The sequence below is a fragment of the Halorubrum trueperi genome, assembly GCF_042662525.1.
GTDB lineage: Archaea > Halobacteriota > Halobacteria > Halobacteriales > Haloferacaceae > Halorubrum > Halorubrum trueperi.
Genome location: NZ_JBHSXI010000001.1, coordinates 222617 through 326518, shown reverse-complemented (window position 1 = coordinate 326518; position 103902 = coordinate 222617). Strand labels below are relative to the sequence as shown.

General features: G+C 65.4%; 94 protein-coding genes and 5 pseudogenes (1 of these 99 running past the window's edge). 45 read left to right on the top strand and 54 right to left on the bottom strand.

Annotated elements, in window-relative coordinates:
* Positions 1 to 56: 56 nt before the first annotated feature.
* On the top strand, positions 57 to 737 hold the full coding sequence (locus ACFQEY_RS01590; protein WP_379764126.1) for a helix-turn-helix domain-containing protein: 681 nt from the start codon (positions 57 to 59) through the stop codon (positions 735 to 737).
* Positions 738 to 830: 93 nt separating this feature from the next.
* The gene (locus tag ACFQEY_RS01585) at positions 831 to 1256 is read left to right on the top strand and encodes a TRAM domain-containing protein (RefSeq protein WP_379764124.1); all 426 of its coding nucleotides are present in this window, start codon (positions 831 to 833) and stop codon (positions 1254 to 1256) included.
* 1 nt (position 1257) lies between these two features.
* On the opposite strand, the gene ACFQEY_RS01580 is transcribed toward ACFQEY_RS01585, so the two are convergent.
* Positions 1258 to 2025 carry a class I SAM-dependent methyltransferase gene (locus tag ACFQEY_RS01580; protein WP_379764122.1) on the bottom strand — a complete coding sequence of 256 codons (768 nt, stop codon included), beginning with the start codon at positions 2023 to 2025 and terminating at the stop codon, positions 1258 to 1260.
* Between the two features lie 308 nt (positions 2026 to 2333).
* Between ACFQEY_RS01580 and ACFQEY_RS01575 the strand changes: the two genes are divergently transcribed.
* The 4 genes from ACFQEY_RS01575 (at position 2334) to ACFQEY_RS01560 (ending at position 4944) form a co-directional block, all read left to right on the top strand.
* Entirely contained in the window at positions 2334 to 2606 is a 273-nt protein-coding gene (locus tag ACFQEY_RS01575; RefSeq protein WP_379764120.1) for a MarR family transcriptional regulator, read from the top strand.
* Between the two features lie 87 nt (positions 2607 to 2693).
* Complete coding sequence (locus tag ACFQEY_RS01570; protein ID WP_379764118.1) at positions 2694 to 3680, top strand: glycosyltransferase; 987 nt, start codon at positions 2694 to 2696, stop codon at positions 3678 to 3680.
* Positions 3681 to 3797: 117 nt separating this feature from the next.
* Positions 3798 to 4616 (top strand): imidazole glycerol phosphate synthase subunit HisF, encoded by an 819-nt coding sequence (hisF, locus tag ACFQEY_RS01565; protein WP_379764116.1) that lies wholly within the window; start codon positions 3798 to 3800, stop codon positions 4614 to 4616.
* A 145-nt stretch (positions 4617 to 4761) separates the two neighbouring features.
* Positions 4762 to 4944, top strand: coding sequence for a DUF7511 domain-containing protein (locus tag ACFQEY_RS01560; RefSeq protein WP_379764114.1), 183 nt, complete (start codon positions 4762 to 4764; stop codon positions 4942 to 4944).
* Positions 4945 to 5058: 114 nt separating this feature from the next.
* Here the strand turns inward: ACFQEY_RS01560 and ACFQEY_RS01555 are convergent, their stop codons facing one another.
* The 6 genes from ACFQEY_RS01555 to ACFQEY_RS01530 form a co-directional block, all read right to left on the bottom strand.
* On the bottom strand, positions 5059 to 5931 hold the full coding sequence (locus ACFQEY_RS01555) for an FAD-dependent oxidoreductase (RefSeq protein ID WP_379764112.1): 873 nt from the start codon (positions 5929 to 5931) through the stop codon (positions 5059 to 5061).
* A 166-nt stretch (positions 5932 to 6097) separates the two neighbouring features.
* A complete protein-coding gene (locus ACFQEY_RS01550; protein ID WP_379764110.1) occupies positions 6098 to 6274 on the bottom strand; it encodes a hypothetical protein in 177 nt (58 codons plus the stop codon).
* Entirely contained in the window at positions 6275 to 7522 is a 1248-nt protein-coding gene (locus ACFQEY_RS01545) for an ABC transporter substrate-binding protein (RefSeq protein WP_379764108.1), read from the bottom strand.
* 170 nt (positions 7523 to 7692) lie between these two features.
* Positions 7693 to 8601: an ABC transporter ATP-binding protein gene (locus tag ACFQEY_RS01540; protein WP_379764106.1), complete on the bottom strand. Its 909-nt coding sequence runs from the start codon at positions 8599 to 8601 to the stop codon at positions 7693 to 7695.
* The gene (locus tag ACFQEY_RS01535; RefSeq protein WP_379764104.1) at positions 8602 to 9774 is read right to left on the bottom strand and encodes a FecCD family ABC transporter permease; all 1173 of its coding nucleotides are present in this window, start codon (positions 9772 to 9774) and stop codon (positions 8602 to 8604) included.
* A gap of 40 nt (positions 9775 to 9814) precedes the next feature.
* The gene (locus ACFQEY_RS01530; RefSeq protein ID WP_379764102.1) at positions 9815 to 11095 is read right to left on the bottom strand and encodes an ABC transporter substrate-binding protein; all 1281 of its coding nucleotides are present in this window, start codon (positions 11093 to 11095) and stop codon (positions 9815 to 9817) included.
* A gap of 255 nt (positions 11096 to 11350) precedes the next feature.
* Between ACFQEY_RS01530 and dpsA the strand changes: the two genes are divergently transcribed.
* Positions 11351 to 11896 carry a DNA starvation/stationary phase protection protein DpsA gene (gene dpsA, locus ACFQEY_RS01525; protein ID WP_379764100.1) on the top strand — a complete coding sequence of 182 codons (546 nt, stop codon included), beginning with the start codon at positions 11351 to 11353 and terminating at the stop codon, positions 11894 to 11896.
* A 28-nt stretch (positions 11897 to 11924) separates the two neighbouring features.
* Here dpsA and ACFQEY_RS01520 read toward each other — a convergent pair whose 3' ends face one another.
* From ACFQEY_RS01520 to ACFQEY_RS01510, 3 genes are all read right to left on the bottom strand, one after another.
* Positions 11925 to 12218, bottom strand: a complete 294-nt coding sequence (locus tag ACFQEY_RS01520; RefSeq protein ID WP_379764098.1) for an amphi-Trp domain-containing protein — start codon at positions 12216 to 12218, stop codon at positions 11925 to 11927.
* 383 nt (positions 12219 to 12601) lie between these two features.
* The gene (locus ACFQEY_RS01515) at positions 12602 to 13516 is read right to left on the bottom strand and encodes an RIO1 family regulatory kinase/ATPase domain-containing protein (protein WP_379764096.1); all 915 of its coding nucleotides are present in this window, start codon (positions 13514 to 13516) and stop codon (positions 12602 to 12604) included.
* Positions 13517 to 13797: 281 nt separating this feature from the next.
* The gene (locus tag ACFQEY_RS01510) at positions 13798 to 13986 is read right to left on the bottom strand and encodes a hypothetical protein (RefSeq protein WP_379764094.1); all 189 of its coding nucleotides are present in this window, start codon (positions 13984 to 13986) and stop codon (positions 13798 to 13800) included.
* 172 nt (positions 13987 to 14158) lie between these two features.
* On the opposite strand from ACFQEY_RS01510, the gene ACFQEY_RS01505 reads away from it, so the two are divergent.
* Positions 14159 to 14815 carry a helix-turn-helix domain-containing protein gene (locus tag ACFQEY_RS01505; RefSeq protein WP_379764092.1) on the top strand — a complete coding sequence of 219 codons (657 nt, stop codon included), beginning with the start codon at positions 14159 to 14161 and terminating at the stop codon, positions 14813 to 14815.
* Between the two features lie 3 nt (positions 14816 to 14818).
* On the opposite strand, the gene ACFQEY_RS01500 is transcribed toward ACFQEY_RS01505, so the two are convergent.
* Positions 14819 to 15073 (bottom strand): hypothetical protein, encoded by a 255-nt coding sequence (locus ACFQEY_RS01500; protein ID WP_379764090.1) that lies wholly within the window; start codon positions 15071 to 15073, stop codon positions 14819 to 14821.
* 385 nt (positions 15074 to 15458) lie between these two features.
* Between ACFQEY_RS01500 and ACFQEY_RS01495 the strand changes: the two genes are divergently transcribed.
* Positions 15459 to 16838 (top strand): aminomethyltransferase family protein, encoded by a 1380-nt coding sequence (locus ACFQEY_RS01495; RefSeq protein ID WP_379764088.1) that lies wholly within the window; start codon positions 15459 to 15461, stop codon positions 16836 to 16838.
* Positions 16839 to 16892: 54 nt separating this feature from the next.
* Here the strand turns inward: ACFQEY_RS01495 and ACFQEY_RS01490 are convergent, their stop codons facing one another.
* The 5 genes and pseudogenes from ACFQEY_RS01490 to ACFQEY_RS01470 form a co-directional block, all read right to left on the bottom strand.
* Complete coding sequence (locus ACFQEY_RS01490) at positions 16893 to 17213, bottom strand: hypothetical protein (RefSeq protein ID WP_379764085.1); 321 nt, start codon at positions 17211 to 17213, stop codon at positions 16893 to 16895.
* Between the two features lie 120 nt (positions 17214 to 17333).
* A complete protein-coding gene (locus tag ACFQEY_RS01485) occupies positions 17334 to 18194 on the bottom strand; it encodes a methylenetetrahydrofolate reductase (RefSeq protein WP_379764083.1) in 861 nt (286 codons plus the stop codon).
* 67 nt (positions 18195 to 18261) lie between these two features.
* The gene (locus ACFQEY_RS01480) at positions 18262 to 19227 is read right to left on the bottom strand and encodes a DUF8073 domain-containing protein (protein WP_379764081.1); all 966 of its coding nucleotides are present in this window, start codon (positions 19225 to 19227) and stop codon (positions 18262 to 18264) included.
* 122 nt (positions 19228 to 19349) lie between these two features.
* A complete protein-coding gene (locus ACFQEY_RS01475; protein ID WP_379764080.1) occupies positions 19350 to 20303 on the bottom strand; it encodes a succinylglutamate desuccinylase/aspartoacylase family protein in 954 nt (317 codons plus the stop codon).
* A gap of 54 nt (positions 20304 to 20357) precedes the next feature.
* Positions 20358 to 20985: pseudogene (locus ACFQEY_RS01470) on the bottom strand (IS6 family transposase).
* A gap of 292 nt (positions 20986 to 21277) precedes the next feature.
* On the opposite strand from ACFQEY_RS01470, the gene ACFQEY_RS01465 reads away from it, so the two are divergent.
* Complete coding sequence (locus ACFQEY_RS01465; protein WP_379765081.1) at positions 21278 to 22288, top strand: FAD-dependent oxidoreductase; 1011 nt, start codon at positions 21278 to 21280, stop codon at positions 22286 to 22288.
* Here the strand turns inward: ACFQEY_RS01465 and ACFQEY_RS18735 are convergent.
* Positions 22206 to 22754 (bottom strand): annotated as a pseudogene (locus tag ACFQEY_RS18735) (hypothetical protein); the annotation flags it as partial. The gene ACFQEY_RS01465 and the pseudogene ACFQEY_RS18735 sit on opposite strands and share 83 nt — an antisense overlap.
* A gap of 97 nt (positions 22755 to 22851) precedes the next feature.
* On the opposite strand from ACFQEY_RS18735, the gene ACFQEY_RS01460 reads away from it, so the two are divergent.
* The 3 genes from ACFQEY_RS01460 to ACFQEY_RS01450 all read left to right on the top strand — a co-directional run bounded on the left by ACFQEY_RS01460 (position 22852) and on the right by ACFQEY_RS01450 (position 24231).
* A complete protein-coding gene (locus ACFQEY_RS01460; protein WP_379764078.1) occupies positions 22852 to 23274 on the top strand; it encodes a hypothetical protein in 423 nt (140 codons plus the stop codon).
* A gap of 49 nt (positions 23275 to 23323) precedes the next feature.
* A complete protein-coding gene (locus ACFQEY_RS01455; protein ID WP_379764076.1) occupies positions 23324 to 23494 on the top strand; it encodes a hypothetical protein in 171 nt (56 codons plus the stop codon).
* Between the two features lie 167 nt (positions 23495 to 23661).
* Complete coding sequence (locus ACFQEY_RS01450; protein ID WP_379764074.1) at positions 23662 to 24231, top strand: cyclodeaminase/cyclohydrolase family protein; 570 nt, start codon at positions 23662 to 23664, stop codon at positions 24229 to 24231.
* A 3-nt stretch (positions 24232 to 24234) separates the two neighbouring features.
* On the opposite strand, the gene ACFQEY_RS01445 is transcribed toward ACFQEY_RS01450, so the two are convergent.
* Together ACFQEY_RS01445 and folP are read right to left on the bottom strand one after the other, a co-directional pair.
* Positions 24235 to 24459 (bottom strand): hypothetical protein, encoded by a 225-nt coding sequence (locus ACFQEY_RS01445; RefSeq protein ID WP_379764071.1) that lies wholly within the window; start codon positions 24457 to 24459, stop codon positions 24235 to 24237.
* A 21-nt stretch (positions 24460 to 24480) separates the two neighbouring features.
* Positions 24481 to 26886 (bottom strand): dihydropteroate synthase, encoded by a 2406-nt coding sequence (gene folP / locus ACFQEY_RS01440; protein ID WP_379764069.1) that lies wholly within the window; start codon positions 26884 to 26886, stop codon positions 24481 to 24483.
* Positions 26887 to 27070: 184 nt separating this feature from the next.
* On the opposite strand from folP, the gene ACFQEY_RS01435 reads away from it, so the two are divergent.
* Positions 27071 to 28798 (top strand): formate--tetrahydrofolate ligase, encoded by a 1728-nt coding sequence (locus ACFQEY_RS01435; RefSeq protein WP_379764067.1) that lies wholly within the window; start codon positions 27071 to 27073, stop codon positions 28796 to 28798.
* 75 nt (positions 28799 to 28873) lie between these two features.
* Here the strand turns inward: ACFQEY_RS01435 and ACFQEY_RS01430 are convergent, their stop codons facing one another.
* Together ACFQEY_RS01430 and ACFQEY_RS01425 are read right to left on the bottom strand one after the other, a co-directional pair.
* Positions 28874 to 29254, bottom strand: a complete 381-nt coding sequence (locus ACFQEY_RS01430) for a Rid family detoxifying hydrolase (protein WP_379764064.1) — start codon at positions 29252 to 29254, stop codon at positions 28874 to 28876.
* A gap of 96 nt (positions 29255 to 29350) precedes the next feature.
* Complete coding sequence (locus ACFQEY_RS01425; protein ID WP_379765079.1) at positions 29351 to 29764, bottom strand: EamA family transporter; 414 nt, start codon at positions 29762 to 29764, stop codon at positions 29351 to 29353.
* A gap of 159 nt (positions 29765 to 29923) precedes the next feature.
* On the opposite strand from ACFQEY_RS01425, the gene ACFQEY_RS01420 reads away from it, so the two are divergent.
* The gene (locus ACFQEY_RS01420) at positions 29924 to 31192 is read left to right on the top strand and encodes an NAD-binding protein (protein WP_379764062.1); all 1269 of its coding nucleotides are present in this window, start codon (positions 29924 to 29926) and stop codon (positions 31190 to 31192) included.
* A gap of 47 nt (positions 31193 to 31239) precedes the next feature.
* Positions 31240 to 33093: a BCCT family transporter gene (locus ACFQEY_RS01415; RefSeq protein ID WP_379764060.1), complete on the top strand. Its 1854-nt coding sequence runs from the start codon at positions 31240 to 31242 to the stop codon at positions 33091 to 33093.
* 26 nt (positions 33094 to 33119) lie between these two features.
* On the opposite strand, the gene ACFQEY_RS01410 is transcribed toward ACFQEY_RS01415, so the two are convergent.
* Both ACFQEY_RS01410 and ACFQEY_RS01405 read right to left on the bottom strand, forming a co-directional pair.
* The gene (locus ACFQEY_RS01410; RefSeq protein WP_379764058.1) at positions 33120 to 33692 is read right to left on the bottom strand and encodes an anthranilate synthase component II; all 573 of its coding nucleotides are present in this window, start codon (positions 33690 to 33692) and stop codon (positions 33120 to 33122) included.
* On the bottom strand, positions 33689 to 35194 hold the full coding sequence (locus tag ACFQEY_RS01405) for an anthranilate synthase component I family protein (RefSeq protein WP_379764056.1): 1506 nt from the start codon (positions 35192 to 35194) through the stop codon (positions 33689 to 33691). The genes ACFQEY_RS01410 and ACFQEY_RS01405 overlap by 4 nt, the downstream gene beginning before the upstream one ends.
* A gap of 300 nt (positions 35195 to 35494) precedes the next feature.
* Between ACFQEY_RS01405 and ACFQEY_RS01400 the strand changes: the two genes are divergently transcribed.
* A complete protein-coding gene (locus ACFQEY_RS01400) occupies positions 35495 to 36388 on the top strand; it encodes a bifunctional methylenetetrahydrofolate dehydrogenase/methenyltetrahydrofolate cyclohydrolase (RefSeq protein WP_379764054.1) in 894 nt (297 codons plus the stop codon).
* Between the two features lie 221 nt (positions 36389 to 36609).
* Here the strand turns inward: ACFQEY_RS01400 and ACFQEY_RS01395 are convergent, their stop codons facing one another.
* Complete coding sequence (locus ACFQEY_RS01395; RefSeq protein WP_379765077.1) at positions 36610 to 37776, bottom strand: MFS transporter; 1167 nt, start codon at positions 37774 to 37776, stop codon at positions 36610 to 36612.
* A 157-nt stretch (positions 37777 to 37933) separates the two neighbouring features.
* The gene (locus ACFQEY_RS01390) at positions 37934 to 39865 is read right to left on the bottom strand and encodes an aldehyde ferredoxin oxidoreductase family protein (protein WP_379764052.1); all 1932 of its coding nucleotides are present in this window, start codon (positions 39863 to 39865) and stop codon (positions 37934 to 37936) included.
* A gap of 157 nt (positions 39866 to 40022) precedes the next feature.
* Between ACFQEY_RS01390 and ACFQEY_RS01385 the strand changes: the two genes are divergently transcribed.
* Complete coding sequence (locus tag ACFQEY_RS01385) at positions 40023 to 41150, top strand: CobW family GTP-binding protein (RefSeq protein WP_379764050.1); 1128 nt, start codon at positions 40023 to 40025, stop codon at positions 41148 to 41150.
* A 1-nt stretch (position 41151) separates the two neighbouring features.
* On the opposite strand, the gene ACFQEY_RS01380 is transcribed toward ACFQEY_RS01385, so the two are convergent.
* Positions 41152 to 41304 (bottom strand): hypothetical protein, encoded by a 153-nt coding sequence (locus ACFQEY_RS01380; protein WP_379764048.1) that lies wholly within the window; start codon positions 41302 to 41304, stop codon positions 41152 to 41154.
* 113 nt (positions 41305 to 41417) lie between these two features.
* Between ACFQEY_RS01380 and ACFQEY_RS01375 the strand changes: the two genes are divergently transcribed.
* Positions 41418 to 41585, top strand: a complete 168-nt coding sequence (locus ACFQEY_RS01375) for a hypothetical protein (protein WP_379764046.1) — start codon at positions 41418 to 41420, stop codon at positions 41583 to 41585.
* A gap of 56 nt (positions 41586 to 41641) precedes the next feature.
* Here the strand turns inward: ACFQEY_RS01375 and ACFQEY_RS01370 are convergent, their stop codons facing one another.
* Positions 41642 to 42811 (bottom strand): glutathione-independent formaldehyde dehydrogenase, encoded by a 1170-nt coding sequence (locus ACFQEY_RS01370; RefSeq protein WP_379764044.1) that lies wholly within the window; start codon positions 42809 to 42811, stop codon positions 41642 to 41644.
* A gap of 210 nt (positions 42812 to 43021) precedes the next feature.
* Here ACFQEY_RS01370 and fdhF point away from each other — a divergent pair, with 210 nt between their 5' ends.
* Together fdhF and ACFQEY_RS01360 are read left to right on the top strand one after the other, a co-directional pair.
* The gene (gene fdhF, locus ACFQEY_RS01365; protein WP_379764042.1) at positions 43022 to 45160 is read left to right on the top strand and encodes a formate dehydrogenase subunit alpha; all 2139 of its coding nucleotides are present in this window, start codon (positions 43022 to 43024) and stop codon (positions 45158 to 45160) included.
* 242 nt (positions 45161 to 45402) lie between these two features.
* A protein-coding gene (locus ACFQEY_RS01360; RefSeq protein ID WP_379764040.1) for an IS630 family transposase occupies positions 45403 to 46397 on the top strand; the annotation gives its coding sequence in 2 pieces (ribosomal slippage) (positions 45403 to 45895 and positions 45895 to 46397; 996 coding nt in all).
* A 107-nt stretch (positions 46398 to 46504) separates the two neighbouring features.
* Here the strand turns inward: ACFQEY_RS01360 and ACFQEY_RS01355 are convergent.
* Positions 46505 to 46729 (bottom strand): annotated as a pseudogene (locus ACFQEY_RS01355) (transposase); the annotation flags it as partial.
* Positions 46730 to 46830: 101 nt separating this feature from the next.
* Between ACFQEY_RS01355 and ACFQEY_RS01350 the strand changes: the two are divergent.
* The 4 genes from ACFQEY_RS01350 (at position 46831) to ACFQEY_RS01335 (ending at position 50072) form a co-directional block, all read left to right on the top strand.
* Positions 46831 to 47691, top strand: coding sequence for a lipoate--protein ligase family protein (locus ACFQEY_RS01350; protein WP_379764038.1), 861 nt, complete (start codon positions 46831 to 46833; stop codon positions 47689 to 47691).
* 156 nt (positions 47692 to 47847) lie between these two features.
* Positions 47848 to 48684 carry a deoxyribonuclease IV gene (locus tag ACFQEY_RS01345; RefSeq protein WP_379764036.1) on the top strand — a complete coding sequence of 279 codons (837 nt, stop codon included), beginning with the start codon at positions 47848 to 47850 and terminating at the stop codon, positions 48682 to 48684.
* Positions 48685 to 48772: 88 nt separating this feature from the next.
* The gene (locus ACFQEY_RS01340; RefSeq protein ID WP_379764034.1) at positions 48773 to 49225 is read left to right on the top strand and encodes a hypothetical protein; all 453 of its coding nucleotides are present in this window, start codon (positions 48773 to 48775) and stop codon (positions 49223 to 49225) included.
* Positions 49226 to 49265: 40 nt separating this feature from the next.
* On the top strand, positions 49266 to 50072 hold the full coding sequence (locus ACFQEY_RS01335) for a class I SAM-dependent methyltransferase (protein WP_379764032.1): 807 nt from the start codon (positions 49266 to 49268) through the stop codon (positions 50070 to 50072).
* Positions 50073 to 50723: 651 nt separating this feature from the next.
* On the opposite strand, the gene ACFQEY_RS01330 is transcribed toward ACFQEY_RS01335, so the two are convergent.
* From ACFQEY_RS01330 to ACFQEY_RS01300, 7 genes and pseudogenes are all read right to left on the bottom strand, one after another.
* Positions 50724 to 51368, bottom strand: a complete 645-nt coding sequence (locus ACFQEY_RS01330; protein WP_379764030.1) for a DUF7095 family protein — start codon at positions 51366 to 51368, stop codon at positions 50724 to 50726.
* Positions 51369 to 51528: 160 nt separating this feature from the next.
* On the bottom strand, positions 51529 to 53364 hold the full coding sequence (locus ACFQEY_RS01325) for a helix-hairpin-helix domain-containing protein (protein WP_379764028.1): 1836 nt from the start codon (positions 53362 to 53364) through the stop codon (positions 51529 to 51531).
* A gap of 107 nt (positions 53365 to 53471) precedes the next feature.
* Entirely contained in the window at positions 53472 to 54437 is a 966-nt protein-coding gene (gene kdgK1 / locus ACFQEY_RS01320; protein ID WP_379764026.1) for a bifunctional 2-dehydro-3-deoxygluconokinase/2-dehydro-3-deoxygalactonokinase, read from the bottom strand.
* Positions 54438 to 54631: 194 nt separating this feature from the next.
* Entirely contained in the window at positions 54632 to 55735 is a 1104-nt protein-coding gene (locus tag ACFQEY_RS01315; protein ID WP_379764024.1) for an MBL fold metallo-hydrolase, read from the bottom strand.
* A gap of 434 nt (positions 55736 to 56169) precedes the next feature.
* Entirely contained in the window at positions 56170 to 56724 is a 555-nt protein-coding gene (locus ACFQEY_RS01310; protein WP_379764022.1) for a homing endonuclease associated repeat-containing protein, read from the bottom strand.
* 51 nt (positions 56725 to 56775) lie between these two features.
* Positions 56776 to 57465: a hypothetical protein gene (locus ACFQEY_RS01305; RefSeq protein WP_379764020.1), complete on the bottom strand. Its 690-nt coding sequence runs from the start codon at positions 57463 to 57465 to the stop codon at positions 56776 to 56778.
* 535 nt (positions 57466 to 58000) lie between these two features.
* Positions 58001 to 58219, bottom strand: a pseudogene (locus ACFQEY_RS01300) (transposase); the annotation flags it as partial.
* A gap of 288 nt (positions 58220 to 58507) precedes the next feature.
* On the opposite strand from ACFQEY_RS01300, the gene purL reads away from it, so the two are divergent.
* The 4 genes from purL (at position 58508) to ACFQEY_RS01280 (ending at position 63067) form a co-directional block, all read left to right on the top strand.
* Positions 58508 to 60772 (top strand): phosphoribosylformylglycinamidine synthase subunit PurL, encoded by a 2265-nt coding sequence (purL, locus tag ACFQEY_RS01295; RefSeq protein WP_379764018.1) that lies wholly within the window; start codon positions 58508 to 58510, stop codon positions 60770 to 60772.
* 211 nt (positions 60773 to 60983) lie between these two features.
* Positions 60984 to 62117: an ABC transporter ATP-binding protein gene (locus ACFQEY_RS01290; protein ID WP_379764016.1), complete on the top strand. Its 1134-nt coding sequence runs from the start codon at positions 60984 to 60986 to the stop codon at positions 62115 to 62117.
* A gap of 91 nt (positions 62118 to 62208) precedes the next feature.
* Complete coding sequence (locus ACFQEY_RS01285) at positions 62209 to 62811, top strand: hypothetical protein (protein WP_379764014.1); 603 nt, start codon at positions 62209 to 62211, stop codon at positions 62809 to 62811.
* A complete protein-coding gene (locus tag ACFQEY_RS01280) occupies positions 62789 to 63067 on the top strand; it encodes a hypothetical protein (RefSeq protein WP_379764012.1) in 279 nt (92 codons plus the stop codon). The genes ACFQEY_RS01285 and ACFQEY_RS01280 overlap by 23 nt, the downstream gene beginning before the upstream one ends.
* Positions 63068 to 63264: 197 nt before the next feature.
* Here the strand turns inward: ACFQEY_RS01280 and ACFQEY_RS01275 are convergent, their stop codons facing one another.
* On the bottom strand, positions 63265 to 63414 hold the full coding sequence (locus ACFQEY_RS01275; protein WP_379764009.1) for a DUF7550 family protein: 150 nt from the start codon (positions 63412 to 63414) through the stop codon (positions 63265 to 63267).
* A gap of 141 nt (positions 63415 to 63555) precedes the next feature.
* Between ACFQEY_RS01275 and ACFQEY_RS01270 the strand changes: the two genes are divergently transcribed.
* From ACFQEY_RS01270 to thsB, 3 genes are all read left to right on the top strand, one after another.
* The gene (locus tag ACFQEY_RS01270) at positions 63556 to 64215 is read left to right on the top strand and encodes a DUF7504 family protein (RefSeq protein ID WP_379764007.1); all 660 of its coding nucleotides are present in this window, start codon (positions 63556 to 63558) and stop codon (positions 64213 to 64215) included.
* Positions 64216 to 65483: 1268 nt separating this feature from the next.
* Positions 65484 to 65687: a hypothetical protein gene (locus tag ACFQEY_RS01265; RefSeq protein WP_379764005.1), complete on the top strand. Its 204-nt coding sequence runs from the start codon at positions 65484 to 65486 to the stop codon at positions 65685 to 65687.
* A gap of 1205 nt (positions 65688 to 66892) precedes the next feature.
* Positions 66893 to 68539 carry a thermosome subunit beta gene (thsB, locus tag ACFQEY_RS01260; RefSeq protein WP_379765075.1) on the top strand — a complete coding sequence of 549 codons (1647 nt, stop codon included), beginning with the start codon at positions 66893 to 66895 and terminating at the stop codon, positions 68537 to 68539.
* Between the two features lie 1086 nt (positions 68540 to 69625).
* Here the strand turns inward: thsB and ACFQEY_RS01255 are convergent.
* The 7 genes from ACFQEY_RS01255 to ACFQEY_RS01225 form a co-directional block, all read right to left on the bottom strand.
* Positions 69626 to 70216 (bottom strand): 50S ribosomal protein L15e, encoded by a 591-nt coding sequence (locus tag ACFQEY_RS01255; protein WP_379764002.1) that lies wholly within the window; start codon positions 70214 to 70216, stop codon positions 69626 to 69628.
* A gap of 903 nt (positions 70217 to 71119) precedes the next feature.
* The gene (locus ACFQEY_RS01250) at positions 71120 to 71662 is read right to left on the bottom strand and encodes a hypothetical protein (RefSeq protein ID WP_379764000.1); all 543 of its coding nucleotides are present in this window, start codon (positions 71660 to 71662) and stop codon (positions 71120 to 71122) included.
* Positions 71663 to 71669: 7 nt separating this feature from the next.
* Positions 71670 to 72185, bottom strand: coding sequence for a DUF7437 domain-containing protein (locus tag ACFQEY_RS01245; RefSeq protein WP_379763997.1), 516 nt, complete (start codon positions 72183 to 72185; stop codon positions 71670 to 71672).
* Positions 72186 to 72509: 324 nt separating this feature from the next.
* The gene (locus ACFQEY_RS01240) at positions 72510 to 72677 is read right to left on the bottom strand and encodes a hypothetical protein (protein WP_379763995.1); all 168 of its coding nucleotides are present in this window, start codon (positions 72675 to 72677) and stop codon (positions 72510 to 72512) included.
* A gap of 264 nt (positions 72678 to 72941) precedes the next feature.
* Positions 72942 to 75305: a BGTF surface domain-containing protein gene (locus tag ACFQEY_RS01235; RefSeq protein WP_379763993.1), complete on the bottom strand. Its 2364-nt coding sequence runs from the start codon at positions 75303 to 75305 to the stop codon at positions 72942 to 72944.
* Positions 75306 to 75786: 481 nt separating this feature from the next.
* Positions 75787 to 78024, bottom strand: a complete 2238-nt coding sequence (locus ACFQEY_RS01230) for a BGTF surface domain-containing protein (protein WP_379763990.1) — start codon at positions 78022 to 78024, stop codon at positions 75787 to 75789.
* A gap of 457 nt (positions 78025 to 78481) precedes the next feature.
* Positions 78482 to 78697 carry a hypothetical protein gene (locus tag ACFQEY_RS01225; protein ID WP_379763988.1) on the bottom strand — a complete coding sequence of 72 codons (216 nt, stop codon included), beginning with the start codon at positions 78695 to 78697 and terminating at the stop codon, positions 78482 to 78484.
* 550 nt (positions 78698 to 79247) lie between these two features.
* Here ACFQEY_RS01225 and ACFQEY_RS01220 point away from each other — a divergent pair.
* From ACFQEY_RS01220 to ACFQEY_RS01210, 3 genes are all read left to right on the top strand, one after another.
* Positions 79248 to 79478: a hypothetical protein gene (locus ACFQEY_RS01220; protein WP_379763986.1), complete on the top strand. Its 231-nt coding sequence runs from the start codon at positions 79248 to 79250 to the stop codon at positions 79476 to 79478.
* Positions 79475 to 79849, top strand: coding sequence for a DUF7718 family protein (locus tag ACFQEY_RS01215; RefSeq protein ID WP_379763984.1), 375 nt, complete (start codon positions 79475 to 79477; stop codon positions 79847 to 79849). The genes ACFQEY_RS01220 and ACFQEY_RS01215 overlap by 4 nt, the downstream gene beginning before the upstream one ends.
* A 227-nt stretch (positions 79850 to 80076) precedes the next feature.
* Positions 80077 to 80220: a hypothetical protein gene (locus tag ACFQEY_RS01210; protein ID WP_379763982.1), complete on the top strand. Its 144-nt coding sequence runs from the start codon at positions 80077 to 80079 to the stop codon at positions 80218 to 80220.
* 167 nt (positions 80221 to 80387) lie between these two features.
* Here ACFQEY_RS01210 and ACFQEY_RS01205 read toward each other — a convergent pair whose 3' ends face one another.
* The 4 genes and pseudogenes from ACFQEY_RS01205 to ACFQEY_RS01190 all read right to left on the bottom strand — a co-directional run bounded on the left by ACFQEY_RS01205 (position 80388) and on the right by ACFQEY_RS01190 (position 83254).
* Positions 80388 to 80555, bottom strand: coding sequence for a hypothetical protein (locus ACFQEY_RS01205; protein ID WP_379763979.1), 168 nt, complete (start codon positions 80553 to 80555; stop codon positions 80388 to 80390).
* A 153-nt stretch (positions 80556 to 80708) separates the two neighbouring features.
* Positions 80709 to 80841: pseudogene (locus tag ACFQEY_RS01200) on the bottom strand (type II toxin-antitoxin system HicA family toxin); the annotation flags it as partial.
* Complete coding sequence (locus ACFQEY_RS01195) at positions 80842 to 81111, bottom strand: type II toxin-antitoxin system HicB family antitoxin (protein WP_379763976.1); 270 nt, start codon at positions 81109 to 81111, stop codon at positions 80842 to 80844.
* Positions 81112 to 82606: 1495 nt separating this feature from the next.
* A complete protein-coding gene (locus tag ACFQEY_RS01190; protein ID WP_379763973.1) occupies positions 82607 to 83254 on the bottom strand; it encodes a TetR/AcrR family transcriptional regulator in 648 nt (215 codons plus the stop codon).
* A 280-nt stretch (positions 83255 to 83534) separates the two neighbouring features.
* Here ACFQEY_RS01190 and ACFQEY_RS01185 point away from each other — a divergent pair, with 280 nt between their 5' ends.
* The 5 genes from ACFQEY_RS01185 (at position 83535) to ACFQEY_RS01165 (ending at position 93296) form a co-directional block, all read left to right on the top strand.
* Positions 83535 to 85271 (top strand): COG1361 S-layer family protein, encoded by a 1737-nt coding sequence (locus tag ACFQEY_RS01185; RefSeq protein ID WP_379763970.1) that lies wholly within the window; start codon positions 83535 to 83537, stop codon positions 85269 to 85271.
* Positions 85272 to 87770 carry an efflux RND transporter permease subunit gene (locus ACFQEY_RS01180; protein WP_379763968.1) on the top strand — a complete coding sequence of 833 codons (2499 nt, stop codon included), beginning with the start codon at positions 85272 to 85274 and terminating at the stop codon, positions 87768 to 87770.
* 746 nt (positions 87771 to 88516) lie between these two features.
* Positions 88517 to 92194 (top strand): PAS domain S-box protein, encoded by a 3678-nt coding sequence (locus ACFQEY_RS01175; protein ID WP_379763966.1) that lies wholly within the window; start codon positions 88517 to 88519, stop codon positions 92192 to 92194.
* 171 nt (positions 92195 to 92365) lie between these two features.
* Positions 92366 to 92572, top strand: coding sequence for a ribbon-helix-helix domain-containing protein (locus tag ACFQEY_RS01170; RefSeq protein WP_379763964.1), 207 nt, complete (start codon positions 92366 to 92368; stop codon positions 92570 to 92572).
* Entirely contained in the window at positions 92565 to 93296 is a 732-nt protein-coding gene (locus tag ACFQEY_RS01165; protein ID WP_379763962.1) for a queuosine precursor transporter, read from the top strand. Before ACFQEY_RS01170 ends, ACFQEY_RS01165 begins: the two co-directional genes overlap by 8 nt.
* 35 nt (positions 93297 to 93331) lie before the next feature.
* On the opposite strand, the gene ACFQEY_RS01160 is transcribed toward ACFQEY_RS01165, so the two are convergent.
* Complete coding sequence (locus ACFQEY_RS01160) at positions 93332 to 94453, bottom strand: WD40/YVTN/BNR-like repeat-containing protein (protein WP_379763959.1); 1122 nt, start codon at positions 94451 to 94453, stop codon at positions 93332 to 93334.
* Positions 94454 to 94534: 81 nt separating this feature from the next.
* Between ACFQEY_RS01160 and ACFQEY_RS01155 the strand changes: the two genes are divergently transcribed.
* Positions 94535 to 95266 (top strand): DUF5781 family protein, encoded by a 732-nt coding sequence (locus ACFQEY_RS01155; RefSeq protein ID WP_379763957.1) that lies wholly within the window; start codon positions 94535 to 94537, stop codon positions 95264 to 95266.
* Between the two features lie 644 nt (positions 95267 to 95910).
* On the opposite strand, the gene ACFQEY_RS01150 is transcribed toward ACFQEY_RS01155, so the two are convergent.
* Complete coding sequence (locus ACFQEY_RS01150) at positions 95911 to 97293, bottom strand: hemolysin family protein (protein WP_379763955.1); 1383 nt, start codon at positions 97291 to 97293, stop codon at positions 95911 to 95913.
* Between the two features lie 185 nt (positions 97294 to 97478).
* Here ACFQEY_RS01150 and ACFQEY_RS01145 point away from each other — a divergent pair, with 185 nt between their 5' ends.
* The 3 genes from ACFQEY_RS01145 (at position 97479) to ACFQEY_RS01135 (ending at position 99001) form a co-directional block, all read left to right on the top strand.
* The gene (locus tag ACFQEY_RS01145; RefSeq protein WP_379763952.1) at positions 97479 to 97799 is read left to right on the top strand and encodes a glutathione S-transferase N-terminal domain-containing protein; all 321 of its coding nucleotides are present in this window, start codon (positions 97479 to 97481) and stop codon (positions 97797 to 97799) included.
* Between the two features lies 1 nt (position 97800).
* On the top strand, positions 97801 to 98310 hold the full coding sequence (locus tag ACFQEY_RS01140) for a redoxin domain-containing protein (protein WP_379763950.1): 510 nt from the start codon (positions 97801 to 97803) through the stop codon (positions 98308 to 98310).
* A gap of 91 nt (positions 98311 to 98401) precedes the next feature.
* Positions 98402 to 99001, top strand: a complete 600-nt coding sequence (locus ACFQEY_RS01135; RefSeq protein ID WP_379763948.1) for an L-threonylcarbamoyladenylate synthase — start codon at positions 98402 to 98404, stop codon at positions 98999 to 99001.
* Positions 99002 to 99048: 47 nt separating this feature from the next.
* Here the strand turns inward: ACFQEY_RS01135 and ACFQEY_RS01130 are convergent, their stop codons facing one another.
* Complete coding sequence (locus ACFQEY_RS01130) at positions 99049 to 99315, bottom strand: HAH_0734 family protein (RefSeq protein ID WP_379763945.1); 267 nt, start codon at positions 99313 to 99315, stop codon at positions 99049 to 99051.
* Positions 99316 to 99595: 280 nt separating this feature from the next.
* Between ACFQEY_RS01130 and ACFQEY_RS01125 the strand changes: the two genes are divergently transcribed.
* Positions 99596 to 100549 carry an AAA family ATPase gene (locus tag ACFQEY_RS01125; protein ID WP_379763943.1) on the top strand — a complete coding sequence of 318 codons (954 nt, stop codon included), beginning with the start codon at positions 99596 to 99598 and terminating at the stop codon, positions 100547 to 100549.
* Positions 100550 to 100606: 57 nt separating this feature from the next.
* Here ACFQEY_RS01125 and ACFQEY_RS01120 read toward each other — a convergent pair whose 3' ends face one another.
* From ACFQEY_RS01120 to ACFQEY_RS01105, 4 genes are all read right to left on the bottom strand, one after another.
* Positions 100607 to 101353: a DUF7519 family protein gene (locus ACFQEY_RS01120; protein WP_379763941.1), complete on the bottom strand. Its 747-nt coding sequence runs from the start codon at positions 101351 to 101353 to the stop codon at positions 100607 to 100609.
* On the bottom strand, positions 101350 to 102783 hold the full coding sequence (locus tag ACFQEY_RS01115; protein ID WP_379763939.1) for a DUF58 domain-containing protein: 1434 nt from the start codon (positions 102781 to 102783) through the stop codon (positions 101350 to 101352). The genes ACFQEY_RS01120 and ACFQEY_RS01115 overlap by 4 nt, the downstream gene beginning before the upstream one ends.
* A gap of 89 nt (positions 102784 to 102872) precedes the next feature.
* Complete coding sequence (locus ACFQEY_RS01110; RefSeq protein ID WP_379763937.1) at positions 102873 to 103652, bottom strand: DUF7269 family protein; 780 nt, start codon at positions 103650 to 103652, stop codon at positions 102873 to 102875.
* Positions 103649 to 103902 carry the 3' portion of a DUF4129 domain-containing protein gene (locus ACFQEY_RS01105; protein WP_379763935.1) on the bottom strand. Its footprint extends 493 nt past the window's final position, so only the last 254 of its 747 coding nucleotides appear in the window; the start codon falls outside the window, past its right edge — the gene reads right to left on this strand; it ends in the stop codon at positions 103649 to 103651. The genes ACFQEY_RS01110 and ACFQEY_RS01105 overlap by 4 nt, the downstream gene beginning before the upstream one ends.

Genomic DNA, 103902 nt, shown 5'->3' with positions numbered 1-103902 from the left:
ACGGATCTGTCCGTGCATTTTTAATATTCAAGTGACGGGCGGCCGCGGTGACGCGTATGCGATACGTCCGCGTGAACTTCACATTCCCCCCGTCGGTTCGGCACCCGATGCACGGCTTTCTCGACGAGGGCGACGGTTGGCGGACCGAGCTCTTGACGTGGCGGCGGCTCCCCGACGAGACGCTCGCGACCCTGTTTCGCGTCGTCGCCCCCCGGGATACGTACCTCGACCGGCTGCGATCCGTCGACTCGATCGAGCGGTTCGAGACGGCACCCGGAGACGACGCGTTCTACCTCCTGGCCTACGAGCGGCTCGGGGGTCCGCTAGAGCGGTTCCTCCGCGCGTTCGACGACACCGAGTTCCTCTCGGTGCCGCCGATCGTGTACCGGTCGGGCGGTCGGCTGTCGTTCGGGTTGATCGGGCCGCCGGACCAGCTTCGAGACGCCCTCTCGGCCGTCCCGGATCCGATAGGCGTCGAGATCGAGCGGATCGGCTCGTACGGCGGCGGCCGACGGTTGGCCGGCGTCGACCTCACGGGACGCCAGCGCGAGGCGATCCGCGCCGGGCGACGCGTCGGGTACTACGACGTACCGCGCACCGGGTCGGTCGCCGACGTTGCCGAGGCGATCAACTGCGCCTCGTCGACGGCGGGGGCCCACTTGCGCAAGGCCGAAGCGGCGCTGGTCGACGCGTTCCTCGACGGTGACCGTAGTCGGCCACGCCACGAGAGTGGCTGATGTCCGGAAACGCCGCGCAAGGCAATCCGATCCGTGGCGACGGTCGGCGGTACAACTATACTGGTCCGTCTCGACGTTCCGGTGGAGTCTACTATGGAAATCTCGGAGAAGCTCCTTTGTCTGTTCAGCGCCGACGTTCGCGAGGAAGACGGCGAGTACGTGATCGACGTACCGCGCCGCGAGATCGAGACCGGTTCGCTGGAGCCGGGCGAGACGTATCGCGTCGCGCTCGTCTCGCGGTCCGAAAGCGACGGGGACGCCGCCGCGGGAGGTCGCGACGGCGGCGCTGACGTCTCGGCCTCACGAGCCGACGACGGCCCGCAGCCCCCGGTCGAACCGGGCGAGATGCGCTACGTCGAGATCGAGGACCTCGGAAAGCAGGGTGACGGTATCGCTCGGGTCGAGCGCGGCTACGTGATCATCGTTCCCGACACGGAGGTCGGCGAGCGGGTGAAGATCGAGGTAACGGAAGTGAAATCGAACTTCGCGGTCGGCGAAGTCGTCGAAGAGTCGGTCTAGGTCAGACGTCGGTCGCGTTCGATGTCGCGTTCGATGTCGCGTCGGGCGCGTTCGCGTCCTCGGAGATCCGCGCGTCCCAGTAGGAGACCGACGCGACGTAGTCGCCGGGGATCGTCTTGCCGAGCAGTTCGTCGACGGTCCGAAACGGCTTCGCGACGGGGCCCGGTAGTTGGCGGTAGAAGCCGTACGGCAGGACGAAGTCGTGTTCCTCTCCCGCGAGCGTGAGCCCGGCCTCACGGAGCATGGTCGTGACCTGTCGCTCCGAGTAGAGGCGGGAGCCCATCGGGAGCAGCCACGTGTACAGCGTCCGCAGGCTGCGACCGTTGAACGTGTCGAAGAACACCTGATTCGAGCTGACGCGCCGGAGTTCCGCGAGGAACGGAGCCGGGTCGTCCATCAGGTGGAAAAATCGCATCGCGATCACGGTGTCGAAGTGGCCGTCCGGGAACGGGAGCCGGGAGGCGTCGCCGCGGACGAACTCGACCGTATCCGACAACCCCGCGTTCGCGGCCTTCTCGCGCCCCTGTTCGAGCATTTCCCGCGAGATGTCGAGGCCGACGATGTCGGCCCCCTGGTCCGCGAGCATCGTCGTGAACCGACCGGTGCCGCAGGCGACCTCCAGCACGCGGTGACCCTCCTCGATCGGCCCGAGCGCGGAGAGGACCGCCTCCTTTTCGCGTCGGTCGATGAGCTCACCGCCGCCCGAGAACCGTACGTCCTCGTACTCCTCCGCGACCTCGTCGGCCTGGTACCAGTCCTGTCCCTTCACGTTGTCCGTACTGGATGCCGGACCGACAAAACCGTACTGGATGCGGTCGGACGGTCGACGGGTTGAGCTGCGGAAGCCGAACTGAGAACAAGCCGAACCGACGGCGAATCGATCAATCGAACGAGTAGCGGCCGCGCGCCGCTCCGGCAGTCGCGGTATCTGGAGCAAGTGACCCACGTCCCGAAACGATCCTGATCGATCAGGATTGACGGGAGCCTGAGGAGTGATATTAACACATTATATTATCCCAATCGGATTCCCCTATATGTAGCTAACCTTTACCAATACGCAGAGAATTCATACGAGACATGAGTACCAGTCACGCGGAGACCGCCGACCAAGACCGCCTTTCGGAGACCGAGTACCGCGACCGCTTACGCGAACTGCCGCCCAGCGCCAAGCTGGTCGCGAAGGTACTGGAGGGCGACGCTCCCCTCTCGCAGGGCGGGCTCGCCGACGAGTCGCTCCTGCCCGACCGCACCGTCCGGTACGCCCTCAACCGTCTCGAAGAGGAGGGGCTCGTCGACTCGCGCTACAGCTTCAAGGACGCGCGAAAGCAGGTCTACTACCTGACGATCTGAGGCGAGCCGTCCGGGCGGTTCGCTATCGAACCGCCGGCCGTCCTCGCACGGAGTGCTTTTTAATCCCTCGCCTCGATACCCCGGAGTATGGACCTCTCGGTCGTCGTCCCGACTCTCAACGGTCGGGACCGGTTGGCCGCCTGCCTCGACGCGCTGGCGGCTCACGCCCCCGACGCGGAGGTGATCGTCGCCAACGGCCCCTCCGCGGACGGCACCACCGGGATGGTGCGCGACCGCGACGACGTCGACGTGCTGGTGGAGATTTCGGACCGCACGGTCAACGTCGCCCGCAACGCGGGCATCGAGGTCGCCAGCGGCGACGCGATCGCCCTCGTCGACTACGACAACCGGATCGGCGAGTCGTGGCTCGACGGCGTCCGGTCCGGACTCGAGGCCGCAGACGCGGTGACTGGACCGGTGACGGCGGTCGAACCGGATCGCGAGGCCGGCGATCCGGACGGACGGTCGTCGAACAGTATCGCTCGGGACGACGCGCCGGCGGAGACGACCGACGGCCCGGAGCGGCGGACGATCGCGGGCCGCGACGTGACGTACTTCGAGGGGGGTAACGTCGTCTTTCGCCGCGAATCGCTCCGCGACCTCGACGGCTTCGACGAGTACCTGCACACTGGCGGCGCTCGCGACGCCGCTCATCGGCTCGCGCGGATGGACCGAGACGTGGCGTGGCGGACGGACCTCGCCGCGACCAAGGAGTTGCCGAACCCGACCGCGGCCGACGGCGGTGACGCGGCCCGCGAGTGGGGTTGGAAGTACCGCGCGCTCTCGTACCGACTCCTGAAAAACTACGGCGTCCGCCCGACCGTCGTCGCCCGGACCGGCTCGCACGCGATCACCGACGCGTACGGGGCCGCCGGCGACGTCGTCAGCGGGGAGTCGACCCCCTCGCAGTGGGTCGCCACCGGTCGCGACGTGCTCCTCGGGCTCGTCGGGGGCGGATCGGACGGCCTCGTCGCCCGGCGACGCGATCGGAGTCCCACTCGGAATCCGAACGGGCTCTCGTCGCGCGCCGACCGCGCCGTCGCGAGGTACGACCGTCGCCAGCCCGAGGAGTGACCGTCGCCAGCCCGAGGAGAGATGCTCCCCGCCACGGGGAACGGCCGAGCGGAGGGTCGGATCATCCGTTCGTCCCCGCGCCTTTTAACCACGAGCGTCGTCAACTTCCGGTAACGAATGGGACTCACGAAGCGGATCATCCCCTGTATCGACGTCGACCTCGACGACGACGGGAACGCGGCGGTGTACACGGGCGTCAACTTCGAGAATTTGGAGTACACGGGGGACCCGGTCGAACTGGCGAAGAAGTACAACGCCGCGGGAGCCGACGAGTTCGTCTTCCTCGACATCACCGCGAGCGCGGAGGGCCGGGAAACGATGCTCGACGTGGTGAACGCGGTCGCCGACGAGTGTTTCATCCCGCTCACTGTCGGCGGCGGCATCCGAACGAAAGACGATATCAAGGAGACGCTCCGCGCCGGCGCGGACAAGGTGTCGATCACGACCGGCGCGCTCGAACGCCCCGAGCTCATCGAGGAGGGCGCGGCGGCGTTCGGCAGCCAGTGTATCGTCATCTCGGTCGACGCGCGCCGCCGGTTCGACGACGCGGGCGAGCACTTCTACGAGGACGACGACGGCGAGACGGTGTGGTTCGAGTGCACGAAGAAGGGCGGCCGCGAGGGAACCGGCATCGACGCCGTCTCGTGGGCGAAAGAAGCGGAGGAGCGCGGTGCCGGTGAGCTGTTCGTCAACTCCATCGACATGGACGGGACGAAGGACGGCTACGACATCCCGCTGATGAAAGCGGTCTGTGACGCCGTCTCGACCCCAGTCATCGCCTCCTCCGGCTGTGGGAGCCCCGAGGACATGTACGAGGTGTTCACCGAGGCGAACGCGGACGCGGGACTGGCCGCCTCGATCTTCCACTTCGGCGATTACTCGATCGAGGAGACGAAGGCCTACCTCGACGAGCGCGGCGTCCCCGTCCGGCTGTAGACGGTCGAACGCGCCGTGACCGATGCGCCGGGCGATCGAGATTAGTATTCGTTTTTGTGGTAATATCGAAACTACGAAGCAGATAGTTGAATTTTCAAAAACGTAAACCAACACTTATTATTTGATGGTGGTCGTAACGTGACGTATGTCCACGTCATCGACGCGCGTGCGTGCCGAGCGCCCGGAGCTCGTCTGCAAGCGGACCGGCGACGACTCCGAAGACGGGGAGGTGACGTTCTTCGAGCGGGAGCGGGATCCCGACGAGCGGACGACACGGTGGATTACGGTGCGGGAGTCCGACCTCGTTCCCAGCGCGAAGTGGCGGTAACGGCCGCGTAGAACGCTGACCAACGAGATCATGCGAGGAGTGACGGGCAGCGGCGCGTGTGGCAAACGGAGCGGCGCGGAGCTCGTTCGATGGATCACGGTGACCGCCGGATGCTCACTCCTCCAGGCTCGGGTGTGTCTCCTGTGGATCCGGGTGGGGATCCGCGAACCGCTCTCGCGTCGCGTCGAGCGCCGCCGACTCGCGCTCGCGGCGTTCGGTCGCGTCAATCTCCTCGCAGCCCGGCGGCACCTCGCGCCCGCGGTCGGTAAAGTAGCCCTCCGGTGCGACCCAGTCGTGGTAGAAGGGGCGGTTCGCGTCCTCCAAGAGCGTCACGCCGACCTCCGCCCCGTGTCCCGCGCACACCGCCGCCTGGTGCGGCTTCCGAGCGAGACGTCCCGCCGCGTAGAGCCCCTCGACGCCGGTCCGCCCGCGCTCGTCGACGTCGACGTACGCCTTTCCGCGGTCGACGATTTCGACGCCCTCGACGTCTGCGAGATAGCCGACCTCGTTTTTCGTCGCGGCCACGACACTGTTCGCGCGGAACCGCTCGCCGGCGTCCGTCTCCAGGGTGAATCGGCGATCGTCTCCGGCGATGTCGCCCGTCCGGGCGATCCGCGTTACGCGCGCGTCGAGTCGCTCCGCCCCCGCGTTCGCCGCCTGCTCGTCGAGGAGGTCGAGCAGGCGGCGGGCGTTCACGCCGGCCGGGAATCCGGGGAAGTTCTCCAGTCTCGCGTTCCTCCGGAGCAGCGAGCCGCCGTCGTCGACTACGAGCGTGTCGAAGCCGTGTCGGGCGGTGAACACCGCCGCCGAGAGCCCGGCGACGCCGCCGCCGATCACGACCACGTCTCGCGGGGCGCTCGCGTCCGTCGCGTCGGGCCGATCTGTTGCGTCGGGCCGATCTGTTGCGTCGGGCCGATCTGTTGCGTCGGGCTTGTCCGTCACGTCGGTCGAGGGACCGGTCGAGGAGTCGGTCGAGGGATCGGTCATCGGTCGATCACCGCTCTGCATCGCACAGATCGCTCCGAGTATCGGTCGTGGGCTGTCGCCATACCCGTGGCCGGACGCGAGGCGTCGTAGTCGCTTCGATCCGGCGACGATCGGTCCCCCACCCGCGACGTGGAGTGGAACGACCGCGACGCGGCAGGGGCGACGCTCATCGGCGCACGCGAACGGGGCCGGCGGCGGCGATGAAGGGCTCGTCGCCCTCGGCCGAAGCGAAGGCGATCTCGCCGTCCGCGCCGCGTTCGACCCGCCACGCCGGCAGGTTGGGTACGTCGTAGTCGCTCGGATCGCCGAAGGCGGACGCAATCGCCCACTCGCGGGCGCGCATCTACAGATCACCCGCGACGATGTCGGCGACGCGCTGCCGATCGAACAGCTCCGCGTCGTCGGTCACGTCGCCGAACTCCTCGGGATACAGCTGCTTCGCGGCCCGCTCCGTCAAAAAGAGGTTGTGGATCGGTCCCTGATAGAGGTAGCCGCCGCGGTACACGCGGCCGTTCCGAACGGTCGATAGTTCGCCGCCGACGGGGTGATCCTCCATGTACGCGAGGACGGTGTCCCGGAACTCCGCCGGCGACTTGCGCTCGTGTCCGCGAACGAGGAGCACGTCCGGATCGACCTCAAGCAGGTTTTCGTAATCGAGTTCGCCGCGGTTCGTGGTGCTCAGGTTCTCCACGTCCGTCCCCGCGAGGGAGTCGGTCACGCCTAGATCGAGCCACTGCTTCTTGCTCGTTCCCTTGTCGACCAACCGGTACGGCGAGAACGTCTCCGGTTTGTCGGTCCCCTCGAAGGTAACGAACACGCTCGGCCGGTCTTCGGCCGGCGGAAGCCGCGATTGCACGTCCGCGATGAACGCCTCGTGGAGCTCGGCGAACGCCTCGAACCGCTCGCGCTCTCGGAACGCGTCCGCCACTCGCTCGAACGCCTCGTACAGCGTGTAGTACCGGTAGTCGTGCCACTCGTCCGACCGCCGGAAGATGAGGTTCCCGAAGAACGGGCCGACGTTGTCGCGGATCTCCGCGACGTCGTCGTCTCCCCAGTCGAACCAGTTGACGAGCATCCGGGGGTCGTACAGGTGCACGTCGGCGTCGATCTCGTAGAACTCCTCTTTCGTCCTGACGTTCGGGTGCGCCTCGACGAGACTCCGATCGACGTCGACGCCCGGAAGCTCGTCGTACACGCGCGTGTAATACCGGTCGGCGTTGCCGATCCCTGCCAGCCCGTCGGCCTTCCCCAGCGCGACGGCCATGTCCGCGAAGCCGCCCGTGTACGCCACCCACCGCTCCGGAACCGACTCGAAGGTCACCTCGCCGGCGGGTTCCATCGAGGCGGCGTACGGGACCTCTTCTGACTCGCTTCCCCCGTCGTCGGACTGTGACGAGGCGGACGAGTCGTTCCCCGGGTCGCCGTCGCCATCGGTGCTGTCGGTCCCACCGGTGCCACCGGTCTCGTCGGTGCTCCCGTCGTCCGCCGATCCGGTGCAGCCGGCGAGGATCGAGCCCCCGATCACCGCGCCGCCGTGTGAGAGGTACGCTCGCCGCGTCTGTCGTCCGGATCCGCTGTCGTCTCTCGACATATGTTTTAGGCTGGCCTAAAAGTTGATAACCGTTCCGGTTTTTAGGTAAGCCTAAAACCATGGGAGCGGACACGCTCACGAGCGGTCCGTCCGCGAATCGATCGACCGCAAAATCCGCGTTCGACGGTGCTGGGATCGGAAAGGCGGACGCCGCGCCGGGTTCACCTCGCCTACTCCGAACCCTCGTGGCGCGCGCGGAGCGGCGTTACCCGGGGACCCCGCTCTGTCGAGATCACCTCGGCGTCAACGCGGAACACGTCCGCGAGCAGCTTCTCGGTGACGATCTCCTCGGGGGAGCCGCGGGCTCGTACCGCGCCGTCCTTGAGCGCGACCATGCGGTCGGCGAGCCGCGCGGCCTGCTCGATGTCGTGAAGCACGACCACGACGGTGATGTCGCTCCGATCGCGCAGCGTCTCGATTATCTCCATCACCTCCATCTGGTGGTGGAGGTCGAGGAACGTCGTCGGCTCGTCCAACAGGAGCACGTCCGTGTCTTGTGCCAACACCATCGCGATCCACGCCAGCTGTTTCTGCCCGCCGCTGAGGCTCCCGACCTCTCGGTCGCGAAGGTGGCCGCAGCCGGCCAACTCGATGGCGCGGTCGACCGCCCGCGCGTCGTCCTCGGTGGTCCGCTCGAAGAACCCGCGGTGCGGGTACCGTCCGTGGTACACCAAGTCCTCGACCGAGATGCTGTTCGGCGACGTGCTCTCCTGAGAGAGCAGCCCGAGCTTCCGTGCGAGCGCCTTCGTATCCATCGAGTGCACGTCGCGGCCGTCGACCAGCACCGATCCGTCGTTGGGCGCGAGCTGGGTCGCCAATCCCTTCAGCAGGGTGCTCTTGCCGGAGCCGTTCGGGCCGACGAGGGCGGTGACCGCGCCCGGTTCGGCCGCGATCGACTCGCCGTCGATGACGGGCTCCGGGGCATCGGGGTATCCCAACACGAGCCCCTCGCCGTCGAGGTCGCTCGCGTCGCCGCTCGCGCCGCGCTCGGCGGCCGGCTCCCGTCCCTCGGCTCCGTCCGCGTCGTTCGTTCCGCTCGGTCCGTCCGTCAGCGTCGCGTCCGCGTGTTCTGTCGACATTCAGAGTTCACCCAACTGCTGCTGTTTCCGCATCAGGTACAGGAAGTACGGCCCGCCGATCAGTCCCGTGACGATACCGACCGGGATCTGCGTGTCGGTTCCGGCGAGCACGCTCATCCCGAGCCGCGCGCCGACGTCGGCACCGACCATCAGCGCCGGACCGACGAACAGGCAGCCGACGATCAGCCGCTTGTAGTCGCTCCCGACGAGGTTTCGAACCACGTGCGGGACGATCAGTCCGACGAAGCTCACGATCCCCGCCACCGCGATGCTCGCTGCCGCCGCGAGCACCGCGACGCCCGACAGCGCGAACCGCACCCGTTCGATCGACATCCCCAGCGACTTCGCGGTCTGTTCGCCGAGGAGGAGGAGGTTCAGCTGTCGCGATCCCGCGACCGACAGCAGCACCGCGACGACCGTCCACGGGAGCGCCAGCCGGACCTGCTCCCAGTCCGTGCTCGTCAGGGAGCCGGTGGTCCACTGGATCGCCGACTGGACGACGCCGATGTCGTCGGCGAAGAAGAACAGCCCCGTCTGGACGCTGTTGAAGACTGTACCGACGATCACGCCCGCGAGCACGAGCCGGACGGGACTCGTTCCGTTCTTCCACGCGATCGCGTACACGATCAGGAACGCGACCGCGCCACCGAGCGCCGCGATCAGCGGGAGGAACGCGGAGAGCCCACCGAACACGACGAGCGTCAGCAGGATCATCAGTCCCGCGCCGGAGGAGACGCCTAAGATGAACGGGCTCGCGAGCTCGTTTCGCGTCACCGCCTGGAAGATGGCCCCCGAGACGCCGAGGTTCATCCCGACGATCGCGGCGACGAACACCCGCGGGAGGCGGATGTTCCAGACGATGAGCGTTCCGTGCGCCAGCTCGGGAAGCTCCCCCTGAAACCCGGTGAGCGAGCGCATCAGTCCCTCGCCGAGAAGGAAGTTCAGCAGCCATCGAGAGTCGAGGAGCACCGCGGGGTCGAGCACGGCGCGCCACGCCTCTCCGACCGTCATCGAGTACGCACCGAAGCTCACCTGTACGAGCCCGCTCACGACGACGACCGCGACGCTGGCGAGCGCGACCGAGACCAGTTTGGGATCGAACAGCCACCCGAGCCGTCCCTCCGACGCCCGGCGCGCCGCGTCTCCGCCGGCGATCGACCCCGCGTTGCTCATCGCGCCCCCGAAGCGGCCGCGTCGCGGTCGAATCCGGCACTCATGCCGCATCACCGGTGACGATGCCCGCGACGCGATCGCGATCGAAGAGGCGCTCCCCGGCGGGGACGTCCGGATACCCGTCGCCGAGCTCGGAGGTCGGCCACTCGCCGAACCGCTCGGGGAACAGCTGTTTGGCGGTCATCTCGATCTGGAAGAGGTTCATGATCGGTCCCTGCACCGGGTCGCCCGAGGGATAGAACCGGTCGTTCTCGATCGCAGAGAGTTCGCCGGCGACGGGGTGGTCGGCGAGCTCCTCTCGGACCGCGGCCACGTCGTAATACGACTCGATCCCGTACTGATGGAGGAGCACGTCGGGGTCGATATCAAGCAGCTGCTCGTGGTCGTAGGCGGTCTCGTACGTCACGTCGTCCGCGCCGAACGCGTCGGAAACGCCGAAGGGGCGCACGTGGGCGTTGGCGAATCCCGGCCGGTCGATCCGCGAGGGGTAGTAGGTCCCGTCCATGTAGAGGAGCGAGCCGACTGTCGGCCGCTCTGCAGCCGGCGGGAGGTCCGCCTCAACCGTTTCGATCAGATCGTCGCGGACCGCCGCGAGCGCCTCGAAACGCTCCGGCTCCCGGAACACGCCGGCGACGCGCTCGGCGATCTCCCAGAGGCCGTAGTACTCGTACCCCTCCCGGCACGGCTCCGGCGGCTCGGAGTGCCGCCGGCTGTACACGTTGCCGAAGAACGGCGCGACGTTGTCTCGGACCTCCGCGACGTCGTCCTCGTCCCACCCTTCGAAGGAGACGAACAGACAGGGATCGGCGAGGTGGAGGTCGGAATCGAGCTCGTAGAGCAACTCCCGATCGACTGCGATCCCGTCGCCGGAGCCCGCGTTGAGCTGTCGGACCCCTTCGCGGTCGAAATCGACACCGTCGAGCTCGGCGTAGTAGGCTTCGAGCGTATTGCCGCCCGCGTCGGCGTCGAAGCCGAGCGAGTTGACCGCGTCGCCGTGGCCGTACGCGACCGCCATGTCCGCGTACAGCAGACTGTACACCGACACGCTCTCGGGGACGGCGTCGAGCGTCAGCTCGCCGACCGGTGCCATCTCCACGGCGTACGAGCCGGCTCCGTCATCGCCGTCGGTCGATTCGTCGTTCGAACCGCTTCCGCCGCCGTCCGCGGAGCCGTCGCCGGCGTCACTCTTACCGGCCGTCTCCGCACCGCCTCCCGACACGTCCCCGAGACAGCCGGCGAGCAGTCCCGCTCCACCGACCGCGCCGCCGTACCTGATCACGTCACGGCGCGTCGACGCGTTTCGATCCGCGTGCGTTCCCATATAGTTTAGGCTTCCCTAAAGAATTAAATCGCTTTCGAATCTTAGGGGAGCCTAAATCCGAGTGATCGACCGAACGTGAGGCTGATCATCCGTCGGAACGTCCAGCGATCGAATACATGTGCGATAGGCGATGGAAATTTGGGATTCTGTAACAATACGGCGTCATCCCCCGACACAGTCGAGTTTTAGGTCGTGCGAAAAAGTGTTTTTATATTGATAACTTATAAGTAGATCGGGCGTGTATAGCAGCATGTAATGAGCACCCAGAAGGAAACCCGACAGCGTGCCGGCACCGTCGAAGAGAACGCGCTCAGGCTCGAACCGGAGAAGGCTGAACAGATCATCGAGGCGCTGAACGTCGACCTCGCGGACGCGTACGTCCTGTACCACCAGCTCCACAAACACCACTGGAACGTCGAGGGCGCGGAGTTCCTCGAGGTCCACGTGTTCCTCCAGGAGGTGTACGAGGACGTCGAGGCGGCCGCGGACGAACTCGCCGAGCGTCTGCAAGCGCTCGGGGGCGTCCCGCACGCCAGCATGACGACGCTCGCGGAGAACGCCACCGTCGAGCCGGAAGACGAGGACGTTTACGACATCCGCACCTCGCTCGCGAACGACCTGGAGATGATGGGCGACGTCATCGAGAGCTACCGGCAACACATCGAGCTCGCGGAAGGGCTCGGCGACTACGCGACCGCCGAGATGCTCCGCGAACAGCTGGAGGGTATCGAGGAGCACGCCCATCACATCGAACACTACCTCGAGGACGACACGCTCGTCGTGGAGTCCGCGACGAACTGACCGGTCCGCGACGAAACAGGAAATCGCCTCAGCGGACGTTCGGTGTCGTCCGATCGGTTCGACCCGGTAGTGCGACTTCGATCTCCAACTCCGGTTCGCCGACACCTTCGAAGTCAATCTCGAGTTCCACGGGCTCACCGAACGCGAAGGGGAGCTCCCACTCGTCCGTCTCGATCCGGAGGTCGTCGCCATCGCGGAGCTGCTCACCAAGTACTAACAGAAACTCCCCAGCCTCGCTCGCGTCGAGGCGGTACTCCCGCTCGAAGTTCCGATCCGAGATCACCGTTCGATCGTCGTCAACCGAGACGACACAGACCCGCATGGAGAGGATTTGTCGGTTATCTCACCGGGTCACGTCGACGATATGATCGCTCGCGATCCATCCCTCCGTGTTCCCGGATTCCATGAACACCGATCGTCCGGGACATCCTTCGCAAACGGTAACGTCCGGAGTCTGATCGGATTTCGATTCACGACTGGTGTCGATTCGTGGCCGAGCTCCTGCGGGCATGAAATCCTTTAGGCATACCTAAATCAAAAAGGATGCGGTCGGCATCGACAGCGAGCGCGAAGGAAACGGTGGGCGGCGACGGAGTCGTCAGCCCCCGCAGCCACTCTGTGTGGTCACTCCGCGAGTGTAAGCAAGAAAGGTCGGAAAGCACGCTCCGGGCGGCCGCGAATAAATTCGATATAGCAAGTTATAGTTTATTCCGTTTCGAACGCCCGAATCGTTTTAAAAGACCCGTCGACTATCGCGTCCGCGATCCCCTCGGTATCGGCGTTTCGCGGCACTTCGTGTGGGTACTTCCGCCCGAAGTACCGAAGGAGGTTCTCCACGTCGCGTTCGAGGAACTCGCGCGCGTTCTCGTGGTCGACGGGGACCGCCTGCGGCCAGTCGAAGATCGTGACCCCGCTTTCAGCGACCGCGACGTTGTGCTCGGACATGTCCGCGTGGACCCACCCGAGGTCGTAGGCGGTCACCAGTTCCCGGCAAACGAGATCGAGGACGCCGATCGCCTGTTCGGGGTCGAGTTTCGCGCGCGCAAGCTCGACGCCGTCGAACTTGTCCATCACGATGGCGTGCCGGTTGTGATCGACGGGTCGAGGGACCGAGACGTCGGGGTACATCGTCTCCATCGCCTCGTACTCGCGCTCGGCCGCCTTGCGCGCGGTGTACAGCCACGAGACGTGGTCCCGATCTGCGGTGTACTCGCGCTCGCGGTTCACCTCCCGGAAGTTGGTGTACCCCTCGCGGTGGTACTTTAACGCGAGCGGCTTGAACGACTGCACCTCGTAGACATCTCCCTCCTTGCCGAACCCGAGTGGCGAGCCCACGCCGTCGATGGTCTCGCGCTCCGAGAACGTTCGGAGCGCGAGCGCGTCGTATCCCTCGAAGGTGAGCTGGTACCCTTCGTACTGGATCGTCTTCCGCTGGATCAGCTCGCGGTCGAGGCACCGATCGATCCGGTAGTCCACCTCCTCTCGCGTCAGATCGGCGTAGTCGGGGAGCTTGTCCCGGCGGACCCACTCGGAGAAGCGCATCCCCTGCTCGACGCCCGAGAGGAGATAGAAGTCCTCGGGGTCGAGCTCGGCCATGTCGCCGGCGACGTTTCGAACCATACGCATCCCTACTCCGGCGATTCCTAAAAGGGACGCGCGTTCGGTGAGCTACCGATATAAATCAAATACCGCGATAGCAAATGAATGATGTGAGTTGCGAATCCCTCCCATGAGGTTCATGGGATTCACCCTAAACAGCTAGATCCCGCCGAGAAATAGCCGTCAGAGGGTCGAAGAAGTCATCAAACCGCAGAAAATGTCATTCTAGTGATGGATGATGCGCAAAAATCTACGGCCACAAAGGGTGATACCTGTCACGAAGGGCGAGCCCGGACCGGATTCTATATGAGTGCGACCAACTCCTTGTCCAGCCATTTGAGGAACCGCCTGAGCGTTATCCGCGGCTTCTTCCGTGTTTCAATCACCCCGATTCGTTCCTGAGTCAGGAAATCCACCAGCAACCACATGTTGTACACCACATAGCCGAAAGCGAAGTGGAACCACCGGATCTCGAAATCTTTTGGCGTCATCACCAACGACCGCTACGACTGGTTCGGGCGGAAAGGCCAGTGTCTGATCTCCGTCGAGGATTTCAATGGGCCCCAGATCTGAAGTCGATCTACCGAAAGGCAAGCGATATGTATGATCAGTCCTTAAAGGTCTTTACTCACTGTGGCGGCAACGTTCCGCTACGATTCTTTCATGTCCGTCACGGCAAAAATACATATTGGTCATGAACGCCTTGCTCTCGTCCCCACGTTGAAGGCTCTCGACGAGATAACTATCCGAGTCGTCAGCCAAGGTACGACGGCACCGGGAGCGACGGATTTTCCGTTTCTCATTGAGTACAAGGACCGAACCGAGGTCGAATCTCGACTCGAAGGGGATCCCACGGTCGAGCGGTACGAACTCGTCGACTGGACCGACGAAACAGGCATCTACTACATTTCACACACCCCGGAGACGCTCCTCATCAGCACCGTTGTTACCGAAGTCAACGGCTTCCTGGTCCACACAGAGACGAAGGGAAGCGGCTGGCTCGTACGCCTGCTTCTCCCGGATAGAAAGTCGCTCAACACTATCTGGGAGTACGCGATGGAAAACGACATGACGTTCAAAATAATCGAAATTTACGGGAGCGAAGACGCCGGGACCGAGACCTCGTATGGACTGACTGACGAGCAGACGGCCGCATTGAAGACGGCTTACGAGGAGGGCTACTTCGGTGAGCCTCGGAAGACGTCGCTCGACGGGGTTGCCGACGAGATGGGCCTCTCGTCGACGGCCATGAGCGGACGGCTACGCCGCGGGATGCGGAATCTCGTGGCGGCGACCATCGTTGATCTCGACGACGAGTGACAGTCACTTCTGTCGGTATACCGGTTTGAGTGCGGCGGGGCCTTTATCGTAGCCGAGCCAGACGCTGAGTCCTGCGGCGACGAGGACGAGATAGACCGGAAATAGAACGAAGAGGGCGTACCCCGCGAGCAGCAGGTTGATCTGATCGAGCCAGTAGAGCGTCCAGATAATGACTAGCCCCAGCGTCCCGCCCGTTTTCAGACCGAGACTGAACGCGTGGGCTGCGACCGGCCCAGGCGAGGTACGGGAACTACGCATACGGCGGTTAAGGCCTGAGATAAAATAAACTGAGCGAATCGCGGACTCGTCTGCCCTGCGACGGCGTACATGGAGTTCGTTTTTCGGATTTTTCTGTCCGTTACGTGATAAAATAGCTTCCGGCTGAAACGGTCATTCCCGGCTCTTCCGTGAGTACTTTCGACCAGACTGAACCACCAAGCATGCTGATAGTTTTCCGTATCGGGAAACCGGCGGTGACTGTTCCGAGCCCTGGTGTACGCTGATTGCTGTTGACAGCGCGGGCTACGCCCGAATCAGCGCAGCCGATCCGGGCCGGGTGCCGGCCGACTGTTGTGACCCTATAAAAATGGGAGTCGTTATTAGTGCTATCTTTTATTAGCAATTGCAAGGACGATTCAGGGGCATGTCCGGGAACGAGGAACATCCAAACCACCCCAGTATCGATCAGTCTGACCGGACAGTCCCGCGGAACCTGCGTCAGACTGGCGACCCCAACATCGAGATGCTCGTCTCGACACGCGTTCGGAAATCTCCGTTCTTCCACAAGTCCTTCAACGAGGAGGGCGCCTGGCGGGCCACCGTCTACAACCGCCTCTATCACCCCCGTGGTCTCATCGAACCGGAGGACGGCGGAGTGATGAAGGAGTACGACGCACTGACCAACGACGTGACGCTCTGGGACGTGGCCGTCGAGCGTCAGATTCGGGTGAAAGGGCCCGACGCCGAGGCGCTGACAAACTATGTCGTCACCCGAGACGTGACGAGTATGGACGCCATGGACGGGAAGTACGTTATCCTCTGTAACGAGGACGGCGGTGTCCTGAACGATCCGGTGCTTCTTCGTCCGGAGGAAGACGAGTTCTGGTTCTCCATCTCGGACTCGACGCTGATGCAGTGGCTCCAAGGCGTCAACGTCGACAACGACTTCGACGTGGAAATCGACGAGATCGACGTCGCGCCCATGCAAATCCAGGGTCCGAAATCCGAGGACGTCATGATCGACATCGTCGGCGAGAAGGTCAGTGAGGTGCCCTACTACGGTCTGATGGACGCCGAGATTGACGGCGTCGACGTGCTCATCAGCCAGACCGGGTTCTCGGGCGAGAAGGGCTTCGAAATCTACGTCAAGGACGCCAGCAAGTACGCCGAGAGCGTCTGGGATCCCGTCATGGAGTCCGTCAAGGCCCACGGGGGCCGGCAGATCGCCCCGGGCCACCACCGGCGGATCGCCGCCGGTATCATGTCGTGGGGACAGGACCTCGACCACGAGACCTCCCCGTTCCAGGTCAACCTCGGCTACCACGTGCCCGACGACAAGGACGCCGACTACATCGGTAAGGAGGCCCTCGAAGCTCAGAAAGAACAGATAGAGGCCGGCAGCTATCCGTTCGAGCATAAGCTCATCGGGCTGAAGATAGCCGGCGAGCCCATCCGGGACTACGCGCCGGACTTCTGGCTCATCTCCGATCCCGAGACCGGTGAGGAGTGCGGCTACCTCACCTCGCCGTGGTGGAACCCGGACCTCGAAACGAACATCGGCATGGGTTTCATCCCGGCGGAGAAGCTTCAGGAGGCGACCGACACGCCGCTCAACGACGACATCTACGACGAGGAGTTGGACATCGAGTTCCAGGTGCACCTTCCGGACGAGTACGCAGAAGAGCCCGGCGAACCGGTGTTCGCCACTGTTGCGAAAGTGCCGTTCAAGGAGTCTGTTAACCCGAGCGCCCGCGAGCAGGCAAAGCTCAACGCCCGCAAGGAAGCCGAGAGCAGCAGCGACTAACTCCTTTGGGTCGCTCAACCCGTTTCGGCGATCTGCCATCCGGGTCAGCGACCGCTACGTGAGACACTGCCGGAGGAGCGTGCCGGCGTTTCCGGCGGCGAGTTCACCACCCGCGAGGACGACGGCCGTCCGTTCGTCTAAGCCGGCGTACCTGAACGCGACGACCCCGACGACGGTGACGGCGACGACACCGGCAGCGATACCGAACGCGCCCAGCAGATCGGCTTTCGTCTCCGGCGAGAGCCGGTGAACCGTGAATTCTCGATCCGGTTCCGCGCCGTCCATCGTCGCACGCGTTCGGGCGTGAACCTCGTCCCACGCGTACATCGAGAGCCCGTTGACGACGACGCCGTAGGCGACGACGAGGGCGAGCACGGCCGCGCCCCACCGTCCGACGATGGCGAACGCCGCGGTCAGACAGATAAGGTGGCCCGACAGAACGTGTCGATGCGCCGAGCGGTTACGTGATGCCGGTCGGATCGGCGGGACCACCGGTCAGGACTGGAGTCGGTCGCGCCGCCACTCCTCGGTGTCGGGCGTCTGGTTGAACGTGTAGATGTGGACGCCGCGGATACCGTACTCCTCGTCGTCGACGTACGGGCCGAACCCGTCGACGAGGTCGTCGGGCTTGTAGGTGCCACGGGAGCCGACGAGCTGTTTGACGAATCCGATGATGCCGGTCGTCTTCTTCAGGAACTTGACAGAGTCACCGACGCCAACTTTCTGGGAAATCTGCAGCAGCCGCTGGTACTTCATCACGCCCGGAATACCGATCTCGACGGGGAGGGCCACCCCGCGTGCGCGGACGTCCTCTATCCAGTCGAGGACGGTCTCGGGGTCGTAACACAGCTGCGTGACGATGTAGGTAGCGTACGGCTCCTTTTTTCGCATGGACTCCGCGAGCGTCTCTTCGTCAAGGAAGTCGTGCCCCTCGGGGTAGCCGGTGATGCCGACCTCGTCGAACTCGTAGTCCGTCTCTTCGAGCGTCGAGAGCAGGTCGTACGCCGACTCGAACTCGCCGGCGGGTTCCTCTCGGTCGCCGCCGGGGACGAAGATGTCCGTGACGCCCGCCGCCGTGAGCCGACGGGCGATCTCTTCGAGATGGTCGCGGTCCGTGACGTACCGCGCCGCGACGTGAGGGACGACTTCGAACCCCTCCTCGACGGCCAGCTCCGTCTTCTCGATGGTTCTGTCGATGCCCAACTGCGGTGAGGTGGTTATGGCGATCGTCACGCCCGCCGGAAGGTGGTCGAGTTCCTCGTCGAAGCTCTCGAACGGCATCAGTTCGAACCGTGCAGTCCGGAGGAGCGTCGAAACGCCGGTGTCGCTGTCGGTGACTCGTGACTTCAAGGACATCTCTTGTCGGAGGGGAACGGCGGAATCACTTTTTTCTGTGGGTGGGGTAGCGCACCCATTTATATAGTCACGCGTTGGCACCGCTGTACTGTCGCATCCGTCGGACGATGTCGTCCTTCGATGCGTCCTGTCGCGGGGCGTCGATGCGGTGCAACACGAGATCGATCAGGTTGAGCTGTCTGAGCAGATCACGGGTCTCGGCGTGACTGAGTTCGAGCGACAACTGTACCTCGTAAACGGACGCTGCGCCAGCGACGGCCTCAACGATGTCGTCGACGGTAACGCCGTCAGGCAGACCGATGCCGTCGGTGAGGAGTTGTTCGTCCCCCGTCTCGGAATCCGGCGGCGATGGTGCTCGGTCCGCTCTGGTGGCCGTCGACTCGGAGTCGTCGATAGGCTCGTGTTTACCGTCGTTCTCGGCGTCGTGCACGGCCGTGTCGTACGAGGTCGGTTCGTGGATATCGGCCTCGATCATGTACCGTCGAACGGTTTCCGCCGCGATGTCCATCTCGATACGCTCGCTCATCTCGGTGAACGTCCCGCACGATTTGTAGAGCGTTCGGAGGTACTCGATGTCGTCGTAAGCCGGCACGTCGTCTGACCGGACCGCCGCGAGTCGCGCGGCGATCGGGTCTTCGATCTCCTCGTTGGTCCCCTGCTCGGTGTCCTCCGCCGAGTTCGCCGGCTCGATATTAAACTCGACTGTCAGGATGAACTCTCCGTCTTCGACGCGGACACCCTGTTCGCCGACGGCGACCGACTTGGTGTCGGTCAGGATCGGGACGAGGTCCGAGATCGAGCAGGTGATCGTGACGCCGTCGCTCCCGGTTATCGAGGCCGCCTGCGGGGTGATCAGCGTGTCGGCCGTCCCGGTCGATGTCGCACAGAGGGGGATCGTGAGCGTCATGCGGACGTCGAGAATACCGGGAGTGTCCGAGGTGGTCGTGACCTCCAAATCTCGGACGGACCTGTCTCGTGACTCGATCTGTTCGACCACGCGCGAAAGCGTATGGAACGAGTGCTGTAGGTCCATTGTGTTGTACTCCCATGGTATGTCATCTCATATAGGGGTAGATCAGGAATAATAAACCTATTCAAATGTGCTGCCGCTCGTCCCTCCGCGTTCGGGTCGGCTATCGCCCTTCGGCGGCGCGCTCAGACGGGCCGTGCGACACCGACCAGTTGCTCGCCCGCGAAGACGACGCCGCTCCGGGTCAGCGAGTACGCGACGCCTCCGCTCGTCGCGGTGACGGTCTGAAGCTGTTCGAACGACGACGGACAGTACACGGTTCCCAGTTCCTCGTCCGCCTCGATACGGTCTCCGACGCTGACGTCGGTCCGGGGCTCGTACAGGCCCGAAGCCGCCGCCGTCGTCGCGGCGGGCTCGTCGCGGAGCAGCGTTTGGTCCGGTGACGGCGTGGGTTGGTCTTCGAGGACATCGAGCTCACGAAGCACGTCTCGTACGCCGCTGACCCCGACCTCGACCGCCGAGCGGGAAACCCGCCAGCTGTTGGCCAGCTCCGCGGTGACGGCCGGAATACGCTCGCGCGCCGCCGCGGCCCGGAACGTCCCGTCGAACCCGTCGTCGTCCGTGGATTCGTCGTCGGTCAAGATGTATTCGGTGCCGAAGGCTTCGCCCAGCCGTCGGGCGGCGGGCCGGTCAGCGCGGACTCGGACGTGTTCGAGCATGTCTGCCGTGCCGGTGTGGAGGTCGACAACCGCGTCGGCGTCAGTCACGAGCGGCCAGAGCTCCGCAGCCAGTCGCTCCTGCATGCTCCCCTCGTCATCGCCGGGCCAGACCCGGTTCAGGTTCGGATTCGCGGCGTCGTAGACCTGCGGCGTCATGTACGAACGGTGGTCGAACGCCGGCGAGTTCACCACGGGGACGACGACCACCGTTCCGGCGACGTCGGCGTCGACTAACGCCTCGTGAAGGCGACGCAGCGTCGCCGGCCCGTTCAGTTCGATGCCGTGTTGTGCGGCCTGGACGTACACGGTCGGGCCGGACCCGCCGACGTATCGGTGGACCGCGACGGTGACATCGTCGCCCGAGGGCAGACGGCCCAGCGTGCGGTCCGTCGCCGTGTGCGTGACCGGCTCGTATCCCATACCCACTCCCCGACGGCCGCGATGAAAAAGGTCCGGAGCGGTTTGTGGTGGTGGTCAGGTACGCCGAACCCATGCGAAGGCCAGCGATCTGAGCCACTCGTCAGCAGTTTCTGCGTTGACGTTGCTGAAACTATTCGAGAAAGTGAAATTTCTGCGTTTTATCTCACGAAAGACACGTTCGACGTAGTTCCGAATTCCATATCGAACGTGTTTGAAATCGAAGCGTGTTCGTGACAAGTTCGCCGAAATGAAGCCGCGCCAGAGACGGGAACGATTGCGTCGTCTACGTCGTGTTCTTCGCGGAACGCCGCGAAGAACTGATCTGCGAACGCACTGTTTCTCGTCGGTTCAAGCGTTATGTCTGACAGATCAGTAGGATTACCATCAAAGCAACAGACAGTCGATGCAGTTCATTATTCAGCTGAAACACAGTTTCATCGACCGCAACGTGAGTCGGGCTCCGACCGGATTCTGGCTGTAGATCGGCCGTGGGAATCAAGTCGCGAACGGCGAGTCGAACCCGACCAACACCAAATATTTCAAGGAGCAAAACAGTGTTCGAAAGCGATAGTTCGGACAAATGACGCCGAATACTGGGCTTCGGCAACGGCCGCGGTGTTGCTTCTCGCTTCACAAATCCCAAAGCTGATATCGTCTGAACACCGCCGAGGTGTCGACTCACGAGCTTCGGAAACCGGTCCTCTCAGCGCCGCTCGCGATACCGTGCTGCGTGAGCGACGTGAACGTGTGAGGCGACGTGAACTCCCTGTGCCCGCGTGCCGTCGGAGGTACGGAACAGTTCGGTCGCCACCTCTCAAAGAGAAGACATATTCGGCTTCATGCTTTTGCTTTCCTTTACAGGGCTATCGGTGTAATATTCTTCCTCAAAAGGATATTATGTTGATATGTTATGGATCAGCGGTGGAACGAGCGATAAATATATCTGCGCCCCACGGTCATCACAGTTTACGATCATGAAAACAACCGATAGCGTGCCGAATCAAGCCGACACGGTCGTCGTCGGTGCTGGTATCGTCGGCTGCAATCTCGCCTACCAGTTGACGCGGATGGGGCGTGAGGACGTGGTGGTCGTAGACCAGGGACCGATGCCGACGACCGGCGCCGTTCGTCGGGATGTTCATCGCGCGCATCTCCAAGGGACGGTCCATCAGGGAGTTCGTGCTGGGCGTTCTCTTCCTCCCGTCGCTGTTCTCGACGCTGTGGCTGTCTACCTTCGGCGGGAGCGCGCTGAACAACGCGCTGGGCGGCGGGGCCGTACAGTCCCAGTACACCGAACTGAGCTACGCCTCCTTCGAGACGCTCGGGATGTTCATCATGCTGAACCAGTACCCGCTGGGCGTCGTCTCCGGACTGCTGGCGACGCTGCTCGTCGTCACGTTCTTCGTGACGTCGTCCGACTCCGGGTCGCTGGTCATCGACCACCTGACCTCGGGCGGCAAACACGACGTGCCGAAGACCCAGCGCATCTTCTGGGCGCTCACCGAGGGAGCCGTCGCCTCGCTGCTGCTCATCGGCGGCGGGCTCACGGCGCTGCAGACGGCGGCCATCACGACCGGGTTACCGTTCGCGTTCATCCTGTGTCTGATGTGTTACACCGTCTATCTGGGGCTCAGAAACGAGTACCAGATCCTCGAGTCGGAGGAGTTCGCGGAGACGATTCAAGACCTCACCGACCGCGAGGACGTCGACGTGGTCACCACCGGCGACGAGATGGTGACGGACATCACGGACCAGGACGACTCCCCGGCCAGCGGCGACTGACTCTCCGGGGAGGACGCTTTCCGTTTCGTACGCCGACAGCCAGCGACCGCCGCGTCCGGCCGTCTAGTCGGCTCGCTCCGTCTGGACGGTGCGTTCGGCGTGGAACCAGCGACGGACCGCCCCGCCGAGCCCGAAGGCCGCGATCAGGATCCAGACGACGAGCCCGCCGACCGTCGGGAGCGCCAGCCACCCGACGGTGCTGAGCGCCGCCCCGACGAGGAGTCCGTGGACCGGCCGCCGTCGCCCTCGCATCTCGGTGACGAGCGTTCCGACGACGAGGAATCCGAAGGCGGTAAGCGAGACGACGGCGCCCGTGAGCAGGACCCCGACGAGGCGGCCGAGGAGCGTGTTCGCCACGCCGAGCCGGCTCAGCTGTGTGAGACCGAGCAGCCCGACCGCGAGGGAGACGACGTACCCCATGAGCCCGTACGGGACGGCGCTGTAGGGCCGCTCGCGGAGCGCCTCCAGCGAGCGGTCGACGCGAGCCTCCGACTTCCGGAGGATGACGCCGCCGAACGCCAGCACGAGCAGAAAGGAGGCTAGCGCCTTCAGGTGTCCGGGGAATCCACTCAGTGTGGCGATATCGAGCGTCTGTGCCACCGCCGCGTCAGACGGAGGCGCGGCGAGCGAACCGCCGGCAGCGAGTTGTCGGACGCCGACGAACGACATGGTCCTTCTTCCGACGCCGCCGGTGAAAAGCTGTCGCCGGGCGAGTTGGCTGCGGCTCCCACGTACATATATACAGACAGGGTACGTATGTCACGTCGTGACTGGTCGAATCGGCCTTCTTCTCTCGAAACTCGTGTGGGTTGGAGAGAAAGTGGTGAGCCCGCTCCAGCGGAGCGACGGGCCGAACAAGTTCCGGCTGTCCAGCATGGACACGGCGACGACGACGTACGAGGGCGACAGCGGGTGGGCGAAACGCCCGCCGGCGACGGTCGAGTGCGAACGGTGCGGCGCCGAAATATTCCACCACAGCGCCTGGGACGACATCGACTGTCCGCGCTGTGTCGCCGAATACGAGCCCGAGTCGTTCGGCGATCTCGAACTGCTGTACATGACCTGTCCAGTCTGCCGGAGCCGCATGACCCACGGGCGACGCCACCCCAAGCGGTTCGATATTCCGCAGTGGGCCACTTGTGAGCGGTGCCGGTACCACTGGGAGTTCGACCACTCCTACGGCGGGTGAGCGGATGCACAGACTATTGAGGCCTGAGGGCGTCTGTTCGCCCAAGGGGATGGTTGAACTGATTCCGACCGGCTTGGCCGTCCTGGCGGCCGGTCTCATCTGCACCGCGCTGGTCACCATGACCGTCGGAAACTTCCGGGCCGCCGGCTTCAGTTTTCTGTGTGCGAGTCTCGTCATCTACTTCCGGGAGACGCGGTACGGCGACGGGCGCCCGGCGTGATGCCGATATAGGGAATCCGTTAAGTCCGAAGAGGTGCTCCGATCAGACATGTTCGGATTCGATGGGGGCCACCGGACCGATCGGTCAGCGTTCGTGGCTGCGCGGCGCACCGAGAGCAGATCGTCATCCGTCGCGACCGCTCGCGGGCCGGCGGCGGAGGGCCGACCGTGACGTACGCGGAGCGGTCCGTCGAGGGGTTTCTCGCCGACGTGGCGTCGTCGCAGGTCGCGCCCAGCGCGGGTGCCACCACCGCCCTCACCGGCGCACTGGCGGCGTCGCTCTGTGAGATGGTCTGTCTCCACACGAGTGAACCCTCCGAGCGGCTCGCTGCCGCGCGGGCGGAGTTGCGGGACCGCCGCGAACTGCTGTTGACGCTGGCCGACGAGGACGCCGCGGCGGTCGACGAGGTACAGACGGCCTTCGAGACGACGGCGGACGACACCCACGAGCAGACGGCCCTCCGGTCGGCCACGGACGTCCCGTTGCGGATCGCCGAGGCCGCCGGGGACGTGGCCGATCGCGCGGCCGTCGTCGCGACAGACGGGACGCGGACCGCCCGGACGGACGCCGTCGTGGGGGCGATCCTCGCCCGCGCCGCCGTCACCTCGGCCGCCGCCGTCGTCAGGGAGAACCTCGGACTGCTCGACGACGACGAGTACGTCCGCGAGACGCGAAGCCGAATCGAGGCGGTCGAAACGGACGCGGCGGCCGTCGTCGCGTCGGTCACGAACGGGTAGCCGTCAGGAGAACTTCCACTCCTCGTCGTCGGAGGCTCGGCTGACGCCGTCATCGTCGTCGTCTTCTGATTGCTCGTCCGGCCACTCGATCCCGCCGCGGAGGCTCTTGTACGCGAAGCCGCTGAGCGCCGCGAGCATCAACAGCAGCACGACCGCGCCCGCGACGACGACCACCTGTGAGAACGACTCCGCCAGCCCCCCGACCTGGAGCAGGGTGTGCGTCTGCATACCGAGTCGTTGTGTCCCCCGTCAGAAAGCGTTGTCCCGTGGCGAGCCGTGCGCCGCCTCGACGCTCCGGACGACCGCGCCGTTCTCCGCCACGTCGTGGACCCTGACCACGTCCGCGCCGCGTTCGGCCGCCATGGCGGTGACCGCGAGCGTCGGCGGGAGGCGGTCCCCGCTCGCCCCGGACGCGTCCGCGAACATGGACTTCCGGGAGTGGCCGACCATGAGGCCACAGCCTAGCGCCTCGAACTCTCGGAGACGGTCGACCAACTCGAACGACTCGCCCGCGTCCTTCCCGAAGCCGCAGCCCGGATCGACGAGGATGTCCTCTCGCGCGATGCCGGCGCGCTGTGCGAGCAACACCTGCTCCGAGAGCTCTCGGAGCACGTCGTCGACGATGTCGTCGTAGCGCCGAGTCCTGTCCGGGTCGACGGGTGCCGTGAGGCTGTGCATCAGGACGAGCGAGGCGTCGTGGGCCGCCACCACGAACCGCATCTCCGGGTCCGAGAGCCCGGAGACGTCGTTGACGATGTCGGCGCCCGCCGCGAGCGCCTCGTCGGCGACGGCGGCTTTGCGGGTGTCCACCGAGACCGGTACCCGGAGGTCCGCCAGCGCCTCGATCACCGGGACGACCCGGTCGATCTCCTCGGCGACGGAGATCGGGTCGGCACCCGGGCGCGTCGACTCCCCGCCCACGTCGATCACGTCGGCCCCCGCCGCGACCATCTCTTCGGCGTGTTCGATCGCGGCCGTCGGCTCGTCGTACTCGCCGCCGTCGTGGAAGCTGTCCGGCGTGACGTTCAGGATCCCCATCACGGCCGTGCCGTCGGTGTCGAGCGGGTCCGGCGGTCCGCCGAGGGTTCGCCTGATGCGCCCGGAGACGTGTGAGAGGCCGTGTCCGGCCGACTCGATGTCGTCGGCCAGCGCCGACAGCTCGCGCTCCGTCCCGCAGAGCACCGCCGCGACGAACTTCCCCGGCGCCCCGGTCGACGACAGGTGGCAATCGCCGCCCGCGGCGTCGAAGCGGTCGGCGACCCGCTCGGCCTGCCCGGGGCGAAGCAGCGCAGTCAGGACCCGGTGGTCGACGTCCTCGTCGCTTGTCTCGGGGAACGAGGCGGCAGCGAGAGCGCCGTGATCGCTCGGGGCGCGGCCGCCGCCTTTCGGCACCAAGAGCCGCGTCCAGCGGTCGCGGGCCTCCGCGACCGCGTACAGCGACCCGGTGACGAGCACGAAGTCCCCGGGATCGGCCCCCGCCAGCGCGCGCTCGGTGGCCTCGGGAACCGAGGGAACGCACTCGACCGCGGCCGCCTCGTCCTCGAAGGCGGCGGCGAGCGCCTCGGGGTCCTCGGCGCGGTCCAGTCCCGGGCTGGTGGCGACGGCCGTCTCGACGGGCGGGAGCGCCTCGATCATCCGCTCGTGGTCCTTGTCCGACATCGCGCCGAACACCACCCGGAGGTCGTCGTAGTCGAACCGCTCCAGCGTGGCGGCCAACGTCCGCATCGCGCCGGGGTTGTGCGAGCCGTCGAGCACCACCGTCGGGTCGTCGTCGATAATCTCGAACCGACCTGGGAGCGTGGCCTGGCGGAGCCCCGCGGCGACGTCTTCCGTGTCGACGTCGGCGACCTGGCGGGCCAGGGTCGCGGCGACGCCGGCGTTGGTCGCCTGGTGTTGACCCAACAGTTGGAGGTTCGTCTCCAGCACCCAGTCCGCGCCGGTTATCGCCACGTCGCTCTCGACGGCACAGCGCATCCCGTGCTCCACGGCGAGCACGTCGGCGTCGTCCGGCCCGACGGTCACCACGTCAGTCACCGACCGGACGGCGGCCAGCGCATCGCCGTCGGTGCCGGTGACGAGCGGCGCGTCCCTCGGAGCGACCTGCGCTTTGTCCCGGGCGATCTCCTCGACGGTGTCGCCCAGTAGATCGGTGTGTTCGAGACTGACGCTGGTGACGGCGCTGGCGACCGGATCGACGGCGCTCGTCGCGTCGTAGCGCCCGCCGATTCCCACTTCGAGGACGGCGATGTCGACATCCTCGCGGCCGAAGTGGTCGACGGCGAGCGCCGTGAGCACCTCGAAGTGCGTCGGCGCGTCGTCCTCGACCGCCAGGCGGTCGAGACAGGGGGCGATCCGCTCGATGAACCCCGTGACGCGCGCCTTCGGGACCGGGACGCCGTTGACCCGGACCTGTTCCCGGAAGTCGTTGAGCCCCGGCGACGTGAACACGCCCACGTCGAGTCCGCTCTGCCGGAGCGCGTGTTCCAGCAGCCGGGTCGTGCTTCCCTTCCCGTTCGACCCCGCTATCTGAACGCAGTCGATACCGTTTTGCGGGTTCCCGAGGTGCGAGAACATCCTGGCCGTCGTCTCGGTGCCTAGCTTCGGTCGCCGCCGCTGGAGGGACTCTAGGTAGTCGGCGGCCTCGTGGTACTGCATGACACGTATCGTCATCGCGCACCTGATTAAGCTATCGCCCTCGGAGGCGACGCGAGGGAACCGCCGCGCCAATAATATAATATAGTTGTCATAACGAGCGACGGCGTGGCATAGAGCTTATCTTATTCGGGAGGTGTCACCTTTACGAACATTCTTGACGAGAGGTTCGGAACGTGCGAACGAGATGGACTCATCCGACGAGCAACAAGAGCCGATCCCGACGGACTACGACATCGCACAGGCAACGGAGATGGAGCCGATATGGGAGCTGGTCGAACCGTGGGGGCTGGGACTCGACGACCTCCAGTACCACGGCGAGTACACCGCGAAGGTGAAACACCACGCCATCGATCGGCTCCGGGACCGAGCCGAGGACAACGAGGGGAACCTCGTCCTCGTGACCGGGATGACGCCCACGCCCAAGGGAGAGGGCAAGACCGTGACGACGGTCGGTCTGGGCCAGACGCTCAACCACCTCGGTGAGGACACGATGATCGCGATCCGGGAACCGTCGCTGGGCCCGGTATTCGGCGTCAAGGGCGGCGCGGCCGGCGGCGGCCGCTCGCAGGTCCTGCCCATGGAGGACATCAATCTCCACTTCACGGGCGACATCCACGCGCTCACGTCGGCACACAACCTCATCGCGGCGATGCTGGACGCCCGCCTCTCGCAGGGGAACGACCTCGACATCAACGTCAACGACATCGCCTGGAAACGCGCGCTCGACATGAACGACCGCGCGCTCCGGGAGACGGTCGTCGGCCTCGGCGGAGAGTCCGGCGGCACCCCGCGCGAGGGCGGGTTCAAACTGACCGCGGCCTCCGAGCTGATGGCCGTCCTCTGTCTCGCGGAGGACCTCGGCGACCTCAAAGAGCGGGTCGCGCGCATCATCGTGGCCTACGATACCGACAGCGAGCCGATCACCGTCGACGACATCGAGGCCACGGGGCCCGCGACGATGCTGCTCCGCGACGCCCTGAAGCCCAACATCGTCCAGACCATCGAGGGGACGCCAGCGTTCGTCCACGGCGGTCCGTTCGCTAACATCGCCCACGGCACCAACTCGCTCATCGCCGACAAGGCGGCGTTCGGCATGGGCGACTACCTCGTCACCGAGGCCGGCTTCGGCTCCGATCTCGGCGCCGAGAAGTTCATGAACATCGTCTGTCGCCTGGGCGAAATGACGCCCAACGCCGTCGTGTTGGTCTCTTCGGTCCGGGCGCTGCAGTACCACGGCCTCGAACAGTGGCCGGTCGATTACGACGAGATCGACGAGTCGGGCGTCGACGCCCTCGAAGCCGGCTTCGAGAACCTGGACCGCCACGTCTCCAACCTCCAGCAGTTCAACGTCCCGGTCGTCGTCGCGCTCAACCGCTTCCCGGACGACACTGACGAGGAAGTCCAGGCGGTGGTAGACCACTGCCGCGACGACCTGGGCGTGCGGGTCGCGGAGTCCGAGGTCTTCGAGAACGGCAGCGAGGGCGGCGAGGCACTCGGCGAACACGTCATCAGCGCCGTCGAAGCGGGTGACGAAGAGGAGTTCGAGTACCTCTACGACAAGACGGCACCCGTCACCGAGAAAATCGAGACGGTCGCGACGGAGATATACGGCGCCGACGGCGTGAAGTTTACCGGGAGCGCGCTCGACGACATCGAGCGCATGGAGGAGCTCGGCTTCGGCGACGTCCCGGTCTGTATGTCCAAGACGTTCCACTCGTTCAGCGACGACGCGAGCAGGAAGGGCGCGCCGTCCGGGTGGGAACTGGAGATAAGCGAGGTGTACCCCTCCGCCGGGGCCGGGTTCCTCGTCGCGCTCACGGCGGACGCGCTGACGATGCCGGGCCTCCCGGCCCGCCCAGCAGCCGCCGACATGGACATCGACGAGGACGGCGACATCACCGGGCTGTTCTGAGCGCCGTAGTCGGTCCCGGACGTACTCCTTGCCCGGTCAGTACACGGCCACGCCGTACACCGTTTGGACCCGCCGTCACTCGGTCGTCGCGATCGCCTCAATCTCGACGGCCGCGCCCTTGGGGACCGCTCCGGCCTCGATGGCGCTTCGGGCCGGCGGCGCATCGTCGAAGAACTCGCCGTAGGCCTCGTTGAACGCGTCGAAGTCGTCGACGTCGTCGAGATAGACCGTCGTCTTGAGCAGGTCCGAGAGCGAGCACCCCTCGGCTTCGAGAACGGCCTCAACGTTTCGCATGCACTGGCGAGTCTGGTCCGCGACCGATTCGTCGTCGAGCAGGTCCCCGTCGGCGGTCAGCGGCAGCTGTCCGGCCGTGATGAGGAGACTTCCGTTCGTCGTCGCCTGGCTGTACGCCCCGACCGCCGCTGGCGCGTCGTCGGTGCTGATAGTGCGTTTCACGAACGGGGATCCGACAGTCGCGGGCTTAAATCCCGGCACGCCACGTGCTCGCCGCACAAATAGTCACAGAAAAGATACGTTGTGGAACGACCGGCGCTACTGGTTGATGACGACGATGGCAACGACGGCCAGGACGATACCGGCCACCTGGTTGAGGGAGGGCGACTCGCCCAACGCGATGATGCTTATGAGCGCCGCCGTGACGAAGTACATCCCGCCGATGGTCGAGACGACCGCGGTGGGACCGACGGTGACGCCGATAAACGTGGAGACGACGCCGACGGCGGCCGCGACGCCGGCGACGACCGCGAACAGCAGCCCGCGGTTCGTCACCGCAAGCGAGGCGTCCGAGACGACGACGATCAGCCCCGTGACGACGGCGGCCGTGGCGTACGAGATGAACGCCGCGGTCTCGGGGTCGATCGTGTTCGAGGCCACGTCGCCGAAGATGATCCAGAACCCCCACGCGACCATCGTTCCCAGACCGAACAGGACGGCGGCGTTGTTCACCGTCGCTCCCCCGTTGGATAGCGGTTCGACGTGACGGGCCGTCGTCGATGCGGCGTCGTGGCTCGAAATCGGGCCATCGTGCCACACTACGACGGTGTCTGTGTTGAGTGTCACGACCGGCGGGCGTTGCAAGCTTTTTAGACACTGTCGGTCGAAATCATGGTAGTGGTTGACGCATCTGACGATCCCACGGAGCCGGCGTTAGAGGAGGTCTTTTACCCGGCGGACCGGATCCCGTTCGTCGAGTGGGAGGCGTTCACCGGCGGGAAGTCGACGGTGCTTCTCGTCGGCGCGGTGACGCTGCTGTCGTTCCTGACGGGGCTGTCGAACCTGTCCCGGTCGGTCGTCGTGACGGACGGGCCGCTCGCGGTATTCCTCGACGTGTCGCCGAGTTTCGTTCAGTTCGGCGGGGTGCTATTCGCGTTCGTGTTGGGTATCGTGGCGGTCGGGCTCCAGCAACGCAAGTCGGTGGCGTTCCGGGCGGCGCTCGTGCTGTTACCCGCACTCGCGGCGCTCCCGCTTTTGACTTTCCGGACCACGGACGTGCCGCTGTTGCTCGGCATCGGGGTCACCTACCCCCTGCTTTTGCGCAATCGGGACCGATTCGATCAGACGGTGGATCTCTCCCCGTTGCAGATCGCCTCGCTGTCGGCCATCGGCGGCGTCGGCCTCTACGGCAGCGTCGGGGCGTACGCGCTCCGGGACGAGTTCACCGGTGACCCGCTGACGTGGAGCGACGCCGTCTACTTCGTCATCGTCACCATCGCCACGGTCGGCTACGGCGACTTCGCGCCGACGACCGTGCGGGCGCGCTGGTTCGCGCTCTCGATCATCCTGTTCGGGACCGGCGCATTCACCGTCGCCGTCGGTACCTTAATCGGTCCGGTCATCGAATCGCGGATGGCCACCGCCTTCGGAATCATGACAGCATCAGACCTCTCACTCCTCGAAGACCACGTCGTCGTGTTAGGCTACGGGGACGTGACCGACTCACTTCTGGACGAACTGGATGACGAGACGGAACTCATCGTCGTGACGGACGACGCGACGGTCGCCTCGGAGCTGGACGACAGCGGGGTGAACGTCCTGACGGGGGACCCGACGGACGAGGACGTGTTGGTCGACGCGTCCATCGGCACCGCACGGGGGGTCGTCGTCGGGAGCGACGACGACGCCCGCGACGTGCTCGCCGTCCTCGCGGCCACGTCGGTCAACCCCGATGTGCGCGTCGTCGCCGCCGCCACCGAGGCGAAACACGTCGAGAAGTTCCGGTCCGTGGGCGCCGACGAGGTCGTCAACCCCCGCAGCATCGGCGGGACGCTGCTCGGACGATCGGTGCTCGACGGCACCCCGCCGGACGCGGCGTCTCGGGGGAGAGACGACGACGGCTCTTCCGATGAGGGAGACGCTCCCGGCGAGGACGCATAGTCGATCGCTCGACAGTTCTTTAGGTGCACGGTACCGAATCACATACGATGTCTCGCTCCGAGGGCCTCGGTATCGAGAGGCTGGTGGCGAAGCTACTCGTGCCGATCGCCATCGCCTCCGGAGCGCTCGTCTTCGTCGGCTTCTTCTTCAGTGACTTCGTCGGCGGGGCGGTGACCGGTCGAGGCTGGGTGGCCATCTCGCTGGTGTTTTTCGGGTCCGGACTGGGCTATCTCGCGATCCTCCCGTACGGCGACGAAGACGACGACCCGACGAGGGGCTACCTGCTCCGGGTTCGGCGGACCGGTCTCACCGCGACGCTGCGGGCCTTCGTCGGACGGCAGGATCCGCTGATGGTCGGCGTTCCGGTTTCGGTGTTCACCGCGTTCGTCGCCCTGCAGACCGCGTTTCCCTCGCCGACCTCCGCCGCCGTGACGGCCGCCTCGGACGCCGTTTTGCGGGTCGGCGGGCCGCTGTTCCTCGTCGCGGTGTTGCTCGCGGTCTGTTTCTGCGTCGTCACGCTGCTCGGCCCGTGGGGGGAAATAAAGCTGGGCGGTCCGGAGGCCGAGCCGGCATACACCTATCCCACGTACTTCACGCTCGTGTTCACCGCGGGCATCGCGGCCGGCATCGTGTTCTGGGGACCGGCGGAGACGCTGTTTCACTACCAGACGCCGCCGCCGTACTTCGGCGCCCCCGCGGAGTCGGCCGCAGCCGGCTCCGACGCGCTCGTCTACTCGCTTTTCCACTGGGGGATCTCCGCGTGGAGCGCCTACGCCGTCATCGGCGTTCCCGTCGCCTACTTCGTGTACCGGCGGGGCGCGCCGCTGCGGGTATCGACGGTGCTGACGCCGTTTCTCGGCGTCGACGGCTTAGACTCCGCGTGGGGCCGCCTGGTCGACACGCTGGCCGTCTTCGCCACCATCGGCGGGATCGCCACGTCCGTCGCGCTCGTCAGCGAGCAATTCCTCGCCGGCGTCGGCTTCAACTGGGACGTGACCGTCGGCGCCACCGGTCCCGTCGTGTTCGTCGGCGGGCTGACGCTCATCTTCGTCCTCTCCAGCGCGACGGGTATCCACCGCGGCATCCGCCGTATCGCCGGCCTGAACCTCGTCCTCTTCGGCCTGTTCGCCGCCCTGCTGGTCGCGCTCGGTCCGCGGTCGTACGTCCTCGACCGCGGCGCGACGGCCGCGGGGCGCTACGTCGTTCACTTTGCCCCGTTGAGCCTCTACGTCGGCGGCGAGTGGGTGGCGGAGTGGACGGTGTGGAACTGGTCGTGGTGGTTCTCGTGGGCCCCCTTCGCCGGTCTGTTCACCGCCGCGCTGTCTCGGGGCCGCCGGGTTCGAACCGTCGTGTTCACCAGCGTCGTGGCCACGTCCGCGGCGACGATCGCGTGGTTCCTCCTGCTCGGCGGAACCGCCCTGTTCGTTCAGCAAAGCGGGCGGGCGGACGTGTTAGCGGCCATCAGCCGACGCGGCGGATCCGAGGCCGTCGCCGGCTTCCCGCTCCTCTCCGCGCTCCCGCTGAGCGAACTGCTCGTCTTCCTCTTTCTCGCGCTCATCGTCGTATTCATCACCACCTCGGCCGACACGTCCACGCTCGTCGTCACCATCCTCGCGACCCGGCACGGCGTAGTCCCCTCGACCGGAAACATCGTGTTCTGGGGGACGTTCCAGGGCGCGGTGGCCATCGCCGTGCTGCTCGTCGGCGGCGCGGAGACGCTGCAGGCGCTGGCCGTCCTCACCGGCGGCCCCTTCGCGGTTATCTCGATGGTGGGCGTCGCCGGACTGATGCGCTCGTGGTTCCGAGACGAGCGGGGCCACGTCTCTCTTGTCGCCCGCCTCCGCGACCGCCTGCCGACCGTGAGTACCCACCGCGACGTGGACCCGCCCGGAGAGGACTGACGCGTAGCGAGCGAAACCGACCGTTCCTACGCGTCGGCGACGGCCGTACAGAAGTTCTCGACGATGCGCATCCCGGCGTCGGTGAGGATGCTCTCGGGGTGGAACTGGACGCCGAAGTGCGGTCGCTCCTTGTGGCGAACGCCCATCACGACGCCGTGTTCGTCGGTGGTGTGGGCCGTCTCCGTGAGGACGTCCGGCAGGTCCGCTCGCTCGACGGCCAGTGAGTGGTAACGGCCCACCTCGAAGGGGTCGTCGACGCCGGCGTACAGGGCCGTCCCGTCGTGGCGGACCGCCGACGGTTTCCCGTGAACCACCTCTGGAGCGTGGCCAACCGGCGCTCCGTGGGCCGCACAGAGCGCCTGGTGACCGAGACAGACGCCGAGCGCTGGGTAGTCAGTCTCGGCGAAGACATCGACGGAGATTCCGGCCTCGCTCGGCGTCCCCGGTCCGGGCGAGACGACGATCCCGTCCGGATCCAGCTCCCGGACGCCCGCGACGTCGATAGCGTCGTTGCGCCGGACCGTCACGTCGTCGAGCGTCCCGACGTACTGGACGAGGTTGTACGCGAACGAGTCGTAGTTGTCGACGATGAGTATCACTTGGCCCCCTCCGTGGGGTCGATCCGATCGACGGCGAACGACCCTCGTTCGCCCAACGCGTCGTCGACGGCGGCGACGAGCGCCCGAGCCTTGTCCAGCGTTTCCTGGTACTCTCGATCCGGGACGGAGTCGTGGACGACTCCGCCGCCGACCCGGAGGCGGTACTCCCCCTGGTGGTGGACGAGCGTCCGGATGGTCATGTTCAGCGTCGCCCGGCCGTCGAAGCCGAACACGCCGATAGATCCCGTGTACGGCCCGCGTCGGGTCGTCTCGAGTTCGTCGATGATCTCCATCGTGCGGGGCTTCGGCGCGCCGGTGACGGTGCCGCCGGGGAAGACGGCGGCGACGGCGTCCGCGACGCTCGCGTCATCTCGACGCCGCCCTTCGACGAGCGAGACGAGGTGCATCACCTCCGAGTAGCGGTCGACGCGCCGGTACTCCGTCACGTCGACGGTCCCGTACTCACTCACCTTCCCGAGGTCGTTGCGTTCGAGGTCGACCAACATCGCGTGTTCGGCTCGCTCCTTCTCGTCTGTCGTGAGGTCCCGCTCCAGGTCGGCGTCTTCTGCCGGCGTGTCGCCGCGGGGGCGCGTGCCGGCGATCGGCTCCGTGACCAACCGGTCCCCGTCCACCTCCAGCAGGAGCTCCGGGCTGGCGCTGACGAGGTCGACGCCCGGGAACTCGATGAGCGCCGAGTACGGGGCGGGGTTGACCCGGCGGACCGCGGCGAACGTCTCGACCGGGTGGACGGAGGCGGGCGCAACGAGGCGGTGCGAGACGTTCGTCTGGAAGGTGTCGCCGTCGCGGACATACGCCTTGACCCGCCGGACGCGGTCGGCGTAGGCCGCCGCGCCGCACTCGCTCTCGAAGGTCGCCTGTCGGTTCGCGGTCGGTCGAGTCGACACGCCGCCGTCCCCGTCTCGCGCGGCGTCCACGAGGGTCGTCGCCCGTTCGACGCCCGCCTCGTACGCCGCCTCGGGATCGTTTTCCACCACCGGGCAGGCGGTGACACGGAGGTCGACCACGTCGCCGCGGGGCTCCTCCCACGCGGCGACGCGGTCGAACACGCCGAGCTGTAGTCGGGGGAGGCCGACGGGGCGCGTGGTGTCGGGGAGCTCCTCCAGTTCTCGCGCGATGTCGTAGGAGAGCCACCCGAACGCGCCGCAGGGATAGGGCACGTCGCACTCGCCGCGGACGAGGGTCTCCCGGTCGAGCAGCGCGTCGATTTCGTCGATGCTCGGACTGTCGCTCCCCCTCGGGACCGCGTCGGGGCCGACCTGCACCCGTTCGACGGGGTCGACGGCGAAGTATCCCCAGCCCGCCTGTCCACCGGTAGTCTCCAGGTACACGCCGTCGCTCGGCTGGTCTCGCGCCCGGCGGTAGGCCGCGAAGGGGTCCGAGACGGCGACGCGGAGTTCGACGGGGACGCGGGCTCCCGACGGAGCGGCTTCGGCCGCCTCCACGAACGATTCTCTCCCTGTTACCACGGTGCTGTCGTTCATTTACTGACGTGCCTCCACCGGGGCGGCGCGGTCCCGGCTCCGATTGACAATATCTCGCACCGAACGAGATAAAAGGCTTGCGTGGGGCTTGTCTCTCGACGAAAATCGCACCGATCGTGCCACGAATCGTCGGAAAAGTGGAACGAATCGACACCGGCATTTGAACGGGTTGGATATTCCCAGTCGACAACTATACTCTCTGCGTCGGTGTGCGAAAGCAGAGCGACCAGTGACGCGGCGGTCCGCGACACGCGCTCCCGAGAGCGACGCGGTCCGACTGCGCCACAGATCAACTCACACATGACTCGGATAATCGACGGCAACGAGATCGCGGACGGCATCAGAGCGGAGCTACGGGCGTCGGTCGAGACGCTGCGCGATGCGGGGGTACAGCCGAGGCTGGCGACGGTCCTGATGAGCGACGACGGGGCCAGCGAGACGTACGTCTCGATGAAGCAGGCGGCCTGCGACGAACTCGGTATCGACGGTCGACACCACGAGATCGACCCGGACGCGCCGGCGGACGAGCTCTTCGAGCGGATCGACGCCTTGAACGCCGACCCCGCCGTCCACGGGATCCTCGTGCAGCTGCCGCTCCCGGACCACGTCGAGAAGCGGCGAGTCCTCGGCCGCATCGATCCGACGAAAGACGTCGACGGGTTCCACCCGGAGAACGTCGGCCGGCTCGTCGCCGGCGACGCCCGGTTCAAACCCTGCACGCCCCACGGCGTCCAGCGGATACTGGCGGCGGAAGGCATCGAGACCGAAGGGAAAGACGCCGTCGTGGTCGGCCGGTCCGACATCGTCGGCAAGCCGATGGCGAACCTCCTCGTCCAGTACGGCGACGGCGGGAATGCGACGACGACGGTGTGTCACTCCCGCACGGACGACCTGAAGGCGAAGACCAGGCGGGCCGACATCCTCGTGGCCGCGGCTGGCGTCCCCGAGATGATAGACGGTGACATGATCCGCGAGGGGGCGACGGTCATCGACGTGGGTATCACCCGCGTCGACGCCGACACCGAGAAGGGGTACGAGCTGGTCGGCGACGTGGACTTCGAGAGCGCGAAGGAGAAGGCTGACGCCATCACGCCGGTCCCCGGGGGCGTCGGCCCGCTTACCATCGCCATGCTCATGTACAACAGCGTCAAGGCGACGGGCATTCAGTCGGATGTGGCGGTGGAGCTGCCGTAGCGGGGTCCTCCCCCGAAACCGCTCGCGACGTCTCGACGACGGGCGTCCGCCTTCGAATCGTCTGCCTCCGGAGGCGGCGTCGCCTTGCCGCCGCGGAACACAGTTGATTCGCGAACCGACAGGCTGTGGCGGAGGCCGCGAGCGACGAGGAGGCGGTTCGGCCGATCAGAAACGCTTCGATGTCGACGCGGGCTCACCGAACCCGTGACGGTGGCCCGCGGCTACGAGCGGCCGGGTTCCGGCGCCGTCCACGCGAGCCCAATTCCACAGAGTGCGAGGAGCCCGGCGAGGAGGAACGCCGTCTCGAATCCGGCCCGATCCACGACGACACCGCCCGCGATGGGGGCGAGAAACGCGCCCGCCAGTCCTACGCTCGTCTGGAACGCGACTGCCGTCGCGGCGACCCGAGACTCGACGACTTCCCGGACGTACGTGAAGGACAGGCCCAGCGTGAGCTGGACCGCGAACCCGCTGAGAAGCAGGATACCAACGAGCACCGGAAGCGACCGGAACCGAGTGAAAACGAGCACGAGCGGAGCGGCGACCGCGAAGGAACCGAGGACGATCGGTCGGCGACGACCGCCGAAAACGCGGTCGGACAGGAGCCCGCTACTGATTCTGGAGACGACCCCGACCGCGGGGAACACCGCCACCAAGACCCCGCTCACAGCGAGCGACAGTTCGAGTTCGCTGGAGAGATATGACGCGCCCCAGCTGTTCACGAACAGGTACAACGCGTAGCCGAGAAAGCCCAGCAGCCCGACCGACCAGACCTCCCGCTTCCGGAGGACCGCCCCGAACTCCCGAAGGGAGGGGGCGTCCCCTGGACTCCGACCGAGTCCGCGACTGACCGGCCAGAACAGGACGAGGCCGACGACGGCGAGCCCCGAAAATGCGACGAAGATGGCGGGCCATCCGAAACGACGGGCGATCAGCGGACCGGTCCCCTGACCGAGCGCGAACCCGATCGGGCCGCTCGCGGTGAAGATGCCGACGGCCGTCGCCCGGTTCTCGCGGGTCGCCGCACGACTCACTAGGTCGATGCCGGCGTTCCACACGACGACGTACGCGATCCCACCGAGTGCGCGCGACGCGATCACCGATCGGAAATCGCCTCGTCGCCCGGCGATCCATCCCCACGTCCCGGCGACGACGAGGGTGACGACCGCCAGTGCCATCGCAGTTCTGGAGTCGGTTCGGTCGAGCGCCGCTCCGGCCGGGAGACTCGCGACCACGGCGGCCCCGAACATGATCCCGACGAGGAGTCCCGCGGTCGTCGGGCCGATACCCAGCGAGTCACGGATGAGTGGGGTGACACTCGCCGGGACGATCTCGTAGGCGGCCAATCCCGTCGAAATGAGACTCGCTCCGGCAACGATTCCCCACATCGACGGATGCTGCTCTCTCGGTTCGGGGCTGGACGGACCGTCGGTGCGGGTAGTGGGAGTCTGTGGTGTCATTACTGAGTGGGTGATCCGCGGGCGAAAACGCTCTGAGTAGAGCGGGTGACGGGTTCTCGACGGTGGAGTTCGACTTCGACGTGAGTCACTGTTCCGAGGTCGTCGCAGCGGGGTCGATCGGGCCGTCGTCCAGTGGTGTCCCGCTGTCGACGACTGCGGCGAGCCCGAGCCGCTCGACCGTCTCCAGCGTGGGAAGCCCGTGGTCGCCCCAGCCGCGCAGCGCGTAGTACCTGTTGAGCAGACGGTCGAACACGGCGCTGTCGACGCCCGGGGTGCCGTCGTCCGCCGCCGAGCGAAGCGGGTCGGGGAGGCGGTCGTCCGTGCGATCGAACCCCTCGCGGGCGTTGAACAGTCGAGTGAGCGTCCAGATCCGTTCGCCGGTCGTCGCGAGTGTCGCGACCGGGTCGGTCGGCGTGGCGGGGTCGGATCTACGGGCCGCGTCGCCGTGGTCCGTACCGTCACGACCGGCGTCGGCGACGGCCGGGTGATCGATCGCCGAGAGCCACTCCGCGCCGAGGTCGGTCCCGACGGTCTCGCCGACGAAGTCGTCGACGACGAGGCTCCACAACACCGACCGCGCGTTCTGTTCACCGACCACGTCACGGACCTGATCGGCCGGGGTTCGGTCGGGTCGAGCGGCGGGTTCGGTGTCCTGCGGCCGCGCGCGACGGTGGCACGCTCCGCGGTCGCTCGTCGCGTAGGCAAGCGCGACGCCGACCGCCGCCCGCGGATCGAAGCCCGGGAGAGCCATAGACTTCACCGTGGGCACGAGCGCCTCGCCTCCGAACCGGGCCACGGCGGCGTCGATCCCGTCGGCGAGCGTGTCCGGGAGTCCGGGGTCCACGTCGAGGCCGGCCGGGGGCTCGCGGGCCGCGATCGCCTCCAGCAACAGGGCGGCTCCGTCCGGGTCGCCGAACTCGATCGGACAGTCGATCACGCCCGCCTCGCCGGCGCGGATCGCCCACGCGACCGCGTTGCCAGCTCCGATAACATCGAGGCCGAGTCGGTCGCAGATACCGCAGAGTTCGACGACCCGATCGAAGTCGTCGATACCGAGACCGGCACCGAGCGTGATCGGCGCCGCACCGCGCGGGACCACCTCGCCGTCGGGCGTGTCGATCCGGAAGCCGCCGGGGACGGCCGCGTCCGTGCCGTCCGCGTCGCCCCGTGCTCCGCGATCGCCGACCGCTTCGCGGCCCGTCGTGCGTTCCAGCGCGGCCTCGACGCCGATGTCGTCGGTGCCGGCGAACCCGGTCCCCGTCCATCCCTCCACGGCGAGGACGCCGACCTCGTTCGCGTAGTCGACTGTTTCGATGGTCTCGCCGGCCGCCTGCCACTCGCCCGTCGCGTCCCGTCCGTAGGCCGCCGCGTCGCGGTCCCGAAGCGCAGCGAGGTCGTCCGGAACGGCCGGCGGGGGATCGCGGGCGACGATCGCCTTCAGCCGCTTCGCGCCCATCACGGCTCCGGCGCCGCCCCGGCCCGCGTGGTGATCGCCGCCGTCGCTCGCGATCGTCGCGTACACCGCCTCGCGCTCGCCGGCCGGGCCGACGCAGGCGACGCCGCCGTCAGGGAACCGGTTCGCGGTCTCGGCGGCGTCGTCGCCCCACGCGTCGCTCGCCTCTATCCGGGCACGGCCTCCCTCGATCTCGACGCGAACCGGCCGGTCAGCGGTGCCGGTCACGAGCAGTCCCAGGCAGTCGTCGAGCGATCCGGCGAGTCGGTCGGCGAACGCGCCGCCGGCGTAGGAATCGAGGAAGGCACAAGTGAGGGGTGACTTTGTCACCGCGGCGTACCGCGTCTCCCCCGGGAGAAACCCTGCGAGCGGTCCGACGAAGAACGCGAGGAGGTTCCCCGGCCCCGTCGGGTTCCTCCCCGGCGACAGCTCCTCGTAGAGGTAGCGCGCTCCGAGCCCCTTTCCCCCGATGTAATCGCGTCGCCAGTCGCGTGGGACGCGCTCGCGGGTGGTCTCGCCCGCCGAGAGGTCGACACGGAGGACGTGGGTGCGGCTTCGGCTCATTTAGACGCCCTGCGCGACCGAGACGTATCAATCTGTTCGCCACGGGGGCCGATCGCTGGTTTCGCCGACCGTCAGAATAAGAGCGTGGGGGGCATGAACGTTCGTCACAACCGTGTCGATCGATCGTTTCATACATTCATGGGTGCTGATAGCATGCGTGACAGACTACCGGATCCCGGTCACCGTTCTCAGCGGCTATCTCGGCGCCGGGAAGACGACGATGGTAAACCACCTGCTCGCGAACCCGGGCGACCGGCGGATCGCCGTCATCCTGAACGACATGGGCGAGGTGAATGTCGACGCGGAGCTCGTCGCCCGTGAGAACGACGACGAGGGAATTGTCGACCTCTCAAACGGCTGCATCTGCTGTCGGCTACAGGACGACCTACTGAGCGAGGCCGCGGCGCTCGCGGAATCCCGCGAGTTCGACTATCTCCTCGTCGAGTCGTCGGGCATCTCCGAGCCGATACCGGTCGCGCGCGCGTTCACGGAGGGGGCCGAAGACTCCGATATCGACCCGACCGAGCGCTTCCGGCTCGACACGATGGTAACCGTCCTCGACACCTACGGGTTCTGGAAGGAGTTCGACGCGGGCGAGTCGCTTCCCGACGACGGGGAGCCGGCCGCCGACCGACCCCTCGCGGACGTGCTCGTCGAGGGGATCGAGTTCTGCGACGTGCTCGTGTTGAACAAGACGGACATGGTTCCCGACGACGTGCTCGACGAGATCGAGTCGGTCGCGGACCGGCTCGGGCCGCGGGCAAAGCGGATTCGGACCAGCTACTCCGAGGTCGATCCTGGCGATGTCCTCGACACCGGTCGGTTTGACTTCGAGACGGCTAAGCGGTCACCGGGGTGGAAGCGCGCGATCGCCGAGAGCGAGAGCGGGGAAGGGGGCGGGTCGGAGGGCGATCACCACGGCCACGGCCACGACCACGCCGAGGGCGCCGCCGCGACCCACGGTGTCGACTCGTTCGTCTGCCGCTCTGCCGACGCCCTCGACCCGGAGTCGTTCGCGGACTGGCTCGCCGACTGGGACGGCGACATAGTGCGGGCGAAGGGCGTCGCAAACGTCGCGGGCACCGACGAGGTCATTGGCGTGAGCCAAGCCGGTCCATCGGTGCAAGCGGGACCCATCGGCGAGTGGGGGCCCGACGACGATCGCCGCACGCGGCTTGTGTTCATCGGAAGCCAGATGGACGAGGCGCGAATCCGTGGAGAGATCGACGACCTGGCGACGAACAACGCCGACGAGGAAGCGGCAGCCGACGCTTTCCCGCTCTGAGTCAAATTCCGAGTTCCGCCTGCAGGTCGTCCCAGTCCTCGTGGAACCCGTGGGTGGACTCAGTTTCGGAGCCGACCGCCGACTGGTAGACGTCGTCGTATTTCAACAGCTCCCCCCACCCGTCGTGAAACGCCCAGTTACAGTACTTGCACATGCGGGTGCCCACGCGAGGGAGCAACATACCGGTTTCGGCGGTGCGTCGACAGAGTGAATCCTCTCCAGGACGTACGATACCTATCGACGCGGCTCGGCCGCGACGAGACATCCATGGTCACATACAGGCGCGGCGGACACGTTCAGGGCGGCGACGAAGCGGTCGAACGCAGTTGCGATCACTGCGAGTGGCACTGCGTCGCCGACGGGTATCCCGAGCTGATCGGCCGGTATCAGTCGCATCTCCGGACAGAACACCCGAAGGCGTGGCTCCGGGCCTGACGATCGTTGCGGTCTGAAAAATAATCGGAACGGCGGCGAGGCGATGCCTCGTCGATTCAGGGCTCCAGCAGGACCTTCGTGACGCCCTCCTCGCGGGCGTCGAACGCCTCGTACATCTCCGGCGCCTCGTCGAGGTTGACGCGGTGCGAGACGACCCAGCTCGGGTCAGCGCGTCCCTCGATGATCATGTCGCGGAGGTACCGGTTGTACTCCTTCACGTTGCACTGGCCGGTGCCGCATTTGAGCCCCTTCTCGAAGAACTTCCCGAAGTCGATGCCGAGCCGCCCCTGCGCGGCCATGTCGTCGGGCGCTCCCGGGTCCTCGGGGACGTAGAGGCCCGGAATGCCGAGCTCGCCGGTCGGCCGGACCACGCGGATGAGGTTGTTGATGACGACCGCCGGGTTCTCCTTGGCCGGCTGATAGGAGTAGTCCTCGGTGTCGGTGTCGACGTCGTCCGGGTCGGTCGCCTGATACCCGACCGCGTCGACGCCCTTGTCGACCATCCCACCGTGCTCCTCGATGATCTGGTCAACCGGGTCGCCCTCGGAGAAGTCGATCGCTTGGGCGTCGCAGTGTTCCTCGGCCAGCTCCAGTCGGCTGGGCACCTGGTCGACGACGTAGATCTCCGCCGCGCCCTTGATTTTCGCGCTGTAGGCGGCCATCAGTCCAACCGGACCGGCCCCGAAGATGGCGACCGACTCGCCGGGCTGCAGGTTGGCCAGCTCGGTGCCGTGCCACCCGGTCGGAAAGATGTCCGCGAGCAGCGAGAACGCGTCCTCGTGTTCACGCCCCTCGGGCAGTTTCAGAGCGTTGTGGTCGGCGTACGGCACTCGCAGCTTCTCGGCCTGTCCGCCCGGATACGGGCCCATGGCGACGTAGCCGTACGCGCCTCCCGCGAAGCCCGGATTGACGTTGGTACAGAAGCCGGTGTACCCCTCCTCGCAGTTCTGACAGAAGCCGCAGGATACGTTGAACGGCATGACGACGCGGTCGCCCTCCGCCAGCGTCGAGACGGCCTCGCCGACTTCGCTCACGACCCCCATGTTCTCGTGACCGAAGACGATTCCCTCCTCGGCGGCGGTCCGCCCCTCGTACATGTGGAGATCCGACCCACAGATACAGGACGTCGTGATGTCAACAACGACGTCGTTCGGGTGCTCGATCTCTGGCTCTTCTACCTCTTCGACGGCCACGTCGTACGGGCCTTGATAGACAACTGCTCTCATAGTGATACAGTTGTATCATGTTGATAAATCATGATAAATATTTTTTCCGTATATTTTACTATTAATAAGTCATTTCGGATCGCTATTAACAGATGCCGTGCGTCGGGCGACGATCTCTCTCCGTCCCCTCGCTCGCGATAACCACCGGTACACTCATGCAGGCCGACGATAGATCGTGTGATATGAACGCACATTGGGGCGGTGAGACGGATGTCCAGTGAGCCAGACGACGCGGTGAAGACGATCTGTCCGTACTGCGGCGTGGGCTGCGGGATCAAGGTGCGACAGGGAGACGATCCCGGCGACGTGAACTTCGCCCCGTGGGGCGACGCGCCGGTCAACGAGGGGCGCGTCTGCATCAAGGGGGGCGCAGCGACGCAGGTCGTCGACCACGAGGACCGACTCACGGAGCCGCTCATCAAGGAGAACGGTGAGTTCCGCGAGGCGACGTGGGAGGAGGCATACGACCGGATCGTCTCGGAGATGGAGCGAATCCGAGACGACTACGGCCCTGACGCGATGGGATTCTTCGGCTCCTCGAAGACGATGAACGAGGAGAACTACCTCCTCCAGAAGCTCGCGCGCCGGTACGGTACCAACAACGTCGACAACTGCACGCGGATGTGCCATGCCTCAACGGTGTGGGCGCTCCGGACCAGCCTCGGCGCGGGAGCGATGACGAACAGCATGGCGGACTTAGAGGAGGCCGCCGACGTCTTCTGGATCCAGGGGGCGAACCCCGGTGAGCAGCACCCGATCGCCAACAGCCAGTACTTCCGGCAGGCCGTCCTGGAGGGTGCGACCGTCATTCAGGTCGACCCCCACGCCAACAAGACCACCCGCTCGTTCGAGATCGAGGAGACCGAGCGGCACATGCACCTCCAGCTCAACCCCGGTGCCGACATCCCCCTCCTGAACGTCGTCCTGAAGACGATCCTCGAACGCCACGAGGAGGAGCCGGACGCGGGCTGGATCGACGAGGCGTTCATCGACGAGCGCACGGAGGGGTTCGAACACCTGAAAGAGACCCTCGAAGACTTCGACAAGGAGGCGGCCGCCGAGGAAGCCGGCGTCCCCCTCGAAGACATCGAGCTCGCCGCGGAGAAGTACGCGATGGCGAACAACGCCGCCATCTTCACCGGGATGGGGATGAGCCAGCACACCTGCGGCGTCGACAACGTGCAAAACGAGATCAACCTCGCACTGATAACGGGGAACCTCGGCCGGCCCGGCACCGGCGTCAACCCGCTGCGGGGGCAGAACAACGTCCAGGGAACCAGCGACGTGGGCGCGATGCCGAACGTGCTCCCCGGCTACCAGCTCGTCGACGACGACGAGGTCCGCGAGTCGGTCGAGGATGTCTGGGGTTTCGAGGTGCCCGCGGAACCCGGGCTCACAAACGTCGAGATCTCCCACGAGGCGGGCCACTCGGTGCAGGGGCTGTACGTGATGGGCGAGAACCCCGTGATGAGCGAGCCCGACGGCAACGAGGTCGAGGAGCGGCTGAAGTCGCTGGAGTTCATGGTCGCCCAGGACATCTTCATGACGGAGACCGCCGAGTTCGCCGACGTCGTCCTTCCGGCGACAACGTGGGCCGAGCGCGGCGGCACCGTCACCAACACCGACCGCCGCGTCCAGCGGATGCGCGGGGTCGAGAAGGTCCACGAGAACACCAAGCACGACCTCGACATCCTGATGGAGGTCGGTAGCCGCCTCTTCACCGAGGACGAGTTCCGCTTCGACGACGTGGAGGCCGTCTTCGAGGAGCTCCGAGAGGTGTGCCCGATCTACCACGGGATGACCTACGACGGGCTCAGCGAGGAGGGGCTCCACTGGCCCTGTTACGAGGAGGGAGACGAAGGCGACCAGTTCCTCTACGAGGATTCCTTCGACACAGAGAGCGGTCTCGGGCAGATAGAGGGCGTCCGTCACCAGCCGCCCGCGGAGGTCCCCGACGAAGAGTATCCGCTCATCTTGACGACGGCCCGGTTGGAAGAGCACTACAACACTGGGACGATGAGCCGACGCTCGCCGACGCTCGCCCGCCAGCACCCGGAGAACTTCGTCGACGTCCACCCGAACGACGCCGCGGAGTACGGCATCGAGGACGGGGATATGGTTACGCTCCGGTCGCGGCGCGGCGAGATAGAGGTGAAAGCGCAGGTGACCGAAGACATCAAAGAGGGCGTCGTCTGGACGACGCCGCACTTCGCGGCCGCCTCCGCGAACCGACTCACGAACGACGTGCTGGACGACCGGGCAAAGATCCCCGAGTACAAGGCTGCGGCGGCCGAGATCGAGATTGGACTTGAGTCCGCAGGCGACGATACGGCGTCTGCCGACGACTGAGCGTCGACGCCCCGCCGATCCTTCGTGTCACACGATTTCTTGTGAACGACACTACCCCACTCGCTCACGGCTGACGCTATTTGCTCCTTGAAGATGTGGCTTCCGGCCAGCCTTTATGGGAATTACAAGGCTGAAACCTCGCCCTTCAGGGCGGAGAGGATGTCAATATTGGGTGGATCGTCTCGGCTTGCAAATATATAGTACCCGTTAGAACTTTCCGCTCAGAGATGATTGCTCATGCAATGGATCATCTCGACGAGATCTCCGTCGAAGAACTCCAAGATGCCCTCGACAATGTCGAGGAAAACAAGCCGACGCAACGGTTGTTAGCTGCGATCGCGTACAAGAACGGCGTGACGCAAACCGAACTTGCCGAATGGCACGACACCGGTCGAAGAACGATCTACAGTTGGCTGATGCGATTCGACACGGACGAACCGCTTGTGCAAGCTGCGTCTGATGCTCATCGATCTGGGAGAAAACGAAAGCTGTCAGAATCAGAGCAAGAAGAGTTCGAACAAACCGTCCATAAATCACCTGAAGAGGTCGGAATCGACGCACCGTCGTGGACGCCGGTGCTTGCCCAAGAAGTTCTCGAAGACACCTACGGCGTCGAGTACTCCTATCCGAGTTGTCGGCGGTTGTTGAAAGAAGCTGGATTGAGTTACCAAAGACCTCGTCGCACAGCCGCCGAAACCGATGAATCCGACCGAGAAGAGTTCCACGTCGAGATCAAAAAAAGCGAGCGGAGATGGACGCCACAGTAGTCTTCATTGACCAAACCATGAAATCTGTCCAAGTCGAACCGCGTGCCGCGTGGTTTCCGCACGGCACGCGGTCTTCCGTCGAATTATCCGGTCAACGGGACTGGACGTGCTTGTTAGGCGCAATCACTGACGACGGTGATCGCTTTTTCTCTCGGCTCACAGAGTATATCACCGCCGCCCACGCAAAAAATGTCATTTTAGAACTATGTAAAGAATTTGAAGATGATCTGATTGTCGTTCTCGATGACGCACCGTATTTTCAGGCATCGGCCGTCACGGACCTCGCGCCCCGTGACGACTGCGCCTTTGTGACGCTCTCGTCATATTCGACGGAGTTGGACCCAGTCGAGGAATGCTGGAGACAGCTCCAAGCAGCCCTCAGCAACCGATTCTTCGACTCACTCGACGAACTTACAACAGCGATCGACACCGCTCTTGATCAACTCTCTATCCCAAAAGTGAGTAATTAATTCTAACGTCTACTATATTGTTTTGTACCTAAAAAGGATAGTTTAGCAAGTCGGGACTGTTCACCAATTTCAATGATCTTGTGAGGTCCGATCTCGCGCTACAAACCGTGATTCGAGAGTTTGTGCAGGAGGTCGTGCCGCTTTCGCCTGAGTTTCTGGTGGCACTCAGCGACTTTCAGGCGCTGTTTCTCCCAGTTATTCGACCCAGTTTGTTTCCGCGAGAGCGATCGCTGTTCACGCTTGAGGCGTTCGCGCTCGTCCTCAAGCTCAAGCGATCCGACTGTTCGCCCGTCCGTGTCGTGGGCGTCCTTGAGAATCCCAACATCAATCCCATCCTCCGAGATTGTGGGTTGACGCTGGGCACGGACGGGCGACCCTGAGCGGGTCGTCGGGCGAGCGAAATCGCTTTCGGGACGGCGCGACGAACGCGAGTATGACCGCGCCGGCCGGCGACTGGCGGCTGATCCGGGAGGAGGCCCGTCCGGGCCCGATGCAGATGGCGCTCGACGAGGTCGCAGCCGAGACGGCGGCCGAAGGCGGACCGGCCACCGTCCGGACGTATCGGTGGGACCCGAGCTGTCTCACGCTCGGTTACCGGCAGGACCCAAAGACGGTCGACTGGGCGTTCTGCGAGCGCGAGGGGATCGACGTGACGCGCCGCCAGACGGGCGGCGGCGGGATCTATCACGACGCGCGCGGCGACGTGGCCTACTCGATCGCGGTACACGCGAGCGACGTTCCCGGCGAGTTGCTCGACTGCTACCACCTGCTGTGTGAGCCCGTCCTCGACGCGTTCGACCGGCTCGGGGTGGACGCGGGCTACGTCGAGGAATCGGTACCGGAGCTGTACCACCCGGCCTGTTACCTCCGGAAGCTCCATCCGGCACACGACGTGGTCGCCGGTGATCCGGGCAACGATCGTCGGCGCAAAGTCGCGGGCAACGCGCAGTACCGCAAGCGCGACGCCGTGATCCAGCACGGATCGCTGACGTTCTCGGTCGAGGCGGAGCGCCACCTCGGGACGTTCACCGATGCGCCAGTGACGCCCGCCGAGTTCCGCGACCGAGTCGTCGGAATGGACGAGCTGGCGGACGGCGATCGGAGGGACGCGGTGACGGCGGTGGAGGAAGCGCTCGACGCGTGGGTGGTCGGGAAGGGTGGTAGCCGCGACGGCGTCGCCCTCGACCGCGACGCCTCGTGGACGGACGCGGAGCTGGCGCGGGCCGAAGAGCTCGCCGAGACGAAGTACCGTGACGACGAGTGGATACGGACGCGCCCCGGCGATGATAGGTAGGGCCGACCGTCTGGCGGAGGAACGACCGGCCGGCGGAGGAACGACCGGCCGGCGGAGGAACCACAGGCCGGCGTTGGGCTGATCGTCCGGCGGCGACCGGGAGGAACGACCGGCCGGTTCCGAAGGGGCTTTTTCGGTCGCTCCCGTGGTGAGCGTATGAGTCTCAAGGTCGGTGCGCACGTCTCGATCGCGGGCGGCGTGGACAACGCGGTCGGGAATCAGGTCGAGGTCGGCGGGAACTGCGGCCAGATCTTCACCCACTCGCCGCAGGTGTGGCAGGACCCGAACATCGACGACGACGAGGCCGAGCGATTCCGCGACGGAACCGAACGCGACCTCGAGGGGCCGTGGGTTATTCACACCTCCTATCTCGTGAACCTCTGTACGCCGAAAGAAGGGCTCCGCGAGAAGTCGCTGGACTCGATGCAGAAGGAGGTCGACGCGGCGGCGAAGCTCTCGATTCCGTACGTCAACGTCCACCTCGGGGCGCACACCGGCGCGGGCGTCGAGGGCGGTCTCGACAACGCGGCCTCCGTGATCGACGACCTCGACGTTCCCGACGGCGTGACGATCCTGATCGAGAGCGACGCGGGCGCGGGGACGAAGCTCGGCGGCGAGTTCGAGCACCTCGCGGGGGTCATCGATCGCACGGAGACGGACATCGACGTGTGCGTCGACACCGCCCACGCGTTCGCGGCGGGCTACGACCTCTCGACGTCCGAAGCGGTCGACGAGACGATCGCCGAATTCGACGACGTCGTCGGGCTCGAGCACCTCAAGTACATTCACCTGAACGACTCGAAACACGACTGCGGCACGCACAAGGACGAACACGCCCACATCGGCGAGGGGCTCATCGGCGAGGAGGGAATGCGACGGGTCCTCAACCATCCGGACCTCGCCGACGTGCCGCTGGCGCTGGAGACGCCGACCGAGGACGGGAAGAGCTTCGCGTGGAACATCGACCGCGTTCGCGAGCTACGGGCGGAGTGAGCGAGTGGCGGGAAACCGGCGACCCCCTCGGAACCCACTTTAAAGCGTCCGACGCGCCTTTATGTATGCGGAGCGACGATCCGCGGACATGACCACCACGAAGGCGCTGCTCATCGGACGCCGCCGCGGGTTGGCCGTCACGATGGTTCTCGGGTTCGCCCTCGTCGTGGCCCTGTCGCTCGCGGTCGCGGTCGTGGCCGAGCAGGCGAACCTGCCGACCGCGGCGGCGGTGACTGACCGGATCGTCCCGCTGTTGGTGTTTTACGCGCCGGCTCCGCTCGCGGCCGTCGGGGCGTACGCGCGCTGCGGCGGGCCGGCGTGTCTCGCTGTCGGCGTCGTCCCCGCGGTCGTGTTCGTCGCGCTCGTCCTCGTCGGAACCGTGTTCGGCGTCCCCGGCGTCGGGGGCGGCGACGCGTCGCTCGGCGGGGTGACAATGTCGTTCGCGCTCGTCGGCGTGAGCGGTGCGTTCGTCGGCTACTGCGCCGGCGTCACCGCCGTGCTGCTCGCGGATCTGGCCGGAATCGAGAACGGCGGCGAGTGAGTTCCGGACGTTTATTTCCGCCCGCGTCGAACGCGTGGGCGTGCGACGCTTCTCCGCGGAGTACCTCGAACACACGCGCCGGGGGATGTGGGCGGACGGCCGGGCGGCCCTCGCGGACCTGGATCTCTCGAACCGCCGGACCGTCCTCGACGTCGGCTGCGGCACCGGCGAGTTGACGCGCGTGCTCGACGCCGAGACGCCGCCGGAGGCGACCGTCGTCGGCGTCGATGCCGATCCCGACCTCCTCGCCGTCGCCCGCGAGGAGACCGACCTCCCCTACGTCGCCGGCGACGCGACTCGGCTCCCGCTTCCGGACGACGCAGTCGACCTCGTGGTCTGTCAGGCCCTCCTGATCAACCTTCCCGATCCCGCGGCTGCGGTCCGGGAGTTCGCGCGGGTCTCGTCCGAACTGGTCGCCGCGATTGAGCCGGACAACGCCGACGTCAGCGTGAGTTCCACCGTCGACACCGAGGAGGGACTGGAGCGGGAGGCGCGCGAGGCGTATTTAAAAGGCGTCGGAACCGACGTGGCGCTCGGTGACCGAGTTCGGGAGTCGTTCGCGGCGGCCGGGCTCGGCGACCTCCGGACCCGGCGGTACGTCCACGAGAAGCGCACCGAGCCCCCGTACGCGGAGTCGGCGTTGGCGGCGGCGGCGCGGAAGGCGTCGGGGGCGGGACTCGCCGACCACCGCGAGGAACTGGTGGCCGCGACCTCGACGAGCGAGTACGACGACCTCCGTCGACGCTGGCGCAAGATGGGCCGAACCATCGTCGACGCGATCGGGGCGGGCGACTACGAACGCGTTGAACGGGTCCCCTTTGACGTGACCGTCGGACGAGTGAAATGAGCGATAGCGGGAGTGGGGATGTCAATTCGGAGGAGTGGTCGTTTATAAGTGAGAGAGCGGTGTTGCCGTCGGCTGTTTATATATCGTGGCTGGTGTGGTGACTCGCCGTGTCTCTGGCGGTGATTGCTTATCGGTGATTGTTGCTGGCCCGGTGAACACTTCCAAAGCCCCAGCCACTCGGCTATACGCGATTAGTACCGAATCGGCGGTGAACATCCCCAAAGCCCCAGCCGCGACGAGCTCGCGGTTTCACCGCTCGCTACGAGGGCTCCCTCCGGTCGCCCTCGCTACTCGCGCGGCTTGCTGTGGTCCTCGACCGCTCACTTCGTTCGCGGTCTGCGGTCCTTGCTGCGCCGTGCTTCGTCCTCGCGGCTCCCCCTTTGAGTCCTCCCGACCGTAACCGCCCCGCACCTCACGCCTCCCCAGCCTCGCGGCTCACTCCGTTCGCCGCGTCCCTCGTGGGCTTTCGCCGGCGGCTTCGCCGCCGGCTGTCAGAGGGACCTTCGGTCCCTCCCTACTCGCGCCCTGTGGGCGCTCGGAGGCGCGCCACCGCACCGCCTCGTTTATTTATAAGCAGTCGTCGCCGTCACGCTCGTCCGTTTAAATACCTCGTTGCCAGCGGCGGTTTGCAATCGCTACTCCCGTCTTCGATCAGACCATGTCTCCTCGCACTGACGCGCCCTCCTGTTCGGCGCGCTCGCGCGTGATGGTTGCCGCCGCCTCGCGCGCCGCATCCTCGTCGGCACCGAGCATTCCGAGCGCGTCGACGAGCGTCGGCATGGCGAAGGAGGCGTCTCGGAGCCGGTCGAACGCCTCCTCGTCGCGGGTGCCGTCGACCCACAGGCAGACGCCGCGCGGATCGAGCACCTCCTCGTAGGCGTCGCGAGCGAGCGCCCCCGTCAGGCGCTGTCGAACGTTGTCCTCAAAGCTCGCGTTACACACTTCCAGGTGGATCGGCTCGTGGTCAGCGACGAGCTCCGCGGCGAGACACTGCTCGGGCGCGGCGTACCCGTTGTCGCTCGCGCGCACGCGGTCCGGGTGCGCCTCGGCCCACGCGGCGCGCACGGAGGTGCCGACGCCCTTGACCCCGTACTCGGCCTCGAACGCGGCGGCCGCGTCGGCGTCGCCGCCCATGATCACGTCCTTCGTGAGGTAAACGTCGAGCCGCTCGACGGGGTCCAACCCGAGCGCAACGTCGCCGAACGCCCACACCTCCCGGACGGGCACCGGCATCGTCTCGTTCGCGACGCGGTCGACGAGGGCCTCCAACCGGTCGACGGCCTGCTCTCGGTCCATTGGAAGCCCGTAGGCGGGTCGCGGGCAAACCGGTTACGCTCGGTCGACGGCGGTCCGCGACAACGACGGTTCGCGACAACGACGGTTCGCGGCAACGACGGCCCGCGGTAACGCCGACCTCCACGACAGCAACTCTCAGCGACGGCGACCCGCCGCGACGCTAGGCGTCCAGGAACGCGCGGATCTCCGCGGGCGACCGCGCGTTGAGTACGTCGGCGGTCTCCGCCCAGCCGCGCCGGGCGGTGTGGACGCCGTACCGGGCGTACTCGAGCTCGCGGGGCGCGTGCGCGTCGGTGTTGACGGCGATCGTCGCGCCCGCGTCGATCGCGGCCCGCACCGCGCCGCCGTCGGCGTCGAGGCGGGCGGGGTTCGCGTTCACCTCGATCGCGGTGCCCGCGTCCGCGGCGGCTTCGACCACGGCTTCGATATCCGGCGAGAGCCCGGGACGGCTGTTGATTATCCGGCCCGTCGGGTGTCCGAGGACGTCGACGTGGGGGTGTTCGACGGCGTGGATCAGTCGCTCCGTGGCGGCCTCGTCGTCCTGTCCGAGCGCGGAGTGCGGCGAGGCCACGACAATGTCGAGGTCGGCGAGCGTCTCGTCGTCGGTGGTGATCGCGCCCGCCGCGTCGATGTTGGCCTCGATCCCGTGGAACACCGCGATCTCGGCGTCCGATTCGGCGTCGTCCGCACCGACCTCGTCGGCAGCGACGGCTCCCGGAACCTGGTCGATCGCCGCCGTGACCGCCTCGGCCTGCTCGGCGATTTCGGCCTCGTCGAGGCCGGTATTTCCGAAGATACCGGGGCCGGCGGCGTGGTCCGTGACCGCGTGGACGTCGTAGCCGCGGTCGATCGCCGCCTCGATCATCTCCGCGATCGCGAATCCGCCGTCGGACCAGTCGGTGTGGGTGTGGAGGTCCCCGCGGAGCGCGTCGGTCCCGACGAGGTCCGGGAGGTTCCGTTCCGCCGCGGCCGCGACCTCGCCGGTGTCCTCGCGGAGTTCGGGCGGGATCGGGTCCATATCGAGCGCCTCGTAGACGCCGTCTTCGGTCGCGCCCGCGACGTGCTCGCCGGCGCGTTGGTCGGCGTCCCCGTCGTCGGCGTCCCCGTCGTCGGCATCCCCGTCGTCCACACCGGAGACGTCGAACAGGCCGTACTCGTTCAGCTTCAGGCCGCGGTCGATCGCGCGGTTGCGTACCGCGACGTTGTGGGCGCGCGAGCCGGTGAAGTACTGGAGGGCCGCGCCGAACTCGGCGGCGTCGACGATCCGGAGGTCGACCCGCGTACCGCTCGCGCGGACGCTCGCCTTGCCGGTGCCCGCCTCGATGGTCGCGTCGGCCTCGGACCAGTCCGTGAACGCCTCGACGATGGCCGCTCGCGCGTCGCCGGCGACGAGCAGGTCGATGTCCCCGATCGTGTCCTTCCAGCGCCGGATCGAACCGCACACTTCGGCGGACTCGACGACGTCGAGCTCGGCGAGGTGCGCGAGGGCGGCGTCCGCAACGGGGCGCGCATCGCCGAGGCGGGTTCGCTTTTTCGCCTCGCGGGCGAAGGGGATGTTGTCGAGGATGTTCTCCTCGGTCTTTGCGCCGAATCCCGAGACGTCTCGGATCTCGCCCGCCTCGGCCGCCGCCTCCAGCTCGTCGAGCGTGGTGATCCCGAGCGCCTCGTAGAGGGAGCCGACCGTCTTCGGACCGACGCCCTCGACCGCGGTGAGCCCGGCCATGTCGACGGGGAGCTCCGAGCGAAGCTCCTCCAGTTCCTCGATCGAACCGGTGTCGACGTACTCGACGATCTTCGACGCGATGGCGTCGCCGACGCGGTCGATCTCGGCGACGGCGTCCTCGCCCTCGCCCGCGAGGTTCTCTATCGGGGCGGCGTGCTCGCGGACGTTCTCGGCGGCGCGACGGTAGGCGGTCGGTTTGTACTCGACGCCCGTCGCTTCGAGCAGGTCGGCGAACTCCTCTAAGCGGGCGGCGACCTCGTCGTTCCGGCTCATTACGTGTCGCGTTCGAGAGGACGATACTTATTGGTGAGTGCTCGGGAGTCGCTGCCGGTGAATCCTCGACCGCGTCAGCACCTCCATCTACGTCGGCGACCCCGCCCCTACCGGTCGATACCGCTCGCGCCGGCCACGACGCCGGCGACGTCGTCGGGAGTGACGACGGCGACGTCGCCGGCGATGGTCCGCTTCAGCGCGGCGGTCGCGGCGGCCCACTCCAGCGCGTCGGCGACGTCGCCGCCGTCGATCCGCTTCGCGAGGAAACCCGCCACGAACGCGTCGCCGGTGCCGATCGCGTCGAACGTGTCGGCGTCGAAGACGCCCTGTTCGTACACCGCGCCGTCGCGGAGCGCGACCGCGCCCTCGGTCCCGCGGGTGACGACCACCGTTTCGAAGTCGAACTCGGAGGCGAGCCCGTGGGCGATCTCGACCGCGTCCCCCTCGCGGCCCAGCACCTCCCGGGCGTCCCGCCGCGGGACGAACAGCGCGTCGACGTGCGCGAACAGTCCCTCGTAGGCCGCCCGCGCCGTCTCCGCGTCCCAGAGCTTCGCCCGGTAGTTCAGGTCGAACGACCGGGTTGCGCCGGCGTCGCCAGCCGCGCGCAACAGCGCGACCGTCGTCTCGGCCGCCCGCTCGGAGAGCGCCGGCGTGATCCCGGTCGTGTGAAAGCGCGACGCCGACTCGAGCGCGGCGGTCGGGAGGTCCGACGGCTCGACGGTGGTGATCGCGGCGTCGGCGCGATCATAGATCACGTTGGTCCCGCGCGGTTCACCGCCGCGTTCGAGGTAGTAGGTCCCGACGCGGCTCTCCGCGGGATCCGCCCACGAAACTCCGGTACGGACGCCGTGGCTCCGGAGCTCGCCGACGACGCGCCGACCGAGCGGCGAGTCCGGGAGCTTCGAGAGCCAGACGGCGTCCGCGCCCAGCCGCGCCGCGCCGACCGCGACGTTGCTCTCCGCGCCGCCGGCCTGCACGTCGAGTCCCTCCGTGGTCTCCAGCCGCTCGCCGCGCGGGGGCGAGAGCCGGAGCATCGTCTCGCCGAACGTCACCAGATCCGTCACGCCGACCACCTCGTCGGCGCGGTCGACGCGGTCGGCGTGGCCGGCGTGGCCGACGCGGTCGGTGCGGCCGGCTCGAAGGGCCCCGTTGCCGGCGTGGCCGGCGTGGCCGGCTCGAAGGGCCCCGTTGCCGCCGAAGTCGCTGCGGTGTGCATACCGAAGCGTCCGCGGGCGAGTACAAAAGGGTCCGCGATCTATCGAGCGAGCTAGGCGTCCGCCGACCCGTCGACAACGCCGTCGAGTCGGGTCGTCGGGAACAGCGCATCGACGTCCGGATCGGGGTCAACGAGGTGGTAGGCGGTGCCGTCGGGCTCGACGACGCCCGCGTCCGCGAGGTGATCGAGATGCGCGAACGCCTCCCCCGGCCCGTGGAGCACGTGGATATCGACGAGATCGCCGAACAGCGCGGCGGACACCTCCCACGCGGTGGCCGGACCGTCGTCGGCGAGGACCGAGAGCACCCGCCTCGTCCGGTGTCGGTGGTGGTCGAGTACCTCCGCGGCCCGTCGGCTCGGGTCGTCGATCCGCTCGCGGTGCCCCGGGTGCGCGGCGTCGAAGTCGCGATCGACGATCCGCGCGAGGCTCCGCGCGTACGCCGCCAGCGGCCGGTCGACGCGGACGTCGGCCCCGCCGACGTTCGGCGTGTAGCGCGGGAGGAGCGCGTCGCCGGCGAACAGTTCCTCCGGGGCGGTCGACCCTCCCGTGGCGGTCGGCTCTCGGTTCGGGTCCCGGTCCGCGCCCGAGCCCGCCCCCCCGACCGGTTCGTGGCCGGGGACCTCGCGCGGATCGAACGCGAACCCGGTCAGGCCCGCGGTGTGCCCCGGCAGGTGGACGGCTTCGAGGCCGACCCCGCCGGCGTCGATCGCGTCGCCGTCGGCGATCGGGGTCACGTCGGCTGGGCGGCCGCTGAGGTCGGCGCTCACCGACGCGAAGAAGTCCGTCAGTCGATCGCGGTCGTCCGCGGGCATCCCCCACCGGTCGAACGTCTCCCGCTGGAGGTCGTGGTCGGCGAAAAGCGGCGTCTCGGTGCCGTCAACGAGCGGGGCGTCGGCCTCGTGGACGTACACGTCGGCGTCGCTCGCGGCCTGTATCTCGCCGGCCAGCCCGGCGTGGTCCGGGTGCCAGTGGGTGAGGGCGATCGCGTCGACGTCGGCGAAGGCGACGCCGTACTCGGCGAGTCCCGTCTCCAGGTCTTCGCGCGCGTCCGGGAGCGCGACGCCGGTGTCGACCAGCGCGATCGTCTCGCCGTCGAGCAGGTAGACGTCGTTCTCGCCCTCGAACACGGTGTTGCCGAGCTGGATCCGTTTCACACGGAGTCGTCGTCGGGAGTCCTTTTGAGGGTTGCCACCGCGGAGCGCCAATCAGGGAACGCCGATCCGTGAACGCCACGCAAGGAACGCCGATCCGTGAACGCGGTTCAATCGAGAAATTCCACATCGGTAAATTCGAATCGAGCCCCGCCCCCGCTCGCGTCGGTGATCCGAACGTCCCAGCCGATCGGTTATAAGCAGTTGACCCCAGATCGGCGGTGAACACCGCCAACGCCCCAGCCGCCGGACTACGTCCGGCTGTCACCGGGCGAAGCTCGCTTGCCCGAGGGACTGTGTCCCTCGCTGCCAGAGGCGCTCCGCGCCTCGCTGCCGCTTAGTTATAAGCGGTTGGTTTGTTGAAATCTTCAGCAAGAGATATATTTCGACCCGGTTCCGGTCAACACAGAGGATTCACAAAGCGCTCAGTACACCAACTATGATGTCGATCCAATACCTGCAGCATCAAGCGCTTTCTCCCATGATCCAAACCGATTATAGTAGGTCCCTGCACTGTATGGTCCTCGTTGATTCATTTCCGAGGTTTTCGGGGGAACTCCCTGCTCATCCGCTAACTCTCGCAATGCAGTACATAGATCTTCAGTAGAGATGCGTTTCGTTTCTGTACGTGGGGTGAATCCAGCAGCCTCCAAAGCAGCATTCCATGAACCAAATTTTCCGCTATACGTATCAGGGGCCGGGTCGCCATACTCTGCCATATCCTCTTTGGTTGGCGTGTCACCACACTCCTCAGCAACCCGATGTAATTCAGCGATCAACTCCTCTTTAGACCGAGGTTTTCGTGTTTTTTTGGGCTCGAACCCTGCCTCCCTGAGGGCATCATTCCACGATCCAAACGCCCGGTAGTAGGGCGGAGCACTGTACTCACCCGACTCATTCATGTCGGCTGTTGATGGAACGTTCCCGAGTTCCTGCTCTAATCGACGAAGTGCCTGTATCAGTTCATCCTTGCGAAGACGATGTTGTCCCATCAGCGACGTGTTAACGGAGTTGGCTAATCCCAAAATTCGGTGGGTGCCGGATTAGGAGTTCGTCGTTTCTGTTCCGAACGTAATCGCATCAACTAGGAGCACGCCATCTCCGACCTCGAATCTCGGACCCGATTCGTTTGCCACCTTATTAATATCACTCACCAGAGAGTCCGACGGATCCATAGTAAGATCAATAGCGAGATCTTCTCCCGTTGGGATGGCTGCATGATTCGATGGACTGTCTGGGCTTGCACTCGTCCCTGAAATGTCATCATTATCGGTCACTCCAGTAGTTTCAGATAAATTATAAGATGAATCATCATCATTCGTTCTGAACTCATACGCGTCTACAACATCACTCTGGGAGATCGTCTCGGATTCGGTACCGACCTCATCCCCAAATGAATCAAATCCGACACCGACATTCACCGTGCTACCCGAAGTATTCGACACTTTGAGAAGATACCCTAAAGTCTTGGAACTGCTAGTATTCTGTGTCGCCACCTTCACACTCAAATCACTATTCGTTGTGTTACCACTGACGTACGCAGCTGGAAGATCACTGGGATTGTCGATAGTGTCAGCGTAGTCAGAATTCCAATCTGAAGAACCTCGACTCACCGAGAGGTTGCCCGCCGTATACACCTCCATCGTACTATCGGAGGTAGCAGTATTACTGAGAGTAGCTGAGCTGAACACCGCACCACTCCCTGTAGCCAGTGCCCCAAGACCGACGATCATGCTTCGTCGCTTCATATACTCCCGTCTTTTCGCACACCACTTAGTACTGAGTGACTTGAAACATTTCAAGGGGACCTTGAATCTCTTTCAAGGAGCGCCATCCAACTGAGAAAAATCCAACTATCGATGCTCCGAATGTGTGTCAAACGACACCACCCCAGATGAAGTATGGAAGTGTCAAGGCTAAAACCACGCCCCTATGGATATCACGATAAAGAGTCTCGTATCCACAGCGATACAGCGCCAGTGGACCGCCAGCCCATGGCCGTAGCCGGTTCGTCTCGATCACCGTCCGCGGTGGGTCCTGTCTGGCCCAACCGTATCGCCCCCGAGAGAGATGGCCACCACCGCAAAACCCGCATGAGCACCGGACCCGATCTGAAGCGGCAACCAAGCCACGATACCGATGTCGCACACCCGAGTCGACTCAGATTCAACACGAGCCGACGGGGTGAGATGCGATGAGTGTCACCCCCCGATCACCTATCGATCAGCCGCCAGCTGGATCACGCGTCGAACTTGAGTCGCTGTGCAGGCGCAATCGCGTAGCCGAGTGTTCAAACACAGTGCCAGTCTGATCATTGAACGTGCGGTCGCAATCCTTACAGAGATACCGCTGAAACACGCGATAGCTGCCGTACCGAATCACGGATTCGCCACGGCAGCGTGGGCAATAGACGCCATCACGCCAGCGAACCTGTGCCAGCAGGTTTGCGGCTCGACGCTCCGAGACGAACGTCTTGACTGGGAACATCGTTCGTTGGGTGACGCAGTCGCATCACACTTGCCCGCTGTGACTTCCAGTTACTGCTGAGAACTGACCAACAATCCTCTACCCAAGAGCGTTGTTAGTTACGAAGCGAGCGCTCGGAGGCGCAGCGAGGCGCAGAGCACCGCTGGCAGCCGGCGGCTCGCCGCCGGCGACGCCACCACATGTACATACAATCCTCGACGACTCTGGTTGACGTCGAGTGAGCACAGTCCCCCCCACGAACGTGCACATAGAAAAGCATTAGAACGGGCTCGATAACCACGTAAGTGAATGAGTCTGTCCGAGCCGGACCACGAGCTCGTCGTCGCGGAGCTCGGCCGGGAGCCGACGACGGCCGAGGTCGCGCTGTTCGAGAACCTCTGGAGCGAGCACTGCGCGTACCGCTCCTCGCGGCCCCTGCTGTCGGCGTTCGACAGCGAGGGCGATCAGGTCGTCGTCGGGCCCGGCGACGACGCCGCCGTCCTCGCGCTCCCGGCCCCCGAAGCCGCCGACACGCCCGCGCCCGACCGCGACGCCGACGACTACGGCGACACCTACGTCACCTTCGGCGTCGAGAGCCACAACCACCCCTCCTTCGTCGACCCGTTCGACGGCGCGGCGACCGGCGTCGGCGGCATCGTCCGCGACACCATGTCGATGGGCGCATACCCCATCGCCCTACTCGACTCGCTGTACTTCGGCGGCTTCGACCGCGAGCGCTCGCGGTACCTCTTCGAGGGCGTCGTCGAGGGAATCTCCCACTACGGCAACTGCATTGGCGTCCCCACGGTGGGCGGCAGCGTCGCCTTCCACGACGGCTACGAGGGAAACCCCCTCGTCAACGTCGCCTGCGTCGGTCTCACGAACGAGGAGCGACTCGTCACAGCCACGGCCCAGGAGCCCGGCAACACGCTGGTCCTGGTCGGTAACGGTACCGGCCGCGACGGCCTCGGCGGCGCGTCGTTCGCCTCGGAGGACCTCGCCGAGGACGCCGAGACGGAGGACCGCCCCGCGGTGCAGGTCGGCGATCCCTACGCCGAAAAGCGCCTCATCGAGTGCAACGAGGCGCTCGTCGACGAGCGCCTCGTCCTCTCCGCCCGCGACCTCGGCGCGGCCGGGCTCGGCGGCGCTTCCTCCGAACTCGTCGCCAAGGGCGGGCTCGGCGCGCGGATCGACCTCGACCGCGTCCACCAGCGCGAGCCGAACATGAACGCGATGGAGATTCTGCTCGCCGAGAGCCAGGAGCGGATGTGCTACGAGGTCGACCCCGAGGACGTCGAGCGCGTCGAGGAACTCGCCGAGCGGTTCGACCTCGGCTGCTCGGTCATCGGCGAAGTGACCGACGGCAACTACGTCTGCGAGTTCGCGGGCAGGAGTGACGGCGGGGACGGAGAACGCGAGACCGTCGTTGACGTCGACGCCGAGTTCCTCGCCGACGGTGCCCCGATGAACGACCTCGCGAGCGAGGCACCGACACAGCCGGATCGGGACCTCCCCGACCCGGAGCCCTCCCTCGCCGAGGCGGTCGAGGCCGTGATCGCCGCGCCGTCGACCGCGAGCAAGCGATGGGTGTACCGCCAGTACGACCACGAAGTCGGCGTCCGGACCGCGATGACGCCCGGCGACGACGCCGCGATCATGGCGATCCGGGAGACCGCGGCGGACACCGGCGTCAGCGAGGGGGCCGTCGACGGGGACGACGCCGAGGGCGTCGGCCTCGCGCTCTCCTCGGGCGCGAACCCGAAGTGGACCGAGGTGGCCCCCTACGAGGGTGCCCGCGCGGTCGCGCTCGAAAACGCGACGAACCTCGCCGCGAAGGGCGCGCTCCCGCTCGCGGCGGTCGACTGTCTCAACGGCGGCAACCCGGAAAAACCGGACGTGTACGGCGGGTTCAAGGGGATTGTCGACGGGCTCGCGGACGCCTGCGCCGCCCTCGGCGCGCCGGTCGTCGGCGGCAACGTCTCGCTGTACAACGACAGCGTGGAGGGGCCGATCCCGCCGACGCCGACGCTCGCGCTCATCGGGACCACGCGTGGGTACGACGCCCCGCCCGCGGCCCTCGACGCCGACCGCGCCGCCGACTCCGAACTGCTGCTCGTCGGCGCTGGCGGCGGCGCGCTCGGCGGCTCCGAGTACCTCGCGCAAGCGGGCGGCACGGACCGGTTCCCGGCCCTCCCGGGCTCGGACACCGGTGACCTCGCCGACCTCGTCGCGTCGCTCGCGGCGGTCGCACGACACGAGTCGACGCTCGCGGCCCACGACGTGAGCGACGGCGGACTCGCGGTCGCGCTCGCCGAGTTGGTGACCGACGCGGCCGGCGCGGACGCGACCCTTCCCGACCGCATCGCGGCCTTCGAGGAGACGCCCGGTCGGCTCGTCGTCCAGACCACGGACCCCGAGGCGGTCGCGGCGCTCGCGGGCGACGTTCCGGTCTTCCGGCTCGGCGACGTGACGACCGACGGGACGCTCTCGCTGTCCGTCGGCGAGGAGTCGATCGCCCTCGACGCCGACGCGGTCCGCGACCGCCGCGGCGTCATCGAGCGCGAACTGGCCTGAATCGCTGCACGGGACGCCCCGCGTCCGATGCGAGATGCCCCGCGTCCGATGCGAGACGCCCCGCGCCCGATGCGAGACGTCCCGCCACCGAACCGGGTCGTCATCCCTCGACGGGTTCCGCAGCGAGAGAGCGAGCGATACGCTTTTAGGCCTTCCTAAAATACGTAGTGGCAACTACGGGACGCCGAGCGGTTCGGTGCCCGCCACATCGATGGCTCAAACGCAAACGCACTCAGTCGGAACGACGCGATCGGGCGAAGAGGCGAGCGAGTCGAACGTCGCCCCGTCGCTGGATCCGGTGTTGTCGCTGTCGGGCGTGACGAAGGAGTTCGGCCCGGAGACCGCCGTCGACGGCGTCTCGCTCGACGTCCGACCCGGCGAGCTGCTCACGTTCCTCGGGCCTTCGGGCTGCGGGAAGACGACGACGCTCCGGACCATCGCCGGGCTCGAGGAGCCGACCGAGGGGAGCGTCGTCCTCGGGGACGAGACGGTCGCCGGCGACGGCGCGTTCGTACCACCCGAGGAGCGCGACGTGGGGATCGTCTTCCAGAATTTCGCGCTGTTCCCGCACCTGACCGTCCGGGAGAACATCGCATTCGGTCTCGACGGCGACGAGGCCGCGACCGCGGCCCGTGTCGACGAGCTGCTCGACTTAGTCAATATGCCCGAGCACGGCGAGAAGACGCCGGATCAGCTCTCTGGGGGGCAGAAACAGCGCGTCGCGCTCGCGCGGTCGCTCGCGCCGGAGCCCGATGTCCTCCTGCTCGACGAGCCGTTCTCGAACCTCGACGTGCGGCTCCGCGTGGCGATGCGCGAGGAGGTCCGACAGATCCTGAAGGCGGCCGGCGTCACCGCCGTCTCCGTCACTCACGACCAGGAGGAGGCGCTCTCCATCTCCGACCGGGTCGCGGTGATGAACGAGGGATCGATCGAGCAGGTCGGCCGCCCGGAAGCCGTCTTCGAGCGACCCGAGTCGAAGTTCGTCGCCTCCTTCCTCGGCCGGGCGTCGTTCCTGGAGGGCCACCTCCACGACGGGAAGGTCGAGACGGGGATCGGGCGGTTCGACGCCGTCACGCTGGAGGGGTACGACACCGTCTACGACGGCGCGCCGGTCGACGTCCTCGTGCGACCGGACGACCTCCGAGCGACCCCCGCGAGCGCCGAGCTGGCCGACGGCGTCATCGTCTCCAGGCAGTACGTCGGGCCCTCCTTCGTCTACCGGGTCGAACTGGAGTCGGGCGACGTGGTCCACTGCCTGCACAACCACGTGGAGGAGTTCGACCTCGACGAGCCGGTGAGCCTGGACCTCTCGGCAGACCACCCGCTGGCGTGGTACCCGCGGTGAGCGTCCGGTCGAAGCGTCCTCCACGTAGATACGTTCCGGTCGATCTGCTGTCTCCGATGCATTTTATCAACTCGGGGAGTGACAGATACGCATGGCCGGCATCGAACTCACCGATCGAGGGCTGGTCGTCGACCGCGCTCCGAACCGGCTCGACGAACTCGCAGTCGATTTCTCCGCGATCCTCTCTCGGTTCGATATCGACCACGTCTTCGTCGCCGGCTACGTCGCCATTCTCGCCGGCCGATCACGGTCGACGGAAGACATAGACGTCTTCATCGAACGATGTTCCACGGACCGGATCGATGAGCTCGTCGCCGAACTCGAACGCGAGGGATACTGGGGCCCCGCGATGCCCCTCTCCGAGATGTACGAGAATCTCGCGAACGACACGAACATCTGGATCGCACCCGAGGGCGAGATGACGCCGCACCTCGAAGTGAAGTTCCCGGGCGACGAGATAGACGACGCCTCCCTCGAAAACGCCGTGAACGCGCACGTCGGCGGCCACACGGTACCGATCGGACCGTTGGAACTTCAGATCGCGGTCAAACTGTCACTCGGGGGGCGAACGGACCTCGAGGACGCCGCCCACCTGTATACGCTCTTCGGAGAAACGCTTTCCCGTCCCCGTCTCGAAACGTGGGTCGAACGACTCGACGTCGAGGATCGCTATGAACGACTCACATCGGTCTGATGAGGGTTCGATTCCCGCAAGCGACGGCGATCCGGAGCGTTCCCCGCGATACGACCAGGTAGTCCGATGGGTCGAGTACATCGAAGCGAATCCGCCGGCGGTCTGGGGCCCCCAGCAGAACGCGGTCGTCGATGGCCAGATAGAGAGCGCACGGGCAGCCGACGTGAGTGCCGACGATCGCGACCGAATCCGTCGATTCGCCGAACGCGAACTGCGATCGGACGAGATTAAACACGAAGACGAGACGGCGGAGTGACGAGACGGCCCAGTGGAGAGACGGAACGACACGGCGAACGACCGACAAGCCGTCAGTCGCGGAGTTCGTCGAGAGGGAGTCGAGTGAGTCGAGAAGGCATCGAGAACGGTAGACCGCACAATGGCTGATACTGCGCCGAGAGCGACGTGACTGCGTGACTCCCTTCACGCGTCATCTCGACGGATACAGAGGCCGGCTCAGAACGTGAAGAGGAACGGGATGACGTAGGCGATCAGCAGGCCGACGAGGGTGACGGCCGCGCCGATGCCGACCTCGCGGCTGCCGAACGCCTGCATGGGGGCGGTCACGCGCGCGTCCGGGTCGGGCTCGTGTGAGTGGTCGTCCATATCTCCGATTCGCGCGGCGAAATATAAAAACGCACCTGACCGCGATTCGGTGACGATGCGGGACGGCCACCGCGGTCGTCGAGGCAAGGTTCGGGTGACTGGGAAACTCTTATCTGTCGGTTGCGTAATTTGTTCTCGTTGATGGATATACTGGTCGGCGACGCCGAGGCGGTGTTGATATCCGGAGCGACGCTGTCGGGCCGGCGACGGCTGTTCCACCGGATCCTGCACGAGTGGGCGGCGAGACCGCTCGTCGTGTCGACCCTGCAGCCCGCGGATCGCGTGCGGGCGACCCACGAGCGGATGCTCCGCGAGGGTGACGCGGGTAACGGGGATGACGCGGGTGACGCGAGTGATGCGGGCGACCCGGAGGACAGAGACGGCGCGAACGATCCGCTGGTCGTTGACTGCTTGACCAACGCGCTCGGGCGGTCGGCGACGGACGACGACGCCACCAAGTTCGCCCAGCACCCGAGCAACCTCACGTCGATCGGGACGAAGTTCACGGAGTTTGTCGACGGATGCGATTCCGGGGAGCTCGCGGTGGGGCTGTCGTCGATTTCTCCGCTGTTGATGTACGCCTCGTCGACCGACGTGTACCGGTTCGTCCACCTGCTCGTTCAGCAGTCGGCGGGGGCGGAATCACCGGTGGTGGCGACGATCGATTCGGCGGCCCACGACGAGCTGGACGTCGAGCGGTTCGTCCCGCTGTTCGACCGCACCATCGAGGCGCGGCGGGTCGGCGACGAGCAGGAGTTCCGAGTCAGCCGACCGGACTCGACGGAATGGTGGCCACTGTGACGAATCGGACGACACCCCCAGAACGCCTTCATTCATTCGGCGACCAGCCTTTATGATCGACAAGGGCTCTCGGGCCGGGAGGCCCTCCACGAGACCGGCGTTTCGCTCACGACTCGTAATCACAAGGACGGGTATACGGCTGTGAGTATGTCGGACCTAATGACGAGGTGAACCGGTTCGATCCAAACCTATGAATACGAAGTTACACTTGTTTTCCCGTCCGGAATATATTCTTTGCCAAGAGCTGAAACGCATTCGCCCGGAGACACCGACAGCCGCAGCAGCGCTCAGCCATCAACGGATGCACCTCAGGAAGAGCCCCAAGCAACGTCGAAAATCCAGTGCAGCCCATCGGCTGGATCACCACCGAGAGAACCAAGTTGACCGCAAAGAACCCATTCGAAAAGAGAAACAAGATCTCAATGTAGGGTATACACCCCCACAGGATTGGGGTGTACCTACAGTTGGAACCTCTCAGAAAAGAGAAAAGAGTCGGCCACAGCACTAGCCGGCACAGCAACGTGTGCTTCGGCAACAATTGAAAACCACGCCGCTTGCTGGCAATTTTCCTGAATGATGGCGCACGGTTCACATTATCACCATCAAAGACATCGCAGACAACAGACACCAGTCACGACGTCGCTCCAGTTACAGTCGTTTACACACCGTATCTTGCGGGGGGAACTGCCCGCTGATCCACGAGCCCGCACTCGACGACATGGTGGGGTTCACCTGACTCCCCAGCGGATCGCCACTTGTATCTCACCATTCTGCGATCAGATCGGGATTATTCTCAGTCAGAGATCGGTTCATTGATACGCATTTTATACCCAGGACAAGCGCAATACCACAGCCTTTCGGCCGTGGATACGCGCCGTCACTTCGTGACACGTTCCACCGACACACGCATAGTCCGAGGTTCCAATCCCACGGTTTCAACTCACAAGAACCCAGACACAGTAGCAAGGGCAGGTCGACCGGAGCGGATTTCGACCATTCTTCGGAGGTGGGCTCACCGCCAACCTACTGAGACAAGATACGAAACGCCGACGCGGTGAACGCCACTTCTCGAAGAGTGTGCTTGTGCCCGTCGGTCGAGCAAGCACGGCGATGCCTCCTCTGACACCAGGGCCACCACGGCACGGGCGCAGGCCCGACTCGACTGGATCATCGGGCTCACCAGCCGGCTGGAGGCGGTTCTCGAAGAGCACGAGCGCCTCCGCGAGCGGTTTGCGTATCTCACCTACCGGACGGACGTTGCAGTCGTCGTGAACGGTGAGCCGGTCGATCGGGGACATCCGTTCGACGCCGTCACTGACAGTCGGGTGCGCGTGACGCGCGAGACCCAGGACGCGTCTCTCGCACTCGAGCATGCGCCCGATCAGGGCCTCGACGTGTACAGCAACGAGCTGTACGTCACCACCGATCACGACGCGGCGTGGGTGGCGTCGTCGTCTCCGAGGGGAATCTGACGCTCAACTTCGGACGGACGGCGATTCAGTCGGGGTGTGACGGTGGCAGCGAATTCAGGAGACGATCGCTGACGCACGGCAGGCGTTGGACGAACTGGTGAGCGATGGCGCGCTTGACAGCCAGCCACGCGCGAAGATGACGGAACGCCCGATCAGCGACGAAACACTGCGTGAGCGCTGGCGCGATCGCGATCGCTTCCAGCTGGTGACTGACACGCCCGTGAGTCTGGCACGGATTCACGCCGCCCCACAGATTGCGTTCCAGGAGGGCGGCAGTCACGGCGCAGATGCGCTCGTCGAGCGGGGCACCATCGTGCTCGATACGACCGATCCGGCCACCAAGCGGTTAGCGTCGGCGGCTGCAGCGAGCGACTCGGTGATTTCGCTCCCATCACGGTTCGACGTCGCCACCCGGGCCGAGGAGGCGAGTGTCTGGGAGGGGTTCAGTCGGCTGGCAGACCCCGATCTGTCGACACGGCAGGCGCGATACCGCTTGTTCGCGCGAGCGCTGGCCGCGGCGATCGGGACCGACCCGACGCGGTCGACACGACTGCGGAGCAGTTCCGAGTCACCAGGTTCTCCGACGGCGAGTGGGGCGCGCTCGACACCGCCGTGGTCGCGGATTCGACGACGATGTGCTGCGGTGACACGCTGTGCTCCCAGACGAATCGATATAATTTACGCTGTTGAATTCCCAGTCAGCAGATCGATTCTGCAACTGAAACAGCCGTTCAGCAACGACCACCTCCTGATCGATGCAGGGATGGGTGAAACCGCGAGCTCGTCGCGGCTGGGGCTTTGGAAGGGTTCACCGCGCCATCGACAACTTATAAATAATCAACGGCAGAAACACAGCAGTTCACCGAGACAGCAACGACGTAGAAACAGCCGACGGCAACACCACTCTCTCACGTATGAACAATCACCACCACACAATGAGATCCCTACTCCCGCAATCGATCGCCGCTGGATGTGTGCTGCGCGGTGAACTCGCCAGCTTCAAAATGGATATATAAATCAGGCGCTCAGGCCGACCTGATCGTCGTCGAGTTGTATGGTAACTATGCACACAAAACGTCCGAGATAACTGCGAAGTCAGGCGGTTTTGGACGTCGAAATCGTCACATCCATTCCGACGCTCGATCGGGACTCAACGATGGGTTTATATAGAATCACAAACAATCAAGCGTTGTATGAGCCAGCGAATGCAGCAAGGTCAGCCGATGATCATCATGGGCGACGACGCCCAGCGCGTCAAGGATCGTGACGCACAGGAGTACAACATCTCCGCGGCGCGCGGCGTCGCCGAATCCGTACGCTCGACGCTCGGGCCGAAAGGGATGGACAAGATGCTCGTCGACTCGATGGGCGACGTCACCATCACGAACGACGGCGTCACCATCCTGCAGACGATGGACATCGACAACCCGACCGCCGAGATGATCGTCGAGGTCGCCGAGACCCAGGAGGACGAGGCCGGCGACGGCACGACGAGCGCGGTCGCCATCGCGGGCGAACTGCTGAAGAACGCCGAGGACCTCCTCGAACAGGACATCCACCCGACGGCGGTCATCAAGGGGTTCACCCTCGCGAGCGAGTACGCCCGCGAGCAGGTCGACGAGGTCGCCACCCCGGTCGAGCCCGACGACACGGAGACGCTGAAGAACGTCGCCGAGACGTCGATGACGGGGAAGGGCGCGGAGCTCGACAAAGCGGTCCTCGCCGACCTCGTCGTCCGCGCCATCCAGGGCGTCACCGTCGAGGCCGACGACGGCTCGCACGTCGTCGATCTTGCGAACCTCAACATCGAGACGCGCACCGGTCGCGCGGCCGGCGAGTCCGAGCTGCTCTCCGGTGCGGTCATCGACAAGGACCCGGTCCACGAGGACATGCCGACCGACTTCGAGGACGCGAACGTTCTCCTCCTCAACGACCCGATCGAGGTCGAGGAGGCCGACGTCGACACCGCCGTCAACGTCGAGTCCCCCGACCAGCTCCAGCAGTTCCTCGACAAGGAAGAGGAGCAGCTCCGCGAGAAGGTCGACCAGATCGTCGAGAGCGGCGCTGACGTCGTCTTCTGTCAGAAGGGCATCGACGACCTCGCGCAGCACTACCTCGCGAAGGAGGGTATCCTCGCGATCCGTCGCACGAAGAAGTCCGATATCAGCTTCCTCAAGAACGTGCTCGGCGCGCCGATCGTCAGCGACCTCGACTCGCTCACCGCCGACGACCTCGCGGTCGGTACCGTCACGCGCGACGCCGAAGATGAGCTGTTCTACGTCGAAGGCGAGGACGCTCACGGCGTCACCCTCCTGCTTTACGGCACCACGGAGCACGTCGTCGACGAGATCGAACGCGGGATCAACGACGCGATCGATGTGGTCGCGACGACCGTCTCCGACGGTCGGACGCTCCCCGGTGGCGGTGCCATCGAGGTCGAGCTCGCGAGCCGGCTGCGCGACTACGCGGACTCCGTCTCCGGTCGCGAGCAGCTGGCCGTCGAGGCATTCGCCGATTCGCTCGAACTGATTCCCCGCGTGCTCGCCGAGAACGCCGGGCTCGACTCCATCGACCTGCTCGTCGACCTGCGCGCGGCCCACGAGGCCGGCGACGCACACGCCGGGCTGAACGTCTTCTCCGGCGAAGTCGAGGACACGGCCGCGGCCGGCGTCGTCGAGACGGCCCACGCGAAGGAGCAGGCGATCGCCTCCGCCGCCGAGGCCGCGAACCTCGTCCTGAAAATCGACGACATCATCTCCGCGGGCGACCTGTCGACCGCGGGCGACGGCGACGAGGGCGGCGCGCCCGGCGGCGGCATGGGCGGCATGGGTGGCATGGGCGGAGCGATGTAAGCGAGGTTCCGTAGGAACCTCGTTACCGAGCGGGGAGCGAACGCGACCCGCGAGGGTCGATCTCCCGGTAGGTCACACCGCTCTCCATACCCGTTCCGACCGCGCACTGCATCTCGAACACGCACGCTCGCCTTCCCCCGATCTCGTTTTTTGCTCCGCTGAAATCCGTCGTCTGTGAGACAGTCGTTTCGACGGCGGTCAGTCGATCATGTGGCGAGCGACTGCGAGAGTATGGATCTCAGTGGGTTGGGGTGGTCGTTTATAAATGAGAAAGTGGTGTCGCTGGCAGCTGGTTATATATCGTTGCTGACGCAGTGAACACCTCCAAAGCCCCAGCCGCTCGGGTTTAAATCGGTGCTGGCGCGGTGAACACTTCCAAAGCCCCAGCCGCTCGGGTTTAAATCGGTGCTGGCGCGGTGAACACTTCCAAAGCCCCAGCCGCGAGGGCGAAGGCGGCCGCAGCAAGGACCGCAGGAGCGAACGGAGTGAGCGACGAGGACCGCAGCAAGGCCTCCGAGTCGTCGCGGCAGCGAGGCGCAGAGCGCCTCTGGCAGCCGGCGCGGAGCGCCGGCGACTGCCCCTTTGAATCCCACCCCGACTGCACCGCACCCGCACCTCACGCCTCCCCAGCCTCTCCGCTCGTGCCTTATAAAGGCGCTCGCGGCGTCCCTCGCGGGCTCCTCGCGCCCTACCGGGCGCTCAGAGGCACAGGGCGAGAGCGAAGCTCTCGCTTGCAGCCGGCGGCTCCGCCGCCGGCGACAGCGAGGCGCAGAGCGCCTCTGGCAGCCGGCGCGTAGCGCCGGCGACGCCACCGTACCCCCTCGGTCAGTTATAAGCAGTCGTCGCCGCCGCGCTCGTTCGTTTACATACCACGTCGCTGGCGGCGGTCTGCGATCCCTACTCCCGCTATCGCTCACCGCTGTCCCGTACGCAACCGAGAAGCAGCGTTCAGCGACTAGTCGAGAGTGTTCGAGCGCTGCGGTCCTCTCGACTCGACTCCGTCGGCGTCGTCGCTCCGTCGGCGTCGTCACTACGCGACTGAGATGAGAAACGAGAGAAGTCGAACCGAAACCGCGACGGGGCGGCTTACTTGCCCTGGCGGTCGTTGCCGGTGACGCTCGGGCGGGTCTTCTCCGTGCCCTTGCCGCGCGTGCGCTGGCCGCGGCCCTTGGTGCCGGCGGAGGTGAGTCCGCGGAAGGCGCGACCGCGGTGGTCGTCGGAGGTGATCCAGCCGAGGTCGCCGTCGTTCTCGATCGCGGGGTGGGCGGGGTCCACGAGAATCACTTCGTGCCACTTCTGGGAGCCGTCCTCGCCGACCCAGTAGGAGTTGAGCACGCGGAGGTTTCGGTACTTGCGGGAGGCGCGCTCCTCCGCGATGCGCTGGATCGACTTGCGGCGCGAGAGGCGGTTGACGCCCTGGCGCTTCGAGCGGCGGCCCGCCTTGTGGCGCTGCTTGCGCGAGCCGCCCTTGCGGACGCTCACGCGGGCGACGATGACGCCCTGCTTGGCCTTGTAGCCCAGTTCGCGGGCCTTGTCGAGGCGGGTGGGGCGCTCGATGCGCTCGATCGCACCCTCGTCGCGCCACTCCTGTTTGCGCTGCCACTGCAGTTCCGCCAGTTTCCCCTCCTTGGGGGACCGCCATGCGTCCTTGATGTGCGAGTAGAAGCTTCGTGCCATTGGTGTGTCCGCGGACGGTTGCGATTCAGCCGCGAGGCGGCCACATGTCGTCTCGTCCCGGACGCAGGACCGCGACGGCCCCGAATCCGGCGGCGAGTGCCCGCTGTGTCCGCACCAGCGAGTTGCCCGTACTTCCCGCGGTTCGCCCTTAACCGCTTCGCTACGGCGTGCGCGTGGGTGTCGGTGGCACGCGCGGGTAGCCCGGGGGAGTGAGAGCATGCACACGATCAGACGATCGGGTGCATAACAGCCGACGGCAACGACCGAAGTGAGTTCCCGAGGACAGTCGAAGGCGTCGCTCGTCGACGGTCGTTCTTCAAGGCGAGTCTGTCGTCGGAACGCTCTCGACGCCGACAGCGCCCCGGCTGCCGAGGCGGATCGCTCCGCGCGGACAGCTGACACTCGGGCTAGAGCCGGGGGTCGGCGGGGGTCGGCGGGGGTCGGCGGGCGGCGGGGGTCGGCGGGATTCGGCAGGGTTCGGCGAATCTGGCATCGAACGGCTGGTGCGTCAAGCTCGCCGAGGGACCCATTGCGGTCGGAGAAAACCGGCGACGACGAACGACCGATCCGCCTGTCACACCGAGATCGGTTCGACGCGCCATCGAGACGCGTGTGCCTCTGGCTTCGTCGCCGGCGGGAGTCTGAACACGGTCACGGTACGAATAGCTACCGAGTCGTGCAATTCTGGACGCGGTCGTCGTCGCGGTAGTGTCGTCGCGGTAGTGTCGTCGTGCTCGCCGTCGCTATCGCGAGTCACCGTTCGGGCACAGATCGATCAACACGAGCGCAGGGGGTCGCCTCCGCGGCGGTCGGTCGTCACTCGGTGTCGAACGCGTCGGCGACGTCACGGTTCTCGGCGGCGAGTCGCCAACGGCTTGAACACCGAGTTTCAACGATGATTTATCACTCAAATTCAGAGACGAAATCTTCGGACAGCTCATCAGCGAGTTCTCCACCTGTAAGCCACGTTACCTGACCACGATCATATCCGTATTGTGGTATCAAGGAGCGTGCCGCTTCACCCAACGGAATATCGTTCGTGACAACTGTGACCCGACGTGCAGTTCCGCTATGAAGCATTTCGAGAGCCAATCCAACCACCTCCGTGTCCGTCTTCTCTACAATATCTTCTGGACGATCACTCGCCGTTGCAATGAACGCCCGCGCTTGATCCATCACCTTCGAGACATCTGCGACCGAATACGTCGGGCTTTCGGTGACTTTCATCCAGCCCTCTCGGATTGCGTCGTCGACAGCGGTGTCTGAGAGTGAATACGCCTCCAGTGACGGGTCGCCGGCTACTTCGGCGTACACTTGTGGTGGAACCCGGAAGACAACGTCTCGCTGACGAGCCTCGCGAGCCAAGGCCTGAAAGCGAGTGCTTTCCCGGCGTCCACAACTGATGAGAACCGAGGAGTCGAGCAGAATTCCCACGTCGTTTCTCATCCCGGAGTCACTCCTCGACGACCGGTCGGAGCGCGTCCAGGATGATCCCCGCCTCCATCGGTGTGATCGATTGCTCGCGGGCCATGATGCGGTGTGTCACCGAACCGTCCGCGTGCTCGCGGGCGTAGTCGAGGGCGACGGCGAGCCCGTCCAACCCGTGTCGATCGAGGTACGTCTCGATGTCGTCGTCTCGCTGTCCGCGGGCGACCGCTTCGATGAGCGCGGGAGTGATTCGGCGTTCGGCGTCGCCCTGGATCAGTTGGAGGTCGACGTCCAGCGCGGTGTAGGTCGCCGGGCGGCCCTCGTTGGATTGTTCGATGAAGCCCGCGGCCTCGAGTTCGTCGACGTACTCGTAGACGGTCCGCTGTGGAATGTCGAGCTCGTCGACGAGCGCTCGGACTGGCGTCTCCGGGTGCCGACGGAGATACGTGTAGATCCACGCTTTGCGGGCGTTCAACAGTAGTTCGAACGCGGTCCCGCCGGTACCGAGCGGAGTCGCTCGATTCGCGTCTCTCGTGGCCATCTCTAACTGCGAATTGCACGCAACTCGCAATAAGACTTGTCTTCGGTTGTCGGCGAGTGCGGATCGTGGCGATCGCGGTGCGACCGCTTGCAGTGGGCGCGAGAGTAGCGCAGTCGTCGTCGCGGTAGTGTCGCGGTAGTGTCGTCGTGCTCGCCGTCGCTATCGCGAGTCACCGTTCGGACACAGATCGATCAACACGAGCGCAGGGGGTCGCCTCCGCGGCTGTCGGTCGTCACTCGGTGTCGAGCGCGTCGGAGACGTCCCGGTGCTCGTCGCGGTCGGCTGCCGCGACTCGGCGGCCGAGTTCTCGGCGATTGTCCGCCATCACTCGTCGAGCGGCGTCAACGCTTCGCGGTCCGCGTCCTCCAGTTCCCGGAAGCGCTGCTTCAGGTCCTGTCGGCGGCGCTGCGTGGCGAGTTCCCGCAGGAGGTCGTCGTACGTTTGTTCGGGCGCTTTCAGCACGTCGAGTGCCGTCCGCGTCTCGTCGGTCACCGGGATGCGTTTGTCCGCCGGCAGAGCTCTGTCCGGGCGTCCGAGGCTGGAAGGAGTGAATCGTACTGGTGTGCCGAGGGCTCGTCAAGTCGCTCGAGCGATTGCTCGACGACGCGTGATCGGTCGCTGTCGAGGTATCGATCTGCATTCGAGTGCGATCGTCGCAGTCGCTGTCGCTGGTGGGTGCAGTGCGATAAAGAAAGACCGCGTGTGGGTCGGCCCGCGTGGGCCGGTAGTTAGCGAGTGTGGGGTCTCGCTGCTGCGTTACTCGGTACGCCGCGTAGCGAGGAGCGCAGCCGCGATGAGGGCGACGAGCGCGACGAGTGCGCCGAAGCCGGGCGTGGAGTCGTCGGTGTCGTCACCGTCGTCTCCATCCTCACCGTCGTCGGAGCCGTCGTCTCCGTCGTCGGAGCCGTCTTCACCGTCGTCGGTGCCGTCTTCACCGTCGTCGGAGCCGTCGTCACCGTCTTCACCGTCGTCAGAGCCGTCGTCTCCGTCGTCGGATCCATCTTCACCGTCGTCAGTGGATTCGACGAGGATGGCATCGGCTTCTTCAATATTGGTGCTGCCGACGCGGAAGTGGAGCGTCGCTTCGTTGTCGACTTCACCTTCGGTTGTGTCTATCGTCGCCTCGAACGTGCCGTCCTCAGAAATCTCCGCATCATTATCCGTCAGGATGAACTGTGTGGAGACATCCGAAGACGAGCGCAGGCGCACACTTACGTCCGATCCGGGCGCGACGTTCGTGGTACCCGTGATGGACGCTTCCTCGTCGACTGCAACTTCGACGAAGTCGTCAGCGTTCTCGTTGTCGAAGGATGCTTCGCGGTCCGCCAGATCGAAGCTGGCCTCTGCGGACGCCTCATCACCTGCCGCAAAGTATGGGAACGAGTCATCACCGTCGGTACTATCCCACTCCGGCGGGGAGTTTGCATCGTCGAATCGGTAGCGATTGTCATCAGTCACGTACTCGTAGGTGACATCGAAGCTGTCACCGTCGGAGACGGACTGGTCGAACGTATCCTCGTTGCTCGTGTCAGCGACGACGAAGAACTGGCCGTCACCGAAGTAGACGGTCGTCTCCGCGAAGTTAAGCTCCGCCGGTTCCTGATTCGCAGTCGCCGACGTGGCTTCGACGTCGAAGTTCACACCCTGCTCGTTGGCGTCATCAACGAGGGTGTTAAAGACATCACCGTCGATACCTTCGTTGAGATTCGTGAGGTCATTCCCGCTCTCTTGTGCGATATACCCCTCGATACCGGTTGCTTCGACCTGAATGACCATCCGATCGTCCAGAGCGATATCTTCACTTTCGGTCGCGTCTTCGAGGAGTTCCTCGACGTCGTCGGCGTCATCCGTGCTACCAGCGGGTACCGTGTGCGTGGTGATACCGTCGATAGCCGGCTCGACGAGGTCGAGCGTTGCGATATCTCGTTCGTTCTCGACGACGAGGTCACCGTCATCGTCAACAGAGAACGCGCCGTTGCTCGCGATCAGGTCGTACTCGGTCGGCTGGAGCGGCCGTGCCAGATCACCCTGATCGAGTCCGTTAGAACTCGTTCGGAAGTCGGCAGTATCGGTGAACGGATCGCCGTCATCGTCCTCGAACGACGCTCCTTCGCTAACTGCGTCGGGCTCGACGATGTCGTCTTCCGAGGAGTACGCGTTAGCGGTTTCATCAGTTCCGAGCGTCCGCGTGTTGACCTGGAAGGTTACTTCGTCGTCATCGTTGTCGTCTTCGACATAAACCACGTCGAAGTAGCCAACGTCGTTACCGCCGATGCTGACGAAGGTGCTGTCGGAATCGTCGAGTTCGACAGTGATCTCAGCGATATCACCCGCCGCAGTGGTAGTGATACCGTCGGCAAAGTCCGCCGAAACATCTTCTTCTTCGAGCGTCATCGACGCGCTGTCGCTGGCTTCCGTGTCGTAGACTTCGAGGTTGAATTCGTAGTCGCCGGCATCGATATCCGTGTTGCTGAAGTCGGCAACGATGGAGTCGTCTCGGTACCCGCGGACAATGATCTCGTCGTCATCCTGATTCTCGGCGCGGTCGACACCGTTGACGGTGCTTTCGCCCTCGAACAGATCGTCGAGATCGTCGTAATCAAGGCCGTCAGCACTGATGTTGACGTTGTAGCTGTTCCGCTGCGATTCGACCTGGAGTTCGGCCTCTTCCTCGCCGGAGTCGTAGGTATCCTCTGCCCACTCAGCGCTGAGTTGCTGAACAGTCAGCTCGAAGGTGTTGTCGCGTGTTTCATCAAGGTCTGGCCCACGAAGGAAGTAGTCACCGGATTCGAGGGAATCGGTGTCGATCGTGAGATCGCCGTCGGAATTCGTTTCGTACTCGGCCTCGAACGTACTGGAGCTAATGTCATCTCCATCGTACTCGTCGACCGAACGGAGTACGTACCCCGTGTCAGCTTGGATGTCTACCGCGTTGACAATTTGACCCTGATACACAATACCGGGGTTGGTATCGCCGTCGACAACGAAGTCGACGTCGGTCGGGTTACTCGTTTGAGCGGTCGCAGAGCCGGCAAAGCCGACAGCAGCCATGGAGAGAACCATGAGCAGACTGAAAAAGACCGCACCGACTTTTCTGCGTGTGTTGGTAGTGTTTGTCATTGTGTGATGTTGGTGGTTGGAGTGCGTCGGTCGCTTTCGCGACGGAGGGAATCTGCATGTGTAATGTGAGCCGGTTTTGGTAAATACTTTGTGTGGATGAAATGTCCAAGAAACACCGGATACCAAGCGCCTCAGCACTCAAGAACCATCTTTGGATAATGAAGAGGGCGGCGAACACGATCAATGACAAACAGCGTAACTCAGGAGTGTCAATTCACATCACGAAATGCACATCAGTGAGATGGCATTCGAGGTAAAGCCGCGGATGACGACTGGTTTCTCGCGGTGGTTCTGTTGCTCGCGGATTCAACGCTGACCGATCGCTGACGGTGGAGAAGCGCGACCGAGATGCAGTCGATGAGACGAGAGCTCGGAGGATCGCTGTCGCTCAGGAATTGAGCCAAATAAAGAAAACCGCGTGTGGGTCGGCCCGCGTGGGCCGATAGTTGGGTAGCTGCGAGTCGCGAGCGCGGCAGCGACGTTAGTCGTTGCGGCGGGTCGCGAGGAGCGCAGCCGCGATGAGGGCGACGAGCGCGACGAGTGCGCCGAAGCCGGGCGTGGAGTCGTCGGTGTCGTCACCATCGTCTCCATCGTCACCGTCATCGGTGCCGTCGGACCCGTCGTCCGAGCCGTCTTCGCCGTCATCGGATCCATCCTCACCGTCGTCGGATCCGTCCTCACCGTCTTCACCGTCTTCACCATCCTCACCGTCTTCACCGTCTTCACCGTCTTCGCCATCCTCACCGTCTTCGCCGTCGTCGACGGATTCGACGAGGAGGGCGTCAATCTCTTCGATGTTGGAGCTGCCGACGCGGAAGCGGAGCGTCGCTTCGTTGTCGACCTCACCTTCGGTCGTGTCGAGAGTCGCTTCGAACGTGCCGTCCTCGGAGATCTCCGCGTCGTCATCCGTCAGGATGAACTGCGGGGAGACGCCCGAAGCCGAGCGCAGGCGGACGCTGATGTCCGTGCCCGGGGCGACGTTCGTCGTGCCAGTGATGGACGCTTCCTCATTGACAGCGACTTCGACCTGGTCGTCAGCGTTCTCGTTGTCGAAAGTCGCCTCGCGGTCCGCCAGCGAGAAGCTGGCTTCCGCGGACGCGTCGTCACCTGCCGCGAAGTACGGGAACGAGTCAGCGTTTGCGTTGATGTTCCACGCAGGCGGCGAGTCAGTGTTGAAGCGGTAGCGCTCATCATCGTCAGTCACGTACTCGTAGGTGACGTCGAAGCTGTCACCGTCGGAGACGGACTTGTCGAACGTGTCGTCGCTGCTCGTGTCAGCGACAACGAAGAACTGGCCGTCATCGAAGTAGACGGTCGTCTCCGAGAAGTCGAGCTGGGCCGGGTCCTGGTTCGCAGTCGCCGACGTCGCTTCGACTTCGAAATTCACGCCTTGTTCGTTGCCATCGTCAACGAGGTCGTTGAGGACTGCACCGTCGACGCCCTCGTTGAGCGAATCGAGGTCCTCACCGGACTGCTGGGCAACGTAGCCTTCGATACCGTCAGCTTCGACCTGAACGACCAGCCGGTCTTCCAGGGCGATGTCTTCGACCGCAGTCGCGTCTTCGAGGAGTTCCTCGACGTCGTCGGCGGCGTCAGTGTCATCGGCGGGAGCCGTGTGCGTGGTGACGCCGCTGACGGTCGGCTCGACGAGGTCGAGCGTCGCGATGTCGTGTTCGTTCTCGACGACGAGGTCACCGTCGCTGTCGACGGAGAACTCGCCGTTACTCGCGATCAGGTCGTACTCGCCAGCCTGAATCGGCCGCACCAGATCGCCCTGGTCGAGACCGCCAGAGGCCTGACTGAAGTGCGTGGCGTTATCGAAGGGAGTACCGTCCTCATCTTCGAACGTCGCACCGTTGTCGGCCGCATCGGGTTCGACGATATCGTCCTCCGTGGAGTAGGCGTCGTCAGATGCGTTCGTACCGAGCGTACGCGTGTTGACCTGGAAGGTCACTTCGTCGTCGTCATCGTCATCCTCGACGTAGACGACGTCGAAGAAGCCGACATCCTCGCCACCGATACTGACGAAGGTGCTGTCGGAGTCTTCGAGTTCGACCGTCACTTCGGTGATGTCACCGGCCGCGGTGGTGGTGACGCCATCTGCGAAGTCAGCCGAGACGTCTTCTTCCTCAATCGTCACCGAGGCACTGTCGCTCGCTTCAGTGTCGTAGACTTCGAGATCGAACTCGTAGTCGCCGGCGTCGATGTCGGCAGCACTGAAGTTCGCCTCGATGGAGTCATCCCGGTAACCCCGGACGATAATCTCGTCGTCGTCAGAGTTCGCGTCGTGGTCGACACCATTGATCGCGGTGTCACCGAAGATAGCGTTGAGTTCCTCGTAGTCAAGGCCGTCAGCGCTAACGTTGACGTTGTAGGAGTTCCGCTGCGACTCAACGTTGAGTTCAGCCGCTTCCTCACCAGTGTCGTAGGTGTCCTCGTCCCACTCAGCACTGAAGTCCTGAACGGTCAGTTCAAAGACATTGTCTCGATTCTCATCGAGACCTCCACCGCGGAGGAAGTAATCATTAGATTCGAGATTGCTCGTATCAATCTCGATTTCACCGTCAGTGGCGGTATATTCGCCCTCGAACGTACTGGACGAGACGTTATCACCGTCGTACTCGTCAACCGAACGAAGGACGTAGTCTCCATCACTGAGGCTACTGGCGACTATTTCCTGTCCCTGGTAGTAGATGTTCTGTGAGGAACCACCCTTCACTGCGTAATCAACATTACTGTCTCCGCTATTGTCATCATCAGTAATGCTAATTGTTGCGAGTGAGAAGTCGGTGATGTCTGAATTAGTACTATCTTGGACTGAGAGATGAGCGTCCTCATTCACGTTACTGTCGACATTTTCCCACGTCACATCAGCGCTAAAGCTGACAGTAAGAGTCTGATTGTCTGCCGACGTATCAGGACTGACAGAGAACGTCAGTTCATTGTTGGTCCCGTCACCTGCATCAGCAAGTGAAGGGCCGGACGTGGTACTGAAGGACTGTCCAGTGTCGTTTTCGATGCTGAAATCATCTGGGCCACCAGTGATTTCACCTTCATCCGGAAGGGTGACTTGGAAATCATCGGTGTCTCCATCGTCAGAAACATTGTCAACCGTAAACTCTACGTCGTGGGTCACCGTGGTGGATTCAGTCGGATTCTGGTTAGTGAACGTGTCACTAGATGGTGAATCCGCCGCTGCTGCGGTACCGGCGAAGCCGGCGAACCCAACAGCAACCATGGAGATGACCATAACCGCCGCGAAGAAGACCGAGCTGGCCTTCTTTCGCGTGGATGTATTGTCGTTTGTCATTGTTGTTGTGTGTTGTCTGCGTCGACCACAGCAGCTTTCCCGGCACCTCGCGCCCGATCTTCGTCGCCGCCGACATCATCATCAGAGTGCGACCGGACTCGGCTTTCGGTACTTAATACTGCAGTCATTTGGGTAGGGGTTGCGTGTGAGACATGCAGCGGTCGATATAAATGCTTTGTGGGGTGTGCGGTGTGTGTGAAACGGTGACAATGCCGCGTTGAGGGCTGAGACGCCCGATCCGCGTTCCGGGGGCGGCAGGTTCGCCTCGATTACGAGTATATATACCCCCGATCGGGGCGATCTGATGGGGGAGCGCCCGAGGCGCAGCATTCGCGCAGCGCTCCGACCGACTCGGTTCAAGATGGTGGTGACACGTCCCGAGCGCTCGCGCGTGTGCGCGAGTGTAGAAGAAATCATTGGGGTGGTGAGAGAGCGTGTAGTGAGCCGACGGCGAAGACGTCGGCACGGGGCGGCGGCGAGAGCGACCGACCGCCCGGACCGCCCGGAGCGACGACGCCGGTCCGAACGTCGACGCCGGTGCGACTTGCGGTCTGGGCTGCCGAGTACCGATAACTGAACCCCGCAGATCGTAATACAGTATAAATACGAAGGTAAAAGAATCCATAACAGCAATGGCCGCAACCAACAGTGAACACATGACCCGCTCGCGCGGACTAATCACGTTCACCGAACGGGAACGAATAGCGGATATAGAGGGTGTTGAGAATTCAAAACGCTATCAAGCCATTTTCAGAGTTCGCCGTCGAATCAACGAAGAGGTGGTCGAAGAAGTAGATCTGCACAGGAAATATCATCCGGATCTCCTCGAAAAACTGCAAGCTGTCGTGTGTAATGAGGAATGACAGACTACGAGGTGACGCCGCCGCCGGATCGGCTGGCCGACCGCGTGCAGCTTCGCATCGCGTTCTCAACGGAACGCGGCGAGGTGACGCAGTTCATGATCCAACTGGAATACTGGCTGGAGGGCGACTGGTGTGAGGTCGTCCGCTACGACCACGACCGTGACGCACCCGGAGGCCATGACATCACCGAAGAAGGCCTGCATCGAGATGTCTACCGGGAGGGGAAGAAAATCCGGTCGGAAGATGTCTCGCCGCCGATCCCGGCGAACGAGGGGTTCGATGCCGCCGAAGAAGATTTACGCGAGAACGTCGAAGGGTGCATCAAGAGGTTCGAAAAATGGCACGAAGTGAAAGACAAGAGTGGCCTGTGAGCGACGAAGAGTTCGAGTCGATGCCCGAACGCATCAGCAGCCACTTCGACCGGGTACGCGACTTGGTGGAGCAGGAGACCGACGACTCCGACGCCTGAGCGAAACTTTTTTGCAGTTCGTTTTCTTGGTAGCCATCTGCTTGGAGACAGAAGGTTCGCGTCCCGATAGTCTGATTCCTGACGGAGGGAATTCGGGTCGCGGTCGACGTTCCTCTTCGAGACGCTCGCTTGTTCGGCGGCGACGCCGCGGACGACGTGCTCCGCTTTCTGGCGCGACACCGCGACGAGTCGTTCTCGATGACCGAGATCGCCGAGGCGGTCGGCTACTCCCGACTCGCTGCCGATAGAAATTGTACGCCGTTGACCCGGTGAGAGACGGTAGGTGTTTTTGCGGGACACGGCCCCACGTGATCTGTTCGTTCCAGTCGTTGATCTTCTTCAAAATCCGTGTCGCACCGTCCGAGTCATCCTGCTGGATCGCTTCGATATCGTCAGACGCTTCCGGGAGAATACGGAGTTTGCTCGGTGAACGCGGCACGTTACTCGTCGAGGTCGATTCCGAGATCGGCCGCTACCTCTGCAACCGTGAGGAGCTCGTCTTCTTCGGCTTCGTCGAGCGCTTCAGCGCGCTCGGAGAGTACCGCCCGCTCGTCCGGCAACAGCTCGTCTTCAGCCGGGGTGTTTGGGATCTCTCCGTCAGTAGCCATGTGACACAGTGGGCGCGTCATACAGGTAACTGTTTTCACGGAGGCGTTCGATCCGTGTTTTCTGCATATCGATGGGATAGAGTTTCACGGGTTTCCGCACCGTCACCACATTCTGTTGAGCCGATAGAGATCGTCTCTTCGATTCGCTCGCCCACGTCGATCGTCCTCGTTCGTCGGATGTTCGTAGTACAGTTGGCGTGATCTCCGGTCGTCCGTCGCCACTCGAATCCACCAGCGTTGACGAGTACCGTGACGACCTCGTGTCCTAAAATGTCCGTCTCCCCATCTACTCGAGTACGTCCGGCGGCTGCTGGTCACCCGTCGTGTTGTCCGCCGGATCGATTCCCATCGCCTGGAATTCTGCGTCCGTCGGTTCGCGTCCGGTGGCTCCGTGGTAGCGGGCGATCGCATCATCGAGGGTTTCGAGGACGGTACCGCGTGCGGGTCCGTGCGTCGTCACGCCCGTCTCAACGTCTTTGGCGATCCACCACTCGTCTGTTCGCCAGCAACGGATCTCATCCGCGTGGTCGTCGCCCGCTCTCGTCGACGTGGCCATTGCGTGTATGCTACGTCCTGAAACCGGAATACTGAGTTGGGTGGTGCGTGGGACACCGGCGTCGTCGGTGGCGACCCTCGCGCGGTGACCGATACCGAGCGACGCCGCAATCGAGGGTGCAAGCGACTGTGCGAGCGACGTGCGATCGACGGTGACACACTACCAACGGCCGAGCGGGCAGATGACGACGGTAGCGTGGAAGCTGGGGGATGCGACGTACGCAACTGCAGCGCGGTGACCATCTCCAACGCTCCAGACGTTCGTTTATACGTGATCGTTGCTGGCGCGGTGAACATCTCTAACGCCCCAGCCGCTTACTTATAAACAGGTCACGGCGCGGTGAACATCTCCAAAGCCCCAGCCGTGAGGCGAGCGCACGCTCGTTGCGCTCCTCGTCACTCGCTTCGCTCGTTCCTGTGGTGCTTACTTCGCCTGCGCCCGCCTCACGACTGCCCCTTTGAATCCCACCCCGCACCACATCCGCACCTCAGGCCTCCCCAGCCTCGTCGGCCGCCCTCCGCGTTGCTCCGGACGACCGACTCCCTCGCGGGCTCCTCGCGCTCGCTTAAAAGCGAGCGCTCAGAGGCGCGCCACCGCCTCGATTTATCACAGATCGTTGTCAGCAGCGTCAAAGACGTCTGGGCGGTGCGGTGGCGTGCCCGGGAGTGGCCCGGAGGGCCGCGACCGGACCGCGAGGGACGCGGCGAGCGAGGTGCGAGTGAAACGAGCACCTCGAATGCGAGCGGCGAAGCCGCGAGCAACGAGCCGCGAGGTTGGGGAGGTATGAGGTGTCGGGCGGAGTGGGGTGGGACTCAAAGGGGCAGCCGCGAGGACGAAGCACGGCGACGGAAGCACCACAGGAACGAGCGAAGCGAGTGACGAGGAGCGCACCGAGCCGCGCGAGTCGTCGCGGCTGGGGCTTTGTAGGTGTTCACCGCGCCAGCAACGATCACGTATAAGGGAGCGACTGGGGTGTTATAGGTGTTCACCGCGCCAGCAACGATCACGTATAAACGAACGTCTGGAGCGTTGGAGATGGTCACCGCGCCAGCAACGATCACGTAGAAGCGAGAAACTGAGAGTATCAAAACACTCACCACGGCAGCAACGAGCACGCATGAGGAGTACTGAGTCGACTCCACTGTTCGTGACTGTGCGTTCGGGTCGCCCACGCGCAGTAGTTTTAGGCCGCCTGAGCCCGAGTATCGGATAGGCGCGGTCGGGCGTGCGCACCGCCCCGGGTAGGGGGTCACGCCCGGCCGCGCCGTATTCCCCCGGGATCGACGCTCGCGGCTCGGGCGTCGACCGCCGCGAGACGGTCAGCGCGGCGAACTGTCGCGCGATCGACGCGCGAACGCGACCCACAGAGGCACACCCGTGTGAGGCACACGGCCCGCGGGTCGCACGTCCGCTCGGTCCGTCACTCAGAGGAACACATAGATCCTCGCTGACAGATGTGTACGTAGTTACGGGCGGTTCCGCCGTCCCACGAGACTCACTCGTCCGCCGCGAACAGCCCGGCGACGATGGTGTCGATCAGCGCGTCCTCCACGCGCTCGTACGCCACGTCGCTCCCCCCGATGGGGGCGTCCCGCGAGCGCGCGACGAACACGAGCGCGTGGAACAGCGCGTCGACCAGTTCGGGGTCGTCGAACCGGAACCCCTCGACGGCGGCCCACCGACTGGCGAGCGGTAATTCCGCGTCTCCCGCGTCTCCCGCATCCACCACATCCACTGCATTCCTCGCGTCTGCGTCGATCGACGCCGCCTCCGCCGCCGAGAGTCGGTCCTGGAGCGCCCGCAGCTCCCCGTCGACGATCAGCCGCGAGATCAGGGGGTTCGACCGGACCTCGCGGAACATCGTCCGCAGAAGCGCCCGGACCTCCTCGCGCGGCCCGTCCGCAACCTCGACCGCCGACTCGATCTCGCGTTCGAGCGCGGCGCGCTCGACCCGAAGCACCGCCACGTACAGCGCCTCCTTCGAATCGAAGAACTGGTAGAACGTGCTCGTCCCGATCCCGACCGCCTCCGTCACGTCCTTGATCCGCGTGCGCTCGAACCCGAACCGATCGAACAGCTCCCGACCCGCCTCGATCAGCTCGGCCCGGATCCGCTCGCGCTCGGCCGCCGAGAACCCGCTCATCGCGCTCCCCCGCCGGTGCCGTGTTCCGGACCGGAACCCTGCCCCCTCCCAGCAGCCAGTCTCGCGCGCTGTCGTTCCATCGAGCACGGCTACGAATCCAAAAACAAAGACGTTATGGATTCGTGAACGGACGGATAACCGTGAAGCGCACGGCGGCGTCCTCCGACCCGAATCGGACCGAATCGACGCGTCCGGACCGTTACGGCGGCTCTGACCCGGTTCGGACCCGCGGAGAGTCCGGCGCGGGGCCGCGGGACGCCGTCGCGACGCGGGATTCAGCATGAAACGGAACACAGTGGTCGTCTCGGTCGTGGTACTGGTGCTGGTGACGAGCGGAACGGCCGGCTTCGCCGCGGGAGCGACACCGACGGCCGACGCCGCCGGGGCACAGAGCCTCGACGCGGGCGCGGTCGGCGGTTCCCTCGCTGACGAGGGCGATGGCACGATCGGCACCTCCCTCGCCGACGGGGCCGCGACGACGCCGTTCCAGACGGCCGGACAGGAGCTCCCGTTCGTCCGCGGGTCCCCCGACCTGAGCGTGTCGACCGCGAGCCCGACGGTCACGCCGGGACAGACGAACGAGCTCGCGCTCCAGGTGACGAACGACGGCGACCTGGACGTCGGCATGGGCGGTGACGCTCGGGCCATCGTCACCACCGCGCGCAACGTGCGCGTCGAGGCAGACGCCGAGGACACCCCACTCACCGTCGAGACGGGGACGGTCGCGATCGGCTCCGTCACCGAGGACCGGCCGGGCGAGGCACCGATCGCGGTGACCGTGCCCGAGGACGTCGAACAGGGGACCTACGAGATCGACGTCGAACTGGAGTACGCCTACACCCGCCAGCAGTCGGGCGGCGTCACCTACGACCGGTCCGCGACCGTCACGGAGGAGGTCGAGGTGGAGGTCTCCGACGACGCGCGCTTCGAGATCGTGAACGCCACGACCGACGCGCAGATCGGCGGCGAGGGGATGCTCGAAGCCGAGATCGAGAACGTCGGTGCCGACACCGCCCGCGACGCAAGCGTCGTCCTGGAGTCGTCGAGCGGGGGCCTCGCGTTCGGCGAGAGCGCCAGCGACGCGGCCCGGATCGACGAACTGGCCCCCGGGGAGACGAGGACCGTTCGGTACGACGTCGGGTTCGCCTCGGGCGCGCCAGTGCGCGAGTACGCCCTGAGCGGCTCCGTGCAGTTCGAGACGAGCGAGGGGCTCCAGCGCGCCGACGAGGCCATCTCCGCCGGTGTGACCCCGGGCCCCGAACAGCGGTTCGCCGTCGACGACGTCGAGTCGGACCTGTACGTCGGCGAGGAAGGGACCGTCACCGGGACCGTGAGAAACGACGGGCCGAACGAGGCCCGCAACGTCGTGGTGCAGTTCGCCGAGGAGTCGGAGAACGTGATCCCGATCGAGCGCTCGGTGGCCGTGGGGACGCTGGGGCCGGGCGAGTCCGACGAGTTCCGGCTCCCCGTCGAGATCGGCGGCGAGGCGAAGGCGATCGACCGCACGGCCGATATCGCGGTCCGGTACCGGAACGCCGAGGGCGAGACGCGCGCGTATCAGGACCTCGAGCTCCTGTTCGATGTCCAGCCGAAGCGCGACCAGTTCCTCGTCGAGGTCGACGACCGGGAGATCGAGACCGGGACGGGGACCGAGATCGACGTCCGGATAACGAACAACCTCGACGAGACCGTCACGGACGTCGAGGCGCGCCTGTTCGCGGACGACCCGCTCGACAGCGGCGACGACGAGGGGTTCGCGTCGGCGCTCGAACCCGGCGAGTCGACCACGATGACGTTCGACCTCGAGGCGTCGGGCTCCGGGACGGCGAAGACGTACCCGATCTCCTTCGACTTCCGGTACGACGACGCGGATGGGAACAGCCAGCTGTCGGACACAACGCGGGTCCCGATCGACGTCGTCGAGGGCGAGGGCGGGTTCCCTGCGGGGATCGCGCTCGGCGTCCTGGCGCTCGTCGCCCTCGTCGCCGGCGGCGTCTACTACGCCAAGAGGCGATAGATGGGCCGCGCCGGTCAGCGGATCGAGGACGGCGTCGCCCGGCTCAACGAGTGGATAGTCACGCGGCCGCGGACCGTCATCGCGCTGTTCCTGGTGATGACCGCGGTCTTCGCCGGCGGGATGACCGCCGTCGAGACCCAGACGGACGCGACGGCAGGCTTCTCCGAAGACCTCCCCGAACAGGAGGCGCTCGACGCGATAAACCGCGAGTTCGAGGATCCGTTCGAAGCCGACGACGAGACCACGCAACTGATCCACGACGGCAACGACGTCCTCAGCCGAGAGGAGCTGGTCACCATGCTCCGACTGCTGGAGCAGATCGACGAGCGCGAGGACCTCCGGATGGAATCCGCGACCGGGCCGGCGACGATCGTCGCGCAGTCGCTGGACCCCTCGGCGGAGACGCCGAGCGCACAGCGTCTCGCGGTGGAGTCCGCGACCGACGCCGAGATCCGACGGACCGTCCGGCGGCTCAGCGAAAATCAGCAGTTCTCGGCGGTCGTCTCCGACGACTTCAACCCGAACGATGCGTCGGCGTCGACGACCGTCACGGTCGTGACCCACGACGTGCCGCGGGGGTTCGACGACCTCCAGTCGGTCCAGACGGAGATACGCACGCTGGCGGACGACGAGCCCGCCGACATCCGGGCGTTCGGAAGCGGGATCGTCAACGCCGAGACGGGGAGTATCATCACCGACTCGCTGTTGATCGTCATGCCCATCGTCGTGATCCTCCTGTTGGGGTTCCTCGCCGTCGCGTACCGGGACCCGATCGACCTCGCGCTCGGGCTCTCCGCGCTCCTGATGACGCTCGTCTGGACGTTCGGGTTCCTCGGGATCTCGGGGATCCCCTTCGATCAACAGCAGGTCGCCGTCCCGGTACTGCTGTTGGCGGTCGGCGTCGACTTCGGGATCCACTTCATCAACCGGTACCGCGAGGAGACCGTCAAGGGGTACGACGCCGTCCCCGCGATGCGGATCGCCGCGAACCAGCTGGCGATCGCGTTCGTCATCGTCACCGTGACCGCGGTGTTCGGCTTCGGCGCGAACGTCGTCTCCGACCTCGAACCGATCCGGAACCTCGGGCTCGTCTCGGCGGTCGGGATCGTGTTCACCTTCCTGATCTTCGGGCTGTTCCTGCCGGCCGCGAAGCTCGAACTCGATCGCCTCCGCGATCGCTACGGAGTCCCCGAGTTCGGGTCGACGCCGATCGCCTCCGAGGAGTCGGCGCTTGGGCGACTGCTGTCCGTCTCGGTCACCGTCGGGGAGCGCGCTCCCGCTCTGTTCGTCGTCGCGTTGGTGCTCGCCGCCGGCGGGCTGGGCGCGTACGGCGCGGGCGTCGACACGACGTTCGAACAGGAGGACTTCCTCCCGCCCGAGGAGGAGCCGGGGTACGTCGACTACATTCCCGAGCCCTTCGCGCCCGGCGAGTACACGGTCACGAACACGCTGAACCTGCTCGAAGAGAACTTCGAGGCGAGCCAGGACACGTCGATAACGATATTCGTCGAGGGGCCGATGACGGAGGACCACGCGTTGGAGGCGCTCGCCGAGCCCAACGACGATCCGCCGGACGCGCTCGCGGTGGGGCCGGGCGGCGGGGCGGAGACGACGAGCATCGTGACCGTCATTCGGTCGCACGCGCAGTCGGACGAGGAGTTCGCCGCGCTCGTCGCCCGCAACGATCGGGACGGGAACGGCGTTCCCGACCGCAACCTCGACCGGATCTACGCCGAGCTGCTGGAGTCGTCCGCGGGACCGCGGGCCGCGCAGTACCTCACCGAGGACCGCCGCGGGGCCCAGATCGAGTACACCGTCGAGAGCGGCGCGACGCAGCGGGAGATCGCGGCGGACGGCGCGGAGCAAGCCGACCGGTTCCGCTACGCGGCGACCGCGACCGGGCAGATCATCATCTTCGACGCGATCTCCGGGATCATCTTCGAGTCCGCGATCCAGGGGCTCGTCCTCGCGGTGGTGCTGACCGGGGTGTTCCTCGTCATCACGTACGGCGTCCTCGAAGGCATGCCCCTCCTCGGGATCGTGAACGTGTTCCCGATCACGGTCGCCGTCGCGTCGCTGGTCGGCACGATGCGCCTGCTCGGACTGCCGCTCAACGCCCTGACGGCGACGATCCTCTCCATCGCGATCGGGATCGGGATCGCCTACTCGGTCCACATCACCGCCCGGTTCATCGACGAGTACGGCGACAGCGGAGACAACGGCGACAACGGAGACAACGGAGACAACGGAAACAACGGCGACGTCGCGGCGTCGCTCAGGACGACGCTGACGGGGACCGGCGGCGCGCTGACCGGGAGCATGCTCACGACCGCGCTGGGGACCGGTGCACTCGCGCTCGCGATCACGCCCGTGCTCGGCAACTTCGGCCTGCTCATCGCGTTGAGCGTGATCTACTCGTTCGTCATCTCGGTGGTCGCGCTCCCGCCGGCCCTCTTCCTGTGGGACCGGTACCAGACCGGCCGGCGACGTGGTATGTAACGGAAAGAGCCCGGCAGCGACGACTGTTTATAAATGAATGTGCGGTGCTGTGCGGTGGCGCGCCTCCGAGCGCCCAATGGGCGCGAGGAGCCCGCGAGGGACGCCGCGAGCGCCTTGTAAAGGCGCGACGCGGCGAGGCTGGGGAGGTGTGAGGCTGCGGTGCGGAGCGGTTCGGGTGGGACTCAAAGGGGCAGCCGCGAGGCGGGCGCAGGCGACGTAAGCACCGCAATGAGCGAGTGAAACGAGCGATTGAGGAGCACAGCGAGCGTGCGCCCGCCTCGCGGCTGGGGCTTTGTGAGTGGTTACCGCGCCAGCAACGATCATTTATAAGCGAGCGGCTGGGGCTTTGTGAGTGGTTACCGCGCCAGCAACGATCATTTATAAGCGAGCGGCTGGGGCTTTGTGAGTGGTTACCGCGCCAGCTACAATCACTTATAAACACTCATCGCCAGAAACACAGCGATTCACCGCGCCAGCAACGATATATAAACAGCCGCCAACAATACCACTTGTTCACTTATAAAAGACCACACCTCCGAATGGACTTACTTACTCCCGAAATCGGTCAGGAGGTCCCGCTCAGCGGCCGGCTGTACGGTGCGAACGTATCGAGAGCGGTGCTATTGGATTGCACCGAGGGTCACGCGGTGTGCTGAATAGGGCGCGTATACAACGTGAAACGATCGCTCAGAAGGGACGGTTCCCACATACCTACTTAACTCCGGGTGCCCTCGGAGTTGACATGTATGAGCGGAATGGGTGACCTGATCCGCGTCCTTCATGTCGATGATGAGCCGAGTCTGAGCGACGTGGTTGGGTCGTTTCTGGAACGAGAGGATGACCGAATCTCGGTTCAAACCGCGACGAACGCCGACGAAGGACTGGAGATCCTGTCCACAGACAGTTTCGATTGTATCGTCTCGGACTACGATATGCCCGGCCAGAACGGCATTGAGTTCCTCAAAACCGTCCGAGAAACCTATCCGGATCTCCCATTTATTCTCTATACGGGCAAGGGGTCGGAGGAAGTCGCTAGTGAGGCCATTTCCGCCGGGGTAACCGATTATCTCCAGAAAGAGAGCGGCACGGAGCAGTACGCGATCTTAGCGAACCGCATCACGAACGCCGTCGCCCAAACCCGTGCCGTACAGGAAGTCTCACAAACGCGAGCGTACTTCGGGACAATCCTCGAACACGCGTCGGATTACGTGATGGTCGTCGACGAAAACGCACGGGTCGACTATATCTCGCCAGCCGTCGAGCGGGTGTTGGGCTACACGCCCGATGAGCTGGAGGGTGGCAATACATTCGACCGCGTCAAGCCGGAAGATCGGTCGATCGCGTCGGAAGCGTTCGCCGACGCGCTTGAACACCCAGACCAAGAGCACTCCGTCGAGTTTCGCGTCCGCCACGCTGACGGATCGTGGCGGTGGCTCGAGGTGCGAGGACGGAACCGCCTCAGTGACCCGGTAATCGAGGGCATCGTCGTGAGCGTCCACGACGTCACCGAGCGGAAAGCCCGTCAACAGGAACTCCGCAAGAAAGAACGTCGCTATCAGGCGGTGTTCAACGATCCGAACATCCTCGTCGGAATGCTCGACACCGATGGAACCGTCCTCGACATCAACGAGACGGCCATGGAGTATGTCGAGTCCGACGTTGAAGATATCACAGGCGAGCCGTTCTGGAAGACACCGTGGTTCACGAGCGACGAAACGGTCCAACAGGAAGTCCGCGGATGGATCGACAAGGCGGCCGCTGGCGAGTACGTCGAGTTCGAGCTCGATCTCTCCGAATCGGTTGACGAGCGACTCGTCGTCAGCGGCGTGTTCCGACCCGTGAGAAACGACGACGGCGAGGTCGTCTCTCTGCTGATATCCGACCGTGACATCACCGAGCAGAAAGAACACGAACAGAAACGCCAGCAGATCATCGACCGCATGAACGATGCCGTCATCGAAGTCGATCCCGAGTGGCGAATCGCGTCGGTCAACGAACGAACTGAGGACTATACGGGGGTGGACGAATCAGAACTTCTTGACCGGGACTTCTGGCGCGTATTCCCAGACGCCCGAGGGACACGCTTCGAGGACGAATACCGTCGTGCGATGGACACGCGGGAGCCGGTCTCGATTGAGGGGTACTATACCGGTCTCGAGGAGTGGTTCGATATCAACGTATACCCCAATCGCGATGGCGGAGTCTCCTTTTACTTCCGCCAGATCACTGAATACAAGGAACGTGAGCGACGGCTGGAGCTGTATGAGAAAATCGTCGAAACGATGGACGATGTCGCGTTCGTCGTCAACGACGAGTGGACCGTCGAGTTCGCCAACGAGTCGATTTTAGGGTACGTTGATGGCCCCCTCGACGCCCTCGAAGGACACCCGGTGATGCGCCTTGCCGAGGAGTACCTCGTCGAAGCGGACGCTCCCGCTCTGTTCGAACGGGCACTCGAACGCACGTTCGAACGGGAGCGTCCCTCGGGTTCGCCGGAGCGGTTGGAACTGACGCTCGATGCGGACGGCGAAGAGGTGACGTTCGAATACCAATTCTCCCCGTTCGTTGCTGACGGAGAGACGAGCGCCGTGGTCGTTACGATGCGGGATATCGCCGAGCGCAAGCGGCAAGAGGAGCGGTTTCAGGCGTTTATCGAACACTCGACGGACATCATCTCCGTTCTCGATCCGGACGGAACCTACCGCTATCAAAGCCCATCGAGCGAGCGCATCATCGGGTACGAGTCCGAGGAGTTGCTCGGCGAGACCGCGTTCGAATACGTCCATCCGGACGACCGCGACGATGTGATGGAAACGTTCAGCGAGGCGGTCGTCGATCCGGAGATGACGCCGACCATCGAATATCGGTTCAAGCACGAGGACGGGTCGTGGCGGTGGTTCGAATCGATCGGCAACAATCAGTTGGCCAACCCTGCCATCGATGGGTTCGTCGTGAACAGCCGGGACGTCACTGAGCGAAAGCGGCGGATGCGGGAAATTGAGACGCTCAAGGAACGTCTCGAATTCGCGATCGAAGGCGCGAACCTCGGCGTGTGGGATTGGGATATGACATCCGATGAAGTGGCGTTCAACGACCAGTGGGCCGAGATGCTCGGGTACACGTTCGAGGAACTCGAGTCACACGTCCGTACGTGGGAGACGCGCGTTCATCCCGATGATCGTGATGAGGTCAACGATGCACTCGATGCGCATATCGACCAGCAAACGGAGTACTACGACACCGAACACCGAATGCGAACCGCTGACGGTGAGTGGAAATGGATTCGGGATCTCGGCAAAATCGTTGAGCGAGACGAGGACGGTGAGCCAATCCGTGCCGTCGGAATTCACCTCGATATAGACGAGTCCAAGCAGTACCAGCGGGAACTCGAACGGAAAACCGAGGAGCTGGAAGAGCTGACAACCCGACTTGAAGCGCAGTATCAGACCTTATTCGAGGAGGCTCCCGTGATGGCGGTCGTCACGCGCTCGGAGGACGGCCGGCCGATTATCGAGGACTGCAACAACCAGTTCGCAGAAACGCTTGGATTCGAAACAGAGGCACTCATCGGAACCGAACTCGCGGAACGCTACACGCCCGACTCCCGGGAGGCGCTGATCGAAGGTAGTGGATACGAACGGTCCTTGAAGGGTGAATTCACCAGAGAGCCCCGTGAGTTGGTGGCTGCTGACGGTGAGATCGTGGAGACGGTGTTGCGGGCAGTCCCCCGAAAGGACGCAGCGAGTGAGGTCGTCGGCACGATGGCGATGTACATCGATATCACGGAGCGCGAGGAAGTAAAGCGGGCTAATGAGCGTCTCGAGGAGTTCGCTAGTATCGTCTCACACGATCTTCGGAATCCGTTGAACGTCGCTTCAGGGCGTCTGGAATTAGCGCGTGAGGACTGTGAGAGCCAACACCTGGAGGATATCGAGCGAGCGCACGTCCGGATGGAGACGCTCATTGACGATCTGCTCACGCTGGCTCGTGAGGGAGCGGGCACGGCCGATACGAAAGCGGTCGATTTCGCAGCCGTCGTAGCGGAGTGTTGGGAAATCGTTGATACAAACGAGGCCTCGCTTATTCTCGAATGTGATCGGACGATAGTGGCCGATGAACCTCGGCTCAAACAACTTTTCGAGAATCTCATTCGAAATGCGGTCGAACACGGTGGCAGTACTGTGACCGTAACGGTCGGCGAACTGGAGGACGGCTTCTACTTCGAGGATGATGGGCCGGGGATTCCGGAAGGTGAAGCTGAGACCGTGTTTGAGGTGGGATATTCAACGAATGCCGAGGGTACCGGGTTCGGACTGAGTATCGTGAAACAAATTGTTAAGGCCCACGATTGGGAGATCCGCGTTATTAGTGGCTCGGAGGGTGGCGCTCGTTTCGAGATCACGGGCGTTGAATTCAGTTCGTAATACAGAGGGACCAGAGACTGTGCTACGTGTACCTCCTGTATTGACCGCACCCGGGGCGATATGTGACATTCGTTGAGAGTTTCAATAGAGCCGGATACTCCCGAATAGGATATTATTCGAGTGCTCTCCGGATAAGAACGCTCTTCACACTCGGGCGTCGACCGACTCGGTATGCCCAAGATAAGCGTCGAGATTCCGGGCGAACTCCTCGACGACCTCGACGAGCACGTCGGCGACGACGGGAAGTTCGTGAACCGTAGCGACGCCGTTCGCGCGTCGATCCGCAAGACGCTGGACGTGCTCGACGAGATCGACGCGCGTCACGATCGGCTCGACCCAGACAGCACCGACCACGACAGTGAGGCGAGCGATGAGTGAGCGCACGCGGACCGAGACCGCGGGGAGCAACGGCCCCTTCGCTGTCGATCCGCTCGACCGTTCCGCGGTGGCGGCGGTCGGGCTGATCACCCTGTTCGTCGTCGCGCTCGCGACCGCACAGCTCACCGCCGCGAAGGTGATCGCGCTCCCGCTCCCGTTCGGACTCCCCGTGGTCGGCCCCGAGATCACCCTTCCGGGGGCCGCGCTCGCGTACGCGCTCACCTTCCTCGCGTCCGACTGCTACGCCGAGCTGTACGGCCGCCGCGCGACGCAGGTCGTGGTCAACGTCGCGTTCCTCGCGAACTTCCTCGTGCTGGCGCTCGTCTGGTCGACGCTCGCCGCCCCGGGCGTCGATCCCGAGATCGCCGCCGCCTTCGACACCGCGCTCGGCCCCGCGACGAACGTCGTGGCCGGGAGCCTGCTGGCGTACGTGGTCAGCCAGAACTGGGACGTGTTCGTCTTCCACGCGATCCGGGACCGGACCGGTCCCGGGATGCTGTGGCTCCGCAACATCGCCTCGACCGCCTCCAGCCAGGCGATCGACACCGCGATCTTCGTCGGTGTCGCCTTCTTCGCCGCGCCGGTCCTGCTCGGCGTCGGTGACCCCCTCCCGCCGGCCGTCCTCCTCGCGCTCGGCCTCGGACAGTACCTCCTCAAGCTCGGAATTGCCGTCCTCGACACCCCGATCGTCTACCTCATCGTCGGCGCGGTCCGTCGAGAGTAGCCGGGCGGAACCGACCGATCGGGCCAGCCGGGCGGTCAGTCGACCGCCAGCGCCCGCGCGGCGCGCTCGGGCAGGCTCGCGGGGACGCGCTCGAACGACCCGCCGGCGTCCCGAGTCCGGTAGAGTCCGCGGTCGTGGAGCGCCCAGATCTCCCCGTCTTCCCGCCCGCTCGCGAGGACCGCTCGGTACGTCCCCGTGCCGGTCGGCATCCCGCGATCGTCCAGTCGCTCGAATCTGGGGCCGCTCGTCTCCGACCGTTCGCCGCTCGCCACCCGCCGATAGAGGTACGCCTCGCCACGGCTGTGGGCCGCGCCGGGCCCGGACGCCGCGCTCACCAGGGCCGTCTCCGGGTCGCCGGGGTCGACCGCGAGCCCCCAGACGTAGCCGTGGTCGAGGTCCCGATCGACGACGCGCCACGACTCTCCCCGGTCGTCGCTCTCGGCGAACCCGTCGCCGGCCGCCGCGTACACGCGGTCCGGCGCGCCCGGATGCGTCGCGAGCGCGTGGTTGTCACGGCGCGAGCCCGGGGGACGGTCGATCCACGTCTCGCCGCCGTCCGGCGTGACGAGGAGCGCGCCGGCCTCGACGCCGACGAACCACCGGTCCGGGTCGGCGGGGCACGGCTCGATCCAGCGGACGTGGTGCGTCTCCGGCCGCGGCGGGAACGACCACTCTCCGGCCGACGGAACGCCGGTCAGGCCAGGGACGAGATCGGCCGTCACCCCGCCGTCGGCCGATCGATAGATCCGCGAAGGCTCCGTCCCGATCCAGACGACCGACGGGTCGTGTGGACTCGTCGCCACCGCGGTGATCGCGTCGAGTCCCGACCCGCTCGATCCCGACTCTCCCGATCCCGACCCGCCCGGTCCCGGCCCGCCCGGTCCCGGCCCGTCCGGACCCAGCGTGTCGGCGGCGACCCGCTCGAACGTCTTCCCGCCGTCGACGGAGCGGAACAGCCCGGCGTCGGCGGTACCCGCGAGCACACGCGGTCCGGCGGCCCCGGCGGCCCCGGCGGTCTCGGCGGTTCCAGCGGTGGCGCTCGAAGCGACCGAGAGGCACTCGACCGCGCGGTCCGCCAGCCGAACGGAGACGCCGCCCGTCTCGGGGTCGACGATCCGAAGCCCGTCGTCGTAGGCCGCATAGACACGTGCGCACATGTCACGAGGTACGGCGCGCGTCGGCAAAAGCGTTCCACGGGCGGAAGAGACTTACCGAGGGGAGTCGTGTGAACGATACGCATGGATCTCCGCGTGCAGGGGGATGTTCCCCCCGACCCGTTTCTCGGTGCCGCCGACCTGTTCGAGACCGAGTGCTCCCTCGACGACCCCGTTCGCGTGACGGTGCGCGAGGACCCCGACGAGCGGACGTGGGCCGGCCACTACGAGGACTATCACGTCCTGAACGTCTCGAAACGCGCCGCGACCAGCGCGATGGCCCGCGAACTGGCCGTCCACGAGCTCTCGCACATGGCCCGCTACGAGGAGGGCCACGCCTCCCACGTTCAGTCGACGGAGGAAGCCCTGTACGTAGGTCTCGCCGGCGAGCGCGTCGAGCGTCGCAAGCTCGCGCACTGTTACCAGATCGCAAACCACATGAAGGACATCTACGCCGACGACATCACGCTCTCGGTCGCGCCCGCGGACAAGCTCCTCGGCTTCCTCGAGTCCACCCTCGCGGCCGCGGTCGCCGACAGACCGACCGTCGCGCGGGACGGCTCTCCGCCCGTCACCGCCGGAGCCGACCCGGAGATCACCGCCGTCAACGCCGCCTTCGCGCTCGCGTTGGTCGAGCGTCACGACATCGCCGGCTCCGACCACCGGATCTACGACCTCGCACGCGTCGCTGGCAGCGACACCGATGCCGTCGACGTCGACGCGTTCAAGGAGCGCTTCCTCGCGCTCGGCCCCGATCCCTCCGAGAGCGATTACCGGAAGGCGCTCGTCGCCGCCACCCGCGCGTACGCTATTTAAATACTCCCACGAGATTCTACTCCCGCGAGATTCGCTCACAGCGCCGCCAAGTTGGAGACGACACTCACGCGACAACGACGGTTGCTTATAAGTGATCGAAGCGGTGCTGTGGCGTGCGCCGGTGAGCGGCCCGGAAGGCCGCGAGCCGCCCGCACGAGGGACGCCGCGAGCGCCTTATAAAGGCGCGAAGCGGCGAGGTTGGGGAGGCGTGAGGTGCGGGGCTGTGCGGTCGGGGTGGGACTCAAAGGGGCAGTCGTGAGGTGGGCGCAGGCGACGTAAGCACCGCAAAGAGCGAGTGAAACGAGCGATTGAGGAGCGCAGCAAGCGTGCGCCCACCTCACGGCTGGGGCTTTGTGAGTGTTCTCCGCGGTGTCAACTATTTATAAGTAAACGGCTGGGGCTTTGTGAGTGTTCTCCGCGGTGTCAACTATTTATAAGTAAACGGCTGGGGCTTTGTGAGTGTTCTCCGCGTCGTCGACGACAACGATCCCGTATAACCGAGCGGCTGGGGGCACTGAATACGATTTCCACCCCACCGACGAAGCCACTTATAAATAATCGACCGGAATCGCGACGGTTGCACCCACGTAACCGTCAGCGACATACAAAAGGCCGCCAGCGACGACGCCCGTCACAGAGACTTCCTACGCCGCGTCGTCGGGGGGCGTCTCCGCCTCGCCCGCTTCGTCGTCCGCGACCACCTCGCCGCCGCCGGCGACGTCGAGCACCGTCACTCGCGCGGACATGATCCGAGTGTTGTCCACGCGCTCGATCCGGATGCGGACACCGTCGAACTCGATCTCCTCGCCCTCCTCGACGAGCCGTCCGGCGCGGTTGAACACGAAGCCGGCGAGCGTCTCGAACTCCTCGCCCTCGGGTAAATCGATGTCGAGCAAGTCGTTGACCTCGTCGATGTTCACCTCGCCCTGGACAACCGCGACGTTCTCCTCGATGAACTCCACGGGCGCTGACTCGTCGCCCTCTAAGATCTCGCCGACGATCTCCTCAACCATGTCCTCGAGGGTGATGATCCCCTCCGTGGTGCCGAACTCGTCGATAACGGTGACCATCTGGAGGCGGTTGTCCTGCATCTCCGCGAGCAGTTCGTCGGCGTTCTTCGACTCGGGGACGTGTAGGGTGGGCTTGACGACGCGCTCCAGCGAGGGCTCGCCTTCGGAGTAGCGCAGTTCGCGGACGAGGTCCCGGACCGTCACGACGCCGATGATGTTGTCGAGGTTCCCCTCGTAGACGGGGACGCGCTCGTGGTCGGCCTGGATGCACGTCTCGATAGCCTCCTCGACGCTCGACTCCTTGGCGACCGCCGTGACGTCGAGCCGCGGCGTCATCACCTCCTTGGCGATAGTGTTGTTGAACCGGAAGATGCGGTCGAGCATCTCCCGTTCCTCCTCCTCGATAACGCCCTCGCGCTCACCCGTCTCGATGATGTCCTGGATCTCGTCACGGGTGACGTAGGTGGACTCGATCGCCGCCGACCCGCCGATGACCTTGTTGAGTCCCTTGACGATGTAGTCGAACAGGACGACGAGCGGGTACAGCGCGTACTCCGAGAGCTTCAGCGGGCGCGCGATTCGGAGCGCCCACGATTCGGTGTTCTCGACGGCGTACGACTTCGGCGCGCTCTCGCCGAATATCAGCACCAGCGTGGTGATTCCCAAGGTCGTCGCCAGGACGGCCTGCCCCCGCGAGAGGTACATCGCGAACAGCGCGGTCGCGATGGAAGTCATCGCGACGTTGACGATGTTGTTACCGACGAGGATCGTCACCAGCAGCCGGTGGGGGTTCTCCGTCATGCTGCGGATCGTCTTCGCCCCCGTGACTCCCTCGTCGACGAGACTGTCGACGCGGTGTTGCGGCAGGGAGAACATCGCGATCTCGGAGGAGGAGAAGAACGCCGAGAGGCCGACCAGCACGAGGATCGCGACGATACCGAGGATAGTTATCGTGTTGTCCCCCGGCATCGGCAGTTGCAGCAGATCGGCCGCCAGCGTGCTCGACGACAAGCCCATGTTCATTCACCTTCTGGCGGCCCAGGGTTAAAGGATTACTTTCGCCCCCTCGGCGAGACCGGGCGCGGGGAGCGACGCGCGTGCAAACGAGTCGCGAATTGTCACGCGCCTGCCGGCAAACTGTGGAGTGCGACGCACGTGCCGTCGCCGATACGGTTACACGTCCCCCGTCCGAACGAACGGATATGACCGAACCACCGATCACCCTGTACCGCCTGCAGGCGTGCCCCTACTGCGAGCGCGTGGTCCGAGCGCTGAACGAACTCGGCGTAGAGTACCGCTCGCGGTACGTCGAGCCGATGCACTCCGAGCGCGACGTCGTCAAGCGCGTCTCCGGCGCTCGAAGCGTCCCGGCGATCGTCGACCCCCAGACCGGCGTGACGATGTCCGAGAGCGCGAATATCGTCGAGTACTTGAGAGGGACGTACGGCGACGCGGCGGCCGACGGGGGGCGCGCAGTCGACGCCGATGGAGGGCGCGCAATCGACGCCGACGGGGGTGCCTGAGATGCCCGAGTTCGACGTCGTCTCCCTACCCGAGACCGACCACGTCGCCGAGGGCGACACCGCGCCCGACTTCACCCGGCCGCTCGTGACCGAGGAGTACTGGGAGGACCGCACGCTCGGCGACGTCGTCGACGGACCGACGCTCCTCCTGTTCCACCCGATGGACGGCGCGTTCCAGGCGACGTACCTCTACAACACGATCGACGAGCGCGGGTGGGCCGACGACGTCGACGTGCTCGGCCTCTCGATCTCGACGCCGTACGCCCACAAGCGCCTGCTCGCCGATCGCGGCGACGGAGCCCGGATCTACGCCGACCCCGGTGCCGGCGTGATCGAGGAGTACGGACTCGCCCACGACATCGACGCCATGACCGGGATCACCGAGACGCGCCCGGCCGTCTTCCTCCTCGACGGCGACCGCACCGTCGCGTTCGCGTGGGTCGCGAGCGAACACCCCGAATTCCCCGACGCGGAGGCGATCGACGACGCGATAGACGCGCTCGTCGACTGAATCGGCGGACCAGCCCGGTCGTCACCGCCGATCGCTCCACCATCGTCCCCCACTCGTCACCCTTTTTCGCGACGCCGCCGTACGAGCGACCGTGACGAACGACAGCGACGACCTCCGGCGGGCGGCCGCGGCCGTCGAACGCGGCGACCTCGTGATTTACCCGACGGAGACAGTGTACGGGCTCGGCGGCGACGCGCTCGATCCCGACGCCGTCGAGCGCGTCTTCGAGTTGAAGGGTCGCGACCGCGGGAAGCCGCTCTCGCTCGGCGTCGCGAGCGTCGACGCCGCGCTACGCTACACTCGGCCCTCCGAGTTCGCGGTCGCGTTCGCCCGGGCTTTCCTCCCCGGGCCGGTGACCGTGGTCGTCGAGCGGGACGACGCGGTCCCGGACGCGCTCACCGCCGGCAGCGACCGCGTCGGGATCCGCGTCCCCGATCACGCGGTCGCCCGCACGCTCCTCCGGGAAGCGGGACCGCTCACCGCGACGAGCGCGAACGTCTCCGGCACCGGCAGCGTCACGCACCTCGACGACCTCGACGACCGGATCCGCGAGGAGGTGGCCATCGTGATCGACGACGGCGAGACGCCGGGCACCGAGAGCACCGTCGTCGACCCCGAGCGCGGAGCGATCCACCGGCGCGGCGCGATGGCGGGTGCCATCGAGGCGTGGCTCGAAGACCCGCCGGTGTGAGCGGCACAAATTTCGAACAGAGCGTCAAAAACTAGCCGGCGACGCCCTCAGACTGTCAACTTGCCCTTTTCGCTGAGGACCTCGATCTCCGCCGCATCGGCCGAATCGACGTCGAGCCAGTGGGGGACGTACTCGCGTTTGTCGTAGGCCTCGCGCTCGTCTTCGGTACCGACGGTGCACCACAGCTGGGGCTCGTCCGGACCGTGCCAGCCGCCCTGCACGTTGATTCCGAAACAGACCAGCTCTTCGCCGTCGTACTCGATCACCGCATCCCGCCGGATCCCGGGGTCGCCGCGAATGATGAGGTGTTGCATACTCCGTCGTTTGCGGGTTCCGTGCTTAATCGCTTCGGTACGGGAGGTCGGCGGCCTCGAAGACTGATGAGACCGTTTGTCGAATCCGATGAGGACATCGGGGGTGCTTTCGAGTACTCGTTCGAGGTCGTAGATGGCGGCTGTAAACACCTGTTCGCGGAGCCCGCGGAACTACGCGCCGCCGAGCGAGACTACGCGGGACCGAAACAGAGGGTTATGCCGACCAAAACTCGCGTTTATCAGGACTATAACCAACGGGGCGACGCCCATCCGATCGGATATGGATCCTGCGACCGTGCAGCAACGAAGCGACGAAATTCTCGACGGGATCGCCGCGGCCGTGGTCGCCGAGCGGTCGACGCTGAAGACCATTTTCGTGGGGTTGCTCTCCGACGGCCACGTCCTGCTCGAGGACGTCCCGGGAACCGGAAAGACGCTCACGGCTCGGTCGTTCGCGAACGTGATCGACGTCTCCTTTTCGCGCATCCAGTTCACCCCCGACCTGCTGCCGTCCGACGTTATCGGCTCGAACATCTTCGACGAGAAGACCCAGAGCTTCGAGTTCCAGCCGGGGCCGGTGTTCGCGAACGTCGTGCTCGCGGACGAGATCAACCGAGCCCCGCCGAAGACCCAGGCGGCGCTCCTGGAGGCGATGGAAGAAGGCCAGGTTACCGTCGACGGCGAGACCCGTCCGCTCCCCGACCCGTTCGTCGTCATCGCCACGCAGAACCCCGTCGAGATGGACGGGACCTTCGAGCTCCCGGCCGCCCAGAAGGACCGGTTCATCGTCAAGACCAGCCTCGGCTACCCCGACCGAGCCGGCGAGCTCGAGCTGATTGACCGCCGCGCAGGTCGAGAGGCCTCCTCGCCGTCGGTCCGGACGGTCTGCTCGCTCGACACGCTCACTAAGCTCCGACGCGTTCCGGAGTCGATTCGCGTGGAGAGCGGCGTTCGGGAGTACCTCGTCGACGTCGCCCGCGCGACCCGAACGGACGAGCGCGTGAACACGGGCGTGTCGCCGCGGGGTATCCAGCGGTTCTTCGAGGTCGTGAGGACCCACGCCGCGCTCATGGGTCGGACCTACGCGACGCCGGACGACGTGAAGGCGATGGCACCGCCCGTGTTGTCCCACCGGATAGTGGTGACCCCCGACGCACGCGTTTCGGGCGTCTCGACGACGGAGATCGTCGACGATATTCTCTTGGATATGCCGGTGCCGCAGCTGCGCGCCTGAGCGGCAGGATCGCGCCCCCCATCGTCCCCGGCCGACCTGCCAACCGACGAGCGTGGGCTATCGATCGGAGCCGAGGACTAAGATTACGCTGCCGACGATGAGCGCGACGAGCGCACCGAACGGGAGGCCGTCGATGCCGAGACGGGCCACCCCGAGCACGACCACGGCGGCACCCACGCCGACGCTCGCGGCGACCCCCACGTGAGCGAGTTCGGCTCGAACGGTTCTCGCACCGCGCTGAACGCCGATCTGCCCACCGACGGACACCGCGTTCTCGCCCGCGTCCCACGCGAGGACCGTCGCGACCGTCGCGAGCAGGAGTGCGATGGTGCCCGCCCCCTGTGTCACCCCCGTCACGAGCACTCCGAGGAACACGAGACCGGTGCCGACGTCTATCAGAGCCCGACACCATCGGAACCGAACCGGCGCAAGCGCCGCGGAGAGCGTCCACAGACCCACGATCCCGGGGAGCAGCTCGATCCGGTGGGTGACCTGCGGGGGTTGCGTGGCCGCCTGTTCCATCGAGACGAGAACGACGAGACCCCCACCGAGCGCGACCAGCGCACCAAAAGCTCCGAGGATCGTCCCGCCGTGACGAACGAATCGTCCACCGATCCCGAAGGCGAGGACGCCGACGACGGCCAGTCGAAGAATATCCCGCTGGAGGGTCGTATCAGCGACGAGCGCCACGGCAACGCTGCCAGCCGCGAGGGCGATGACGCTGCTCGCGACCGCCGGTCGCCGAACGAACCGAGCGGTTGCCCCGTCGGACCCCGTCGTCGATTCCATCGCAGGCGCCGTCATCGGCCCCTCCCCTCGATAGTCGTCATTGCTGCACCCAGCGGCTGGGTGGGTGTCCAGTCGACGGCGGGAATCCCCGCGTTCCGTAGTACGCTCAGCCGATGCGCCCGCTCCAGTTTGGCGAGCCGCCCGCCCGCGGTCTCCGCCGCGGTGACGTCCGGACTGACGACCGTGACGGCGGTCCCACCACTCTCGAACCGCTGGGCGATGCGGGAGGCCTCGTCGTCACACAGCGGCGTGATCAACACGACCTGCGTGTTCGCTCCGAGCTCGGCCCGAATTCTGGACAGCTGGGTGCCGACCGGTACGGCCCCGTCGGGCCCATCGGGCCCGTCGGTCCCATCACCTCTCGCCGCCCAATCGCCGTTTGGGCCGTCTCCAGTGACGATTCGGGACGGGGGTGCCCCGCCCTCACGCTCGGCCGTGCGCGCCGTTTCCGGTGGATCCAGCCTGAAGGCCGGATCCGTCGCCAGCCGATGGTGGAACCGGACCGCGTGATCGCGACAGCTCCGGGGCGGAAGCACGCAAACGTGCCGTCCGAACCCGGCCAGGCCGACCCGGTGATTCGCGTCGAACAGCGCGTCGCCGATACGGTCGGCGGCGTCGATGGCTAGCGCGACTGCGTGGGGTTCGGTCGCGTCCGCGGCCCGATACGACGCGGGTCGTGCGTCCACGCACACCACCACCTCTGCGAGCCGTTCGGTGTGGAACGCCATCGAGGTGAGTTCGCCCGTTCGCGCGTATCGACGCCAGTCGATCCGGTTCGCGGGGTCCCCGCGCTGGTACTTCTCGACGGAGTGGAACTCGATCCCCTCGCCCCCGTCGTCAGTGACCAGCGGGCCTGGATAGTGACCGCTCTGTGCGCGCAGCGGGACGATCGGAACCTCTGCTGCACACTCGAAGGAACTCGCCGCGGTGAGTGAGCGTTCGACCTCTACCGACCCGCTTGCGTCGCGACAGAGCGCAGTCGTCGGCTGGAACACGTGGCGACCCGGGCGCACCCGGAGCTCGTAGCGTATCGTCACCTCGCCACCCGGGAGCAGCGCCGTCGCGCATCGCGGCGATCCGTCCGAAACCGAGAGCATCGCCGGGGTTCCGTCGACGATCCGGAGGTCGGCAAGCGCCGCGTCCCCCTCGTTTGCGATCGTCGTCCGCACGGACACCCTATCCCCGTCCGCCGGTGACACCGGATCTATTTCCCGTCGGATGGACAGATCGGGGTCGGGAATCGCGGTGAGACGAGGGTAGGCGGTGTACGCGCCGGCGAGAGCGCCGACCAGCAACAGCGAGGGTCGTTTCGCGAGGACGCCGACCGCCACCGCGAGAAGCGCGACGGCGGCGATCCCCCGCCAGCGACCGGTCCTCCGAACTGATGACGGTCGTCTCGTCCCGGACGCTGGTTCGACCGTGCCCCCGCCGTCGGTGCTGGCCACGGAGCCCCGTCGGGCCTCCCCGTCAACCACGGTCCGTTCGGGACGCTCCGAACTACCGAACCGGCGACGGAGAGTGGCGATACCGGGCGTCACTGGACCCCCTCCTGAGTTGTCGAGCGCTCGTCCGAGCGGCGGTTAGAAGCTCGGCCGGTGTCCTGGTCCGCGTCCCTGTCCGCGTTCGGGTCCCGATCACTATCCCGGGCCACCGATCGCTCGCCGGTCGTCTTCGCCAAGATGGCGTCAACGGTTCGGTCGGCCGGATCGCCCTCGCGGGTGACCCCCCACGCGGAGAGGGTACCGCCCAGAACTCCGCGTTTCGACGCGGAAAGGTAGGATGCGGCGACGGAGTCGCTCGTCCAGGTGCCCTCGTCGACACGACGCCCGGCGTCGGTCCGCGAACAACCCTCCGCGCGCATCGTCCCCCGGATCGCCGCCTCCCGGAGCCGATGGCGACGACCGTTTGCCGACCGGATGGAGAGGAACCGACTCAGTCGCCCACCACCGGAGCGGTCGAACGACGCACCGGGATACGTCGCCGTCAGGACGCCCTCAACCGCCGGCGGCGTTGCCTCATTGACGCCGCGGACGCGCCGTGCCGCCACGAGGAGCAACGCGAGTCCGATCATCAGAAGCCCGATCACTGCCAGCACCACGTAGTCGCTCCCGAGGGCTTCGACCGCCGCGTCGGTCCGGAGCACGCCCTCCGTCTCCGGGTCGAAGGCGACGAGCAGTCCGACACCGAGCGTCGTGACCCCCACCAGGAGAAGCAGGACGCGGGTCACCCGACCGAGGTGGGAGAGCATCTCCCCGGTGCCGACTCGGTGTGTATCAGCACCGCTCGGGTCGGTCGCGTCGGTCGCGTCGGTCATTTCACACCACCCTCCAGCGCGCGGAGCCCGTCGCGAGCCCGGTCGATCTCCGTGTCGACCGAGCGTCCGCCGTAGTGCACGCGCTCAAACGCAGAGACGATCGACTCGACGGCGTCGTGATCGACGCCTCGAACGCGAGCGAGCGCCCGGCACTCGTCTGGGGTCGTCGTCTCTGGCCGATCCGGATTCAGCCGGCGTATCACCTCCACCCAGGCCCGGTCCACGTCGTGTTCGGGGACCGTCCCGGGCC

What these genes read in the sequence shown, in the direction of transcription:
- ACFQEY_RS01590 (WP_379764126.1), top strand. Translation starts at nt 57, where the DNA reads ATGCGATACGTCCGCGTGAACTTCACATTCCCCCCGTCGGTTCGGCAC.
- ACFQEY_RS01585 (WP_379764124.1), top strand. Translation starts at nt 831, where the DNA reads ATGGAAATCTCGGAGAAGCTCCTTTGTCTGTTCAGCGCCGACGTTCGC.
- ACFQEY_RS01575 (WP_379764120.1), top strand. Translation starts at nt 2,334, where the DNA reads ATGAGTACCAGTCACGCGGAGACCGCCGACCAAGACCGCCTTTCGGAG.
- ACFQEY_RS01570 (WP_379764118.1), top strand. Translation starts at nt 2,694, where the DNA reads ATGGACCTCTCGGTCGTCGTCCCGACTCTCAACGGTCGGGACCGGTTG.
- hisF (WP_379764116.1), top strand. Translation starts at nt 3,798, where the DNA reads ATGGGACTCACGAAGCGGATCATCCCCTGTATCGACGTCGACCTCGAC.
- ACFQEY_RS01560 (WP_379764114.1), top strand. Translation starts at nt 4,762, where the DNA reads ATGTCCACGTCATCGACGCGCGTGCGTGCCGAGCGCCCGGAGCTCGTC.
- ACFQEY_RS01555 (WP_379764112.1), bottom strand. Translation starts at nt 5,931, where the DNA reads ATGACCGATCCCTCGACCGACTCCTCGACCGGTCCCTCGACCGACGTG.
- ACFQEY_RS01550 (WP_379764110.1), bottom strand. Translation starts at nt 6,274, where the DNA reads ATGCGCGCCCGCGAGTGGGCGATTGCGTCCGCCTTCGGCGATCCGAGC.
- ACFQEY_RS01545 (WP_379764108.1), bottom strand. Translation starts at nt 7,522, where the DNA reads ATGTCGAGAGACGACAGCGGATCCGGACGACAGACGCGGCGAGCGTAC.
- ACFQEY_RS01540 (WP_379764106.1), bottom strand. Translation starts at nt 8,601, where the DNA reads ATGTCGACAGAACACGCGGACGCGACGCTGACGGACGGACCGAGCGGA.
- ACFQEY_RS01535 (WP_379764104.1), bottom strand. Translation starts at nt 9,774, where the DNA reads ATGAGCAACGCGGGGTCGATCGCCGGCGGAGACGCGGCGCGCCGGGCG.
- ACFQEY_RS01530 (WP_379764102.1), bottom strand. Translation starts at nt 11,095, where the DNA reads ATGGGAACGCACGCGGATCGAAACGCGTCGACGCGCCGTGACGTGATC.
- dpsA (WP_379764100.1), top strand. Translation starts at nt 11,351, where the DNA reads ATGAGCACCCAGAAGGAAACCCGACAGCGTGCCGGCACCGTCGAAGAG.
- ACFQEY_RS01520 (WP_379764098.1), bottom strand. Translation starts at nt 12,218, where the DNA reads ATGCGGGTCTGTGTCGTCTCGGTTGACGACGATCGAACGGTGATCTCG.
- ACFQEY_RS01515 (WP_379764096.1), bottom strand. Translation starts at nt 13,516, where the DNA reads ATGGTTCGAAACGTCGCCGGCGACATGGCCGAGCTCGACCCCGAGGAC.
- ACFQEY_RS01510 (WP_379764094.1), bottom strand. Translation starts at nt 13,986, where the DNA reads ATGACGCCAAAAGATTTCGAGATCCGGTGGTTCCACTTCGCTTTCGGC.
- ACFQEY_RS01505 (WP_379764092.1), top strand. Translation starts at nt 14,159, where the DNA reads ATGTCCGTCACGGCAAAAATACATATTGGTCATGAACGCCTTGCTCTC.
- ACFQEY_RS01500 (WP_379764090.1), bottom strand. Translation starts at nt 15,073, where the DNA reads ATGCGTAGTTCCCGTACCTCGCCTGGGCCGGTCGCAGCCCACGCGTTC.
- ACFQEY_RS01495 (WP_379764088.1), top strand. Translation starts at nt 15,459, where the DNA reads ATGTCCGGGAACGAGGAACATCCAAACCACCCCAGTATCGATCAGTCT.
- ACFQEY_RS01485 (WP_379764083.1), bottom strand. Translation starts at nt 18,194, where the DNA reads ATGTCCTTGAAGTCACGAGTCACCGACAGCGACACCGGCGTTTCGACG.
- ACFQEY_RS01480 (WP_379764081.1), bottom strand. Translation starts at nt 19,227, where the DNA reads ATGGACCTACAGCACTCGTTCCATACGCTTTCGCGCGTGGTCGAACAG.
- ACFQEY_RS01475 (WP_379764080.1), bottom strand. Translation starts at nt 20,303, where the DNA reads ATGGGATACGAGCCGGTCACGCACACGGCGACGGACCGCACGCTGGGC.
- ACFQEY_RS01465 (WP_379765081.1), top strand. Translation starts at nt 21,278, where the DNA reads ATGAAAACAACCGATAGCGTGCCGAATCAAGCCGACACGGTCGTCGTC.
- ACFQEY_RS01455 (WP_379764076.1), top strand. Translation starts at nt 23,324, where the DNA reads ATGGTTGAACTGATTCCGACCGGCTTGGCCGTCCTGGCGGCCGGTCTC.
- ACFQEY_RS01445 (WP_379764071.1), bottom strand. Translation starts at nt 24,459, where the DNA reads ATGCAGACGCACACCCTGCTCCAGGTCGGGGGGCTGGCGGAGTCGTTC.
- folP (WP_379764069.1), bottom strand. Translation starts at nt 26,886, where the DNA reads ATGCAGTACCACGAGGCCGCCGACTACCTAGAGTCCCTCCAGCGGCGG.
- ACFQEY_RS01435 (WP_379764067.1), top strand. Translation starts at nt 27,071, where the DNA reads ATGGACTCATCCGACGAGCAACAAGAGCCGATCCCGACGGACTACGAC.
- ACFQEY_RS01420 (WP_379764062.1), top strand. Translation starts at nt 29,924, where the DNA reads ATGGTAGTGGTTGACGCATCTGACGATCCCACGGAGCCGGCGTTAGAG.
- ACFQEY_RS01415 (WP_379764060.1), top strand. Translation starts at nt 31,240, where the DNA reads ATGTCTCGCTCCGAGGGCCTCGGTATCGAGAGGCTGGTGGCGAAGCTA.
- ACFQEY_RS01405 (WP_379764056.1), bottom strand. Translation starts at nt 35,194, where the DNA reads ATGAACGACAGCACCGTGGTAACAGGGAGAGAATCGTTCGTGGAGGCG.
- ACFQEY_RS01400 (WP_379764054.1), top strand. Translation starts at nt 35,495, where the DNA reads ATGACTCGGATAATCGACGGCAACGAGATCGCGGACGGCATCAGAGCG.
- ACFQEY_RS01395 (WP_379765077.1), bottom strand. Translation starts at nt 37,776, where the DNA reads ATGTGGGGAATCGTTGCCGGAGCGAGTCTCATTTCGACGGGATTGGCC.
- ACFQEY_RS01390 (WP_379764052.1), bottom strand. Translation starts at nt 39,865, where the DNA reads ATGAGCCGAAGCCGCACCCACGTCCTCCGTGTCGACCTCTCGGCGGGC.
- ACFQEY_RS01380 (WP_379764048.1), bottom strand. Translation starts at nt 41,304, where the DNA reads ATGTGCAAGTACTGTAACTGGGCGTTTCACGACGGGTGGGGGGAGCTG.
- ACFQEY_RS01375 (WP_379764046.1), top strand. Translation starts at nt 41,418, where the DNA reads ATGGTCACATACAGGCGCGGCGGACACGTTCAGGGCGGCGACGAAGCG.
- ACFQEY_RS01370 (WP_379764044.1), bottom strand. Translation starts at nt 42,811, where the DNA reads ATGAGAGCAGTTGTCTATCAAGGCCCGTACGACGTGGCCGTCGAAGAG.
- fdhF (WP_379764042.1), top strand. Translation starts at nt 43,022, where the DNA reads ATGTCCAGTGAGCCAGACGACGCGGTGAAGACGATCTGTCCGTACTGC.
- ACFQEY_RS01350 (WP_379764038.1), top strand. Translation starts at nt 46,831, where the DNA reads ATGACCGCGCCGGCCGGCGACTGGCGGCTGATCCGGGAGGAGGCCCGT.
- ACFQEY_RS01345 (WP_379764036.1), top strand. Translation starts at nt 47,848, where the DNA reads ATGAGTCTCAAGGTCGGTGCGCACGTCTCGATCGCGGGCGGCGTGGAC.
- ACFQEY_RS01340 (WP_379764034.1), top strand. Translation starts at nt 48,773, where the DNA reads ATGACCACCACGAAGGCGCTGCTCATCGGACGCCGCCGCGGGTTGGCC.
- ACFQEY_RS01330 (WP_379764030.1), bottom strand. Translation starts at nt 51,368, where the DNA reads ATGGACCGAGAGCAGGCCGTCGACCGGTTGGAGGCCCTCGTCGACCGC.
- ACFQEY_RS01325 (WP_379764028.1), bottom strand. Translation starts at nt 53,364, where the DNA reads ATGAGCCGGAACGACGAGGTCGCCGCCCGCTTAGAGGAGTTCGCCGAC.
- ACFQEY_RS01310 (WP_379764022.1), bottom strand. Translation starts at nt 56,724, where the DNA reads ATGGGACAACATCGTCTTCGCAAGGATGAACTGATACAGGCACTTCGT.
- ACFQEY_RS01305 (WP_379764020.1), bottom strand. Translation starts at nt 57,465, where the DNA reads ATGATCGTCGGTCTTGGGGCACTGGCTACAGGGAGTGGTGCGGTGTTC.
- purL (WP_379764018.1), top strand. Translation starts at nt 58,508, where the DNA reads ATGAGTCTGTCCGAGCCGGACCACGAGCTCGTCGTCGCGGAGCTCGGC.
- ACFQEY_RS01290 (WP_379764016.1), top strand. Translation starts at nt 60,984, where the DNA reads ATGGCTCAAACGCAAACGCACTCAGTCGGAACGACGCGATCGGGCGAA.
- ACFQEY_RS01285 (WP_379764014.1), top strand. Translation starts at nt 62,209, where the DNA reads ATGGCCGGCATCGAACTCACCGATCGAGGGCTGGTCGTCGACCGCGCT.
- ACFQEY_RS01280 (WP_379764012.1), top strand. Translation starts at nt 62,789, where the DNA reads ATGAACGACTCACATCGGTCTGATGAGGGTTCGATTCCCGCAAGCGAC.
- ACFQEY_RS01275 (WP_379764009.1), bottom strand. Translation starts at nt 63,414, where the DNA reads ATGGACGACCACTCACACGAGCCCGACCCGGACGCGCGCGTGACCGCC.
- ACFQEY_RS01270 (WP_379764007.1), top strand. Translation starts at nt 63,556, where the DNA reads ATGGATATACTGGTCGGCGACGCCGAGGCGGTGTTGATATCCGGAGCG.
- thsB (WP_379765075.1), top strand. Translation starts at nt 66,893, where the DNA reads ATGCAGCAAGGTCAGCCGATGATCATCATGGGCGACGACGCCCAGCGC.
- ACFQEY_RS01255 (WP_379764002.1), bottom strand. Translation starts at nt 70,216, where the DNA reads ATGGCACGAAGCTTCTACTCGCACATCAAGGACGCATGGCGGTCCCCC.
- ACFQEY_RS01250 (WP_379764000.1), bottom strand. Translation starts at nt 71,662, where the DNA reads ATGAGAAACGACGTGGGAATTCTGCTCGACTCCTCGGTTCTCATCAGT.
- ACFQEY_RS01245 (WP_379763997.1), bottom strand. Translation starts at nt 72,185, where the DNA reads ATGGCCACGAGAGACGCGAATCGAGCGACTCCGCTCGGTACCGGCGGG.
- ACFQEY_RS01235 (WP_379763993.1), bottom strand. Translation starts at nt 75,305, where the DNA reads ATGACAAACACTACCAACACACGCAGAAAAGTCGGTGCGGTCTTTTTC.
- ACFQEY_RS01225 (WP_379763988.1), bottom strand. Translation starts at nt 78,697, where the DNA reads ATGATGATGTCGGCGGCGACGAAGATCGGGCGCGAGGTGCCGGGAAAG.
- ACFQEY_RS01220 (WP_379763986.1), top strand. Translation starts at nt 79,248, where the DNA reads ATGGCCGCAACCAACAGTGAACACATGACCCGCTCGCGCGGACTAATC.
- ACFQEY_RS01215 (WP_379763984.1), top strand. Translation starts at nt 79,475, where the DNA reads ATGACAGACTACGAGGTGACGCCGCCGCCGGATCGGCTGGCCGACCGC.
- ACFQEY_RS01205 (WP_379763979.1), bottom strand. Translation starts at nt 80,555, where the DNA reads ATGGCTACTGACGGAGAGATCCCAAACACCCCGGCTGAAGACGAGCTG.
- ACFQEY_RS01195 (WP_379763976.1), bottom strand. Translation starts at nt 81,111, where the DNA reads ATGGCCACGTCGACGAGAGCGGGCGACGACCACGCGGATGAGATCCGT.
- ACFQEY_RS01190 (WP_379763973.1), bottom strand. Translation starts at nt 83,254, where the DNA reads ATGAGCGGGTTCTCGGCGGCCGAGCGCGAGCGGATCCGGGCCGAGCTG.
- ACFQEY_RS01185 (WP_379763970.1), top strand. Translation starts at nt 83,535, where the DNA reads ATGAAACGGAACACAGTGGTCGTCTCGGTCGTGGTACTGGTGCTGGTG.
- ACFQEY_RS01180 (WP_379763968.1), top strand. Translation starts at nt 85,272, where the DNA reads ATGGGCCGCGCCGGTCAGCGGATCGAGGACGGCGTCGCCCGGCTCAAC.
- ACFQEY_RS01175 (WP_379763966.1), top strand. Translation starts at nt 88,517, where the DNA reads ATGAGCGGAATGGGTGACCTGATCCGCGTCCTTCATGTCGATGATGAG.
- ACFQEY_RS01170 (WP_379763964.1), top strand. Translation starts at nt 92,366, where the DNA reads ATGCCCAAGATAAGCGTCGAGATTCCGGGCGAACTCCTCGACGACCTC.
- ACFQEY_RS01165 (WP_379763962.1), top strand. Translation starts at nt 92,565, where the DNA reads ATGAGTGAGCGCACGCGGACCGAGACCGCGGGGAGCAACGGCCCCTTC.
- ACFQEY_RS01160 (WP_379763959.1), bottom strand. Translation starts at nt 94,453, where the DNA reads ATGTGCGCACGTGTCTATGCGGCCTACGACGACGGGCTTCGGATCGTC.
- ACFQEY_RS01155 (WP_379763957.1), top strand. Translation starts at nt 94,535, where the DNA reads ATGGATCTCCGCGTGCAGGGGGATGTTCCCCCCGACCCGTTTCTCGGT.
- ACFQEY_RS01150 (WP_379763955.1), bottom strand. Translation starts at nt 97,293, where the DNA reads ATGGGCTTGTCGTCGAGCACGCTGGCGGCCGATCTGCTGCAACTGCCG.
- ACFQEY_RS01145 (WP_379763952.1), top strand. Translation starts at nt 97,479, where the DNA reads ATGACCGAACCACCGATCACCCTGTACCGCCTGCAGGCGTGCCCCTAC.
- ACFQEY_RS01140 (WP_379763950.1), top strand. Translation starts at nt 97,801, where the DNA reads ATGCCCGAGTTCGACGTCGTCTCCCTACCCGAGACCGACCACGTCGCC.
- ACFQEY_RS01130 (WP_379763945.1), bottom strand. Translation starts at nt 99,315, where the DNA reads ATGCAACACCTCATCATTCGCGGCGACCCCGGGATCCGGCGGGATGCG.
- ACFQEY_RS01125 (WP_379763943.1), top strand. Translation starts at nt 99,596, where the DNA reads ATGGATCCTGCGACCGTGCAGCAACGAAGCGACGAAATTCTCGACGGG.
- ACFQEY_RS01120 (WP_379763941.1), bottom strand. Translation starts at nt 101,353, where the DNA reads ATGACGGCGCCTGCGATGGAATCGACGACGGGGTCCGACGGGGCAACC.
- ACFQEY_RS01110 (WP_379763937.1), bottom strand. Translation starts at nt 103,652, where the DNA reads ATGACCGACGCGACCGACGCGACCGACCCGAGCGGTGCTGATACACAC.